Source organism: Acidisphaera sp. S103, from assembly GCF_009765975.1.
Classification (GTDB): domain Bacteria; phylum Pseudomonadota; class Alphaproteobacteria; order Acetobacterales; family Acetobacteraceae; genus Rhodopila.
In genome coordinates this window covers 40,929-124,493 of sequence record NZ_LMUJ01000013.1, presented here as the reverse complement: position 1 = coordinate 124,493, position 83,565 = coordinate 40,929, and the positions used below count along the sequence as shown (strand labels likewise).

78 protein-coding genes, 1 tRNA gene and 1 pseudogene are annotated in these 83,565 nt (G+C 64.6%); 38 read left to right on the top strand and 42 right to left on the bottom strand.

The window, feature by feature from the left end; all coding sequences use genetic code 11:
• Nucleotides 1-57 precede the first annotated feature (57 nt).
• Nucleotides 58-177, bottom strand: coding sequence for a type II toxin-antitoxin system Phd/YefM family antitoxin (locus tag GSQ89_RS38320; RefSeq protein ID WP_216855954.1), 120 nt, complete (start codon nucleotides 175-177; stop codon nucleotides 58-60).
• A 134-nt stretch (nucleotides 178-311) separates the two neighbouring features.
• Between GSQ89_RS38320 and GSQ89_RS01235 the strand changes: the two genes are divergently transcribed.
• Nucleotides 312-1,424 carry a serine hydrolase gene (locus GSQ89_RS01235; protein ID WP_158921179.1) on the top strand — a complete coding sequence of 371 codons (1,113 nt, stop codon included), beginning with the start codon at nucleotides 312-314 and terminating at the stop codon, nucleotides 1,422-1,424.
• 9 nt (nucleotides 1,425-1,433) lie between these two features.
• On the opposite strand, the gene GSQ89_RS01230 is transcribed toward GSQ89_RS01235, so the two are convergent.
• Entirely contained in the window at nucleotides 1,434-2,342 is a 909-nt protein-coding gene (locus GSQ89_RS01230) for a transcriptional regulator GcvA (protein ID WP_216855956.1), read from the bottom strand.
• Between the two features lie 115 nt (nucleotides 2,343-2,457).
• Between GSQ89_RS01230 and GSQ89_RS01225 the strand changes: the two genes are divergently transcribed.
• Complete coding sequence (locus GSQ89_RS01225; RefSeq protein WP_158921177.1) at nucleotides 2,458-2,688, top strand: DUF1127 domain-containing protein; 231 nt, start codon at nucleotides 2,458-2,460, stop codon at nucleotides 2,686-2,688.
• Between the two features lie 126 nt (nucleotides 2,689-2,814).
• Nucleotides 2,815-4,104, top strand: coding sequence for a lytic transglycosylase domain-containing protein (locus GSQ89_RS01220; protein WP_158921175.1), 1,290 nt, complete (start codon nucleotides 2,815-2,817; stop codon nucleotides 4,102-4,104).
• A 21-nt stretch (nucleotides 4,105-4,125) separates the two neighbouring features.
• Here the strand turns inward: GSQ89_RS01220 and GSQ89_RS01215 are convergent, their stop codons facing one another.
• The 4 genes from GSQ89_RS01215 to GSQ89_RS01200 all read right to left on the bottom strand — a co-directional run bounded on the left by GSQ89_RS01215 (nucleotide 4,126) and on the right by GSQ89_RS01200 (nucleotide 7,616).
• Nucleotides 4,126-5,811: a thiamine pyrophosphate-dependent enzyme gene (locus GSQ89_RS01215; RefSeq protein ID WP_158921173.1), complete on the bottom strand. Its 1,686-nt coding sequence runs from the start codon at nucleotides 5,809-5,811 to the stop codon at nucleotides 4,126-4,128.
• Between the two features lie 325 nt (nucleotides 5,812-6,136).
• Nucleotides 6,137-6,433 (bottom strand): thiamine pyrophosphate-dependent enzyme, encoded by a 297-nt coding sequence (locus GSQ89_RS01210; protein WP_256367292.1) that lies wholly within the window; start codon nucleotides 6,431-6,433, stop codon nucleotides 6,137-6,139.
• A 265-nt stretch (nucleotides 6,434-6,698) separates the two neighbouring features.
• The gene (locus GSQ89_RS01205; RefSeq protein ID WP_158921169.1) at nucleotides 6,699-7,121 is read right to left on the bottom strand and encodes a hypothetical protein; all 423 of its coding nucleotides are present in this window, start codon (nucleotides 7,119-7,121) and stop codon (nucleotides 6,699-6,701) included.
• A gap of 330 nt (nucleotides 7,122-7,451) precedes the next feature.
• On the bottom strand, nucleotides 7,452-7,616 hold the full coding sequence (locus GSQ89_RS01200) for a hypothetical protein (protein WP_158921168.1): 165 nt from the start codon (nucleotides 7,614-7,616) through the stop codon (nucleotides 7,452-7,454).
• Nucleotides 7,617-7,873: 257 nt separating this feature from the next.
• Here GSQ89_RS01200 and GSQ89_RS01195 point away from each other — a divergent pair, with 257 nt between their 5' ends.
• Entirely contained in the window at nucleotides 7,874-9,514 is a 1,641-nt protein-coding gene (locus GSQ89_RS01195) for an AMP-binding protein (protein WP_158921193.1), read from the top strand.
• Nucleotides 9,515-9,524: 10 nt separating this feature from the next.
• Nucleotides 9,525-10,103, top strand: a complete 579-nt coding sequence (locus GSQ89_RS01190; RefSeq protein WP_158921166.1) for a YqaA family protein — start codon at nucleotides 9,525-9,527, stop codon at nucleotides 10,101-10,103.
• 140 nt (nucleotides 10,104-10,243) lie between these two features.
• On the opposite strand, the gene GSQ89_RS38225 is transcribed toward GSQ89_RS01190, so the two are convergent.
• From GSQ89_RS38225 to GSQ89_RS01175, 4 genes and pseudogenes are all read right to left on the bottom strand, one after another.
• Nucleotides 10,244-10,405, bottom strand: a complete 162-nt coding sequence (locus GSQ89_RS38225) for a hypothetical protein (RefSeq protein WP_174254813.1) — start codon at nucleotides 10,403-10,405, stop codon at nucleotides 10,244-10,246.
• Nucleotides 10,368-10,444, bottom strand: a tRNA-Leu gene (locus GSQ89_RS01185). Before GSQ89_RS01185 ends, GSQ89_RS38225 begins: the two co-directional genes overlap by 38 nt.
• A gap of 708 nt (nucleotides 10,445-11,152) precedes the next feature.
• Nucleotides 11,153-11,710: pseudogene (locus GSQ89_RS39955) on the bottom strand (tetratricopeptide repeat protein); the annotation flags it as partial.
• A 21-nt stretch (nucleotides 11,711-11,731) separates the two neighbouring features.
• Nucleotides 11,732-12,682 (bottom strand): LLM class F420-dependent oxidoreductase, encoded by a 951-nt coding sequence (locus GSQ89_RS01175; protein ID WP_158921164.1) that lies wholly within the window; start codon nucleotides 12,680-12,682, stop codon nucleotides 11,732-11,734.
• A 107-nt stretch (nucleotides 12,683-12,789) separates the two neighbouring features.
• Here GSQ89_RS01175 and GSQ89_RS01170 point away from each other — a divergent pair, with 107 nt between their 5' ends.
• The 4 genes from GSQ89_RS01170 to GSQ89_RS01155 all read left to right on the top strand — a co-directional run bounded on the left by GSQ89_RS01170 (nucleotide 12,790) and on the right by GSQ89_RS01155 (nucleotide 16,041).
• Complete coding sequence (locus GSQ89_RS01170; protein WP_158921162.1) at nucleotides 12,790-13,677, top strand: PhnD/SsuA/transferrin family substrate-binding protein; 888 nt, start codon at nucleotides 12,790-12,792, stop codon at nucleotides 13,675-13,677.
• Between the two features lie 162 nt (nucleotides 13,678-13,839).
• Nucleotides 13,840-14,262, top strand: coding sequence for a DUF4440 domain-containing protein (locus tag GSQ89_RS01165; protein ID WP_158921160.1), 423 nt, complete (start codon nucleotides 13,840-13,842; stop codon nucleotides 14,260-14,262).
• 52 nt (nucleotides 14,263-14,314) lie between these two features.
• On the top strand, nucleotides 14,315-15,271 hold the full coding sequence (locus tag GSQ89_RS01160; RefSeq protein WP_158921158.1) for a hydroxymethylglutaryl-CoA lyase: 957 nt from the start codon (nucleotides 14,315-14,317) through the stop codon (nucleotides 15,269-15,271).
• Nucleotides 15,268-16,041 (top strand): enoyl-CoA hydratase/isomerase family protein, encoded by a 774-nt coding sequence (locus tag GSQ89_RS01155; RefSeq protein WP_158921156.1) that lies wholly within the window; start codon nucleotides 15,268-15,270, stop codon nucleotides 16,039-16,041. The genes GSQ89_RS01160 and GSQ89_RS01155 overlap by 4 nt, the downstream gene beginning before the upstream one ends.
• Nucleotides 16,042-16,184: 143 nt before the next feature.
• On the opposite strand, the gene GSQ89_RS01150 is transcribed toward GSQ89_RS01155, so the two are convergent.
• The 3 genes from GSQ89_RS01150 to GSQ89_RS01140 are packed head-to-tail and all read right to left on the bottom strand — an operon-like array spanning nucleotide 16,185 to nucleotide 18,944.
• On the bottom strand, nucleotides 16,185-17,162 hold the full coding sequence (locus GSQ89_RS01150; RefSeq protein WP_158921154.1) for a substrate-binding domain-containing protein: 978 nt from the start codon (nucleotides 17,160-17,162) through the stop codon (nucleotides 16,185-16,187).
• Nucleotides 17,159-17,923, bottom strand: a complete 765-nt coding sequence (locus tag GSQ89_RS38975) for a transcriptional initiation protein Tat (RefSeq protein ID WP_158921152.1) — start codon at nucleotides 17,921-17,923, stop codon at nucleotides 17,159-17,161. The genes GSQ89_RS01150 and GSQ89_RS38975 overlap by 4 nt, the downstream gene beginning before the upstream one ends.
• A 13-nt stretch (nucleotides 17,924-17,936) precedes the next feature.
• A complete protein-coding gene (locus tag GSQ89_RS01140; protein WP_158921150.1) occupies nucleotides 17,937-18,944 on the bottom strand; it encodes a c-type cytochrome in 1,008 nt (335 codons plus the stop codon).
• A 151-nt stretch (nucleotides 18,945-19,095) separates the two neighbouring features.
• Here GSQ89_RS01140 and GSQ89_RS01135 point away from each other — a divergent pair, with 151 nt between their 5' ends.
• Nucleotides 19,096-19,587, top strand: a complete 492-nt coding sequence (locus GSQ89_RS01135; protein WP_158921148.1) for a metallophosphoesterase family protein — start codon at nucleotides 19,096-19,098, stop codon at nucleotides 19,585-19,587.
• 184 nt (nucleotides 19,588-19,771) lie between these two features.
• On the opposite strand, the gene GSQ89_RS01130 is transcribed toward GSQ89_RS01135, so the two are convergent.
• Both GSQ89_RS01130 and GSQ89_RS39730 read right to left on the bottom strand, forming a co-directional pair.
• On the bottom strand, nucleotides 19,772-20,008 hold the full coding sequence (locus GSQ89_RS01130) for a hypothetical protein (protein ID WP_158921146.1): 237 nt from the start codon (nucleotides 20,006-20,008) through the stop codon (nucleotides 19,772-19,774).
• Between the two features lie 15 nt (nucleotides 20,009-20,023).
• Entirely contained in the window at nucleotides 20,024-20,155 is a 132-nt protein-coding gene (locus tag GSQ89_RS39730) for a hypothetical protein (protein WP_256367291.1), read from the bottom strand.
• Between GSQ89_RS39730 and GSQ89_RS01125 the strand changes: the two genes are divergently transcribed.
• A complete protein-coding gene (locus GSQ89_RS01125; RefSeq protein ID WP_158921144.1) occupies nucleotides 20,148-20,435 on the top strand; it encodes a hypothetical protein in 288 nt (95 codons plus the stop codon). The genes GSQ89_RS39730 and GSQ89_RS01125 overlap by 8 nt on opposite strands.
• An 18-nt stretch (nucleotides 20,436-20,453) precedes the next feature.
• On the opposite strand, the gene GSQ89_RS01120 is transcribed toward GSQ89_RS01125, so the two are convergent.
• Nucleotides 20,454-21,986 carry a YifB family Mg chelatase-like AAA ATPase gene (locus tag GSQ89_RS01120; protein WP_371734203.1) on the bottom strand — a complete coding sequence of 511 codons (1,533 nt, stop codon included), beginning with the start codon at nucleotides 21,984-21,986 and terminating at the stop codon, nucleotides 20,454-20,456.
• A gap of 54 nt (nucleotides 21,987-22,040) precedes the next feature.
• Between GSQ89_RS01120 and GSQ89_RS01115 the strand changes: the two genes are divergently transcribed.
• Entirely contained in the window at nucleotides 22,041-22,445 is a 405-nt protein-coding gene (locus GSQ89_RS01115; protein WP_158921142.1) for a DUF2237 family protein, read from the top strand.
• Here the strand turns inward: GSQ89_RS01115 and GSQ89_RS01110 are convergent, their stop codons facing one another.
• From GSQ89_RS01110 to GSQ89_RS01100, 3 genes are all read right to left on the bottom strand, one after another.
• Entirely contained in the window at nucleotides 22,446-23,330 is an 885-nt protein-coding gene (locus GSQ89_RS01110) for a hypothetical protein (protein ID WP_158921140.1), read from the bottom strand.
• 663 nt (nucleotides 23,331-23,993) lie between these two features.
• Nucleotides 23,994-25,475, bottom strand: coding sequence for a TIGR01777 family oxidoreductase (locus tag GSQ89_RS01105; protein ID WP_158921138.1), 1,482 nt, complete (start codon nucleotides 25,473-25,475; stop codon nucleotides 23,994-23,996).
• On the bottom strand, nucleotides 25,472-26,116 hold the full coding sequence (locus GSQ89_RS01100) for a DUF4166 domain-containing protein (RefSeq protein WP_158921136.1): 645 nt from the start codon (nucleotides 26,114-26,116) through the stop codon (nucleotides 25,472-25,474). Before GSQ89_RS01100 ends, GSQ89_RS01105 begins: the two co-directional genes overlap by 4 nt.
• Before the next feature lie 207 nt (nucleotides 26,117-26,323).
• Between GSQ89_RS01100 and GSQ89_RS01095 the strand changes: the two genes are divergently transcribed.
• Nucleotides 26,324-28,108 (top strand): HAMP domain-containing sensor histidine kinase, encoded by a 1,785-nt coding sequence (locus GSQ89_RS01095; RefSeq protein ID WP_158921134.1) that lies wholly within the window; start codon nucleotides 26,324-26,326, stop codon nucleotides 28,106-28,108.
• Entirely contained in the window at nucleotides 28,108-29,442 is a 1,335-nt protein-coding gene (locus GSQ89_RS01090; RefSeq protein WP_158921132.1) for a sigma-54 dependent transcriptional regulator, read from the top strand. Before GSQ89_RS01095 ends, GSQ89_RS01090 begins: the two co-directional genes overlap by 1 nt.
• Before the next feature lie 6 nt (nucleotides 29,443-29,448).
• Here the strand turns inward: GSQ89_RS01090 and GSQ89_RS01085 are convergent, their stop codons facing one another.
• Nucleotides 29,449-30,048, bottom strand: a complete 600-nt coding sequence (locus GSQ89_RS01085; RefSeq protein WP_158921130.1) for a Uma2 family endonuclease — start codon at nucleotides 30,046-30,048, stop codon at nucleotides 29,449-29,451.
• A 281-nt stretch (nucleotides 30,049-30,329) separates the two neighbouring features.
• Here GSQ89_RS01085 and GSQ89_RS01080 point away from each other — a divergent pair, with 281 nt between their 5' ends.
• Together GSQ89_RS01080 and GSQ89_RS01075 are read left to right on the top strand one after the other, a co-directional pair.
• Nucleotides 30,330-31,145 (top strand): Fic family protein, encoded by an 816-nt coding sequence (locus GSQ89_RS01080; protein ID WP_158921128.1) that lies wholly within the window; start codon nucleotides 30,330-30,332, stop codon nucleotides 31,143-31,145.
• Nucleotides 31,146-31,221: 76 nt separating this feature from the next.
• Nucleotides 31,222-31,809, top strand: a complete 588-nt coding sequence (locus GSQ89_RS01075; protein WP_158921126.1) for a DUF6680 family protein — start codon at nucleotides 31,222-31,224, stop codon at nucleotides 31,807-31,809.
• A gap of 76 nt (nucleotides 31,810-31,885) precedes the next feature.
• Here GSQ89_RS01075 and GSQ89_RS01070 read toward each other — a convergent pair whose 3' ends face one another.
• From GSQ89_RS01070 to GSQ89_RS01050, 5 genes are all read right to left on the bottom strand, one after another.
• Nucleotides 31,886-32,704, bottom strand: coding sequence for an enoyl-CoA hydratase/isomerase family protein (locus GSQ89_RS01070; protein ID WP_158921124.1), 819 nt, complete (start codon nucleotides 32,702-32,704; stop codon nucleotides 31,886-31,888).
• Nucleotides 32,705-32,769: 65 nt separating this feature from the next.
• Nucleotides 32,770-34,317 (bottom strand): S41 family peptidase, encoded by a 1,548-nt coding sequence (locus GSQ89_RS01065; protein ID WP_158921122.1) that lies wholly within the window; start codon nucleotides 34,315-34,317, stop codon nucleotides 32,770-32,772.
• Nucleotides 34,284-36,437 carry a ribonuclease R gene (gene rnr / locus GSQ89_RS01060; RefSeq protein WP_158921120.1) on the bottom strand — a complete coding sequence of 718 codons (2,154 nt, stop codon included), beginning with the start codon at nucleotides 36,435-36,437 and terminating at the stop codon, nucleotides 34,284-34,286. The genes GSQ89_RS01065 and rnr overlap by 34 nt, the downstream gene beginning before the upstream one ends.
• Before the next feature lie 81 nt (nucleotides 36,438-36,518).
• Complete coding sequence (locus GSQ89_RS01055) at nucleotides 36,519-37,544, bottom strand: polyprenyl synthetase family protein (protein ID WP_371734202.1); 1,026 nt, start codon at nucleotides 37,542-37,544, stop codon at nucleotides 36,519-36,521.
• 91 nt (nucleotides 37,545-37,635) lie between these two features.
• The gene (locus GSQ89_RS01050; RefSeq protein WP_158921118.1) at nucleotides 37,636-37,782 is read right to left on the bottom strand and encodes a hypothetical protein; all 147 of its coding nucleotides are present in this window, start codon (nucleotides 37,780-37,782) and stop codon (nucleotides 37,636-37,638) included.
• A gap of 29 nt (nucleotides 37,783-37,811) precedes the next feature.
• Between GSQ89_RS01050 and GSQ89_RS01045 the strand changes: the two genes are divergently transcribed.
• Both GSQ89_RS01045 and GSQ89_RS01040 read left to right on the top strand, forming a co-directional pair.
• Nucleotides 37,812-38,018 carry a DUF2007 domain-containing protein gene (locus tag GSQ89_RS01045; protein ID WP_158921116.1) on the top strand — a complete coding sequence of 69 codons (207 nt, stop codon included), beginning with the start codon at nucleotides 37,812-37,814 and terminating at the stop codon, nucleotides 38,016-38,018.
• Nucleotides 38,019-38,095: 77 nt separating this feature from the next.
• Entirely contained in the window at nucleotides 38,096-38,740 is a 645-nt protein-coding gene (locus GSQ89_RS01040; protein ID WP_158921114.1) for a tRNA1(Val) (adenine(37)-N6)-methyltransferase, read from the top strand.
• 24 nt (nucleotides 38,741-38,764) lie between these two features.
• Here the strand turns inward: GSQ89_RS01040 and GSQ89_RS01035 are convergent, their stop codons facing one another.
• From GSQ89_RS01035 to GSQ89_RS01005, 7 genes are all read right to left on the bottom strand, one after another.
• Nucleotides 38,765-40,816 carry a hydantoinase/oxoprolinase family protein gene (locus GSQ89_RS01035; RefSeq protein ID WP_158921113.1) on the bottom strand — a complete coding sequence of 684 codons (2,052 nt, stop codon included), beginning with the start codon at nucleotides 40,814-40,816 and terminating at the stop codon, nucleotides 38,765-38,767.
• A gap of 19 nt (nucleotides 40,817-40,835) precedes the next feature.
• The gene (locus tag GSQ89_RS01030) at nucleotides 40,836-40,994 is read right to left on the bottom strand and encodes a hypothetical protein (RefSeq protein WP_158921111.1); all 159 of its coding nucleotides are present in this window, start codon (nucleotides 40,992-40,994) and stop codon (nucleotides 40,836-40,838) included.
• Between the two features lie 224 nt (nucleotides 40,995-41,218).
• The gene (locus GSQ89_RS01025; protein ID WP_158921109.1) at nucleotides 41,219-41,878 is read right to left on the bottom strand and encodes an RraA family protein; all 660 of its coding nucleotides are present in this window, start codon (nucleotides 41,876-41,878) and stop codon (nucleotides 41,219-41,221) included.
• Between the two features lie 21 nt (nucleotides 41,879-41,899).
• On the bottom strand, nucleotides 41,900-43,210 hold the full coding sequence (locus GSQ89_RS01020; RefSeq protein WP_158921107.1) for an MFS transporter: 1,311 nt from the start codon (nucleotides 43,208-43,210) through the stop codon (nucleotides 41,900-41,902).
• 17 nt (nucleotides 43,211-43,227) lie between these two features.
• On the bottom strand, nucleotides 43,228-44,193 hold the full coding sequence (locus tag GSQ89_RS01015) for a 2-hydroxyacid dehydrogenase (RefSeq protein WP_158921105.1): 966 nt from the start codon (nucleotides 44,191-44,193) through the stop codon (nucleotides 43,228-43,230).
• Nucleotides 44,190-45,755 (bottom strand): GMC family oxidoreductase, encoded by a 1,566-nt coding sequence (locus tag GSQ89_RS01010; protein ID WP_158921103.1) that lies wholly within the window; start codon nucleotides 45,753-45,755, stop codon nucleotides 44,190-44,192. Before GSQ89_RS01010 ends, GSQ89_RS01015 begins: the two co-directional genes overlap by 4 nt.
• Nucleotides 45,755-46,561: a creatininase family protein gene (locus GSQ89_RS01005; RefSeq protein ID WP_158921101.1), complete on the bottom strand. Its 807-nt coding sequence runs from the start codon at nucleotides 46,559-46,561 to the stop codon at nucleotides 45,755-45,757. Before GSQ89_RS01005 ends, GSQ89_RS01010 begins: the two co-directional genes overlap by 1 nt.
• A gap of 81 nt (nucleotides 46,562-46,642) precedes the next feature.
• Between GSQ89_RS01005 and GSQ89_RS01000 the strand changes: the two genes are divergently transcribed.
• A complete protein-coding gene (locus GSQ89_RS01000; protein WP_158921099.1) occupies nucleotides 46,643-47,302 on the top strand; it encodes a GntR family transcriptional regulator in 660 nt (219 codons plus the stop codon).
• A gap of 69 nt (nucleotides 47,303-47,371) precedes the next feature.
• On the opposite strand, the gene GSQ89_RS00995 is transcribed toward GSQ89_RS01000, so the two are convergent.
• Nucleotides 47,372-48,253, bottom strand: coding sequence for an MBL fold metallo-hydrolase (locus GSQ89_RS00995; protein WP_158921097.1), 882 nt, complete (start codon nucleotides 48,251-48,253; stop codon nucleotides 47,372-47,374).
• A gap of 22 nt (nucleotides 48,254-48,275) precedes the next feature.
• Complete coding sequence (locus GSQ89_RS00990; protein ID WP_158921095.1) at nucleotides 48,276-49,151, bottom strand: MBL fold metallo-hydrolase; 876 nt, start codon at nucleotides 49,149-49,151, stop codon at nucleotides 48,276-48,278.
• Between the two features lie 189 nt (nucleotides 49,152-49,340).
• On the opposite strand from GSQ89_RS00990, the gene GSQ89_RS00985 reads away from it, so the two are divergent.
• Together GSQ89_RS00985 and GSQ89_RS00980 are read left to right on the top strand one after the other, a co-directional pair.
• Entirely contained in the window at nucleotides 49,341-50,072 is a 732-nt protein-coding gene (locus tag GSQ89_RS00985) for an RraA family protein (RefSeq protein ID WP_158921093.1), read from the top strand.
• A 16-nt stretch (nucleotides 50,073-50,088) separates the two neighbouring features.
• Entirely contained in the window at nucleotides 50,089-51,384 is a 1,296-nt protein-coding gene (locus tag GSQ89_RS00980; RefSeq protein WP_158921091.1) for a tetratricopeptide repeat protein, read from the top strand.
• Between the two features lie 12 nt (nucleotides 51,385-51,396).
• Here the strand turns inward: GSQ89_RS00980 and GSQ89_RS00975 are convergent, their stop codons facing one another.
• Nucleotides 51,397-52,566 (bottom strand): hypothetical protein, encoded by a 1,170-nt coding sequence (locus tag GSQ89_RS00975; RefSeq protein WP_158921089.1) that lies wholly within the window; start codon nucleotides 52,564-52,566, stop codon nucleotides 51,397-51,399.
• A gap of 161 nt (nucleotides 52,567-52,727) precedes the next feature.
• On the opposite strand from GSQ89_RS00975, the gene GSQ89_RS00970 reads away from it, so the two are divergent.
• Nucleotides 52,728-54,437 carry an amidohydrolase family protein gene (locus GSQ89_RS00970; RefSeq protein WP_158921086.1) on the top strand — a complete coding sequence of 570 codons (1,710 nt, stop codon included), beginning with the start codon at nucleotides 52,728-52,730 and terminating at the stop codon, nucleotides 54,435-54,437.
• A gap of 57 nt (nucleotides 54,438-54,494) precedes the next feature.
• Here GSQ89_RS00970 and GSQ89_RS00965 read toward each other — a convergent pair whose 3' ends face one another.
• Nucleotides 54,495-55,748, bottom strand: coding sequence for a CmcJ/NvfI family oxidoreductase (locus GSQ89_RS00965; RefSeq protein ID WP_158921084.1), 1,254 nt, complete (start codon nucleotides 55,746-55,748; stop codon nucleotides 54,495-54,497).
• A 382-nt stretch (nucleotides 55,749-56,130) separates the two neighbouring features.
• Between GSQ89_RS00965 and GSQ89_RS00960 the strand changes: the two genes are divergently transcribed.
• Together GSQ89_RS00960 and GSQ89_RS00955 are read left to right on the top strand one after the other, a co-directional pair.
• Nucleotides 56,131-57,120, top strand: coding sequence for a hypothetical protein (locus GSQ89_RS00960; protein WP_158921082.1), 990 nt, complete (start codon nucleotides 56,131-56,133; stop codon nucleotides 57,118-57,120).
• Nucleotides 57,121-57,133: 13 nt separating this feature from the next.
• On the top strand, nucleotides 57,134-57,472 hold the full coding sequence (locus GSQ89_RS00955; RefSeq protein WP_158921080.1) for a hypothetical protein: 339 nt from the start codon (nucleotides 57,134-57,136) through the stop codon (nucleotides 57,470-57,472).
• Here GSQ89_RS00955 and GSQ89_RS00950 read toward each other — a convergent pair.
• Both GSQ89_RS00950 and GSQ89_RS00945 read right to left on the bottom strand, forming a co-directional pair.
• Nucleotides 57,469-58,899 (bottom strand): fibronectin type III domain-containing protein, encoded by a 1,431-nt coding sequence (locus GSQ89_RS00950; RefSeq protein ID WP_158921078.1) that lies wholly within the window; start codon nucleotides 58,897-58,899, stop codon nucleotides 57,469-57,471. The genes GSQ89_RS00955 and GSQ89_RS00950 overlap by 4 nt on opposite strands.
• A gap of 389 nt (nucleotides 58,900-59,288) precedes the next feature.
• Nucleotides 59,289-60,497, bottom strand: a complete 1,209-nt coding sequence (locus tag GSQ89_RS00945) for a CaiB/BaiF CoA-transferase family protein (protein ID WP_158921076.1) — start codon at nucleotides 60,495-60,497, stop codon at nucleotides 59,289-59,291.
• Between the two features lie 133 nt (nucleotides 60,498-60,630).
• Here GSQ89_RS00945 and GSQ89_RS00940 point away from each other — a divergent pair, with 133 nt between their 5' ends.
• The 4 genes from GSQ89_RS00940 (at nucleotide 60,631) to GSQ89_RS00925 (ending at nucleotide 65,460) form a co-directional block, all read left to right on the top strand.
• Entirely contained in the window at nucleotides 60,631-61,761 is a 1,131-nt protein-coding gene (locus GSQ89_RS00940) for an acyl-CoA dehydrogenase family protein (RefSeq protein ID WP_158921074.1), read from the top strand.
• A gap of 15 nt (nucleotides 61,762-61,776) precedes the next feature.
• Entirely contained in the window at nucleotides 61,777-63,033 is a 1,257-nt protein-coding gene (locus tag GSQ89_RS00935) for an acyl-CoA dehydrogenase family protein (RefSeq protein ID WP_158921072.1), read from the top strand.
• Between the two features lie 330 nt (nucleotides 63,034-63,363).
• Complete coding sequence (locus GSQ89_RS00930; RefSeq protein ID WP_158921070.1) at nucleotides 63,364-64,605, top strand: serine hydrolase; 1,242 nt, start codon at nucleotides 63,364-63,366, stop codon at nucleotides 64,603-64,605.
• 12 nt (nucleotides 64,606-64,617) lie between these two features.
• Entirely contained in the window at nucleotides 64,618-65,460 is an 843-nt protein-coding gene (locus tag GSQ89_RS00925; protein WP_158921068.1) for an enoyl-CoA hydratase/isomerase family protein, read from the top strand.
• Between the two features lie 273 nt (nucleotides 65,461-65,733).
• Here the strand turns inward: GSQ89_RS00925 and GSQ89_RS00920 are convergent, their stop codons facing one another.
• Together GSQ89_RS00920 and GSQ89_RS00915 are read right to left on the bottom strand one after the other, a co-directional pair.
• Nucleotides 65,734-67,344: an acyl-CoA dehydrogenase family protein gene (locus GSQ89_RS00920; protein WP_158921187.1), complete on the bottom strand. Its 1,611-nt coding sequence runs from the start codon at nucleotides 67,342-67,344 to the stop codon at nucleotides 65,734-65,736.
• Between the two features lie 63 nt (nucleotides 67,345-67,407).
• The gene (locus GSQ89_RS00915; protein WP_254073022.1) at nucleotides 67,408-68,727 is read right to left on the bottom strand and encodes a CoA transferase; all 1,320 of its coding nucleotides are present in this window, start codon (nucleotides 68,725-68,727) and stop codon (nucleotides 67,408-67,410) included.
• A gap of 39 nt (nucleotides 68,728-68,766) precedes the next feature.
• Between GSQ89_RS00915 and GSQ89_RS00910 the strand changes: the two genes are divergently transcribed.
• The 7 genes from GSQ89_RS00910 to GSQ89_RS00880 all read left to right on the top strand — a co-directional run bounded on the left by GSQ89_RS00910 (nucleotide 68,767) and on the right by GSQ89_RS00880 (nucleotide 76,218).
• Nucleotides 68,767-70,149 carry an aminotransferase gene (locus GSQ89_RS00910; protein WP_158921066.1) on the top strand — a complete coding sequence of 461 codons (1,383 nt, stop codon included), beginning with the start codon at nucleotides 68,767-68,769 and terminating at the stop codon, nucleotides 70,147-70,149.
• Between the two features lie 504 nt (nucleotides 70,150-70,653).
• Nucleotides 70,654-72,288, top strand: a complete 1,635-nt coding sequence (locus GSQ89_RS00905) for a tyrosinase family protein (RefSeq protein WP_158921064.1) — start codon at nucleotides 70,654-70,656, stop codon at nucleotides 72,286-72,288.
• 6 nt (nucleotides 72,289-72,294) lie between these two features.
• Nucleotides 72,295-72,675 (top strand): hypothetical protein, encoded by a 381-nt coding sequence (locus GSQ89_RS00900; protein ID WP_158921062.1) that lies wholly within the window; start codon nucleotides 72,295-72,297, stop codon nucleotides 72,673-72,675.
• Between the two features lie 193 nt (nucleotides 72,676-72,868).
• Nucleotides 72,869-73,921 carry an ABC transporter substrate-binding protein gene (locus GSQ89_RS00895; protein WP_158921060.1) on the top strand — a complete coding sequence of 351 codons (1,053 nt, stop codon included), beginning with the start codon at nucleotides 72,869-72,871 and terminating at the stop codon, nucleotides 73,919-73,921.
• Complete coding sequence (locus tag GSQ89_RS00890; RefSeq protein ID WP_158921058.1) at nucleotides 73,918-74,724, top strand: ABC transporter ATP-binding protein; 807 nt, start codon at nucleotides 73,918-73,920, stop codon at nucleotides 74,722-74,724. Before GSQ89_RS00895 ends, GSQ89_RS00890 begins: the two co-directional genes overlap by 4 nt.
• The gene (locus GSQ89_RS00885) at nucleotides 74,717-75,484 is read left to right on the top strand and encodes an ABC transporter permease (protein ID WP_158921056.1); all 768 of its coding nucleotides are present in this window, start codon (nucleotides 74,717-74,719) and stop codon (nucleotides 75,482-75,484) included. Before GSQ89_RS00890 ends, GSQ89_RS00885 begins: the two co-directional genes overlap by 8 nt.
• Nucleotides 75,484-76,218 carry an ABC transporter permease gene (locus GSQ89_RS00880; RefSeq protein WP_158921055.1) on the top strand — a complete coding sequence of 245 codons (735 nt, stop codon included), beginning with the start codon at nucleotides 75,484-75,486 and terminating at the stop codon, nucleotides 76,216-76,218. The genes GSQ89_RS00885 and GSQ89_RS00880 overlap by 1 nt, the downstream gene beginning before the upstream one ends.
• A 99-nt stretch (nucleotides 76,219-76,317) precedes the next feature.
• Here the strand turns inward: GSQ89_RS00880 and GSQ89_RS00875 are convergent, their stop codons facing one another.
• Complete coding sequence (locus GSQ89_RS00875) at nucleotides 76,318-77,676, bottom strand: MmgE/PrpD family protein (protein WP_158921053.1); 1,359 nt, start codon at nucleotides 77,674-77,676, stop codon at nucleotides 76,318-76,320.
• Between the two features lie 165 nt (nucleotides 77,677-77,841).
• On the opposite strand from GSQ89_RS00875, the gene GSQ89_RS00870 reads away from it, so the two are divergent.
• Nucleotides 77,842-79,149, top strand: a complete 1,308-nt coding sequence (locus GSQ89_RS00870) for a sorbosone dehydrogenase family protein (RefSeq protein ID WP_158921051.1) — start codon at nucleotides 77,842-77,844, stop codon at nucleotides 79,147-79,149.
• A 55-nt stretch (nucleotides 79,150-79,204) separates the two neighbouring features.
• Here the strand turns inward: GSQ89_RS00870 and GSQ89_RS00865 are convergent, their stop codons facing one another.
• Nucleotides 79,205-80,941: a PQQ-dependent sugar dehydrogenase gene (locus tag GSQ89_RS00865; protein ID WP_158921049.1), complete on the bottom strand. Its 1,737-nt coding sequence runs from the start codon at nucleotides 80,939-80,941 to the stop codon at nucleotides 79,205-79,207.
• A gap of 647 nt (nucleotides 80,942-81,588) precedes the next feature.
• On the opposite strand from GSQ89_RS00865, the gene GSQ89_RS00860 reads away from it, so the two are divergent.
• Complete coding sequence (locus tag GSQ89_RS00860) at nucleotides 81,589-82,809, top strand: MFS transporter (protein WP_254073021.1); 1,221 nt, start codon at nucleotides 81,589-81,591, stop codon at nucleotides 82,807-82,809.
• A 42-nt stretch (nucleotides 82,810-82,851) separates the two neighbouring features.
• On the top strand, nucleotides 82,852-83,565 hold a 714-nt coding region (locus GSQ89_RS00855), incomplete at its 3' end, for an NAD(P)-dependent oxidoreductase (RefSeq protein WP_158921045.1).

The following is an 83,565-nucleotide window of genomic DNA, read 5'->3' as shown; positions in this document are numbered from 1 at the left end:
AAGCGTCCATCGTTGTCCCCTATGAAGCGAATCGAGGGATCGTATGGATTCAGCCCTTTAGCCGTTTGTCACGTACTCCTTCGCCCGATTGCCCTGAATGGTGACCGGTTCGCTCTGGGCGGTGTCGAGCAATGCGCCCATGTTCTGCTTGGCCTCGGTCGCGGACATCGTGCGCATGGCTGAAGCCCTCCAATGGTCAAAACGGACAAATTGACAAGAAGCTTTGCTACGCCGGGCGAGACCCATTGCCCCCGCATTGGCGCCGGACAAAACGCGGCGTAACGTCGGCGCAACCGCAGGAGGAACCCACCATGCCCGACACCTACCCGCTGCCCGAATCCAATCTCTCGGCGCTCGGTTTTGCCACCAGGCCGCTCGACCACCTCGACGCGCTGATCCAGTCGCATATCGCCGAGGGCCGTTACGCCGGCGCCCAGATCGCCCTTGCCCGCAACGGCAAGCTGGGACTGTTTCGCACCTACGGCAACGCCCGCACCGAGGGCGGCACCGTGCCAGCCACCAACGACACCCTGTTCCTGCTGTTCAGCCAGACCAAGGTGCTGACTTCTTCGGCCGTCTGGACTTTGGTCGAGGAAGGCAAGCTGTCCTTCATGGACAAGGTCGCCGACTTCCTGCCCGAGTTCGCCGCCCGCGGCAAAGCCGACATCACCCTGCAGCAGGTCATGACCCACCAGGGCGGCTTCCCGAGCGCCGACGTGACCCAGGCCACCTGGACCGACCACGCCCTGATGCGTGCCCAGGTCTGCGACTTCTCGCTGGAATGGACCCCCGGCACGCGCCTGCAGTACCACGGCCGAGCCGCCCATTTCGTGCAGGCAATGGTGCTGGAAGCCGTCACCGGCCAGGACTACCGCGACGTCATCCGCGAACGGGTGATCGAGCCGCTCGGTCTCGGCAACGACGTGTTCGTCGGTGTCCCCGTATCGCAGCAGGCACGCTGCGCCGATACCTATGCGCCGGAGAAACGTGACAACTCCGCCGCCTTCCGCGCCGCCGGCCTGCCCAACGGCGGCGGATATGCCACCGCCCGCGGCATGGCCGCATTTTACCAGATGCTGGGTCACGGCGGCCGTCTCGGCAGCACGCGGCTGTTTTCACCCCGCCTGATCGCCTACGTGTCGCGCAGCCACACCGGGGAAAGCCCCGACCACGCGATGACCGGCATTCCGATGCATCGCGGCCTGGGACCTCATGTGCGCGGCGAAAGCGACCGTATCCGCGGCCTGGGCACGATCGGCGCACCAGTCACTTTCGGACATGGCGGCGTCGGGTCGTCCTATTCGTGGGCGGATCCCACCAGCGGGGTGTCGTTCACTTATCTGACGAACTTCGTCAGTCCCGATCCGTGGCATTCCGCGCGGCTGGACCGGGTAGCCAACCTCGTGCATGCGGCGATCGACTGACCAACCACGTCACCCGGGCGTCGCCATCAGCGCGCCCGGGGCCGCCGACGCAACCAGCCAATCCCGGAACAGTGCGATCTTCGGCACGTCGGCCGTCGCCTCGGGCGTGACGACGTAGTAACCGGCACCCTGCGGCAATTCCATGTCGAAAGGCGCCACCAGGCGTCCCGCGGCGATGTCTGCCTCCACCAGGCTCTGCCGCCCCAAAGCAACGCCGAGGCCTTCCATGGCAGCCTGGATCGCCGTGAACCCCTGGTCGAAGGTCAAGCCACGCCTCGCGGCGATCGCATGGGGCAGACCGGCGGCGGTCAACCACAAACGCCAGTCGTCGCGAGACACCATCGTGTGCAGCAACGTGTGATGCGCGAGATCAGCCGGCCGGCGCAGCGGCACGGGACCGTCCAGCAGCCCCGGTGCGCACACCGGAAACAGGCTCTCGGCCATCAGCCAGACCGCCCGCAGCCCCGGCCAGTATCCGCGACCGTAACGCACCGCGACATCGACCTCCTCCCGCGCGAAGTCCACGAGATGGGTGGACGTCGTGATCCGCACCTCCACCCCCGGGTTGGCGTCCTGAAACGCGGCCACGCGCGACACCAGCCATTTCGTGGCCAGGGAGGCGGTGGTGCTGACGGTCAGTCGCCCCTCGTGATCGGATCGCAGCAGCCGCGCGGTCGCCCGGCGTAGATCCTCGAAGGCCGCGCGGACGGACGGCAGGTAATCTTCCGCCTCCCGCGTCAGCGCCAACGCCCGATTGTGCCGGATGAACAGTTTGATGCCGATCTGCTCCTCCAACCGGCGGATCTGATGGCTGATCGCCGTCTGGGTCACGTTCAGCTCCGCCGCCGCATGTGTGAAACTCATGAGTCGGGCAGAAGCCTCAAACGCGCGCAGGCCATTGAGCGAGGGAAGCAGCATGGCAGTCAGTTTAGCATGAAATTTTGTCATGCAAAGGCTGAGAAAGCATCGTTTGTTCCGAACGGTCGAAATGCACAGATCCAGTGCCGCACCGATATTATCCGGGAGACGACCCATGAGCACCACGACACACCAAACGATGGCGGACCGCCGGACGCTGCACCATCCGCCGGCGGCCAACCACGGCGGGATCGCCGCATCGATTGCCCGTACGATCGGCGTCTGGCGCACGCGGATCAGGGACCGCCAGACATTCGCCGCGCTCGACCGGCGCGATCTGCACGACCTCAGCCTGTCCCGATGGGAAGTGGAGCGCGAACTGGCAAAGCCGTTCTGGCGGGGCTAGGTGGCCGCGAGGATGTCCGACGTACCACGCTAAACGACGAAATGCCAACCTTCTGAAAGATTTCTGTCCCTTTGTTGAGACTCTATGATAACAGCGCGGAAAAGGCATCTCCGCGGATCCGTGCTCATGAGTCGCTGCCCATTCTCGACACTGCACCGTTGCCTGCCATGGCTACAGTTGGTCGTCTGCCTGGCCCTGCTGAGCGTCCTGGCAGCCTGCGGCGGGGGCAGCCCCGCTCGGCATGCCCGCGTCCAGTACAGCCCGTCGCGCTACTATCCGCCGCCCGGCCCCGCCAGCGACCCTTGGGGACCGTATATCCGAGAGGCATCCGGCCGATTCGGCATCCCTGAACGGTGGATTCGCGGTGTCATGCACCAGGAATCGGGGGGGCAGGAGGACGTCATTTCCTGGGCCGGTGCGATCGGCCTGATGCAGGTCATGCCGGACACCTATAACGGGCTACGGGAGCGCTACGATCTGGGCGACGATCCGTTCGACCCGCACAACAACATCCTCGCCGGCACAGCCTACCTGCGGGAGATGTACGATCGTTTCGGCTCGCCCGGGTTCCTCGCCGCCTACAACGCGGGTCCGAACCGGGTGGACCGGTATCTGAACAACGGCACGCCGCTGCCCGCGGAGACAGTCAATTACGTTGCCTCGATCGCGCCGTCGCTGGGGTCGGACAGGCCGATGTCCGGCCCGTTGGCGGTCTATGCCAATCGTTTCCCCACCCGGTCGACGCCGTCGGGTTGTGACCCGGATGCCGCATACGATCCCAGCCGTCCCTGCGCGCCGATGCAACCGGTCGTCGTGGCGGCGGCAGCACCGATCTATGCCGCGCCGGCCTCGACGGCCCAGGGTGGGTGCGATCCGGACGCCGCGTATAACCCCGACGGCCCCTGCACACCGGTCCAGCCGACGATCGTAGCGGCGGCGGCGCCGACCTATGCCACCTCGGGCGACTGCGACCCGGATGCCGCCTTCGACCCCAGCCGCCCGTGCCAGCCGAAGCCGGTGTCCGCTGTGCTTGAACCTGTCGTTGCAGAACCGCTGCAACGCCCCGTGCCGGCACGGCGGCCCGAATACGCGGTTGCCCACCGGCCGATCCAGGAAGGCATGCCATTACCCGTGGCGTTCGCGCCCGGTCCGCCGCCGGGACGCTGGGCCATCCAGGTCGGCGCCTTCGCCACCCTGTCCACCGCACAGGAAGCCGCGGAAAATGCTCGCTCGGCACTGCCCGCGTTGCTGCGAACCACGAAAGTCGAACTGCCGGCGACCTCGCCGTTCGGCAACAGGGTTGCGTTCCGAGCCCGCCTGTCCGGCCTGTCGCAGGCGGCGGCGGTGGATGCCTGTTCGCATCTCACCGGCCGGGGTACCGCCTGCATCACCGTCTCGCCCACGCGCGATTTCTGATCCGCGCGGGGGCCGAAGGTACTACGGCAGAGTCGAGCCGTTCTGGAACCGGCGCCACGCGCTCATCTGCACCGCCGACGTCAGGCAATGCACCACCACCGGCTTGGTCTTGACCGCAAAAGCCCGAGCGATGCCATCGGCGATTTCGGAGTCTTCGCGGATGGTGATGCCCTCGGCGCCGAACGACCGAGCCCAGGCGGCGAAATCGGGATTGGTCAGGCGCGTGGCGTCCATGAACTTGCGATCCGGATAGCGCACATAGCTGTGCATCCCGATCGTGCCGTACATCGAATTGTCCGAGATGATGACGATCGGATTGCCGCCGTACTGGCAGGCGGTGGCGATTTCGTTGCCCATCATCAGCGCGCCGCCGTCGCCCATGAACGCAACGACCTGCTTGCCGGGCCGGCGCAACGTGCCCGCCACCGCCATCGGCATGCCGGATCCCATGGCACCCACGACGGATGACAGGAACTCCTGGCCCGGCCTGAATCCGATATACCGATGTATATACGATCCGAAATTGCCGGCGTCGGACGTGATCACCGCATCATCGGCAAGGTGCTTGTCGACCTCGCACACGATGGCGGCGAAGTTGATGCCGTCGGTGGTCGGTTCCCAGGTCTTTTCCAGCAGCGACAGGTGGATCTTGTGCAGCCCATCGACCCAGCCGCGGCGCTTGGATGCGTCGGCGGGAGTCTTCAGCGCCAGCAGGCTCTTGATCACCTCATACGGGTCGCACGGCATGCCCAGATCGGCGCGCCAGACGCGGCCGACCTCGTTCGGATCGGGCCAGATATGGACCAGCGGCAATTGCGGCTGCGGCGCGGCGGGGAAGCTGTAGGACTGGCTGACGGTGTCGGTCAGACGTTCCCCCAGCGCGATGATCAGATCGGCCTTTTTCATCTCGCCGATCTGCGCCGGCGGGACCCGAATACCCATGTAGCCGCCGTAATTCGGATGCTTGGCATCGAACAGTTGCGGCCGGCGATGGGTCGGGCAAATGGGTAGAACCCATTCCTCCGACAGGCGCCGCAGATCGGCATAAACGGCTGAATCGTGCAGGCTGTCCGCCAGCAGCGCACCGCCCGCCAGGATCAGCGGCCGTTCGGCCTTCGCCAGCATGTCGGCGAGACGCTCCAGGTCCTGCTTACGCGGGCCGGCGACGACGCGCGGGCGGGGGAGGTTCAGTTCGGCATCGGTGGTTTCGTCGAAGATGTCCTCCGGCAAGATCACCGCCACGGGGCCGGGCGTGCCGCTTTCGGCGACGTGGAAGGCTCGGGCGATCGCTTCGGACGCCTGCTCCGGCTCATTCACCTCGATGACGCTTTTCGTAATGTCGGACAGCAGTTTTGAGTAGTTCTGCTCCTGCAACGCCAGCCGTCCGAAATCCTTGCGCTCGACCTGCCCGACCAGCATCACCAGCGGCGTCGCGTCGTGGAATGCCGAGTGCAGCGACACCATCGCGTTCGACAGCCCAGGCCCGCGGGAGACGATGCAGACCCCTGCCCGGTTGCGCAGCCGTCCGTCGGCCACCGCCATGAAGCCCGCGCCGCCTTCGTGCCGGCAGACGATCATGCGGATCGAGTTGCGTTCGGTCAGCACACTGGTCAGGCCGACATAGCTTTCGCCGGGGACGCAGAAAATCTGATCCACATCATGGGCTTCGAGGCTGTCGGCCAGCAGGCGGGCGACGGTGGTAGTCATTCTGAGTGCGTCTCCTTCTGACCCGGTGCGGCGGGTGGTCCACCTCATCCGGATCGGTCTATCTTGGCCCGCGGACGCTCAGACGATTTGGATTGCTGACATCGCACCCAGGCCCCTACCTTATATCTCGACCATTTTCCCACGGACAAGCCCGCGGCCGGGGCGGCACCAGTTACTGAGGGTCGAGATGCTTGGATCGTCGGCGCATTCATTGCGAGACACGTCCGATCGAAGCGGATCGGCCTGGCGCATCACGAAGTAGCGACATCCGGCATGATCAGCCCCGTCTCCATGGCCTGGCTCGGCGGCGCCCCCTGGGCACTGATCACAAACTGATCGTCCGGTGTCGCGTCCCGCAGCAGGTCCCAAAGGGCACCTCAGCGTGCCGCGCTTGTAGTCCGCCGACCGGTCGGTTCGGATGAGCAGCCTGAGTGCCGTCGTTCAGCACGACGATCTTCACCGGCAGCCGGGCTTGGACCAGCGACACGAACGCACTAATCATGACAATGAAGCCGCCATCGCCTGAGTACAAGGCGACCTTCCGCCCACGGAAGGCCGCCCGGACGCCGATCGCCTGGAGCACGGTACTCGCCATCAAACCATTGCTGAACGAACCGACCAGCCGACGACGGCCGCTCGTTTTGCGTTAGCGTGCCCGTCCGACGACGGGCACGCCAATGTCGCATAAGAAAATCGCGTCCCCCGGCCCGATGCGCCGGCCAGCACCCAAGTTGCCGCCCAAGGGTCGGGGTGGCGCGACGCGCGGTTTACTTCTCCGCCTGCATCAATCGAATCTTCGGTCGTGATCGCAGTCAGCCGCCGGCACCTTCGCTTCCAGAAGCCCTGCTCGCGCTGTCCAGGCGTACCGGAAAGCCGCCGTGTGGGACCTAGCCACCACCAGCGCCGACGGCGCCGGTCGAGAGCGGTATCGGAAGGTTTATGCCGTCGCACGGCGTGCCGGAGCCGTAGATCGCGGCATTGATGTATGCGCCACCAGCCTTCCCTTTGACCGTAGCCTTTCTTCCGGCTCCTCCAACCTCACTGGCCGCCATCTCAAACGTTCCATCTTTGTTGAGTACACCGTCCAACCTCGCGATATGCTGTCCACGATCCCATGCCACAAAGCCGTCCAGCTTGTTGTCTGGTTCAACGGTGACGTGCCAATCGAGCCCGGGGCAGCCGCCGACCGCGGGACCCGTGTGGTAGGAGTACAGTTGAGCCTTTTTTGACTGGGCCATGGCCGGACTTGCCGCGACAAGCGCGGAGAGTGCGACCGTGACGATTTGCCCGTAGAACATTCTGAAACGCATCGAGATTCCCTCCCAATTTAAGCAACTGCGTCCGGAGACGCTCGCTATTGGAAAACGTCGCATTTGGCGTTTCTATCCCGCTGATTGCGGAGAAACTCATGGTTTTGACCGGAGAGCGGCTGTCACACCGATGACCGTCTGACGACCAAGGGCATAGTTCCCGGGATAGTGGCATGCCACGCACGCTCGGCATCAGGCAGCCTGCTGCGTTGACCACGACGATCCAAGGTGCCCCGGTGCGGGGGTCGTCAGCCGGCCCGACGACGACTCCGAGACAGCCAAAGGGCCGGGGGCAACCCGGCCTTTGCTCCTGGGTTGCGATCGGTGGGACTATTGGTCGCCAGTGACGTTATGGTTTAGCTCGTTGGCGGTATTGTCGTATGCGCCGGAATGCTGAACCGTCCAGTTTTGATCGAACGATTGCGCGTTGGCCAGTGGAGTAACAGCGGCGCCGAGATTCAGAACAGTTAGGGCAGCAAGGAACTTCCTTTTCATCGGAATTCTCGAACGGGTCGCACGGCATGCCCAGATCGGCACGCCCGCCCTTATTCGGATCGTAAAATCTTGGCCTGCCGCCAGTTAGAGCATGATCGTGCTGGGCGGAACGTCCAGAGCGCGTGAATCATGCGATCAAACAAAACGCTCTAAACGAATTGGATTGCTGACATCACACCCAGGCCCCTACCTTATGCCTCGACCATTTTCCCACGGATAAGCCCGTGGCCGGGGCTGAACCACTGCTGAGGGTTGAGATGCTTGGATCGTCGGCGCATTCGGATACCTTCACCCGCGACAGGCTGCCGCCCTTAGACGCGTGGCCCGACATGCTGCTGGACGGATTTGATTATCCCGATCGGCTGAATGCCGCCGTGGAGCTGACCGACGCCATGGTTCGCAAGGGATTTGGTGACAACACCGCCCTGATCGGCAACGGACGCCACCGCACCTACAAGGAACTGACCGACTGGACCAACCGCATCGCACAAGCCCTGGTCGAGGACTACGGGGTTAAGCCGGGCAACCGGGTGCTGATACGATCGGCCAACAATCCAGCCATGGTCGCCTGCTGGCTGGCCGCGACGAAGGCCGGCGCGGTGGTGGTCAACACCATGCCGATGCTCCGCTCCGGCGAGCTGTCCCGCATTGTCGACAAGGCGGAAATCGGACTGGCGCTCTGCGACACGCGCTTGATGGATGAGCTGGTCGCCTGTGCCAAGGACAGCGCATTCCTGAAAGCGGTGGTCGGGTTTGACGGGACCGCCAACCACGATGCCGAACTGGATCGCGTGGCACTGGGCAAGCCGGTGCGGTTCCAGGCCGTGGACACCGGACGCGACGACGTGGCGCTGCTGGGTTTTACCTCCGGAACGACCGGCGATCCGAAGGCGACGATGCATTTTCATCGCGACCTGCTGATCATCGCCGACGGCTATGCCAAGGACGTGCTGGACGTGACCCCGGACGACGTGTTCGTCGGGTCGCCGCCGCTGGCGTTCACGTTCGGCCTGGGTGGCCTGGCGATCTTTCCGCTGCGTTTCGGCGCGGCGGCGACGTTGCTGGAAAACGCCTCGCCGCCAAACATGATCGAGATTATCCAAACCTACAAAGCCACAATCAGCTTCACCGCCCCAACGGCCTACAGGGCCATGCTACAGGCCATGGACCAGGGCGCGAACCTGTCGTCGCTGCGGATCGCGGTTTCCGCGGGCGAGACCCTACCGGCCCCCGTATTCGAGGAATGGACGCGCAAGACCGGCAAGCCGATCCTCGACGGGATCGGCTCGACAGAGATGCTGCACATCTTCATCACCAACCGCATCGGCGACATGGCGCCCGGCACGACCGGTAAACCCGTGACCGGCTACGAGGCTCGGGTTGTAGACGACGACATGCACGAGGTACCGCGCGGCACCGTCGGACATCTGGCGGTACGCGGGCCAACGGGGTGCCGTTACCTGTCGGATGCGCGGCAGCAGAAATATGCCCGAGACGGCTGGAACCTGACGGGCGATTCCTTCGTCCAGGATGCGGCCGGCTCGTTTCATTTCGCCGCCCGGTCCGACGACATGATCATTTCATCAGGCTACAACATCGCCGGACCCGAGGTCGAAGCGGCACTGCTGTCCTGCGCCGAGGTAGCCGAATGCGCGGTCATCGGCATCGCCGACCAGGATCGCGGGCAGATCGTGCAGGCCCATATCGTGCTGGCACACGGCGTGGCGCCGGATGATGCCACGCGGCTGCGCCTGCAAAACCACGTCAAGGCGACCATCGCCCCCTACAAATACCCGCGTTCCGTGAAGTTTCTGGACGCGCTGCCGAAGACCCAGACCGGAAAAATCCAGCGCTTCCGGCTGAGAAGCCCTGATGACCCGGACGGCGCCGGCTGCTAAAGGCCCGCTCATGCTGAAAAGATTATACGCCCGCGTGATGGCGCTGGCTGCCTCCCCCAACGCCGGCTGGTGGCTCGCGCTGATCGCCTTCGCGGAGGCCAGTTTTTTCCCGATCCCGCCGGATGTGATGCTGATCCCGATGGCGCTGGCGCGTCCCAGGTCGGCGTGGCGGCTGGCAGCGATCTGCACCGCAGCCAGCGTGGCCGGCGGCGCGCTGGGCTATCTGATCGGCTACGCGGTGTTCGACCAGATCGCTCGGCCGATCCTGAACGTCTATGGTTACGGGGCGGCCTATGCAGCGTTCCAGGCGAAATTCCAGGCATACGGGCTGTGGATCATCCTGGTGAAAGGCCTGACGCCGATCCCCTACAAGATCGTCACCATCGCCGCCGGCGCCGCTCGGTTCGATTTCGGACTGTTCATGCTGGCGAGCCTGCTGACCCGAGGCGCGCGCTTCTTCCTTGTGGCCACCCTGCTGCATTTCTTCGGCGACGCGGTGCGCGATTTCATCGAGCGGCGGCTGACACTGGTGACCACCGCCTTTGCGATTGCCGTGGTTGCCGGATTTGTGGCGCTGAAACTGCTGTAGCCGCGAAACCCCGCGATCGACCAGGACATGGCGCGCTCCCGGAAAATACCCGTGGAAAACGAATTGTCTCCCAGGCACGCGCATGAACCCGCGACAAAATGTTCGGTAAACATGGCGGCAAATTGACCGGTTCTCAAACCTTACCCCGCGGACCGGATCAGCGCCTGCCGCACCCGCTCGATCACGCCGGCCCAATCGCCTCGGCTGGCCTGACGGAACTGCCGCATGCTGGGATACCAGGGCGTGTCGTCTCGGTTCAGGAACCACCGCCAGCAGGAATCGAACCGGTTCAGCAGCCACACCGTCTTGCCCAGCGCACCCGCCAGGTGCGCCACGGCGGTATCCACCGCGATCACCAGGTCCAGCCCGGCGATCAGGTCCGCCGTATCCGCCCAGTCATCCAACCGATCGGACACGTCGTGTAGCATCACGCCATCCGGCAACCCCTGAAGCTGCGCCGCCGGCGGCCCAAGTTGCAGCGACACGAAACTGCATCCGGGCACCGAGAGCAGCGGCATCATATCAGCCAGACGCATGGAGCGGCGCCGGTCGATCGCCACTGCGTGCGGCTGAGCGGTGCGCGACTTCCCCGCCCAAACCAAGCCGACCTTCATCCCCGGCAGTTCGTCCAGGAAATCGGCCCATCGCGACGGATCGGCTCGCAAATAAGGCACCGGCGCCGGGATCGTCGCCATGGTCGTGCCGAACGCGAACGGCAGGCTGAGCAGCGGGCAATGATAGTCGAAGGAAGACGGCAGATCGTCTCCCTCGCACAACAATTCGGCCACGCCATCCAACGTGGTCATGACCCGGTGCAATGCCTTCGGCACCACCAGGACGACACGGCCGCCGGCGGCGGCAACCATCGGGACATAGCGGCAGAATTGCAGCGTGTCGCCGTACCCCTGCTCCGCATACAACAGCACCGTCTCACCGTTCAGCGCCTGCCCGGTCCAGAGCGGTTGGGGCAACGCCGGCGCGGCCATCGTCTCGACCTCCCAGCGAGCTTCGTATTCCCGGAAACCTTCCTCCAACCGGCCCATCATCAGCAGCGCCAGCGCCAGATTGCCCCGCGCCTCAGGATAATCCGGCCGCAGCGCCAGCGCTTCGCGGCAGCACAATTCGGCCTCCTGCGGGCGGGCCTGCTCCATCAGCACCAGCGCCAGGTTGCTCTTCGCCCGAGCCTCATCCACGCCAAGCGACAAAGCTCGGCGGAACAAATGGTCCGCTTCTCCGGCGTGGTTGAGGATCTGACGGGCGGACCCGAGGTTCAGCGTCGCATTGGCATGGTCCGGCCGCAGGCGTAGCGCGGTTCGAAAGCAGTTTTCCGCCTCGGCGATGTTGCCCTGGGCGTAATGGACCATCCCCAGATTGTTCTGCGCGTCGGCGCTTTCGGGATCGAGGCGCAGCGCCTGCCGCTGGCAGGACAACGCCTCCTCCGGACGGCCCCGTGCCAGGAGTACGAGGCCCAAATTCATCCAGGCCTCCTTGAACGCCGGGTCGAGTGCCACGGCGCGTTGATAAAACGGCTCCGCCTCCTCCACCCGCTGATGCAGGTGGAGTTGGAAGCCCTGTTGGTGTTCGGCGTGTGCGGCGGTGGTGTTCATACCGCCGCAGGTTGTAGTGACTTAAATCCTAGACAAGACCTCGCGATGGAATTTTTTCATGTCCGTGGCGGATTTCACCGCATCGCGGCCCTCGAAGTCGAAATCGATCGCGGTAACGCCGATCTCCTTGACCGCGGCGATGTCCTCGATGGTGTTGGCGACGGTGCCGGTGAACAGCTTGCGGTTGCCGTCGGTGGCGGCGGGCGCGGGCTGGCCGTGGCGCTTGACGCGGTAGACGACGCCCATGGCGGCGGGGTCTCGGCCGGCCTGTTTGGTCATTTCGCGAATGCGGGCGATACCGGCGGTCAGGCGGGGCAGCGTGTCCAGCAGATGGGCGTTGTTGCTGCCGATCGGATACCAGGCGTCGCCGATACGGGCGGCCCTGCGCATGGAGGGGCCGCTTTCGCCGCCGACCCAGATCGGCGGGTGGGGCTTCTGCACCGGCTTCGGATCGGTCAGCAGGCCGTCGATGTTGACGTATTTGCCGTGGAACACCGGCTTGTCGTTGGTCCAGATGGTGCGCATCGCGTCCATGTATTCGTCCGTGACCGCACCGCGTTCGGCGAACGGCGTGGTGGCGACGGCATCCAGTTCCACCTTCAGCCAGCCGGCACCGATGCCCACGACAAGCCGCCCGCCCGACAGCACATCGATGGTGGCGAGCATCTTGGACGTCACCACCGCGGGGCGATGCGGCACGACCATCACCGCCAGCACCAGGCGGATCTTGCTGGTCTTGGCGGCGACCCAGGCGGCGGTGGTCAGTTGCTCGACGCGATGGCCGGGATCGGGGGTGTAGAACTCGCCGGTGGTCGAATACGGGTAGCCGGGCGAACTGGTGTCCGGCAGGGCGACATGATCGGTCAGGGTCAGATAGTCGAAACCCAGGGATTCACCCAGTTGGGCGATGTTCGCCATGACCTCGGGCGAGGCCATCGGGCCGCTGACGGGCAGGTTGAAGCCGATTTGCATGGTTGGTTTCCGTTGTGTTGGCTGGCGGGAGGAAGCCGGGGGATCGGGGGCGTGTCAACCGGCTCGGGCGGTTGTAGGGTCCGCTGGGAGTCGACAGGATGGGGACCATGACCGGAACGATCACGCTGCGCACCGCTTTCGCCAACTATCCGCATGTCAAGGCGTTGAAGGACGGTTCGGTGGCGTCGGATCGCGTGCGGTTCGATTTTGAGGATGTGCCGGTCATCACGCGGGCGTTCCGGCGCATGGTGCGGACGCTGGATTTCGATTTGTGCGAGATCGCGCTGACGACTCTGGCGCAGGGTCATGCGTATCGCAAGCCGATCAAGGCGCTGCCGATCGTGGTGATGCGCGGGTTCCATCATGGCGCGCTGGTGTGTCCGGTGGAGTCCTCGATCCGCGGGCCGGCTGATTTACGCGGCAAGAAAATCGGCGTGCGGGCATGGTCGCAGACGACAGGCATCTGGGTGCGCGGGATATTACTGGACGAATATGGCGTCGACCATCGCGACATCACCTGGGTGACCGCGGAGGACGCGCATGTCGCCGAATACGTGGACCCGCCGAATGTGGTGCGGATCGCGCCCGGACAGGATTTGGCGAAGATGTTGGCGGCGGGGGAGATCGACGCGGGGATCGCCGTCGCGGGGGTCGATCCTTCGACAATGCGGCCGGTGATCACCGATCCGATGGCGGCCGCGGCGGACTGGTATGCGCGGACCAAGGCGTATCCAGTCAATCACCTGCTGTGCGTGAAGACGGCGCTGGTGGAGGCTTCTCCGTGGCTGCCCGATGAGCTGATGCGGCTGTTCGTGGCGGCGAAGGCTGCGGCGACAGAACCGCCCGCCGAGGTTCGGTTTGCCGGGATCGTGGGGGCGGACGTGCTGCCGTATGGAACAGAGGCGAACCGGGTGGGGATCGAACTGTGTCTGCGATATGCGGCGGAACAGGGGTTGGTGCCGCGGGTTTATGAGGTTGGCGAGGTGTTTTCGTGAAGTACAAACATCGGCATTTGACTTGCGCAGACATGGATCGTTTGACTGCGACTGTGCGGTCGAGATCAGATTTTTGCACTTAATCAATTGACACCATCAATCCGGCCGTCCAGTATTCTTCCCTTGCGTCAGCAAACAAGGGCAAAAGTCATGAAGCCGATAATGCTTGCTATCCCGCTGCTGTTACTGGCCACGACTGTCCAAGCCCGCGGCCTGAAATCCGAAATCGACGCCGCCAATCAGAAATTCGGCGCCGCTTACGACAAAGGCGACGCCGCTGCCATCGCACGCCTCTACACCCCACACGCCCAGGTGTTCCCGCCTGGCGCCGACATTGCCACCGGCCGCGACGCCATCCAGAAAACCTGGGCCGGCATCATCCAAAGCGGCCTCAAGATCACCGGCCTGCAAACCGTCTCGGTCGAGCAATACGGCAGCGCTGCCCGCGAAATCGGCCGCTTCACCGGCGAAGCCCCGGACGCACAAAAGCAAATGGTCAAGCTGGAAGGCAAATACGTCGTCATCTGGAAACGCGAGCACGGCACCTGGATGCTCGATAGTGACATCTGGAACCTGAACCACTAGCGCCCCTACTCGCCAGTAGGCATGATGGGTCGGTCAGGCTCAGGAGGACACGTTGACCGACCTACCCAAACGCGTGGAGATCCACGAGGAAGGCCCTCGCGAAGGCTTCCAGATCGAAGCCGGCCCCATCGGCACGTCCGAGAAAGTCCGGTTCTGCGAGGCGTTAGCAGGCACCGGGTTGCACGACGTCCAATGCGTGTCGTTCGTCGATCCGCGTCGGGTGCCGGGGATGGCCGACGCGGTGGAAGTCGCGCAAACCATCCGCCAGCGGCCGGACGTGGAATACACCGCCATCGCACTGAACCTGCGCGGCTACGAACGCGCCATCCAGACGCCTCTGCACATCACCGGTCACCTGCAAATGAGCGCGTCGAACACGTTCTCCATCCGCAACACCAACAAAGACAACGCGGAAACGCTGGTCGAACAGCGCCGGCAACTGGCGTTTTTCCGCGACCGGGGCATCGCGGTCGAATCCGCGATCGTGATGACCGCCTTCGGCTGCAACTTCGAAGGCGCCATCGCGCCGGAGACCGTCCGCGATTGCGTCGGTTCCTTGCTGGCAGTGGCGGATGAGTTCGGCATCGAACTGGACCGGGTGCGGCTGGCGGATACCGTGGGCTGGGCATCGCCGGCGTCAATCCAGCGTGTGGTCGGGCTGGTGCGGGAGACCTGGCCCGATTTGCGCCTGGCGCTGCATCTGCATGACACACGCGGCACCGGACTGGCCAACGCGCTGATGGGCCTGCAGATGGGAATCGATAGTTTCGACAGTTCCTGTGCCGGTCTCGGCGGCTGTCCGTTCGCCGGCCACAAGGGGGCAGCCGGAAACATCTGCACCGAGGACCTGGTATTCATGTGCGAAGAAATGGGCATCGAGACCGGCATCGACCTCGACGCGCTGATCGACTGCGCCCGCATGGCGGAGGACATTGTCGGCCATCCCCTGCCCGGCAAGGTCATGCATGGCGGCAGTCTCAGCAAGTACCGCCAGGGAGCGCACGCATGAACGAGGTTCTCACAGAAAAACGCGGCATGGTGCAATGGATCACCATCAATCGCGAAGAGCGCCGCAACGCGATGAACGACGTCGTTACGGATGCGATCGCCGCCGGATTCGTTGCGGCCTCCGCCGATCCAGGGGTGCGGGCGGTGGTGCTGACCGGCGCCGGGGACAAGGCGTTCTGTGCGGGGGCCGATCTGTCGGCGGGGTCGGGATCGTTCAAATACGACTACTCGAAAGTCGGGCTGTCATTCGTAAAACTGATGAAGCAGGCTCGCGATTTGACTCTTCCCCTGATCGCCCGCGTCAACGGCCACGCAATGGCCGGTGGCCTGGGCCTGCTGGGCATGTGCGACATGGCCATCGGCGTCGACACTGCCCGCTTCGGCATGCCGGAGGTCAAGGTCGGGGTGTTCCCCATGCAGATCATGGCGGTGCTGCAACGGCTGATTCCGTCACGGAAACTCTATGAAATGGCGCTGACGGGCGAACCGGTTACGGCGGCCGAGGCACTGGAACTGGGGCTGTTGAACTACGTCGTTCCGGCAGCGGAACTCGACACGAAACTGGACTGGCTGCTGTCGCGGCTGCTGGACAAGAGCCCGACAGCGATCCGGCGCGGCAAGTATGCCATGCGGGTCAGCGAACAACTCACCTTCGATCAGTCGGCGGTGTTCATGGAGGCGCAGATCGGCACGCTGGCACTGACCGAGGACGCCGCCGAGGGACGCGCCGCGTTCATCGAGAAGCGCACCCCAGTGTGGCCGGGCCGTTAATCAGACCCGTCATGACAAGCCGCCAATTGATTCGTCATGGCACGGGCCTGGCTAATTCGTCATGGCACCGGTCTGGCTAATTCGTCATGGCACCGGTCTGGCTAATTCGTCATGGCACGGCGAACCGAGAGCCGGCCACGCCACTATTGTGCGAACCGCTGGAACCCGAACGGCGCCAAAGCCGCAAACGCGGCGTCTGACCGGATGAACGCCAGCCACGCCTTCGCCGCCTCGGCATGCGACGCGCCGGACACCATCGCCGCGCTGTAGATCGCTCGGACATTCTGGTCCGCCGGAATATCCACGTGGGTGATGGGATGGCCCTGCTTCTCTTGGAAAATCGCCTCCGACCGCCACGTCACACCGGCCTGCCCCAGGCCCTGCATCAGCAGCAGTGGCGTTTGCCGGTGATGGATGCGGGTCAGCACGGTCGTTCCAGCAGCAACTTTCCCCTCATACACGTCCTTGGCCAGGGTCTCGCCGCCGGCCTTGACCAGAGCGGCGCGGATCTGCCGCGCGACGCCCTCGAACGCGGGGTTGGGCATGATCAGCGGCAGGTCGGGGCGGCCCAGGTCGGCCAAACCGGTGATGTGGGCGGGGTTGCCGGCCGGCACCATGATGGTCAGGTCGTTGGTCGCGAATGAAACCACCGGCGCGGCCAGGCGGCCGTCCTTCACCCATTCCTCACTGGCACGCTGTTCCGCCATCATCACGTCCGGCTTCACGGTGAAGGTCAGGTTGCCGGAGGTGACAGTCCCGCCCGCCGCCATCTGCTTCAGCAGCAAGCCGGGCGGCAGCGTCTCGTAGAACACCCGTCCGCGATACGCCGGATAGGCGTCCCCGAAGGCGCGCACCAGACCGGCCATCGCGAAGAAATAGTTGCCGGATGCGTACAGTACCAAGGCGGGGTCATTCAGGCTGCCGTGGAAGTCGGCCATGTCGTCCACAGGCGGCACGGTGAACACCAGGCCGCGATCAGGGGCATCGTTATTCTGGCCGTTCTGCCACGGTGGGAATTGCGCCTCGGCGGCGTCCAGACGCGCCGCGGGCGTACCGGGCGGGGCGGCGGCGCCACACAGCAACCCCGCCAACACCGCGACACAGGGAAATATCTTACTCATTGCGCGTACGAGAAGCCCGCTTTGCCGAGTTCCGCCAGGGTGCCGACGGCACCGGGCGTCAGCACGACACCTTGGATCAGATGGTTGCTGAGTTCCGCGCACATCGCCTCGACCGACAGCTTGTCCGGATTGGTATCCAATGCAATCAAATGCTGGGCATGTTCCCAAACCGCGTTGTGACAGGCCAGGAACACGGCGCCGCGGCGCTGCAAGGCCGGGATACTGTTGGCGGCACTGGAAAACGCACCTTTAGGATTTTGAAAATCCTTCGGATCGGCCTCCGCGGCCGGGGGCGCCACGGCAAAGCTGTTGTGCGTGATATTACCCCCAGCCAGCTTGGCCAGCCCGTATTTCTCCCACATCGCGTCGTCGTAAAGCGCGAACTGGGCGGGACCGTGCGTGGCGGAGACGCAGAGGAACTCGGGATGGCGGAACGACCAGACCTCCGAATTGATCGAATTGCGCATGACGTTCAGCCAGGGACCGTGGATGTCGGTGTTGTTCCAGGCCTGCTTGGGACCGCCGGCATAGTGCAGCACGGCGTCCAGTGCCTCGGCATCCCATTGGTCGCGATGGTCCAGAATCATCGGCACCGTCTTGAAGTCGCGCCGGCGCGGCAGCGCCGCCAACCGCTTCGTCAGAACCTCCAAGGTGGACGCACCGGCCGGCACCAGCGTCTCGGCGGGGGCGGCAGCGGCGGTCCCGACCGCGGCCAGGGCGATGCCGAGGGTCTTCAGGCTTTGCCGGCGTGGTGTAAGCATCGGTGGACTTCCTTCAGTTGGTGGCACGCGCCGCGGCGGCGTTGGCTTTCAACCAGGCCTGGATCGGCGGCCAGGGTCCCAGGCGATGCTGGTCCGGCGGGAACGGCCCGACATAGGGCGGATAGGCAGCGTCCACCGGCTTGCGGGACCGGTCGGGGAAATCCGCCTGTAAATCCGCGCGATGCGGGCGAGGCTGGCCGCTGATGTAGGCGATCACGTCGAACGCGTCGGATGCCGACAGCACCGGCTGCTCGAACGTGGTGCCGAACGGCATGTTGGCATGGACGAACTGGGCGGCGGTGATCCCCCGATCCATGCCGGCGCCGTCATTGAAGCTGTCCGGCCCCCACAGTGGCGGAAAGCGATAGCGGCGGCCTGTTTCCTTGGCTTCCGCCGGTTCCAGGCGCTGTCCAAGGCCGTTGGCGCCGTGGCAGACGGCGCAGGTCGCGGTGAAGACCTGCTGGCCATGCACCGGATCGCCGGCTTTGTCCTCCGGTTTCAATGGCGGCGTGGCGCGTCCGACCAGCGACTGGCCGGTTTTTTCCGGGGCGCTGATGAAGCGGATGTAGCTCAGCATGGCTTTCATCTCGGGGCTGCCCAGGGGCAGCGCCTTGCCGTTCATGCTGCGCTCCATGCAGCCGTTGATGCGGTCCTCCAGCGTGCTGACGGCATTTTCCCGGGCGATATAGGCGGGGAACACGCCCCAGACGCCAATCAGTGGCAGGCCGAATTGCTGAGTGCCGGCGTTCAGGTGGCAGGACTGGCAGTCCAGCCCGTTGCCGCTGTAGTGCTTGGCCGGATCGGGCGAGTCGGGACCGATCAGGGACGACGTCTTGACAATCAGGTCGCGGCCTTCGCGGACCAGGCGGCCAAAGGCATCGTCAGGCACCTTGTCGACATCGGGCACGATCCATGCCGATGCGGGACCCGGCGTCGGTGCGGGTGTAGGTGCCGGCTGGGCCGCGGCAATGCCGGAGAGCAGCGTTGCAACCACGGCGGTGGACGCGATCGGTTTCAGCATGGACGACTTGCCCCCCAACCCTTGTCGGGGTCAGTAAACAGGACAGGCGCAATGATGACCAGACGGGGCATCGGCGCTCCGCCGGGCATCGCGGCGCGGATCGGTCAGGCCTGCCGTAATGGCATGGCCGCCATGCAAGGGAAAATCGCAGATGGTGGTCTGGTTCACCGCGGATACGCATTTCGGCCATGCCGGCGCATTGTCACTGTATCGCCGGCCGTTCGCCTCGGTCGCCGAGATGAATGCAACGATGATCGACCGCTGGAATCAGACGGTCGGACCCGACGACGATGTCTGGCATCTCGGCGATTTCGCCCTGCGCACCAGCACGGAGGCGGCCGCCGCCCTGCTGCAGCAATTGAACGGCCGCAAGCATCTGGTCACCGGCAACAACGACCCCCCGGCGATCGCCGCCTTGCCGGATTGGTCCAGCGTCCAGGCCTACGCCGAGATCACCGTCGATGCGCACCGGCTGGCGCTGTGCCACTACGCCTTCCGCACCTGGAACGGCATGGCAAAAGGGGTGCTGAACCTGCACGGACATAGTCACGGACGGCTGAAACCGCTGCCTCGGCAGACCGATGTCGGCGTGGATGCCTGGGATTTCCGGCCGGTCGCTGTGTCGCGATTGCGCGGCGCCTGACCCCTGCCCTGCTCGTCTTTGGTTTTATGCGTGTGATTCACGCCGTCCAGCCTGCGGCCTCAGGCGATCACACTCTATTTCGTTCGTGTGATTCACGCCTTCCGGCCTGCGGCCTCAGGCGATCACACTCTATTTCGTTCGTGTGATTCACGCCGTCCGGCCTGCGGCCTCAGGCGATCACACTCTAATCGCAGAGGCAGCCGTCGGTCGGACCTGGCGCCTTGCGGACAAGGTGATGGTCGATCCACTCGGCGACCAGCCGGCGGGCTTCGTTGATCGAGGACTCCGGATGATGAATCCGATAAAGCGCGGTGCAGGCCTGGAATGCCGACATGTCGTCCGAACCGATCTGACGCAGCTCGCTATAGGCGGTCACCACGGCACGTTCGCACCGGCGGGCGATGAGGCTTTCTTGCGCCATTGCTGGACGCGCTCCTTATTTGCGAATCATTCGCATTTGTCCGCCAGCATAATTGGACATTGCAAGGACGGCAAGAGCCTTGAAGCCATCCCCGATGTAAGCGGCTTGCAATGCCTGCGGGTGCAGCGTGGTGACGACCATGGTCAAGCACGACATCCGAAGCGATAGCGGCCCGCAAAGATACGAGGCCCTCGACTCCCTCCGGGGGATCGCAGCGGCAGCCGTGGTTGCCGGGCACTCAGCGCTCGCCGCGAAGCTGCCATCACCACCGGATCATTATGATCGAGATCATAACCTTGCCGCCGAAATCATGTATCGCATCGTGGAGGTTCCATCGATTCGGATAGGCCGATGGCTGACCGCTTCTCCCTCCAATGCCAGGCGATCCATCGCCTTTGCCGCGAGCATCAACCAAGCCGCCAGGTAGTGCCGCTTCAGGCGTCCGTCACCGCGATGTGTTGGAACGCGGCCCGCGATGGCGGAATGCCAGTGCCTCAGCTATATGGACGCGCGCCACGATATCCGCACCGGCGAGGTCCGCGATCGTGCGCCCGACCCGCATCGTACGGGTATAGCCGCGCGGCGACAGACGCAGCCGCTCCATCGCCTGCTCCAGCAGTTTTTGCGCGTCGGGCAACAGGCGGATCGTCTTGCCGTCGGCCTCGGCGTTGCACAGCGGGCCATCGGCGCCGTAACGATCGGCCTGGATTTGGCGGGCACGGACAACACGCTGGGCAATGACGGCGCTCGGCTCGCCCGGCGGCGCATGGGCCAGTTCGGCCGCGGTCGCCGGCAGGATATCAACCGCCAGATCGATGCGATCCAGCACCGGCCCGCTGACGCGATTCTGATAATCCTCACCACAGCGCGGCGCTCTGCCACATTCCTGGCCACCCTGCCCCAGATAGCCGCAGCGGCAGGGATTCATCGCGGCGACAAGCTGGAAACGCGCCGGATAGGTGATGTGGGCGGCAGCGCGGGAGACAGTGGTGCGGCCGGATTCCATCGGCTGGCGCAAGGATTCCAAGGCCTGGCGGGGAAATTCCGGCAGTTCATCCAGGAACAGGACACCGCGATGCGCCAGGCTGACCTCACCCGGCCGAGCGCGATGGCCGCCGCCCGACAGCGCGGCCTGGGAAGCGGAATGATGCGGTTCGCGGAACGGCGGCCGCATCACCAGCCGGCCGCCATCCAGCAGGCCGGCGATGCTGTGGATCATGCTGACCTCCAGCGCCGACCGCGGGTCCAGATCCGGCAGCAGGCCCGGCAGGCGAGCGGCCAGCATGGATTTTCCCGCGCCGGGCGGCCCGATCAGGATCAGGTTATGACCGCCGGCGGCGGCGATTTCCAAGGCGCGTTTCGCCGTCTCCATGCCCTTGACGTCGCTCAGGTCGGGGCAGGACACCGCGTCGGCCACCCCGGCGGTGTTCGGCGGGGTCAGCACCTGGGTGCCGCGGAAATGGTTGATCAGGCTCAGCAGGTCGGGCGGTGCCAGGACCTCGATGCGGCCGGCCCACGCGGCTTCCCCACCCTGGCTGGCCGGGCAGATCAGGCCAAGGTCGCGGGCGGAGGCGCCGATCGCCGCCGGCAGGATGCCGGCGACCGGATTCAGTGAACCATCCAGCGACAATTCGCCCAATGCGGCATAGCCGGCGATCTCGTCACGCGGCAGGACGTCCATCGCCGCGAGCAGGCCCAAAGCCAGGGGCAGGTCGAAATGGCTGCCCTCCTTCAACAGATCGGCGGGCTTCAGGTTGATCAGCACCCGTTTCAACGGCAGCGACAGTCCCATCGCGGCAAACGCCGCTCGGACTCGCTCCCGAGCCTCGCCCACCGCCTTGTCGGGCAGGCCGACCAGCACGAGGCCAGGGGCGCCGGGGGCGATCTGCACCTGGACCTCCACCGGCACCGCCTCGATGCCGTTGAACGCGAAGGTGTTGGCGATGGCCATGGTGGAGGATTGAATGCGGTTGCTCATGGCGCCATTGTGGCGGCCAATGGTAAACAAAGTCGTAAGCCGCGAGGGATTTGCATGCCATTCGACGAAACCGGCCGCCGGCCGGGCCGCAGACCGTCCCGCAACGTGCTGGGCGGGCCGATCGGGGTCTGCTCCAACGATCCGATGACCGGATTCTTCCGCAACGGCTGCTGCGAAACCAGCCCGGAGGATGTCGGCAGCCACACCGTCTGCGCGGTGATGACGGCGGAATTCCTGGCCTTCAGCAAGGCGCAAGGCAACGACCTGTCCACCCCGCACCCTGAGTTTGGCTTCGCCGGGTTGAAACCGGGCGATCGCTGGTGCCTGTGCGCGCCACGCTGGCAGGAAGCGTTCGAGGCTGACGCGGCCCCTCAGGTGGTGCTGCGCTCGACCGAGGAAGGCGCGCTGCGGCACTGCCGGCTGGCCGATCTGACGCGGTTCGCCATCGACCTGGGGTGATTATTCCACCTTGCGCAGGCCCAATGTGTTGCCGATGACGTTGATCAGGTGCCTCAGGATATCATGCACCAGTTCGGCCGAGAAACCGCCCAGGATCGCCAGGATCGGCTGACCGAAGCCGTCCAGGGCGCTGGTGCCCGGATGAGCGGAGGCGCCCTCGCCACTAACCAATGAGCCGAACACCACCTGGGACAAAATGACCCCCGAGATCAGGCCCATGACAAGGCGGCTCCAGTAGCTGCTGTCGTAGCGCGGGTCATAGTTGCAGTCGGAGATGTAGCGATTCAGGCGTTTGAGGTTGGCGAGCGTCGCACCGACGGCGGAAGCGGCGATCAGGAATACCTCGACCGCGATCAATGCGGTGCCTTGCAGGTTCAGCAGGCCTTTGCTGACGTTCTCGGGATTGACGTCGCCCGACAGGGCCGTCCCGAGCAGCAGGATGAGCGACAGCACGGCCACCGCCAGCATCCAGCGCACCTGCGGCACCGGGCCGAAGGCTCGCAGAACCGGATGGGCCTGCCGCTGCTCCTCCAACAGCACCAGGGAGGCGCCTCGGGCCGGCGCGATCAGCCTGGTCAGCGTCAGATGCAGGGCGGCCAGGCGGACCAGTGGATCGGCGGCGGCGTCGAGCGGCAACGCATCGGGCAACGGCGTGTCGGGCGGCGGCTGTTGCCGCGCGGCAAGTGCCTCCGGCGGCAAGTCGAGGCCGGCGCCCAGCGCGAACAGCACCATGGCTTCTATCTCGCGCAGCAGGGTCTTTTCCACGCGCTCCCGAGCCGCGGCAACCTCGGCCTTGATAACCGCGTCGCGGTGGGCGGACACCATGGACGCGACGCTTTCCGTCTCCGCCCGATCGATGGATGCGGCGGGGTGGATGCTGTTCATGGGTAGAACACCTGGTTCCGCGCCAGGTGGCCTTCGCGAATGCCTGTCTTGCCTGTCATGACATCATCTCAATGCGATGCACGGCCGATACTTTGCCGACATCATTAAGCCTGAGTCCAGTAGCATCAGCGGGCTTGCCAGGGGGATCACGCGCGCGACCCCCGGTCGGCGGCGTCGGGAGGCGTCACGCACGACAAGGCCGCCGGAAACATCAGTCTGAGTCGGCACCCATTTTACGATCTGAAGTGCCTGGTGGCAAGCAAGACCGACACGGTTCGCGGCCGGCAGACCACCGGACGCGATGACTCGGGCCGGTTCGCGCATAAAAGCGCCTTTCCCATCACTGCAACCCAGGTGGCAAGGGTTTCTGTCAGCAGAATCGGTGCTTGAAACCAAAGACCGTGTGGCGTCCTCTCTGCGCCCCGCTCCGCGGCCTCTGCGTCAAAAGCGGATTGTGAGCGGACACGATGATGCCCGTTCGAACCGACGCCGCGGCGTGGCGAGCGTGACCCGTTGTTACGCCGCAGTGACGGAGGATCGGACTAATCCCGATGACCTGGCACGAGGGAAGACATCTCGCAGCCCTCGACCGGAGTCCGATCCGGACGGCGGAACCATCCATCCGCCGTCGGTCGTTTTGCTTCCGGAGAGTCCACGCCTGCGTTAAGCGGAAGTCGGCTGGACCGTGCTCGTCGTGTTGTTTTCCCGAACCTGATGCCTCCCCGCCAGATCGGCGGTTGCGCTCTCCAGCGTGCGGTGCAGGAAGCGATAGCCGGCCGCCAGAGCGACTTTGGGCGTCGCCGCCTGGCCGTCCAGCAGCAGTTGCGCGGCCTCTCCGCCGAGACGCCACAGGGGCCAGGCCGGCACGCGCAACCTGACTTTTGTCCCGAACGAACCGGCGACCGTCCGCGCGAACACGGCTTGCGGGGGGCAGTGCGGGGCAACGGCGTTCACCGGACCTTCCAGCATCGGCATGTCGATCGCGAACCGTATCAGCCCGATGGCGTCATCCAGGTGAATCCAGGGTGTCGGCTGATCGCCACCACCGAGAACCGCACCCAGTCCGAGGCGGCTGGCAAGGGCCAGCGGCGGATACACGCCGCCGCCTTTGCCAAGAACGCCACCAAAACGAAGACAGACGACGCGGGCGTCCGCACGCATCGCTTCCCGTTCCCACACGGCGCACAAGTCCGACTGGAATGTGCCGGCTTGCGCCAACGCGGTTTCGTCGAGCCCACCTTCCAGCCGGCAGACACCGTAGAAACCGACCGCCGACGCATTGACGAGAACAAGCGGTGGCCGATCGAGACGCCGCATCATGGCGGCGACGCGACGGGTCACATCCACTCGGCTTCCAACCAGTTCAGCGCGGCGGCGGGCGGACCAGCGGCCACCCAGAATGGACGCTCCGGCCAGGTTCACGACCGCCTCGATGGGAGTTTCGCCGGGGATGGCATCCAACGTCTCGGTCACGACGACATGTGGACCGAACATGGCCGCGGCGCGCCTTGCATCCCGCGTCAGCACGATGACGCGCTGGCCGTCCGCCACCAGATCCCGCACCAGCGCCGATCCGATGAACCCTGTCGCGCCGGTCACCAGGACAGCCGGACCGCGCGGCGCCGCAACCGGCGCAATGGCCGGCCGGACACCGCGAGACAGCCGGACCACGGCGATCGCATTCCGAACACTCCAGGCCAGCACGCCGGCAGCGTAGACGCTGAACAGCAGGGACACCGCGCCATGACCCTTCCAGGTCAGCCCGGTCGGCTGGCTGGCCCACCGCACCAGCACCGGGGCCAGTGCGGCGACGAAACCGCCGTAGCTGATGGCGAGAACCGTATGCAGCACGCGTTCCAGCGGCGGCAGGCGGCGGGTCATGTCTTCCTCGATGAAATCTGCCAGGGTGATTAGCACCTCCGCCGCCAACAGGATCGCCAGCACCCAGGCCCAGGCGCCATCCCAACGCAGCCACGCCAGCCCCAGGAACAGCACGCCATAGATGGCTTCCCGTGCCGCATGCAGCCGCAATTCATACCTGGCGGAGACCTGCCGAGGCAGCTTTGCCTCCAGCTCGTGGTGCCAGAAATTGTCGAAAGCGCCGACCAGCGCCTGGATCGAGAGGATCGCGAAGACCGCATTCATGGTGTTGACTCCGGGGGATCATTGAACAGCCCGCTCTGGCGGAACGTTGTGCCCCACAGCGGATGGGTCATGGTCATGCTGAAGGTGAACCGGTGTTCGTCGACCGCCCGGTGCTCGACGCGGCAGGTTCCCGGCGTCAGCACAGCCGGGATCGGCAGGCGCCATGATCCGATCGACAGAAAGAACCGCCGGCTGGTGAACACCAGCGCGCCGTCCTCCACCGAAACGTCCAGCACCATGGCCAGGCCGCCGTCGGTACGCTCGATCACGGTGTTGGCCGGGCCGGGCGACTTCACGGAACGGACGCGATGATGCGGGCCGAACCGCCGTTCCCACACGACGCCGCCAGTCCCGGCCCGCACCGTGACGGTGACCGGAGCGTCGATCAACCGCCGGACCGGCAGTGGGGCGCCGAACGGCCTGACCAGCCAGGCGAACCATCCGCCGATGGCCGAACGCTCCAGGGCCATGGTCCCATCATAGCGGGCCGGACCATGCCCCGCGTCAAACCGCCGGCGCAGGCAGGCTGGCAGGCGAGCCCAATCGATGTGACCCACGATCGCCGCAAGATCGAGCGCCCCGCTCGGCGTGCCACCGCGCGTGGACAACCGGAACGGGGCCGCAAGCGTAGCGCTTGCCATGTCACGCCACCCGTTTGGCGGTGAGGTCGGGGCAATGCGACATGGCGGCGTTCTCCTGCGATCGAGCAGAATGCCTTCCGCATCAAACGTGCCAACGGTCGTTCTTCATCTAATGCATTGTTATCACACCATAATAATACCGCCCGGCGAAGCGGCTCCGTATACTTCGTTTACAGTTCCTGATTGATGCGATAACCGCGTTTACGCATGATCTTCCATATCGCCCTCGCACTGTCCCTGGCCGGCAGCCTCGCGCTGGCTGGAGTCCTGTGGCGATGGGCCGACCGGGTCGCCGGCGTGCGGCTGCTGACCGGCTTCCTGATCGGCGTCGCGATATGGATCACCGGCAACGAACTGCCCACATGGTTCGGCCCCGGCCCCCAGGGCATCGGACTGATGCTGCTGGCGACAGCGGCGCTGACCTCGGCGGTATTCCTGCATTTCGCTGTCACGTTCACCGCCACCCCGGCAGCGTCATGGGTGATCGCGGGCTACGGCGTCGGCACCGCCGCGACCGCGCTGTCCATCGTGTGGGTACCCGGCCGCTATGCGCCGTTCGCCGGAATGACATTCGTGGCGATGCCAAACCAGGTCGGCTGGATCACCAGCATCGTGTGGGCCGCCATCGCCGCCGCCGGACAGCTTGTCCTGCTGCGCGCCCTGCTGAACCGCCAAGACCTGGCTCGGCGGCAGATCGGCGCGTTGATCGCATCCAGCGTCTGGGGCCTGCTGTGCATGTCCGGCTACGGCATCGTCGCGCTGCACCTGCCGATGGCCCCGTGGCCGCTGCTGGGTCTGCCGCTGTATCCGGTGTTCCTGGTCTACGGAATCCTCCGCTACGAGTTGCTGCTCGCCAACGCCTGGGCACGACGCGCGCTGGCATGGACGATGCTGGTGGCCGGTGCCGGACTGATGGCCGCGGCTGTGCCCCTGCTGCCGTTCGAGAACCTGCTCGGGTCACGCTTCGCCACCGCGGTCTGCGTCGGGATCGCTTTCCTGGTCCTCGGCGGTCCAGTCCGGCGCCTCGCGGAACGCATCGTCTATCCCGGCGGCAACGTCACCCCCGAGGACCTGGCCGCGTGGCGGCAGGCGATGGCAGACGCCGAGGACACCGCCGACCTGGCCCAGCGCGCCGCCACCATCGTCTCCCGGCGGCTCTCCACATCGGTGGCGGTCAGCGTCGGCGAGGCACGCGCCGGCACCGCGTCCGCCCCCCTGCTGGCATGCCGCCGCGCCGGGTCCGGATGGCAAACGACCCTGAAATCCGGCTGGGACTCCGCCCCGCCCGGCCCCAGGCGGGTCGCGGCGATGTTCGGTTCGGTTTTGGCGGACGAAGCCCAACGGCTGGAACGGGCGGTCTCCCTCGCGGCGCAGGAACGCGAACGGCAAACCCGAGCGCGGTTGGCCGAACTGGGAGAACTGGCCGCCACCGTGGCGCATGACGTGCGCAACCCGCTCAACATCATCTCCATGGCAGTGGCATTCGCACCGCCGGAGGTGCGCGGCGAGGTGACCGATCAGGTCGGACGCATCGCCCGCCTCGCGGATGACCTGCTGGAATATGCCAAGCCGTGGTCGGTGGTACCGGCGCCAGTGAACCTGGCCGAACTGGTGGGTGGAATCGCGTCCAGGCGGGACAGCGTCGAATGCCGGGTGCCCGGCGATCTGACCGTGCTGGCCGATGCCGGACGGGTCGAGCAGGCGCTGACCAATCTGCTCGATAACGCCTGCGCGGTGGCGCGCCATGTCGTGCTGGAAGCGGAACGCATGCCGGGGACGGTGCTGCTGCACGTCTGCGACGACGGACCGGGCATTCCGCCGGACCTGCGAGACCGCATCTTCCAGCCGTTCGTGTCGCGTGGCGCCGGCGGCACGGGCCTTGGGCTGGCCATCGTGGCGCGCATCGCCGCCGCGCATGGCGGCGATGTGGCACTGACCGAACGGCCGGGATGGTCGACCTGCTTCACCCTGCGTTTTCCGGAGCCACTGTAATGGGCCATATCCTGCTGGTGGACGACGAACCGGCGTTCCAGCGGCTCGGCGGGGCATGGCTGCGCGGACTGGGTCATACCGTAACGGTCGCCGGTTCGGCCGATGAGGCAACCGTTCGCTTCGCGGAAACCCCGCCCGACATGGTGCTGCTGGATCTGTCGATGCCGCCGCGCATGGACCCGCTGGCCGGGATCGAACTGATCGGCGGCTTCGTTCCGGTGCCAGTCGTGGTGTTGACCGGCCACGCTGGCCACGAGATGGCGCTGCGCGCGACCGAGGCCGGCGCCTGGGATTTCATCGCCAAACCGATCGATCCCAACATGCTGCGCTTCGTGGTGGACCGCTGCCTGCGCAAGACGGCACTGGAACGCGAGGTCCGGACGTTGCGCGAGCGTACCGCCGCCGACGACATGGGGCTGGCGGGACGCTCTCCGGCAATGGGACGGCTGCGGGAGATGGTGCGCCGGTTAGGCCCAACCAGTGTCAGTGTCCTGGTCCTGGGTCCCACCGGAACCGGCAAGGAACTGGTCGCTCGGGCGTTGCATGCGTGCAGTCCTCGTTCTGCCGGACCGTTCGTGCCGATCCATTGCGGCGCGCTGCCGGCCGAACTGCTGGAAAGCGAATTGTTCGGGCATTTGAAAGGCAGTTTCAGCGGCGCCCATCGCGATCAGCCTGGCCTGGTGGAGGCCGCCAACCGCGGCACGCTGTTCCTCGACGAAGTGGGCGAAATGCCGCCGGCGATGCAGGTGAAGCTGCTGCGGTTCCTGCAGGATGCGACGTTCCTGCCCGTGGGCGGCCGGGTCACGAAACGCGCTGACGTCCGGGTCGCCGCCGCCACGCACCGCGACCTGGAGGCGATGGTGGCCGAGGGCGGATTTCGCGAGGACCTGTTCTATCGCCTGAAAGGAATGGTGCTGCGAACGCCAGCCCTGGCGGAACGCACCGACGATATTCCACTGCTGGCGGCTTTGTTTCTGCGCCGGTCGGCACCCGGATTGAACCTGGCAGCGGACGCCGCTGCATGGCTGACGCAGCGAACATGGCCGGGCAACGTGCGGGAACTGCGGGCGGTGGTGGAAGCCGCTGCCGCCCTGGCCGAACCCGGTTCGGCGGTGGTCGATTCCGGACTGCTGCGGTTTGTTTCGGGCGACGCCGAGGACGCACCGGCGGCCGCACCGAATGGATCACTGGCCGGGGTGATTGCCGACGTGGAGACCCGCATGCTGCGGGAAGCCCTAGCGGCGGCGGGTGGGAACCAGTCGGAAGCGGCGCGGGTGCTGGGAGTTTCGCGGGTAGGGCTGATCAAGAAGATGACACGGCTGGGGTTGCGATAATCGGATTTAGGGCGCTTGGGTGGTCTCTTCGTCATCTTCCCAGACCAGTTTAAGGCGCGGATTCGGCGAGACCTGCACCCGCTCATAAAGTGACGCAAGCGTGATCGCGATCCCGAGGGCGGGCATGTCGATTACCGCCTCCGCGTCATGGAAGGTGGCACTGTGCCATACACGGACTGCGTCTCTGAACCAGAAGCCCACTTCGATGCGGGTCGGATCGACGATGATGATATAGTCCAGGGCATCGATTGCCTTGTATTCGTCGAGCTTGATGAGACGGTCCACGCGTTCCGTTGACTCCGACAGCACCTCGACGATCAGGCGTGGGATGTCCGATGTCGTGGCCTCCTCATCAAACGGCGGGCAGAGGATGCTAATGTCGGGCCGGCGGATGTTTCCTGGTGGCGTGCGTATTCCGATATCGGCGGTGAACACATCGCACGGACTGCCACCCGCCCGCATCTGTCGTCTGATCTCGGAGAACGCATTGCCGGTGACCCGGTCATGTCGAATCTTCGCCCCGGCCATTGCGGCCGGCTCTCCGTCCACCAGTTCGTAGCGCTGGCCTTGCCCGGCTTGCCACGCCAGGAATTCGTCGATCGTCATGCGTCGGGTCGCCCGATCGCCCATCTCGGTCTCCTTGGCCGCTGCATCGCGTGGTGCGGGCCGGATTATAGCACATTGCTATGGGGATGTCCGGCCGCTCCGTCGACGGAGACAGCGATGCGCTGGGGTTCGCATGGATAGGAGCACCCGGGGCCTAGCCTGTCGGCCTCACGGCTGTCGCTTATGAGGCCCACGGGTTGACGACGTGTCCCGAGGCCCAAGATATTTGCCTTACATTATGCATTGATAATAAGCCCTTTTCTGCTTCAGATTTCTGATGCATGACGGTGGCGGAATTTATCGTGGAAACTTTGCTCGCCTCCATTGCCGCCCAAAAGGCTGAACTCGATCGGCTCCGGATCCGCGCGCCCGGCGGGACGACAAACCTCGATCATTCACAGGACCTCGAACTGACCTACACGTCGAACGCGATCGAGGGGAACACGCTGACCGCCGTCGAGACGACGATGGTTATCGAGCAAGGCATCACCGTCGCCGGAAAGCCGCTCAGGGATCACCTGGAGGCGATCGACCTCTTCGAGGCGATCCACTACGTCCGGAACCTTGCGCGCCAGAAAGCACCTCTCACCGAGATGGACGTGCGCAACCTGCATCGTCTTGTCGTGCTGCGGTCGAGGCCCGACATTGCCGGCCGTTACGCCGATCAAGGCCGTTACGTGCTGACTGATAGCGGACGCCACGGATTTCCGTCGCCGGCCGAAGTCCCTGCTCTGATGGGCGACTTTTCGGCCTGGCTCAGCTTGGCGGCGGACACGCCCGAAAACGCGTTCACCGCACATCGCCGCCTTGTCGAGATACACCCCTTCAACGACGGCAACGGGCTTACAGCGCGGCTGCTGATGAATTTGATCCTGATCCGTGGCGGTTATCCGGCTGTCGCCGTGCGCCCCGAGGATCGACCCGCTTATATTGCCGGCTTGCAGCAGGCCCAGGCCGGGGGTGGAAACGAAGCCTTCGACGGCATGCTTTATGAGCGGCTCGATGCGACACTGGGAGAATATGTCAAGGCAGCGCGACAGGCGCTTCCAGCGCAAGGGACCCTACCCTGGGGCGATAGCGACCCACCCCGGCCGTGATTGGTCACCACTGCGTATTGGATGCGCACCCGCGTAACCGCACTCTCAGCCAAGTGATGATTACGAAGCTTACAACATGATCATTTCGGACGTGCTGCTTATTCTCGCAACATTTTGTGGACCCATAGCAGCAGTGCAATCGCAAAAATGGATTGAGCGGGCACGCGAGCAACGCGCTCGCCGACTTTCGATATTTGAAACGCTCATGGCGACCCGCGCAATTCGCGCTGGCTCAAATGAGCATGTTCAAGCTCTCAACTTAATTGAGGTCTTCTTTAACGGTAAATCTGCCAAAGAAAAGGCGGTTCGCGATGCTTGGTTGATATATCTTGATTTCTTTAATCAGCATGTTCCCGTTGGAGAAGACAATGCCAGGGCACACAACGAAAAGGGGGTCGATTTCCTTGTCACTCTTTTAGAGGCAATAGCCAAAACCCTCGGTTACGACTTCAACAAAGTACAGCTAAAAAGAGGAGGCTATTACCCACGAGGTCATGCCGAGGAAAAGTCAGCTCACGCCGCCATTCGGGACAATCTTGTGAGAGTCCTGACCGGCGTGCAACCAGTGAACATGGCAGTGGTCAGTCTCCCGGTATCGGAGGAATCGTTGAAAAACCAAAAATTGTTGCAGGAGGCACTTTTGAAGACCCTTTCTGGTGACTAACCGTTGAAGATCAAGCCCGAATCATAGTCATCGGTCATAACGAATTGGCACCATAGACGAGACAGGCTGATCGCCTCTACTCCCCCGTAAAATCCGGCTTCCGCTTCGCCCCAAACGCCGAAACCGCCTCCTGATGATCCCGCGACAAATTCGATTGAGTCTCCAAACTCAAACTCAGATCCATCGTCGCATGAGCGATCTGCCGCAACGGAATGTTCACCACCTGCTTCGTCCACCGGATCGACTTCATCGCCCCCGCCGCCAGCCGCTTGGCCAGCCCATACACCTTCGCGTCCAGTTCCTCCGGCGGCACCACGTGGTTGATCAGTCCGATCCGGTGCGCCTCCGCCGCCGTCATCAGATCGCCCGTAAACAGATACTCCTTCGCCCGAGCGAACCCGATCAACTGAGGCCAGATCAGCGCCCCGCCGTCCCCCGCCACCAACCCGGCATTCACATGCGGATCGCCGATCTTCGCCGTATCCGCGGCAATGATGATGTCGCACATCAGCGCCACCGTCGCGCCCAGCCCCACCGCGTGCCCGTTGACCCTGGCGATCACCGGCTTGTCGCATTCCAGCATGCGGAAGATGATCCGTTTCGCTTCCGGCAGGCTGGTGGCATCCCACAGCGCCGGATTGTCGATCTTCTGCTGCATCGCGATCACATTACCGCCGGCCGAGAACGCCCGTCCCGCCCCGGTCAGCACCACCACGTTCACCTCCGGATCGTCCTGCACGTCCTCCCAGATCCGCGACATGGAATAGTGCATCTCTGGTGAGAACGCGTTCATCGCTTCCGGCGCGTTCAGGGTGATCGTCATCACCTTGTCCTGCTTCTCGACCTTCAGCCCGCCATACCGGCTGTAGTCGTAGACCTTATCGAGCGGCGGCATCGCATCCCCTCCCTGACCGGCAGGAACTGTGACTCCAAACCGCCGCTCCGTCACCCCGAAAGGCGCTAACGGTCCACCATCGGCGGCAGCAGCGCGGCCGCATAGGCGGCCGGATTGGCGATCAGCAACCTGGCGGCATCCAGGTCGGCCGCCCTGCCCTCCGCCGCCGGACAAGCGGCCCTGATTTGCAGCACATTGGCCGCCGACACCGGCACCCTGGCCGCACGTGCCCGCTTGATCGCATCCGCCATCGGCTGGAACCCGGTGGACAGCGACGCGATCTGCCGGTCCAGCCGCCCCTGCCCCACGCTGGTGCAGACCTGCGGCATGATCCCCAGCCCCTGCAACGGCCAACCCAGCGGCGCCAGCGTCTGGCTCCACGTCACAAACAACTCGCCGCCGTCGGGCAGCGGATCGATCGTCTGCACCATCCCCTTGCCGAACGTCTCGCTGCCGACCACCACCGCCCGTCCCCGGTCGGCCAGGGCCGCCGCCATGATTTCCGCCGCGCTCGCGGTGTTGCCATCGACCAGGATGACCACCGGTACGTTCTCCGCCAGTTCACCCTCGGTGGAGCGCCAGACATACATCGAATCCGGATCGCGGCCGATGGTGGTGGCCATCAGTCCCTCCGGCAGGAACGCATCCGCCGCCGTCATGGCCTGACGCAGCAATCCGCCGCGATTGTCGCGCAAATCCAGCACGATGCCGTCGACCCGATGCGATTCCGACAGCGCGTCCTGCACCGACAACGCCAGATGCGACGCCGTGCTGGCGCTGAAACTGGTGATCCGCAGCACCAGTACGTCAGAGGAACGTTCGGCGAAGACGGTCTCCGGCGGCACCATCACCCGCACCAGTTGGGCATCGCGCGTGCGCCCGTCGCGTCCACGCCACGACAGGGTGACAACCGACCCGTCGGGGCCGGACAGCATAGCACCGATGGTCTCGGGGTCCTGGTCCAGGGTCCGCTGGTCATCCACAGCCGCCAGGATGTCGCCCGGCCGAATCCCGGCGTTGGCCGCCGGGCTGTCGCGAATGACCGATTGCACGTCGATCTGCGAGCCCCGCTGTCCCACCGCCAACCCCAGACCCGCCCGGCCGGCCCGTTTCTCCCGGTCCAGCCCCGCCTCCACTGGCGGCACGTAGCGGGAATAAGGATCGAGGCGACTGAACATTTCATCAAAGAAAACTTGGATGACCCCCTGGGTCCCGGCCCGCCGGACCGACGCCGAAACCGGAAAGCTGGCGGCCGTCAGCGCCGCGGCGGTCTGCGCCCAGGACGCCGGCGCCGCATCCTTCGGCAGCGGGATGTCCAGCACGGTCTGATCCCCACGCAGCAACTGCACCCGCTTGTCGTTCGCGACGATCAGCAGGTTGGGGTCAAGCGCGGTCAGGCCCTGCAGGCCCCACACGGTCAGTTGCGGAACCGGGATCGGCTCCAGGATACGCGGTGCGATGAAGGTCAGCGCATCGCTGTAGACCGATGTCATACGAGCCAGATCCAGCCCACCACGCGGCAGCGTCTCCGCGTGCGCTCGGGTGACGATGAACAGCAGCAGCAGGACGCGAAAGCGGATCACCGGCGGGGTGGCCGCTTTCCCCGGGGCCATTTCCCGGGACCGGGCCGGTTGGCGGACGCGGCCGGCCCGCGTGCCGCCACGGCATCTTCCAGCACGTGAAACACCATGCCGCCGGTGACCGGATTGGCTTCGGACAACAGAACCTCGACCTCCTGCGCCAGGCGATAGACCTTCTGCGTGCGGCGGCCCGTCAGCGTCTGCTCCCGTTCGTCAAACTGCCAGTAATCATCCGGCAGCGTAGCGAATGGCACTATACCGCTGGCACCCGTCTCCGTAACAGTCACGAACAGGCCGAAACGAGTCACCCCAGATATGCGCGCGGCGAAACGCCCGCCCACATGCGCCGCCATGAACGCCGTCAGGTAACGATCGATCGCCTCCCGCTCCGCCGTCTGCGCGCGCCGTTCGGTTTCGGTGATGCGTTCGCCGATCTCGGGCAGCGCCGCCGCCTGATCGTCGGTCAGCCCGTCGCGGCCGAGGCGCAGGCCCTTGATCAGCGCACGATGCACCAGCAGGTCGGCATAACGGCGGATCGGACTGGTGAAATGGGCATAGCGCGGCAAGGCCAACCCAAAATGGCCGATATTGTCAGGGCTGTAGGCGGCCTGGGACTGGCTGCGCAGCATGACTTCGCTGATCAGTTGCGACTCCGGCGTGCCGGCATAGCGACGCAGCACGCGATCGAAGTCGCGCGGATGCAACTGATTGCCGGGCGGCAGCGAAATGCCCAGGGTCGACAGGAAACCACGCAGCGCGTCCAGCTTTTCGTCCGACGGCGGCGCATGAATCCGGTACATGCACGGAAGGTGCAGACGCTCTAGTTCCTCCGCCGCCGCCACATTGGCCAGGACCATGAATTCCTCGATCAGCCGGTGACTGTCCAGCCTAGGCCGCGGCGACACACTGGCGACGTGCCCCTGCCCGTCCAGCACAACCTGGCGCTCCGGCAGATCAAGATCGAGCGTCCCCCGCTCCAACCGGGCGGCCAGCAGGGATCGGAAGGCGGCGTACAGATGCGGCAGCGGCAGCCCGCGGTCATCACCCGCGTCCTGGGCGGCCTGGACCTCCTCGTAGGTCAAACGAGCAGCACTGCGCATCAGGCCGCGGCCGAAACGATGCCCGGTCTTGCGGCCACCACGGTCGATCCGCATCTCGACGAACAGGCAGCCCCGGTCTTCGTTCGGACGCAGGCTGCACCAGCCGTTCGACAGGGCTTCCGGCAGCATCGGCACCACCCGGTCGGGAAAATAGACGCTGTTGCCGCGAATACCCGCCGCATGATCCAGCGCCGAACCAGGTTTCACGTAGTGGGCGACATCGGCGATGGCGACGATCAGCCGGAAGGCACCGGCATGATCCGGGTCGGGTTCAGCGAACACCGCGTCATCGAAATCGCGCGCGTCGGCGCCGTCGATGGTGATCAGCGGCACGTCGCGCAGATCGGTGCGGCTGCCCAGCCGGACACCGCGCGCCCGCTTCGCCTCGTCCACCGCGGCATCCGGGAAGGTCTGGGGGATATCGTGCGTATGGATCGCGATCAGGCTGATCGAGCGCGCATCCCCCAGTTTGCCCAACCGCTCCAGCACCCGCGCCGGCTTCAGGCCGAGATGCAGATGCTGGGCGACCGGTTCCGCCAGGACGATCTCATCCGCTTCGGCCCCGGCGTCCTGCCCATCCGGCACGATCCATTCCGCCTTCGACCGGCGATCGGTCGGGACGATCCGGTTTTCCGTCCGCCCGCGCTTGAACACGCCCAGGATACGCCCCGGAGTCTCGCCGATGCGCCGCAGCGTGCGCCCCTCGTAGCGCCCGGGCCCCATCGGCTTCAGCCGCACCAGCACACGTTCCCCTGGCGCCAGGGCGGGCGTGCCCTGCTTTTCCGGATGCATCATGATCATCGGCGGCACACCGTCTGCCCGCTCCCACGCGACAGGACGCGCCACTGCGTCGCCGTCCCGGTCGGTGCCGGTGATCTGCACCACGGTGGTATCCGGCAATTTGGCGAGAGTGCCGCGCGACGGCGGGCGATGGGAAGGTCGGACGCCATCCCGAGGGATGGGCCTGTCTCGATGCTTAGTACGTTTCGCCACTGATCTCGCAACCGGGATTCTGTCTGCCGCACACTGCCACAACCCGCCTGGGAGTGCCATGACACCTTGCGGTGTTCGTGGCGGCGATTCACGTCCGATTAGGTTCAGCCTCGCTCTGTTGTTTCAGCGGGCAAACCACGTCTACCGCAAACGCTGCACCGTATAGTCCGCGACACCGGCAAGCGCCCGTCGAATCGGACTGTCGGGGAAGACCGCCAGGGCGGCTTTCGCTTCCTGCACGAAGCGTTGCGCACTCTCCAAAGTCACCCGGATGGCACCGTGTTCGGCGATCAGGCGCATCGCATGGTCCAGGTCGGAATCGGTCTGCTCCAGCGCCTCGATCGTCCGTTGCCAGAAGGTTTTTTCCGTTTCATCGCCGGCGAGGAACGCGACCAGGACCGGCAGGGTGATCTTGCCCTCACGGAAGTCGTCGCCGATCGTCTTGCCCAGGACCGCCTGGTCGGCGACATAATCCAGCGCATCGTCGACAAGCTGGAACGCGATGCCCAACTTCATGCCGAATTCGGAAAGGGCGGCTTCCTCGTGCGCCGGGCGATCGGCGACAACCGCGCCGATCTGGCAGGCGGCGGCGAACAGCGCGGCGGTCTTGCCCTGGACAACCTCCAGGTAGCGGGCTTCGCTGGTGGACAGGTCATTCTGCGTCACCAGTTGCAGCACCTCGCCCTCGGCGATGGTCGCGGCCGCCTTCGACAAGATCGCCAGCACCTTCAGCGACCCGTCATCCACCATCAACTGGAAGGCGCGAGCAAACAGGAAATCACCCACAAGGACCGACGCCTTGTTGCCGAACACCGCGTTGGCCGAGGCCAGGCCGCGGCGAAGCTGGCTTTCGTCCACGACATCGTCATGCAGCAGGGTCGCGGTGTGGATGAACTCCACACAGGCCGCCAGATCGACATGCCGAGCGCCGCCATCATGATCCGGATAGCCGCACAGACGCGCCGAGGCCAATGTCAGCAGTGGACGCAGCCGCTTGCCGCCGGCCGCGACAATATGCGCCGCCAACTGCGGGATTAGCGTGACGGGGCTGTCCATCTGGGCGACGATGACGCGGTTGCAGGCTTCCAGGTCCGCCTCGACGAGGGCGACCAAAGCCGACAAGGCATCTTCGCTCGTGTGTTCGGTCGGACCGGACACGAGCGCCACGCCTAAATCAAGGGGGCTGGCGACGCTGCCCAACTGGTTCTCCCGAAATCTCTTTATGGCCGGCCTTCATATCGGTGGCCATCAAATTGGGTCAAGCCGCCATGCGGGCAACCGCCGCCGCCGGAATTCGACCCCAGCCCCGCCCGAAATCCGATGCACAGGCGGTCAAGTCGGTGGGATAGTCCAGCCTAATCAACGCCGCCCGCCCGATCCCATCCTCTTTCGACCCCTGTTGCATGCGATTACCATCCGGCTCACGATCCACCCATGCGTGTCGTGGTTACCTCCAATAATATGGTCCGGCTGTCGTTTTTGACGGCCCTTTTAGCCGACGCCGGAATCGAGGCGGTGCTGCTTGATGGCCACACCAGTGTCCTGGAAGGCAGCGCGGGCGCCATCCCGCGCCGGCTGGTCGTCAGCGCCGGCGATTTCTCCCGAGCCTGCCGGATCCTGCGCGAAGCCGGCGAATTGTGACCACCAGCGGCCACCTCCTCGGCGGCCGGGTGATTTATTGCCAACCGGCCAGCGGCTTTCGCAGCGGGATAGAGCCTGTGCTCCTGGCCGCCTCGGTTCCGATCCAACCGGGCCAGCACATCCTGGAGGCAGGGACAGGCGCCGGCCCCGCTTTGCTGTGCCTCAACGCACGCATTTCCGGCCTGCACGCCACCGGCGTTGAGATCGACGAAACACTGGCGGAATTAGCGGCCGCCAACGCCCACGCCAACGGCTTCACCGGTATCGACATCATCGCGGATCGCATCGAGACCGCCCCGTTCGATCGCCCGTTCGACCACGCGATGGCGAATCCGCCCTATCACCCGCCAAACGGCACCGCCTCCCCCGTCGCCGTTCGGGATACCGCCAAGCGAGGCTCCGACGCGCTGATGACGGCCTGGATCGAGCGGCTGAGCGGGGCGCTACGGGATCGCGGCAGCCTGACGCTGATCGTGCCGGCGGGAATGGTTCCCATCTGCCTGTCGGCGATGGGCCAGCACCGTTGCCCCTGCACGATTCTCTTTCCGCTTTGGCCGAAAGCCGGACGCCAGGCGAAGCTGGTCTTGCTGCGTGGGGTGAAAAACGCACTCACCCCGATGCGGCTCGCCGCCGGGCTTGTCCTGCACAACCCGGATGGTTCGTTCACCGCCGCCGCGCAGGCCATCCTGGGAGACGGATCGGCGCTAAACCTGGATCAATAGCACCGGCGGCGACGACGGTTCGGCTCATGCCGCCTCCAGGATCAGGTTCAGGTACGGCTCAACCCAAGCGGTCATGCCCGGCGGAATGACAGTGGTGGCATCCATCTGCTCGACGATGGCGGGACCGGCGATGCGGTTGCCGGCGTCCAGTTTCTCGCGATCGTAGATCGGGCAGGCAACGAACCCGGCCGCCTCCGAGAACCACACATCACGTCGGCCGATGATCGCCTCCGACGCATCGGCCCCCCGCATCGGGCGCGGCTGGAACGCGGCTTTGGGCACCAACCCCGTCGCCTCGACACGAAAAGTAACGAGTTGCACCGGCTCCCCCTCGGCGACGAAGCCGTACATCCGCTGATGCGCGCGTGCGAACCCCTCGGCCAGCAGGTCGAGCGTCGCCAGCGTGATCGCCCCATCGGGCACCGGCACCGACAATTCGTAGTTCTGGCCCGCGTAACGCATGTCCACCGTGCGGACGACCTGGCGGGCTTGCGGCGCGATCTCCTCCTCGGCGAACCAGGTGCCGGCCTGTTGCCGCAACGTCAGAAAAGCATCTTCCACCTCGGGCAGGACCGCGGACGACAGCGTCCGCAGCCGCGTGGTGGCGAAGTCGGCGCGAAGGTCGGTCAACAACAGGCCCATGGCGCACAGGATGCCGGGATTGCGAGGCACCAGGATACGGCCGATCTCCAGTTCCTTCGCCAGCCTGGCCGCATGCAGCGGCCCGGCGCCGCCAAACGCCGCCAGTGTGTAGTCGCGCGGATCGTGGCCGCGCTGCACGCTGATGACGCGGATCGCGCGCGCCATGTTGGCGATCACGACCGACAGGATGCCCTGGGCCGTCGCCATCACATCCATGCCCAGGCGATCCGCCAACCGCCCGATCGCCGCTTTCGCCAGCCCCTGGTCGACCTTCATGCGGCCGCCCAGCAGATGCGTGGGATTGAGCGTCTGCAGCACCACGTTGGCGTCGGTGACCGTGGGCTCTTCATTGCCCTTGCCATAACAAACCGGTCCGGGAAATGCGCCGGCGGACCGCGGCCCGACCTTCAGCAACCCGCCGCTGTCGACGTACGCGATCGACCCGCCGCCGGCGCCCACGGTGTGGATGTCCAGCATCGGCGCCTTGATCGGGTAGCCATGCACCACCGCCTCACTGGCCAGCCGGCACACGCCGCCCTGCAACAGCGCCACATCGGTGCTGGTGCCGCCCATGTCGAAGGTGATCAGGTTTTCCAGCCCGGCCATGCGGCCGACGGCCTGCGCCGCCACCACCCCGGTCGAGGGGCCCGACAGCACCGTACGCACCGGCAGGCGAGCGGCCTGGTCAAAACCGATCACGCCACCGTTCGACTGCGTCAGATGCGGAGGAACCTTTAACCCCAGCCCCGACAACCGAGCCGCCAGCCGGTGGATGTACTTTTGCATGACCGGACCGAGATAGGCGTTCACCACCGCCGTGCTCATGCGTTCGTATTCACGGAATTCCGGCGCGACGTCGTGGCTGACGCAGGCGAAGGCTTCGGGAAATTCCTCGGCGATGATGCGGCTTGCGATGGCTTCGTGTTCGGTACGCACGAAACCATACAGGAAGCATACCGCGACCGCCTCGACACCGGCATCGCGCAACGTGCGCACGGCTTCGCGCAACGCTTGTTCATCGAGGCGGGTTTCGACAGTGCCGTCATGGCGGATGCGTTCGGGGACTTCCAGCCGCAGGTCGCGGGCCACAAGGACCGGCGGCTTGTCGACTTGCAGGTCATAGAGATCGGGTCGCTTCTGCCGTCCGATTTCCAGCAGGTCGCGAAAACCTTGCGTGGTGATCAGGCCGGTCTTCACGCCACGGTGCTGGATCAGGGCGTTGGTGGCGACCGTCGTGCCGTGGCCGAAATAGCCGACATCCGCCGGTTCAAGCCCGACGCGCCCCACGCCTTCCTCGAACCCTTGCGCAATGCCGCGCGACGGATCGTCCGGCGTGGATGAGACTTTCCACACCTCGACCCGGCCGCTTTCGTCCTCGAACAAACAGACGTCGGTGAAGGTACCGCCGGAATCGACCCCGATGCGCCAAGTCATTGAGTTTGTCTCCGACAGATCACCGTCGGGACAAAAAAGCCGTCACGAAGATGAAAGCGATCATTTGCGCCGCCATGGCCCGGCGCCAGTCCGAACCATCCGTGACGATGAAAACGATCGTTTGCACCGTCATGGCCCGGCGCCAGTCCGAACCATCCGTGACGATGAAAGCGATCATTTGCGCCGCCATGGCCCGGCGTCAATCCGAACCATCTGTGACGATGAAAGCGATCATTTGCGCCGCCATGGCCCGGCGTCAGTCCGGGCCATCTGCGACGATAAGGTGGTGTGTCAGATGCCACGGATTTCGCCGGTCCGTGACGAGACTAACGTGTCAACATCAACGGCCGCTAGTATTACCGAAATGATACCAACATGCATGTGACCGGTACCTTCGCCCCGTTACCTCCGGACCATGGCGGTCGCGCCACTCAGGTCGCCCAGCTTGGCGCCCTCAGCCACACGCTGCTGCGTCACCAATCCGCTGGCCTGCTTGGCGATCGCCTGGCGCGCCTCGGCCTCGGCTTCGGACGGCGGCAGCACCAGCACGCCGCTGTCGTCGCACAGCACCGCGTCACCCGGCATCACCACCACGCCGCCGATCGACACCGGACGGTTGAATCGGCCGCCCAGGTCGTAGAGCCGTGTGGTGATCGGGGCGAAGCCACGGCTCCACATGGGAAACGCGGATGCCTCGATTTCCTCCAGATCGGTGCAGGGACCGTCGACCACACCAGCCTTGGCGCCGGCGGCCTTGGCGGCAACGGTCACACCACCGCCCCAGCACGCGTGGCGATCGTCGCCGAGCCGGTCCACCAGCAGGATGTCGCCCGGCCGCAGCAAACCGAGGGCATGGTGCAGCAGGGTGGAGTCAGGACCGGGAATGGCGACGGTGACGGCGGTGCCCGCGACCCGGCGGCCGCGCAGGGCCGGCACAATGCGCCGATCGCAAAAGCCCCAGTGGCGCCAATGGCCGACCGTGGCGGTTTCCGCCTGTTCCAGCAGCGCCACGACCTCCGAACTGATTTGGGCCGGCATCTCACCGATATCGTATTTCGGCATCGTATTCTCCTGTTGCGAGAGTCAAGCGGCCAGCCTCTCCGGGGTCAAGCCGGCAAGGGCCGCCACCGGACGTTCGGGATGCACGAATAGCCACAGGACCGCGCCGGCGAGACCGGACAGCGCGATGCCCAGCAACGCCCCTGCCCAACTACCGGTCCATTCCACCAGGTAGGCGGTCAGCACCGGTCCAACCACCCCGGCCGCGTTGCCCCAGAAATTGGTCCAGCCCGAAACGACGCCGGTGGAGGACCGCCCGAGGTCCTGGGTCGCCGACCAGATCGACACCTGCGTCAGGCCGACGGCGCCCAGCGAAACACACAGCAGCGTCATCATCAGCCAGATCTGCGGTGTGCGGGATGCCGCGATCAGCGCCAGCGCGCTGACGACGAATCCTGTCACCGCCACCGGCACGCGCGCCGCCCACACCGAACCGGTTCGCCGCAGGATCGCATCCGACAGCGCGCCCGTAACGAATACCATGACGAACAGCGCGACCCACGGCAGGGAGGCGTAGATTCCCATGGAGGCCAGCGAGAAATTCCGCTCCCGCACCAAATAGGTCGGCAGCCACGTGGTGTAGAAGCTCTGGATCATGATCAGGAAGAAGTACTGCATCCCCACCGCCCAGAACTGCACCGACCCCAGCCCGGCCAGGAAGGCACCGCGAGCCGGCCGCGACGGCTCCTCGGCCTGACCCAGCGCGATGGTGCGTGCTTCCGCTGCCCGCATCATCGGGTGCGTCGCCGGGTCGTCGCGGAAACCGAACCACCATGCGAAGCCGATCAGCAGGCCCAGGACACCGAAGCCGTAAAATGCCCAGCGCCAGCCGAAGTGCATAATCACCATCGTGGTGATCGGGCCAGCGGCGATGGGCCCCAGATAAAGCCCGCCAAGCAGAATGGAGTTCGCCTTCGCGCGCTCGGCACGCGGGAACCACCGCTTCAATGCCAGCACGGAACTCGGCCAGTCCGCGGATTGCCCGGCACCCAGCAGGCCGCGGATCACCACGAACGATGCGAAACCCGATCCGGCGGGCGTCAGCGCGGTCAGCAGCGACCACAGCAAATTCGCCCAGTACAGCATCTTGCGCGGTCCGAACCGTTCGGCGAGCCACCCGGACGGCACTTGCAGCAGCGCGTAGGTCCAGGAAAAGCTGGTGAGCAGGAACGACATCTGCACCAGCGTGAAGTGATACTCGCTCTGGATCGTTGGGGCGGCGATCACGATCGCGGTGCGGTCCAGCGACATGACGAAGGTGATCGGCCCCAGCAGCAGTCCGGCCATCCACCAGCGCACCGCGCCGGACGCCGTCGTCGTGTTCCTGTCGGCCATGTGCGCCCCTGTCTGTGTCAGATGACCCGATCCGATTCCGGCAGTGCCTCGCCGCGGGCGACGCGGGCGATGTTGCCCAGCCAGTGCCGCGCGCCCTTGGCGGAGTTCTCGAAGGCGGTGGAGGCGCAGTGGGGAGTGACGATCACGTTGTCCATGTGCAGCAACGGATTCGCCGGGTCGGGCGGCTCCGGTTCGAACACATCGATCGCGGCACCGGCCAGCGGACCGTCGCGCAGGGCGGCGATCAGGTCGGTTTCATCCACGATGCCGCCGCGGGCGACGTTCACCAGGATGGAACCCGGCTTCATGGTGGCCAATTGCGGCGCGGCGATCATGCCGCGGGTTTCCGGCGTCAACGGGCAGCAAAGACATACGAAATCGGACTGCACCAGCAGATCCGCCAGGCTGTGATGGGCAACGCCGAGGGCGGCTTCCTGCGTCTTCGGCAAGGGCCGGCGCGTGTTGTACAGAATGGTGCAGCCGAAGCCCGCGACCCGGCGCGCGACCTGCTTGCCGATGGCCCCCAGGCCGACAATGCCGACGGTCTTGCCTGATAACATGATACTGCGGCGCCAGATTTCGTTCTTCGCCCACCGGCCCTCGATCATGCTGTTATGCGCGGTGACGATACGACGCCCGATGGCGATCATCAGGCCGACGGCGAACTCCGCCACGGGGATCGCGTTGCTGCCAGGCGTCCGCGCGACCTGAACCGAGCGCGCCCGAGCCACGTCGAGATCGATATTCTCGACGCCGACACCCCATTTATGCGCCAGTTTCAGTCGCGGGGCAGCGTTCAGCAAATCGGTGGGCAAACCGACGTCCCAGAACACCACATAATCGGCACCCGCAAGCTTGGCTTTCTGTTCGGCGGGTTCGGTAGTCTCGGCGAAGGTCAGGGCGAAGCCGTCAGGCAGCTCGTTGCGGATGATATCACGCAGTTCGGCCGCAATGGGTTGCAGGATCAGGATCGTTTCGGTCATGCCGTCTCCGCTTGGGCAATACGCGCGGCTGCGGCCAGGCCGATCATCACGCACGTGAAATGGGTATTCGCTCGGCAATCCTCCGGCATGATGGAGGCGTCGGCAACGCGCAGTCCGGCAACGCCTTTGACCGCCAGGTCGGGATCGACCACACCGCGCGGGTCCTCATAGGCGGTCATACGGCAGGTGCCGGCGGCGTGCTGGCTGTCGCCGGCCTGTTCCAGCATCAGCGCGTCCAGCGCATCGGGCGGCAGCGCGGCGGCTTCGTCCAGGGACAGGCTGGTTTCGGCGAAAGTGATGGTCTCGGCGATCGCCGTCATCGCCGGATGGGCGGACAGCACCGCAAGCCGGCGCACGACGTCGCGCATGCGCAGCCGATCCCGCGGATCGTCCAGCATGTTTTCGTCCACCTCCGGATCGATTTCGGGATCGGCTGAAACCAGCCGGATTTCACCGCGCGAGAAAGCGTTGAACAGCGCCCCGCCGACGGCACCCTGGCCCGACGGCAGACCCCCCTGCCCCAGGCCGCGATGATTGAAGCCGATCATGATCATGTCGCGCGTCCCACCGCCACCCAGGCCGGAACTGTAGGTAACGCAGCAGTTGGTGTGACGCTGATCCGGATTTTGACCGATAAATTCCGGGCGCAGACCGATCGTGGCTCGCAGGACCGGGTGGTCCATGAAATTCCGGCCGACCGCCTGCATATCACGCAGCACCGGAATGCCCAGCGCCGACAATGCGCCGGCAGGCCCGATGCCGGATCGCATCAGGATCGCCGGGGAATGAATAGCGCCGGCACACAACAGGATTTCGCGCCCCCGGATTTCAGTCCAGCCCCCAGCAAGCCGCACACGAACCCCAACCGCTCGGTTTTTTTCCGTAACGATTCGATCCACCAGGGCGTCGCCGACGATATCCAGGTTGGAACGGGCGCGGGCTTGTTCCAGGTACGCATCGTTGGTGGTGATGCGGCGGCCATCGCGGCTGTTGATCGGATAGCAGGACACGCCTTCGCCCTCAGCCGCGTTCAGGTCGGGATTCCAAGGATAGCCGGCGGCAAGCGCGGCCTCGCGCAACGCATTATCCACCGGTCCCCAGGTTTCCACAGGCGCGCGAAAAACCGGAATCGGCCCACCGATGCGGTTGGCGGCAGGATCGTCCTCCATCGAATCGAACACCGGCAGGACATTGGCCGCGGACCAGCCCTCGCAACCATTTTCCGCCCAGGAGTCGAAAGCGGCGGCAACGCCCCTGATCGCAATCTGGGCATTGACGGTGGAAGAACCACCCAGCGCCTTGCCACGCCAGTAGAAGCGAGGGGCTTGGGCGCGCGTGCGGCGGGTCATCAGTCCGGGCCACTGCCACGCGGCCTGATACGACGGGTCATTCATGAACGGGTTGATATTGGCGCTGCGCAGGGCCGCGGGAGCCTCCACGGAGCGCCAGTCCCGGCCGGCTTCCAGCAACAGCACACGGCGGTTGGGGTTCTCGCTGAGGCGTCCGGCGGCAGCCGCACCGGCCGACCCGCCACCGACGACGATGACATCGTAACCGGCCATCAGGCGTCCCAACTCGCAACGCGAGCGGCAAGCCGGGCACCGATAGCGGTCAGTTGCTCGACCAGTGCGGCACCCGTTTCGGCCGAACACAGGCTCGGATCACCGTTGAAGACGCCATTAGGCGCGATTTGCGCGACTTCCAGCGGCACAGCAATTTCGGCGCCCTCGAAATCGACGGTACCGAAGCCGGAGACCGGCATGCCGCGGAAATCCGGCGGTGGTTCGGCCGCTTGGATCAGATCGGAACGGATCAGGTCGGGGAACAGATGCATCACCACGCTGGTCAGCGGGTCCGCGCCATGGCCGCTGGCGCGCCGAGCCACGTCGGCCCCCAGGATCGCCGGCAACAGGCCGTAGCCGACGCGCCAGAGATACAGGCTGGGAATCATGACGCCCCGGCCCAACCACACCTTCTGGGTGGCGTCGTGAACAGTCTGCACGTTGCCGGCATGGCCGTTGATGACGACAATCCGGGTCAGGTCATGGCGCAGCAGGCAGGACAACATGTCGTCCAGCACCGCCCGCAATGTGGATTGCGACAGCGATATCCCACCCGGCATGCTGGCGAAGTAATCGGCCCCGCCGAACGGCACCACCGGGGCAACATATGTTTCGGTACCGTTGTCCGAAGCCCGAACGGCGATACGCACCGCGACACCCTCGGCGGACAGATAATCGCCCATCGGGGCGTGCGGCCCCTGATCTTCGTGACTACCAAGCGGCAGCAGGATGACAGGCCGGCGCGGCGCGATTTCCCGCATTTCACCACCGGTCAATTCGGCCAGACGTCGTTTGGGCAACGGCATTTTTGGCGGCTCCACCTCGACAGGACGCGATTTGGTGTATACATGGTGCATCCAAGCGGGTCAACCGGCGGGGAGGCGTAAGTGGACGATCTGGCGGGTAAAACCAAGGCGCAGCCGGCCTGGCAGCGGGTCTATGCCTATGTCCGCGCCCGTATCGTCTCCGGCGCCATCGCACCCGGCAGTTTCCTGGAGGAAGAAGCGGTCAGCGCTGAGGTCGGGGTGTCGCGCACCCCGGTGCGGGAGGCATTCCAGCGGCTGCACGCCGAACAGTTCATCGACCGGCTGCCCAGGCGCGGCGCGATGGTGCGGGCGGCAACCGCCGAGGAGTTGATCCAGCTTTACGAGACGCGCCGGGTACTCGAATCCTTCGTGGTACGACGCATCGCGGAGGCCGGCATCGCGGTGCCTACCTCGCTGGATACGTTGCTGGCCCGGCTGTCGTCACCGCGCCGCGCCACCGATCTGGGGTTCCAGGCCGAGGGCGATTTCACCTTCCACCGCACCCTGGTGGCGTCGATCGGCAACGCGGTGATGCTGGGCGTGTTCGATGGATTGCATCTGCGGCAGTTGCGGGTGGCCACGCGCGCGGTCGCGTTGAACCCGGGGCGGCTGCAATTGATCCACGCCCAGCACGCAGCACTGCTGGATGCGTTGCGCCGCCGGGATGGACCGGCGGCGGTGGCTATCCTGGATGAGCATCTCCGGCCGGCGCCGGAAATCCTATCCTTAATGCAAAGTTAAGCCGAATTCCGAACGGCATGCCACGTCCGGCCTCAACGCCAACGCGGTGCAGACGGATCGCCTCCCCAACTACACCGGAACGAACCTGAAACCATCGTCCCAGCGCGTTATCCGGCCGGAAGACGGAGACGGGAAATGCGCCGTGCAAACAAGCGTCGATGTATCGCACAGATCGCCAAACAGCTTGCGCCGCGACACACCCGCGGTCGGCGAGTCGTGGTCCGCGCGCATGCCAAGCTCCGGATAGCGGGCCTGCAACGGCGAGTGGATCATGTCCCCGGTGATCACCGCATCGGCGCCGGGTTTGCCCAATTGGACCGAGTAATGGTCGATCGTGTGTCCCGGCGTGGGAATCAGCTTGATGATATCGCTGAACTGATGGCTGCTGGTAACCACTTCCTCACGGCGGGCGGCAATGATTGGTAGGACGGAGTCCGTGATCCACGGCGCCGCCGATGGATCGCGTTTCTCCGTTTCGGTCCAGTGGGCGAGCTCCCGGTCGGCGAAGACATACTTCGCCTTCGGGAACGTAGGGACCCATCGGCCGTTCTCCAGCTTCGTGTTCCAGCCGACATGGTCGACGTGCAGGTGGGTACACATCACGTAGTCGATCTGATCGACGGACACGCCGGTGCCGGCGAGGTTCTTTTCGAACCGGTCGGTGTCCAGCATATCCCAGAACGGCCGCGTCGGACGCGGCTTATGGTTGCCGACGCAACTATCTATCAGGATGTTGTGGTGCCGTGTACGGATCAGGTACGACTGGATGCACAGCACGACCTGCCCATTCTGGCGGTCCAGATACCCACCCTCGGTCATCCAATCGCGATTTTCCGCCAGCACCTCCGGCGTCAGGGTGGGAAAGAATTCGAGCGGTTTGAAGAACGGCGCTTCCTGCTCCACCACGCGGTGGATCGTGGTGTCGCCGACGTTGAACGTGGTCGTCGCCATTGCCTGTGTCCTCCCTACGACGCTAATCCCGCTTGTACCGGTAGTGGAACCGATCCCCATCCGCCGTCACCAACCCCACCGTCGGTGCCGGGAAATGGATCGGCAACAGCAGCGTATCGGTGTCCGTGACCGAGGCCAAAAACCGCCGGCGGGACACCGCCGCCTGTTTTGGGTCCCAGTCGACCCCAGGCGACCAATCAAGCTCCCGGCACTGGATCGCGTGGTGCATCATATCCCCGGTCACCACCGCGCGCTGCCCGCGGGAGAAAATGTTGACGCAGCAATGGCAGGGCGAATGGCCCGGCGTCGGCGTCAGGGTGATGGTGTCATCCAGGGCATAATCGTCGTCCACCAGCAGCGCCTGCCCGGCCTCGACGATCGGCAGGCAATTGTCACGGAAGACGGTGCCCGGCGGATTGGCGCCCTTGGCGTTTTCAGCCTCCCACGCGGCATATTCCCGCTTGTGGAAGATGTATTTCGCATTCGGGAACGTCGGCACCCAGCGACCGTCGCGCAGGGTGGTGTTCCAGCCGGTGTGGTCGATGTGAAGATGGGTGCAGAACACGTAATCTATTTTTTCATAGGTCACGCCCAGGGCGAACAGCTCGTTCCGCCAGCGTTCCTTGCCCGGAAAATCGAACGGCGGCGGATGCCCTTTGTCCTCGCCGGTGCAGGTATCGACCAGGATGGTGTGATGCGGCGTACGGACCACGAAGGTCTGGTAGGTGACGCACATCATGCCGGCCGCCGCGTCGAACACCTCCGGCTCCAACAGCGGCAGATGCCGCTTGAACGTGGCCTCGTCATACAACGGGAAGAAATCCTGAGGCCGGCGCCAGGGGCCTTCGCGTTCGACCACCGCATCGATGGTGATATCGCCGATCCTGATTTGCCGCATCGCTGGTTCCCCCGTGATTTTCAAGGCAGACTAGCAAACACGGGCCGAACGGACCAGAGCGGCGGTCGGCGTAATCCGATCAAGCCGTATGGTCTTGCCAGACCCGGGCGCCCGGCGCGATGTCTGGCGTCGGGAACGTTGACCACCGGCAGGAATTTCCGGGCCGGTTCTTGAAGGAGGATCACAGCCATGGCCGAAATGCCGACGAACGACGTGCTGAATGAGTTGCGCAAGATCGACACGCCGACCATCACCAACATCGTCGCGACCTATCCCAGGAATCCGTTGTGCCTCGGGCTGTACAACCCCTGGGCCGAGAACTGGTACACCGACACCTCGATCCGCTGCATTTACCCCGAGATGGGCGCGATCGTCGGCCATGCGGTCACCTGCGTCTTCGGCCTGCCCGACCCGAACTTCACCGGACGGCTGAGTTTCATGGACGTCGTCGATGCGCTGGACGCGATGAAGCGGCCGACCATCCTGGTGATCCAGCAGAAATGGCCTGCCGCGCTGATGGCCAAGGCGGGCCTGGCCGGGGAGATCATGGTGACGTCGATGAAAGCCGTGGGCTGCATCGGCATGCTGTCCAACGGCCCGTCTCGCGACGTCGACGCTGTACGCCGGCTGAATTTCCAGATGCTGTTGGGCGGCGTCACCGCCGGTCACGGCGAAATGGCGGTTCACGCGGTCAATGTCCCGGTGTCCGTCGGCGGCATGGACGTGGCACCAGGCGAGTTGATCCACATGGACGAGAACGGTGCGGTTAAATTCCCCGCCGACAAGGCCGGACAGGTGTTGGACAACGCTCGGAAGATGCTGGAAGGCGAAGCCGAACATCTCGCCAGGTTGCGGGCCGCCACAACAGCGGCCGAGGTACGCGCGGCCGGAGGAGCCTACGTAGCCAAACGCGCGGAATAGGCGACGGAGCACCATCATGCTGACGGATCGTTACGGGCTTATGGTTTCAACCGCATCCACCGCCGCTCGGGATGCCTATGTCCAAGGCTGCGACCTGCAGTTCACCATGTACCCCGGTGCGATGGCGGCGATGGACAACGCCATCGCCGACGATCCCGATTTTGCCCTCGCGTACGTCGCCAAGGCTCGGTTTCAACAGTTGCGGGGTGACATTCCGGCAGCGCGGGAATCGATCGCGGCGGCGACCGCGCTGACGGCCGGGATATCTGCCCGGGAAGCCAGCCACGTCGCATTCTTCCGTCTGCTGATCGCCGGCCAGGCCGAGGCCGCGCTTGCCGCACTGCGAACGCACCTGGAAACCTGGCCGCGCGACGCGATGGTGCTGAGCACCTCGGCCACCGCCAATGGGCTGATCGGATCGTCCGGCCGTGTCGAGCAGAAACGTGAACTGCTGGCACTGCTGGACGGTCTCGCCCCGTCATACGGGGACGATTGGTGGTTCACCGGCCACCACGCGTTCGCGCTGGCGGAAAACGGCCAGCACGACCCCGCACGGACAAAAATCGAGCACTCCATGGCGCACAACCCGAACAACGGATACGGGGCCCATACACGCGCGCATCTTTGTTACGAGGCCGGAGAACTACCGCTCGGGCGGTCGTTTCTGCGATCATGGCTGGCCACGTATCCGCGCGACGGAGCGTTCTACAGCCACCTGAGCTGGCATCTCGCATTGTTCGATCTAAAGGACGGCGACGCCGACGAAGCATTCCGCCTTTACAGCGAAATCGTGGCGCCCGAAGTCAACCAGGATCCGGCGATCAGCACGCTGGCCAATGCCGCATCGTTTCTGTGGCGCTGGGAATTGGCCGGCCACCCCAGTGACCCGGCGCGCTGGCAGGGGTTGCATGCTTTCGTGCGCAAGATGTTTCCCAAGGCGGGCAATGCCTATGTCGACTGGCATGCGGCCCTGGCTTTGGCAGCCGCCGACGACGGCGATGCGCTGGAAATTCGGGTGCGGGAGATGGAAGCACTGGCGCGCGACGGCCGCTATCCATCCGGGCCGGTTGTGCCGGCACTGGCCCGGGCGTTCGCGGCGTTCCGGCGGCGGGATTTCGCCGCCGCCATCGACGCGATCGAGCCGGTATGGGCACAGCGCGACCGGCTGGTGGGCAGTTTGGCACAGACCGACCTGGTGGAGTTTACGCTACTGAAAGCATACGTGGAGGCCGGGCGGCTGCAGGACGTGCAGCGCTTGGTCAGCGCGCGGCGAACGGGGGCGGTCGGGGTTACCGTGGCGGGGATACATTGATCGGACACTAGGTCATCCCTCCCCGCCCGCCGCTTGCACCCCCAGCATGATCTGCCCGTACGGCACCATCGCGCTCTGCCAGGAAACCACCACATGCGTGCCGATCGTCATCACATCCCGGACCAGCGCCTGTAGCGGGTCCGTATCGTAAACCGACCGCGCACCGGATACCGCCATCAGCGCCTCCATACCGCGGCGCAACTGGTCGGCGGCGAAGGTAACATCACGCCGATTGCGCGCGATGGCCTCCGGACTGATCGCGGCGCCGGACTCCACCGCCGCGATGCTTTGCGCGCGCCGTGTGTGCATGATCAGCACCGCCGTGTCGATCGAAGCGGCCGCCTCGCCCAAACGCATCTGCACGACCTCCGACATCGCAACCTCCCGGGTGCCGCGAGAAATCCGTGTGCGTAACGTCGCCGGTACCAAACCCAGCGCTCGGCGAGCCAGCGTGAACATGACCGGCGGCAGCGAGAACGGCACCAGGTAGCCGCGCGGCGCCCGCAGCAGGCTGTATTCCGGCAGGATCGCGGAACCGGGCGTGGTGCCATCCATCAGATCCCCGAACAAAACGGTCCTATGTTCCGGGACAAAAACATCTTCCACCACCAGGGAGCAGCTTCCGGTTCCGCGCAAACCCAGGACATGCCAATCATCGACGATCTCGATATGCTCCATCGGCACCAGCATGTAACGGATCGGCTTGTTCCCCGCCGCATCCTCCGCCTTGGCGCCGATGATGGCCCATTGCGCATGCCGGCAGCCGGAGGAAAACGGAAACCGCCCGGACAGTCGCCATCCATCCGTGACGCGTCGCGCGGTTTCGCGCGGCGCCAGGGACGATGAGGCCACGGCGGCCGGGTTGTCGCCCCAGACATCGATCTGCGCCTTATCCCCCATGCAGGCGATGATCCATTGGTGTTCGGCCAGTACCGCATAGACCCAGGCGGACGCGCCACAACCCTCAGCAAGCGTTTCCACGATGCGGGAGAATACGTCGAAGCTTGCCTGGTGGCCGCCAAAGCGGCGCGGCTGCATGGCCCGCAGGATGCCCAGGCGATGGAAGTCGGCAATGGTTTCATCCGGTACCGATCGCCCGTCGTTGGCGGCGGCCTCGCGTGCCGCCAACACCGGAACAAGCCCCGTGGCTCGGATCAGCAGTGTTTGCGCGATGGTGGACAAGGGTCCTGTCCTGGATGTTCGCGGCGGATGGTTCGGTCCATCGGGGCGTTCGTCAAGACCAGGCTTTCCAATGCCCGACCGTATTGAGAAAGCCCCCCCAGCCTTGCCCGCCCCTCGGCGCACCGATACCGTGCCTGCGGACAATGCGGAAGGACGTCGCGATGGCCGCCCAAGCGAACTTGGTGATCCGGAACGGCACGATCATGGACGGTTCGGGGGGCGACCCCTTCCAGGCCGACGTCGCCGTCACCGGCGGCCGGATCAGCGCCATCGGCAGGAACCTGCCCAAGGGCGCGGAAGAGATCGATGCGCGCGACAGGCTGGTGACCCCCGGTTTCGTCGATGTGCATACCCACTACGACGCGCAGGCGACCTGGAGTTCGAGTCTGTCGCCCTCCTCCTGGAACGGCGTCACCACGGTTCTGTTGGGCAATTGCGGGGTCGGCTTCGCGCCATGCCACCCGGACCAGCGCGACATGCTGGTCAAGCTGATGGAAGGCGTCGAGGACATTCCCGAAGTGGTTCTGACCGAGGGATTGCCCTGGAACTGGCACACATTCCCCGATTTCCTCGACGCCCTGGACGCTCGGCACTACGACGCGGACATCGCGACGCAGGTGCCGCATGCTGCCTTGCGGGTCTATGTCATGGGCCAGCGCGGCGCGGATCGCGAACCGGCGACCGACCACGATCGCCAGCGCATGGCGGCACTGACCGAAGAGGGAATCCGAGCGGGGGCGTTGGGTTTTTCGACGTCGCGGACGCTGAATCACCGGACATTGGACGGCAAGCACATTCCCACGCTGCGGGCGGAGGAAGCCGAACTGACCGCCATCGCCCACGCCATGCGGGAAGCCGATTCGGGGTGGCTGCAAATCGTCTCCGACTTCGAGGATCATGACGACGAATTCGGCTTGTTCCGCCGGCTGGCCGAGGCATCCGGCCGCCCGGTGACGATGACCCTGCTGCAATCGCACATCAAGCCGGACCGATGGCGCGATCTTCTGGTGCAGATCGAAACGGCGAACGCCGCCGGGCTGCGCATGACCGGACAGGTCCGGTCCCGCCCCACCAGCGTCCTCCTGGGCTTCGAACTCTCGCAAAACCCCTTCTCGTGGCGGCCAAGCTATCGCCGGATCGCCCACCTGAATTTCCAACAGCGGATGCACTACCTTCGGGATCCCGCGTTCCGGGCGACGCTGATCGCGGAGACACCCCCCGCCGGCGCACGCCTCCAGCGCGGCGGCTGGAACACGATGTTCCCCCTGGGCGATCCACCGGACTACGAACCAGCCCCGGAGAACAGCGTGGCCGAGCGCGCGGCTCGCGAGGGGCGCTCGCCCGATGAAGTCGCCTACGACCTGCTGATGGAGCAAGATGGCAAGGCCATTCTCTACCTACCGGTCACCAACTATGCCGCCGGCAATCTGGATGCCGTGCGGGAGATGATTGCCCATCCGAACACCCTGCTGGGATTGGGCGATGGCGGCGCCCATGTCGGGGTCATGTGCGACGCCACGGCGACCAGCTACACGCTGACGCACTGGACCCGCGAGCGCGGTCGCGGCGAGATGTTCCCGGTGACATGGGCGATCAGGCGCCTCACCCACGACAACGCGGCAGCGATCGGGTTGAACGATCGAGGGGCAGTTCAGGTTGGTATGAAAGCGGACCTGAACGTCATCGACTACGATCGGCTGCTGCTGCGTGCGCCGGAGATGGTTTACGACCTACCGGCCGGCGGCAAACGGCTGGTGCAGCGGACCGAGGGGTTCGACGCCACCATCGTGTCGGGAGAAGTGGTGTACCGGCACGGGGAGGCGACGGGGGCACTGCCGGGACGTTTGGTTCGGGGGCCTCAGGGCGGGTGAGACGACGGGCAAAGCGGACCGTTTCAAGTTACGGCCCGCTTTGCCCCTGCCCTGTCGCTAGAAGAAAACGAAAGCCCGCACCACGACGTTCTTGCGGCAACGAGCATCCGCGGGGGCGGTCGGATCGATACAGGCGGTATGGAAGGACCAGCGCGAGACGGAGCCGTCGGTTACCGAGTCATAGCACTTCAGCATCGAAACCTCATTGGGCTTCTGCTGGGGAAACCAGTACCACTCGTGGTCGGGCCGATAGGTGAAGCGCGTGGTCTCACCGACGCGGTCGTCATAGACGCGGTAGTTGGTGATGTAGGGCTGGTCGGCGAATGACGGCCAGGCACACAGCACGAAGGGATATTGCTCGATCGTTTCAATCGGCTTGGCGAGATTGATCGACATGAACCGGCGCGACATCTTCGCGTCGGCCTCTTCTTCGGTGCAGTTCTGCGTGCGGCCGAAGTTGCGCAGATTTTTCGTCAGCAACTCGCGGCAGCGCACACGGCCGCTGTTGTCGTTCAGGTCGTTGTGAACGAGCATGGCGTAATTGGCGTTCACGCCCGGGTTCTTGTTGTCCTGATCTTCTGTGCGGTCGCCCGCATAGTCCTTGTCGAAGACGTCGTGGTTGTAGACCAGGGCGTCGGTTGCATCCGGGAAGAATTCCAGCAGCAGTTTCTCGATCTCCGGGTAGTACACCCGTTCCACCTCGGCGGAATCGTAGATGTTCGTGCACTTGGAATCGAGGTGGGCCAGCGAGAGGCCGAGTTTGTCCATACATTCGGGGCTGCTGGGCGACAGGCCCGGGTAGTATTCGCCTATCCGCCGCGCGTCGCGCAGCACCTGCACGAAAAACAGGTTTCGCCGACGGATGTCCTGTTCGTTCTTGCGCAGGATTTCCGCGGCATCGGCGCGCGTCGGGTCGCGCCAGATGGCGTTGGACGTGACGACGGAGTAGGTCGGCCGCTCATAGACGGTATAGGGCAGCGGCGTTGCTACGCCGCCGTCAGGGACCTTGATGCTGTTCGAACTGCGGATATAGGCCACGCATTCGTCCCAGTCGCGGAAGGCGGGGCCCCATTTGGTCTTGATCGGGCCCGGCGGGGCGTTGTCGATCATGTCGATCACGCGCTGGCCTTCGCCCTCAGCCATTTCGGCAAGCGCGTCTTCGATCGCTTGGGCGGTTCCGGCGTCGCCGTCCTGGTCGAACGACATGTAGGACAGGCCGCCATGGGCGGCGATTGGCGGCGGCTGGCCTTCCGTGCGCTGGAGTGACGGGACGTAGGGCGCGTTTTTGTCGGCGAGATCGAGCGGGCTCATAGGGCACCTCCGGTTCTTTGGGGTTACCGTGGCACAGGTTGGGTGGATTGGCCAGATGTGGGGCGGGGTCAGGCGTTCGCGCTCGACGGGGTCGTCTATAATCTGAAGGTCGACGCTGGCAATGATGCAACGCCGCACTCGGGTTGAGGATCGAGGCGATCGTCCCGGTTGCTCGCGGTGATCAGGCGGTTGGCCTGAAATCGTGCGCGAGCGAGCGGAAAGACAAGGCAATAGTCCAACGCTGGCGCATTTTGCTTTTTGATATTCCGAGTACTCTCGCTCTGCTCTTGTATTTGACACTCTTCTCTTGTATTTGACGATATAGTATGAAACGGTACCTTATAGGTCAAGGTGGGGCATGTGCAAGACCATGAGGGCTTTAATGCAAATAACCACCATTGCGGCTGCCCTGCTAGGGTTGGGAGCCTGCACAACAGCTGACTATGCTGACGGCGTTAATGGATTTTCGCAGGCTGTCGGCGCGGCAGCCGCTTTGGCCGAACCGTTGGCGACCGCGGCGCAGGAGGCACAGAAGCGGCAAATGCTGCAAATGTTGCCAAAGACACAACCGACCACGGTCAGTCTCAGTCAATCCTGTCTTGGCGTTGATCCCGTCGGCTATCACGCCGGCGATTGCGCCGTAACCATCGGCGGCGTGAAATTGAACTATGCCGGCGTACCACCGAACATGGTCAGTCTGACGAGATATGCTGCCTCTCTCTCAGCTGTGGTGACGGCGACAACCTGCAATTCGGTCCAAACCGCCGCCAAAGGACTGGCTGCAGCGGCCGCCGACCTTGCCTCTGCCGCTGGGGCCAATAAGGCCGCGGCTGCGGCTGGACCTATCAGCACGATCGCCGGCGTCGCTGCCTGTTCGGCCATCGAGGCCGAACAGATCCGCATTCTGCGCACTGGGACCATGGCCGCCAACCCGCTGGTAAAGGCAATCGTTCCGTCGATCGCGGATGCGTACCAGCAATTCTACGTTGACGCCATCAACGATGCTTTCAATCAGACCACCGCTGCGCTGATCAGCTACCAGACGGCGGCCCGCAGTTACGAAAAATCCAGGTCGGCGGCGGATCTGGCGCAGGAAACCGCGAGCCTGACACAGGCAGACGGCTTCGCGGCCGCGATCGACAAGGCCAAGGCCGCTCCGCAACCCGGCCCGGTCGTGAACAAGATCGCGACGCTGCATCAGGCCCTGACCGACGATCTGCAATCGCCGACGATCAATCTCAAGCGCGTGCTGAACGACGCGCAGATATTCGTGACCGAGGCGACAACGGTGACCTCGGCGGCGCAAGCGCTGGACGCGGTGATCAATCCACCCACGCCCGCCGCCAAGCCAGCCGAAAAACAGGCCAGGTAAGGGAGTGTAAATCATGCCCACCGCTTTCGATGCCTCTATTGCCAAATCCCAGGCCGCGTTGGACAAGCTGCACGCCTTGCAATTGCAAGCGATGTCGAATGGCGATCTGGCGACAATGAACGCACTGCAAAGCGACAGCAACGACTTGACGCTGAAGCTGACGCAACTACGAGCACTCGCCGTCGATGACGACGATGCGCAAATCGCGGCGCTGAATGCGAAACTCGACGCTGTCACCAACAGCATTACCGATGAGATGAACAGTCTGACGAGTCTGGCGACGGTGTTGAACAATATTCTCGCGGTGTCGAAGTTGCTCGACAGCATTATCGCCGCAATCCCGAAGGGCTAGTCGGTCACCGCCTTGGACGCCAGATAGACACCGTTGCTGACCCCGACCAGCGCGAGCTCACCGACGGGGATATCCGGTATCGCGCCGGTGTTGAACAACGTCAAACCGGTGAAGACGGCGGCAATTGATGTAAACACAAGCATCTGCAGGCGAGCCAGGTCAACCTCGGTATAGTCGCTATTCATGACCAGGTCGCTCCAGCGGGGTGCGCGCTGAAAGGTGGTGGCCGCGACAAGTGTGGATGGCGTACCTGCGACGCCACCAGTCACGCCGAAGACCTGGAAGGCAAAATTGGTGGCGGACCTGAGACCGGTTACGAGCGTCGGCGGACTTGCCGATGCACTATAGGTCGACCATGCCAGGGTGCCGACCGGGCGATATTGCACCGTGTAGGAGTCAGGCCCCGGTGCCGGCGCGGTCCAGGTGAGTTCGACACGCCCGTCGGGTTGCGCCGTTGCTTGCAGGCCGGTGACCTGGGCCGGACCGCCCGGCGCCACGGGCGCGTCGCGATGCGTCTGGATGGCCGTCAGCGGCACGGACGCCGGGCCGGCGCCGCCCGCATTCATCGCGAACACCTGGAAATCGTATGCCCAACCGGGGTTCAGATTGATCACGGCATAGGGCGGGGCAGCGATGTTATTCTGCACCGTTTCCCACGGCCCGCCCGCGGTTGGCCGTTTTTGTACAGTATAGCTGAACGGCTGCCCCGTGCCGGCGGGCGCATCCCAGGTCAGCACGACGGTGCCGGTCGTCACCGCCCCCACAACAGCCAGGTTGGTCACCGCCCCCGGCGCGCTGACGCGTTGCGGGGAGCCGTCATCACCAGATTTCAGCTTGGCGCCGACCAATGAGAATCCGCTGATCCCCAGTAGGCCGAGTGTCGCTGTCGGAACGTCGATCAGATTGCCTGTCAACACCATGGTATAGGCAACGCCGGTACCGATCACCACGGTCCAGATCGTGATCTGGAATTGCGAAAGACTGGCCTTTCCATCGGGTGCCGTGATGAGCCGCAGCAGAAACCATCCGGGACGACCATGCCACCACCAGTATATCGTCGGGATGGCGAACAAAAGCAGTGCGCAGCCAAACACACTCACAACAGCAATGCCGACGCTGGATATTCCGACTCCCTGGACGAGCACGAAGCCGGGATCGCCATCCGGTGCCCCGGTCAGCACGCCGCGCACGAACATCGTCGCCATGGGTACGGGACTGCCGATTTCTTTGTGCTGGCTCCCCTCGCGAAACGGGTTCGCGGTCCCGAACGCCGGCACCCGAGCGGCGTAGGTATAGACTTTGGCCGTTTCGATGGTGATGTCTCCGGGACCTTGCACCAGGCGCACCAGTTGGCTCTGCCAGCAGCCATCCGGCTGTGGCTTATCCCAGGCGAAAAAGACCTGAATTTCTTCTGGCGGCTTTGTCATTCCGGAGAGCTGGAACTGAACCTCGCCGCCCACTGGGGCCCACCGTGTTACCGGAAGAACTGTCAACGTTCCCATCGGCTGGCCGTTCATTTTATCGTGCGGCGGATATGGCGCGGAACATTCCGCAATCTGAGGTGTCTTCGCAGCGTCGGCGGTGGCGTCCGCCCAGGCCTGCGAATGGTTGAGAATCGAAACAAATACCACCGCGACCAACAGGAAATGCGTTGAGACTGCCCAACTCGGAGGTTTCACAATACGATCTCCAGGCTTTGGCGGCTTCCGGTATATAACGACGAGATGGCCTGCGCGCGACAAGACTCCGGCAGCCAATTTAGTTGGTAATATTCTTATTGCTTTTCTGCCTGGTGTCCAGCTTTGTCCGAATCGCTTTAGTCGGTCTTGGCGATCTTGCGCTCGACCAGGTCGTCGATGATCTGGGGGTCGAAGCCGGCTTCCGCAAGAATTTCACGGGTGTGCTGGCCGAGGCGCGGGGCGAAGCGACCGGTGGGGGGTTTGGTTTCCGACCAGGTGCTGGGTTCGCGCATGGTGCGGATGCGGCCCTCCGACGGATGGTCGATCCAGCGAAAGAATTCAGCGTCCGCGAGGTGCGGATCCTCCATCAACGATTCGAGCGTATGCGGACGCATACAAGGAATATCGTTGCGTTCCAGCAGGTCCAGCCATTCGTCCGTGGTGCGGTGCTTCAGCTCCTCGGCGATCATTTCGTAAAGCGAATCGATGTTCGCCGTACGGGCGGTGATGTCGGCGAAACGCGGGTCGGTTTTCAGCATCTCGCCCTTACCGACGGCCTCGAAGAAACGGCGCCACTGCCCGTCATTGTAGGGCAGCGCGGCGATATAGCCGTCCTTGGTCGGGTAAGGCCGGCGATGCTGCGACAGGGTGCGAGGGTAACCCGCGGGGCTGGTGGGCGGATCGAACGTCTGGCCCTGCATGTGCTCCGACAGCACGAACTGCGCGATGGTTTCAAACATCGGCACCTCGATCTGCTGCCCGATGCCGGTGCGCGCCTTCGCCAGCAATCCGGCCAGCAGCGCGTTGGCGGCCGCCGACCCCACGATACGGTCGATCGCCGCCATCGGGATGAAGCGCGGCTGCCCGGTGGATCGTTGCAGCAGCATCGGGATGGCGGCGGCGGCCTGGATCAGGTCGTCATACGCCGGACGCCCCGCGTAACGCCCGGCACTGCCGTAGCCCACCATACTGAGATAGACGATCGACGGGTTGATCCGCCTGATCGAGTCGTAATCCAGGCCCAAACGCGCCAACGCGGCCGGACGGATGTTGGAGGCAAATGCATCCGCCGTCGGCACCAGCCGCAGCACCGCGTCCTGGGCCTCAGGCTGCTTCAAATCCAGGGCGACGCTGCGCTTGCCGCGGCCGTTGTGCTGGAACGTGCCGCTCATGCCACGATGTTTCGGCACGCCGGTATAGCGCGACGAGTCGCCCTCCGGTGCCTCAACCTTGATCACATCGGCGCCGAAATCGGACATGATGCGGGTGCACCACGGACCCATCTGCACCGTTGTCAGGTCCAGCACGCGAATACCGGCGAGAGGTCCGTCATTGTTGTTCGGCATCGTCGCGTGTCCCCTTGGCACTATCGCCCAACTATCGGTCACGTATCGGCCAGCCACAAGCCGGACGCGGCCAGCCTTGCCGAACCGCGTCATCCTCCGCCACTGTGTGCCGACGCGCCGAGGGAGGAATCGCATGCAGTTCAGCTTCACCAGCGAGCAGGAGGAATTTCGCTCCGTCCTGCGCCGCTTCCTGGAGGACAAGTCGCCGGCAACCGCCGTCCGTCGCCTGATGGAGACGGAAACCGGCTGGGATCGCGCGGCCTGGGTCGACCTGAACCAACAACTCGGGCTCGCCGCGATCCACATCCCCGAAGCCTACGGTGGCCAGGGCTTCAGCTTCGTCGAACTCGGCATCGTGCTGGAGGAAATGGGCCGGGCACTGCTGTGCGCGCCGTATTTCGCCTCGACGGTGCTGGCGGCAACGGCGATCGTCAACGCCGGGACCGAGGCACAGAAGCGAGACCTGCTGCCGGCGATCGCCGACGGAAGCTGCGTCGCGGCGCTGGCGTTCACCGAACCGAACGGGCGATGGGACACGACCGGCGTTCAGGCGACGGCGACGGCGGCGGGCGGCCGGTTCCGGCTGGATGGGGTGAAAAGCTTCGTCGTCGACGGACACAGCGCCGATCTGATTGTCGTCCTGGCACGGCGGCCTGGCTCCGTCGGGGATGATGGCCTGTCGTTCTTCACCGTTCCCGGCAACGCCGCCGGCCTGACCCGCCGGCCGCTGAAAGTGATGGACCCGACCCGCAAGCAGGCTCGGCTTGAGTTCCAGTCGGTCGAGGCGGACCTGCTGGGGCAGGAAGGCGGTGCCGCGGCACCGTTCGCCAAAACCATGGTGCAGGCGGCGGCCTGCCTGGCGAACGAAATGGTCGGCGGAGCCGAACGGCTGCGCTTGTCGGCGCTGGACTATGCCAACCTGCGGGTACAGTTCGGGCGGACAATCGGGTCGTTCCAGTCGATGAAGCACAAACAGGCCGATATGCTGGTCGATGTCGAACTGGCAAAGTCGGCGGCCTATGCGGCGGCGTCCGCGGCGGCCGAGGATGATCCGGAACTGCCGGCCATTGCCTCCCTGGCCAAGGCCGCGGCGTCGGAAGCCTATATGCAGACCGCGATCAGCACGATCCAGATCCACGGCGGCATTGGTTTCACCTGGGACAACGACACGCATCTCTGGTTCAAGCGCGCCAAAAGCTCCGAGGTGTTTCTGGGCGATCCGGCCTGGCACCGCGAACTGCTGATGCGCGCCTGGAACGTCTAAGCGGAGGGAATGATCATGACCGAAATGACCGAGGCATCCGTCCGCGCGGAAGTCCGCGCCTGGCTGGAAGCAAACTGGCGCACCGATTACGGCTTGGTGGAGTGGCGGAACATTCTGATCGATTCCGGCTGGGGCGTGCCGACCTGGCCGACGGATTGGTACGGCAAGGCCCTGCCGGTTGGATTGCAGGCCGTGGTGGACGAGGAATTCCTCCGCGTCGGCGCGGTCGGCGTGGCGAAGGCCGGTATCCGGCGATTGGCCGCCGCGACGCTGCTGGCGCATGGGACACCGGCACAGAAAGAACAGTTCCTGCGCCGCAGCCTGTCCGGTGAGGACACCTGGTGCCAATTGTTCAGCGAACCGGGCAGCGGGTCCGACCTGGCCGGCGCGACGACCAAGGCCGAGCGCCAGGGCAACCGATGGGTGATCAACGGACAGAAGGTGTGGACGACCAGCGCGCATCACGCGGATTGGGGTTTGTTGCTGGCTCGCACCGACGTCGATGTGCCGAAACATCAGGGGCTGTCGTATTTCATTATCGATATGCACCAACCGGGCGTGCAGGTGCATCCGTTGCGCCAGATGAACGGACACGCCTCGTTCAACCAGGTGTTCTTCACCGATGCCGAGGTGCTGCCGGAGCATCTGGTGCTTGATGTCGGCCGCGGCTGGGCCGTCGCAACGACGACGCTGATGCATGAACGGCGAGAGGCCGACGGCGTCCGCAACTGGGGCAAGTCGTCCTCCGGCACCGGACGGATTTACGACGAAGAACGGGCGGAAAACGCAACCGTCATGGAGCCATACAAGTGGTATCCACAACGCGCCGGCCGTGTGGATCTGGTGATCGAGCGGGCCAAGGCCGCCGGGGTAAACAACGACCCGGTGGTGCGGCAGGAGATCGCCAAGCTGTTGACGCTGCAGAAATCGGCCGAATGGACGGCAAGGCGCGCGCGCGCGGCACAGTTGCAAGGCAAGCCGCAAGGGCCGGAGGGCTCGCTCGGCAAGCTGGCATCCAGCCACGTCGCCCGGGCGTCCGCGCGGGTCCACACCCTGATCAGCGGCGCGGACGCCATGCTGACAGGTGAGGACGGAGCCATGGGCGGGGTAATCGCCGAGATCCTGGTGTCGGTCCCGGCCGGGTCGATCGCCGGCGGAACGGATGAAATCCAGCGGAACATCATCTCGGAGCGGGTGTTGGGGATGCCGAAAGAACCGCGGACGGACAACGACCGGCCGTTCCGGGATGTGCCGAAGAATCTGGTGGTTTGAGAGGGGGCTTAGGGTCCGACGCAAATAACCGAATCCTCAAAACACAGGGCGTTGGCCTCTCGTCGTCATGGTGGGCGCAGGCCCACCATCCACGCCTTCAAGTGCTGATCTTGGAAAAAGCATCAATAGTGGGTCTGCGCCCATCATGACGGTATCAAGTAGCGGTGCTTCCCCTGGAGCGATTATTTCGCGTCGATAGGCGGCATTACGAATCGTGGACTCAGGGCAATCTCGCCGCGTTTGCCGCGCAGGGCGGCAACCGGCCCATTTGACAAACCCCCTGCCCTCCCCGGTTACTACCTCAACAAACCACCCAGGGACGCACCCCTCATGACCCAATCCGGCCTGTCCGCCGATCGCCTGGCCCGTCTCGATCACATTATGGCGTCCAAATACGTCGAAACCGGCCGCCTGCCCGGCATCCTCACTCAGATCTACCGCCGAGGCACCCTGGTCCACACCGGCATGGCCGGCCATATCGACCTCGAACGCCGCAAGCCCATGCGGGAAGACGCCATCTTCCGCATCTATTCCATGAGCAAGCCCATCACCGCCGTCGCCCTCATGATGCTGCTGGAGCAAGGCCTGATCGGCCTCGACGACGACGTCGCCACCCACATCCCATCCTGGAAGAACCTCGGCGTCTACGCCACCGGCGTCGCATCCCTGGTCGCCAGCGCGCCGTCCTTCATCACCACCCCGCCGATCCGCCCTATGAAGGTCGTCGACCTCGTCACCCATACCTCCGGCCTCACCTACGGCTTCATGAACCGCACAAGCGTCGATGCCGCCTACCGCCACCTCGGTGTCGCTGCCCTGACCACGGAAGGCGGCCTGGATGCCATGATTCAGCAGCTATCCACCCTGCCGCTGGAATTCTCCCCCGGCACACAATGGAACTACTCCGTATCGATCGATGTCATGGGCTATCTGGTCCAAAAACTCAGTGGCATGACCTTCGGCGAATACCTCCGCACCCATCTGTTCCAGCCGCTCGGTATGACCGACACCGCCTTCTGGTGCCCACCCGAGAAACAAGATCGTTTCACTTCCTGCTACCAGCCCAAGGAAGGCGGCGGGATCAAACTACAGGACGACGCCGGCAACAGCACTTACGCCAGGCCGCCCAACCTGGAATCCGGCGGCGGCGGCCTCGTTTCCACCGCGCACGATTACATGCGTTTCTGCCGCATGATGCTGAACGGAGGCACGCTCGACGGCGTCCAGATCCTCAGCCCCAAGACCGTCGCGCTGTTCAGCCTGAACCACCTGCCCGGCAACCGGGAACTGGCCGACATGGCGCCACCGGGCAATTTCTCCGAATCCGGCTATTCCGGTGTCGGCTTCTCTATCGGCTGCGGGGTCAACATCGATGTCGCCAAGACCCGCCTGCCCGGCACGACGGGAGAATTCTTCTGGGGCGGTGCCGCGTCCACCGCTTTCTGGATCGACCCCAGGGAGGATCTCGCCGTCGTCTTCATGACCCAGGTCATCGGCAGCGACGTCCGCCTGACGCTACGCCGTGACCTGCGCACCCTGGTCTACGCGGCCATGACCGAATCGTTCGCATAAAGGAAACCGACAATGGGACCGAAACTGGTCGATCACCTGCTGTATGAACCCGAGGACAACGGCATCCTCTGGATCAAATTCAACCGCCCGGAACGGCTGAACGCCCTGGTCGGCACCGCCGAGGAAAACAGTACCGTCGCCAAGGTCGGCGAATACATGCGGGCAGCCGACGACGATCCCAACGTCCGCGTCATCATCCTGACCGGCGTCGGCCGAGCGTTCTGTGCGGGCGCGAACCTTGGTTCGAACAGAGGCGATGCCGGGGAGAACTTTCCCGGCAACCGCAGTGCGCATGAAGGCCTGGACGGCACGCGGCAGCACTTCTTTCACGGCTTCACCCAGCTCCACCTCGACATCGCCAAGATCCGCAAACCGACGATCGCCATGATCAACGGCCCGGCGGTCGGATCCGGCATGGACATGGCACTGCACTGCGACATCCGTATCGGCTGCGACCAAACCCGTTTCATCGGATACCACAACGCCGGCCAGATCATCGAGAACGGCGGATCATACTACCTGCCGAAAATGGTCGGCCTGGGCCGAGCGCTGGAATTTGCTTACACCGGCGAACTGACAGCCCAGCGAGCTTACGAATGGGGCATGCTCAACCACCTGGTCCCCGCCGACAAACTCGAAGAAACCACCCGCGAACTTTGTGCCAAAATCATCGCTCGGCCGCCGCTGGTGCAGTGGATCAGCAAGCGCATCATGCGCACATCGCTGGACACCACCATGGAGGCAACGATGGTGCTGACCTCCAACGCCAGTCCGATTTTGCAACATTCCGATGATGCGAAGGAAGCCCGCAAGGCCTTCGTCGAAAAACGCAAGCCCCAGTTCAAAGGAAACTGATTCGACCCGCGTCACGGCCCGTCCCTTGCCGCCCCCGGGCCGGCCTCCCGCGCCATGACCCGCCTCCCACGTCATGGCCCGCCTCCCGCGCCACGACCTGCCTCCCGCGTCATGGCCCGCCTCCCACGTCATGGCCCGGCGAAGTCCGGGCCATCCGCCCCAGTAAGGCGCTGGACCGCACTTCGCCGGCCCATGACGACGCTCATGTACCAACGTCAACGTCCGTAGGTACGATTCGACCCGCGTCATGGACCGCCCCATGACGCGTCGGGATCAATTCAGCCGCCCCATCAATCCGCGAGCGATCACCTGGGCCTGAATCTCGGCAGCCCCCTCGAAGATCGAGAGAATACGCGCATCGCACAACACCCGGCTGATCGGGTATTCGATCGCATAGCCATTCCCGCCATGCACCTGCAGCGCACTGTCCGCGTTGGAAAACGCCACCCGGGCAGCCAGCAATTTCGCCATCCCGGCCTCGATGTCGCAACGCTGGCCGCCGTCCTTCTGCCTGGCGGCAAAATACGTCAACTGACGGGCCAGCATCGTCTCCGTCACCATCCAGGCGATCTTGTTGGCGACACGCGGGAACCCGATGATCGCCTTGCCGAACTGGTTCCGGTCCCGGGCGTAAGCCGAACCGAGTTCCAGCGCATTCTGCGCCACCCCCAACGCTCGGGCGCCGGTCTGGATGCGAGCGCTCTCGAACGTCTCCATCAACTGCTTGAATCCCTGGCCCTCGACACCACCCAGCAAATTGGCAACCGGGACCTTGAAGTTCTCGAAGCCGATCTCGTACTCTTTCATCCCGCGATAGCCCAGCACCGGGATCTCGCTGCCGGTCATGCCGGCGGCCGGGAACGGATCACCGTCAGTGCCGCGCGGCTTTTCCGCCAGCAGCATCGACAGGCCGCGATAGCCGGGCGCCGCCGGATCGGTACGAACCAGCAATGTCATCAGATCGGACCGCGATCCGTGGGTAATCCAGGTCTTCGCCCCGGTCACCAGATAATGATCCCCCTCCCGCACCGCGCGAGTCCGCAGGCTGCCCAGATCGGACCCGGTGTTCGGTTCGGTAAAAACCGCCGTCGGCAATATCGCGCCGGAGGCGATCGCCGGCAGCCACCGGGTTTTCTGCTCCGGCGTCCCCGCGATCCCGATTAGCTCCGCCGCGATCTCCGCCCGCGTGCCCAAAGAACCGACGCCGATATAGCCACCGCTGAGCGCCTCGGAGACAACGCACATCGCGATCTTACCCAGGCCCGAACCGCCGTCTTCCTCACGCACCGTCAGGCCGAAAACCCCCATTTCGGCCAGTTGCTGAACGACACCGATCGGAATCAGCTCATCGCGCTGATGCCAGCCCTGGGCATGCGGCGCGATCTCGGTCGCCGCGTAGCGCAGGAACTGCTCACGGATGGCGGCAATGGTCTCGTCGGCGATCCCGACATCGCCGAACCGGCCATCGATCGCCGCGGCCGCCAGGCACTGCCGGGCGGCGTTCAACGCGGACGGGTCGGACAGCCGCGCCAGTTCGGGATGCGTCAGCAGCCCCAGGACCGCCTGCGCCGGCACGCCGATATCTGTGGGACGGATCATTTCGGTCTGGCTGATCGGAATGCCGCCCGCGAGCTGCGACACATATTCGGCGAAACCCAGCCGCAGGATCGCCGCCTCGACATCGGTGAACCCGCCGGCCGCATGCAGGCCACGCGCCCACCCCAACGTCTGGCGCAGCGCCTCGATATAGGTCGCCTGCCAGGCGAAGCCATGCGCCGCCAGTTGGTGCGTGTCGATCAGCGCCGCATTTGGCTTGCCGTCCTCGGTCACCAGCAAGGCAACGGCATGCCGCGAGGCCTCCACCAACTGCTCCGCCAGCGTCATGGCGGTGCCGCAGAGGTCCAGCAGCGCAAGGGCATCCGGTGAATTTGACACGCGCGCTGTCTCCTAACGATCGCTGGGGCCGGCAACGACGCCGGCGTCGTACAGTCGCCCGTACTGGGCTGACGACAGCCCAAGCACTTCCGCAAGCACCGCTTCGGTGTGCTCGCCAAGACGCGGCGCGCGGGCCGGCGGCGGGCGGACATCGGCGCTGAACCCAAGCGGCGAGGCATTCGCCATGATGCGGCCGGCGCCAGGCTGATCGATCTCCCCGAACATCGGGTTCGTCAGGGAACAGCGCGGGTCCTCATGCACCATCTGACCGAAATCCTGGTACGGCCCCCAAAGAACGCCGCTACCGTCCAGCGCGGCACGAATCTCGGCCAGGGTGCGATGAGCGAACCACGGCTCCAGCACGGCCGCGATGGCTTTGCGCGCCTCGAAGCGGCCACCCTCGGTGTCCATGTCCACACCCATCATCGGACCGATCATCTCCAGCCGGTCCGTCAGGCCGGTGGCCTTGCCGATGGCGCGCCATTGCCGGTTGGAAATCGCCGCCAGCATCACGCGTCGGCCGTCGGATGTGCCGAAATCCCGGCCGAACGCCCCGTACAGGTCATTGCCCAGCGGCGGGCGCACGACGTTGTTGACCTGCACGTCGGCGACGTAGCCAAGGTTGGCGACAGAGGCCAGCATGACGTCCGACAACGCCAGCGTCACCTCCTGGCCATGTCCGGAGCCTTTCCTGGCACGCTCCGCCGCCAGCAGCCCGGTCGCGAGATACAGCCCGGCGGTGATATCCCAGGCTGGCAGCACATGATTGACCGGCTCTTCGCCACGGCCGGTCGCCAGCGGGAAACCCCCGGCGCAGTTCACCGTATAGTCGATCGCCGCGCTGCCATCTGGATTGCCGGTCAGGCGCAGGACGATCAGGTCTTCGCGGCCCTGCCTCAGCACGTCATAGCCCATCCATTTCCCCGCCGGCAGGTTCGTCAGCAGAATTCCAGCGTTCGCCCCAGGGGCACGGATCAGCGACTGGGCGATTTCCTGCCCTTCCGGCGTGTTGAGGGCAAGGCAGACCGACCGCTTGCGCTTGTTCAGGCTGGCCCAGTACAGGCTGGTGCCGTCCGGCGCCACCGGCCACCGCTTGGCATCGATGTTGCCGCCGATCGGGTCGATCCGGATGACGTCGGCGCCGAGTTGCGCGAGCGTCATCCCGCCCAGCGGTGCCGCGATAAAGGCGGACACCTCGACGATACGCAGGTCGCTCAGAATGCCAGGCATAGGTTCGGTTTCCGGTAATGTGGTTTCCGTGCAGCGGCCATCGGGCCGTAACGGCGCATGCGTACCCGATCGGCCGGCATTGGTCACTATCACGATCGTCATGGTAGGATCCCGCCGGCCAAGCAAGCAGAAGAGGCAGACATGTCACTGACCAACGCCCCCGACCCCGCGATCCGCCAAGCCGTGGTGCAGCAGGACCTGAAAAGCGTCATGCACCCGATCGTCCAGCATAAAGCGCTGGAAACCAAGCAGATGGTCGTCACCGGCGGACAGGGTTCCACGGTCTTCGACGCCGATGGCACAAGCTACCTCGACGCCATGGCCGGGCTGTGGTGCGTGAATATCGGGTATGGCCGCACCGAACTCGCCGACGTGGCCGCCGAACAGATGCGGCAACTGTCCTACTTCCCGCATACCGCGATGAACCTGCCCGCCGCCGGACTGGCCGACAAGATCAACGGACTGATGGGCGGGGGCTACCATACCTACTTCGTCAACTCCGGTTCCGAGGCGAACGAAGCCGGCTTCAAGATCGCTCGGCAGTACATGAAACACGAATATCCGGCCGAATATCGTTTCAAGACCATAAGCCGCTATTTCGCCTATCATGGCACGACGCTGGCCACCCTGGATGCCGGCGGCATGGGCGAACGCAAGGCGAAGTTTGAGCCGTTCTCTGGCGATTTCGTCCATGTCGCGCACCCGTACTGCTATCGCTGCCCGTTTGGCCTGACCTACCCAAGCTGCGGTTTGGCCTGCGTCAAGAACATGGAAACCACGATCCTGGGTGAGGGACCCGAAACAGTAGCCGAAGTCATCGTGGAACCGATCATGAGCGGCGTCGGCGTCGCGGTGCCGCCCGATGAATACCTGCCGGAAGTCGAAAACCTGTGCCGCAAATACGGCATCCTGTTGCACGTCGATGAGGTGATCAACGGCTTCGGCCGCACCGGCAAAATGTTCGCGCATCAGCACTACGGCGTCTCGCCCGACATTATCGCGATCGCCAAGGGTATCTCCAGCGCCTATCTGCCGATCGCGGCAACCGTGGTGAAGAACAACGTGTTCGACAGTTTCTACGGCGATACGGCGGAAAACCGTCAGGTCGGCCAGGTCAACACCTATGGTGGCCATCCTGCCGCCGCCGCGGTCGCGCTACGCAATATCGAAATCTTGGAAGCGGAACGGCTCACGGAACGTTCCGCTGAAATCGGCGCCTACCTGCTCGATGGGCTGACCACCTTGAAGCGGCACATGATCGTCGGCGATGTGCGCGGCAAGGGTCTGCTTCTGGGTGTGGAGCTGGTGAAGGACCGGACGACGAAGGAACCGGTGACCCCGGCACAGATCGCCGCTGTCGTCGAGTTCTGCCGTGACAACGGCCTGCTTGTCGGGCGCGGCGGTGGCGGACGTCGTTACGGCAACACGATTACCCTGTGCCCGCCCCTGGTGATAACCCGAACCGAATGCGACCGTATCGTAGAAACGCTGGATCGCGCTTTGGCAACGCTCGATCTCGGTTAGAGCGCGATCGTTTGAGGTTGACTTCAACCTCAAACGTGAATCGCCCTCTCAAACATACTCTATGGCCGATCCGGCAGGCCCACGCACGATACGGGTTCGGCAACGTTGGCCGAACCCGCCCGCGAACGCCGAACCGGAAACACAGGAAGGCCGAATCTCAAACCACGGCGTGCAGTACGCGCAAGGCTTCGTGGACAAACAAGTGCTTCGTGGACAAACAAGTGCTTCGGTGGCGGCACCGTCGCCCAATCCCGTCATGGCGGGCGAAGGCCCGCCATCCACGCCTTTTTCCGAGACCCACACTGCAAGGCATGGATGGCGGCCTTGCACTCGCCAAGACGATGCACGACCGGGGGCACTCGCCGGACGATCCGCTTATTTCCCGGCGAGCCACAAGACCCCACTTGATCCGTATACGCAGCAAATTGTGGAACACCAAGTTTTTCTACTTGTGGTTGCGTTTCCCAACCTCCATACTGCCCCTGGAACCTTCAGGGGACGAAGATGCGCAAGGCTCGTTTTCATTGCACACGCCGCGATTTTCTGACCACAGCCAGCGTCGCCGCCGGTGTCGCGGCGTTGCCCATCGCGCCGGCGCGGGCGGCCGCGAAATACACCCGCTACAACGTCACCACCCCCCAGGGCCAGAAGATGCTCGCCAGCTATGCCAAAGGCGTGGAAGCGATGCTCAAATTGCCGCCCGATCATCCGCAGAACTGGTTCCGCAACGCCTTCATCCATCTGATGGATTGCCCGCACGGCAACTGGTGGTTCTATGTCTGGCATCGCGGCTATGTCGGCTACTTTGAACGCACCATTCGGGCCTTGAGCGGCGACGACAGCTTTGCCATGCCCTATTGGGACTGGACCCAGCTTCCGCAAATACCGGGTGGGATGTTCGACGGCGTGCTGACGCCCACCGCCAAGGCGTTCGAGCCCTATACCGGCAACCTGGCGCTCTTCACCTCGTTCATCAAACCGACACTCACCAGCTATTGGAACAACCTGTCGTCCGCGCAGCATGCCCAGCAGGACGCCAGGGGCTACAAGGTATTCGACGATCTCTGGAACGACGTGACAGGCTACAGCGCGTCCGCCCAGGCCGGCATTTCCGGGAATGAGGCATTCGCGACCACCTGCGCCGCACGCTATCTGTCACGCGACAATCCCAAACTCGACCCCAAAACGACCTATGACGTATCGCCGTTCATCATAAAGTCAGGTCTGCAGCCGACGGATTTCTACAACCCCGACAACGAACAGAGCTTCACCAGTTCGAAAACGCCGTCGCACAATACGCAGCCGAACGGATCGACCAAGTTTTCGGTGCTGGAAGGCTTCCCTCACAACAAAGTCCACAACTGCATCGGGGGGGTGGGACCACTCGATCCGGGACCCTATGGCAGCATGACCAACTTCCTGTCGCCGGTCGATCCGATCTTCTACCTGCACCATGCGAACATGGATCGGTTGTGGGACGTATGGACGCGTAAGCAGAAGCGCCTCAACCTGCCCTATCTTCCCACCGGCCAGGACCTCAAAACCCTCGCGGAGGAGCCGTTTCTGTTCTACGTCGACGGCAAGGGCAATTATGTGGGCCCAAGCAAGGCGGGGGATTATTTCAGTACCGATGTGTTCGACTATGATTACGCACCCGGTTTTGGCGAAGAGCTTATCCAGCCGCCAACCGCCGCGCTGACGGCCAGGAAAGCCGCACCGCCCGTCAACGGCAGCGTGAAGGCCAATGTCGGATCGGTCGTGATGCCGCGCGCAACGATCCAAAGCCATCTCGCCGACACGCTCGCGCGGCCGCTGGTGGCGGAAGTCACCCTACCCCGCCCCAGCGGCACGTCCACCGCCCGGGAATTCGATGTTCTGATCAATGCGCCCGCCGGCGTCACCCAAGTCGCGGCCGACAGTCCTTACTACGCCGGCACCATCGCCTTCTTCGGCGCCATGAGACCCGGCATGAATATGTCGGCCGACGCGACGTTCACCGTCCCGCTGCCCAAGACGCTGCGTGCGTTCACCGCGCTGGGCGCAACAAACAATGCCACGCTGACAATCCGTGTCGTGCCGTCCCAGGGACAGGGTGAGCACGCACCGGTGCTCAAGGCCGTTTCGGTGGGGGCGCCATAGGAAGCGATGCGTCCGGCCGTCATCGCTGTCGCGCTACTGGCGCTGACCGGCCACGCGGCGTCGGCACAGGACCTGACGCTCGTCCTACCGCATCCGCTCCGCACAGGTGAGACCGCCTGGCTCCAGGTCCAGCTCGGTCCAATCGGCCGCGGGCAGGAGGTCGATGTTACAACCGCCGCCGGCCAGGAACTGGGCGCCATTTCCCCCTTCGGCGTGCGTATCGGACAGGACGCCGGAACGTACACGCTGCCTTTGCCGACGGACGCGATCCGCGACGGCCGCGTGTCCGTGCGGCTGTCACTGACCGGCACCGGCGCGGCACCGCGCACGCCCACCGCACAGGAAGTGCTCGGCGTGAAGCTGATCGTTACCAGTGCGGCGCACTAAGCACCCCCCAATCGCAAAACGCGCCGCTTTCTGCAACGTATCCGATCCTCACCGATCGCCCGCACGGGTGGACTCTGCCTCCAGGCTGGCCCTACCATTCAGGCAAGAAAATAAGCTGGGGACGAACATGACGTATATCACAAATTCCATAACGGCCGCCACGATGCCAACCCACCAATAAGGGAAAAGGCCGATGCTCATCAGCGGACAATCGTTACGCCGCCGCACGCTCCTCAGCCTGCTGCCCGCCGGGTTGATCGCCCGCCACGCCCTGGCGCAGGACTTTCATCCCGCGCCCTTGCCGGCCGGACAAACCCGCACCGTCAGGCTCGCCGTGGGCGGGGTGGCCGACGTCACCCACCTCGCGGTCTGGTATGCCAAATATGCCGGATATTTCGATGCCTTGAAGGCTGACGGCATCACCGTAGAGGTCACACCGTTCGGCGGCGGCAGCGAATGGCTGCTGGCCCTGGCAAGCGGCCGGGTCGACATGGCGCACGGCTATTTCGAGAACGCGGTCCGAGCACACAGCCAGGGACGCGACGTGGTTCTGATCGACAACATCCTGCCCACACCCGTGTTCCTGGTCGTCGTGCGCAAAGACCTCGCCAACACGGTCAAAAGCGTCAAGGACGTCAAAGGCCTGTCCTGGGGCTTCACCAGCTTCGGGTCCGCCAGCCATGTGGTGTCGCTGCGCGTCGCCAAATACTTCGGCGTCGAGCAAAGCGCCGTGAAATGGCTGGGCGTCGGCGGCAGCACCGGCTTCCTGCCGGCGATGCGTGAGAAGCGCGTGGATGTGCTGACCACATCGGTGATGACCGGCACGCAACTGATCCAGGAAGGCAGCGCCGTGCTGCTGCAGGATGTCACCTCGGAAAAAGCTGTCGACCAAATCTACGGCCATCCTTACCTGGGACCGGGGATGCTGACCTCGCACGCCTACTGCGAACAGGAACCCTTCGTGGTGCTGAAGGTGACCGCCGCGGTGCGCAAGGCAATCAAGACGGTCCGCGCCACCCCGCCGGAAACCGTCGCGAAAATCCTGCCGGCGGAATTCCAGGTGGACAGCCTGGTTGGCGCCATCGACCTGACCGCCAAGGCATTCGCGCCCGACGGCGAAATACCGCTGTCGACAGTGGTCGCCATGATCAAGGACATGACCGACCTGAAACTCGGCAAAGGCGGAATAGAACCGGCGGACATGATCGACAACCGGTTCATCCACGCCGTCCAGGCCGGGGCATGACCGACCCGCTGATCGTGCTCGACCATATCGCCAGGCGCTTCCCGTCCCAGTCTGGCCGCGCCGAGTTCACCGCCGTGCAGGACATCGACCTGACGGTGAATGAAGGCGAATTCGTTGCCGTTGTCGGCCCCTCCGGCTGCGGCAAGTCGACCTTGCTCAATCTGATCTCCGGGCTGGACACCCCGACCGAGGGCCTGATCAGTATCGATGGCGAACGAGTCCGGAATACGGTGCGCCAGGACGTGGGCTACCTGTTCCAGAAGGACGCCCTGCTGCCGTGGAAGACCGTGCAGGCCAACGTGGAACTGCCACTGGTATTCCGCCGCCTGCCCGGCGATCACGCCGCCCTCGCGCGCGATTGGCTGTCGCGCGTGGGACTGTCTGGTTTCGAACGAAACTTTCCCCACCAACTGTCCGGCGGCATGCGCAAGCGCGTCGCCCTGGCCGCGACCTTCGTCTATGGCCCTCGCATTCTGCTGATGGACGAACCCTTCTCCGCCCTGGACGTGCAAACCCGCAACCTGATGGAGAATGAGTTGCTGGAACTGTGGCGGCAGAACCGCAAGACGGTGCTGTTCGTCACCCACGATCTGGAGGAAGCCATCGCGCTCGCCGACCGCGTGGTCGTGCTGACGTCCAACCCGGGACGGGTGAAAAAGGAATTTCAGATCGACCTGGGCCGCCCGCGCAACGTCAACGAGATTCGTTTCGAAGAACGTTTTCGCGCGCTGCACGAGGAAATCTGGGAGGCATTGCGCGAAGAAGTGGCCCGAAGCTACGCGGCGCAACGGGCGCATGGCTAGGCTACGCCAAGTCCTGGGGGCGGCCAGCCCCTGGCTGATCCTGATTATGCTGTTGCTGGCATGGCAAGGGGCGACCGATTTCGGCCTCGCCGACCCCCGCTACCTCAGCCGCCCCACCACGGTCGCTGCCCTGATATGGGACTGGATACGCACCGGTTTCATCCTCCGCCACGTGGAGGTCACCGTGATCGAGGTGGTGGTCGGCTACACTGCCGGCACACTGGCGGGGATGGCGGTCGCGTTCGGCTTTTTCTTCTTTCCCCGCGTGGCGGAACTGTGCGATCCGATGGTGGTGGTGCTGAACGCCGCCCCGCGCGCGATCCTGGCGCCGTTCGCGGTGCTGCTGTTCGGCATCGGCCTGCTGTCGAAAATGATGCTGGTGCTGCTGGCGGTATTCGCCATTACGCTGCTGAATCTGTACACCGGCTTGAAGGAAGTCGATCGCACCATTGTCGACAATGCCAGGGTGATGGGCGCCAATCAGCGCGACCTGGCGCGCCACGTCTACATTCCGGCGGCCCTGGTCTGGATCGTCAGTGCGATGCGCAACAGCATCGGCCACGCCTTCACCGCCGCGATCGTCTGCGAGTTGCTCGGTGCCACCGAGGGCCTCGGCTGGATCGTCGCAGCCGGCCAGTCCGCGGTAAAACCCGACTGGATCATGGCCGGCCTGTTTTTCGCCGCCGCGATCGTGGTCATCGTGGATTTCCTGGTGCTGGCCCCGCTGGAACGGCGCGGCTCCCACTGGCGCGTGTTCTGATGCGCGTCGTTATCGAACGTGTGCTGGTCAGCGTCGCGCTTCTGGCACTGTGGCAATTTCTGCCCGCCATTGGCCTGGGCGACCGGTTCTTCATCAGCAGCCCCGTGGCGGTGGTGAGTCTGATCTGGGAATGGATCGCCAGCGGAGATCTGGCGGAAAATGTCTGGATCACGGCGCAGGAAGCCCTGCTGGGCCTTGTCATAGGCTCCGTTCTGGGCGCCGTGTTCGGCCTGGCCTGCGGACTCAACAACGCTATCAGCCGAGCGCTTCTGCCGTTGATGACGGTAGGCAATGCGCTGCCACGGCTGGCGTTCGCGCCGCTGCTGATCGCCTGGTTCGGGTTCGGCCTGTCGTCGAAGGTGGTGTTGGCGGCCTCGGTCGTGTTCTTCTTCATCTTTTTCGGGGTCTATTCCGGCATCCGTTCCGGCAGCGGATTGCTGGTTGCGAATGCAAGGATCCTCGGAGGCCGGGGATTGGCCTTGCTGTGGCACGTGCATCTGCCACAGGCGATCGGCTGGATCGTCGCCGGGCTGCGGCTGGCCGTGGGCTATGCCTTCGCCGCCGCGGTCATCGGCGAGTATCTGGGTTCCGACAGCGGACTTGGCTACCTGATCGTCTACGGCAAGGAAATGCTGGATATGACACAGGTTTTCGCCGGTCTCGCCGTCGTCATGACCATCGTCGGATGCCTCGACGTCGTCCTCCGCCGCGTCGGAACATTGGCTCGGCGCTAGAGCGTGGTCGCCCTGGGCGGAACGCCAACAGGGCGTGAATCACGCGATCAAGCAAAGAGTTAGAGCGCGCTGACTGTTCACAGTCAGCTTGTAAGCGCTCTAACGTAACAGACCGGTCAGCGACGAAACGTCGGTGACCCGGTGGAAATCATGGATCAAGGCCAGGCTGGCCTCAATCTTGTCCGCGGGCAGGCCGGCCGCCGGAACCAGCGTGCGATACTTCGCATCGATATCGTCCCAGGCGATCCCGAGAGCCCCCGCCCCTTTCGGCAAAAACACCGTGCTCGTCGACGTCCGTCCGTCCCGGGTCCGAATGGTAACGGTTGCACCCTGCCTGTAGCGGGCGGCGTCCTCGGTCGGCTGCGCACCGACGCGGACCTTGTCGATCAGCCCATGGATCACCGGATCGGCGATCTTGGCATCGCTCGCATGCACCCAGGAAAACGCATGGTCGGCAACGCCCGCGGCAACGAAATAGGCCGGGCTGTGCGCCATGCCGATCAGGTCGGTGGGATGCAGCGGTCCGCTCAATTTGGTGAAGCCCGGGCGGCAGATGGTGATGGTATCGACGTCGGATGCGGCGATGTTGCCATCCCGCGCCGCGTTGGCGCCCGCCTCCCCGAATGCATGGTAAGGATGGCCACCCGGCACCAGCTTGATCGCCATGTCGGTCACGATATCCCAGCTCTGGCCCAGATCGCGGGTCGCGACGCCGGCAGCTGTCGCCCCATCCACGCCGCCGAATGCCTCGAAGAAGCCCTGAAACGTTTCCAGAATGCGTTCTTCCGCCAGATAGCCGCGTTGCGCCGCCAGTGCCGCGTTGACACCAAGCTGCGCCGCAAGACCGGCATGATATTCGCGCGCCACGCTGGTATCGGCCGCCGTTGCCAGGCCACCGATCGAGGTCGCCGCGATCGCGATCGACTGTGCCGTCTGTTCGGCGCTCAGGCGCAACAAACGCGACGCCGCGACCGCGGCCGCGAACACCGCGCCGAGGCAGCCATGAAATCCCCGCGCACGAAAGCCGGGCGTGATCGCCTCACTGATCCGCCCGGCGGCTTCGTAGCCCAGCACAATGGCGGTCAGCACATCCTGGCCGGTGGCACCGATACGCTCCGCGAACGCCAGCGCCGTGGCGGTCAGCGGCGTGCCCGCATGGACGATGTTGCGCAGGTCGCTGTCGTCGGACGCCGCCGCGTCACTGAGCATGGCATTCGCCCGAGCCACCTCGGCAACAGGCAACCTTGCCCCGGCATCGAACCATAACGACGCATCGGGCCGTCCGCCCTGCTCACGGGTCAGGTCGCGGATAATGCGTGCGGACTGGATTTGGGTACCGTACGCCGCACTGGCGATGGTGCTGGCGATGATCATGGCGGCATGCCGCATGGCCTGCGGCGGCAGATCCTCCGTGGATGTTCCCACCAGGAAATCCGCAAGATCACGAGCAACGGTCATCATCGTTTCCTTCCGCCATGTCGTTATATTATCGGAACCAGTCCCCCGGTCCGTCGGCCATGTCCCATCATGCAGCGTTCGTTCCCATTAGCAATCTCCACATGCTCGGTTTCAACCCGGGCTGGCCTCGGCTACCATGTGCATAACCATGGAGAAATGTCGCAAATGAGCTTCTCGAGCATTTTCGCCCGCGTGGTCGCGGTGATTGGCGCTATAGCGCTCTGGATACGACGAACCTCGGGCGGCACGCCCCAACCGGCATGGGGCAGCGCCCCCGCGATCCCCGTCGCGAAGCCGCAGGGCGCCATCCCGACACTCAAGATGCCCACCGCCCAGGGTTGGGCGCCGAACCAGAAACCCGTCGCGGCGCCGGGGCTGAAGGTCAACGCCTTCGCCACCGGTCTCAAGCATCCGCGCTGGATCCACATACTGCCCAACGGCGATGTGCTGGTCGCCGAGTCCTCCAACGTCCCCCGCGCCGTCATGCGGAATATCTTCGACTATGCCATGACCGCGACGATGAAGCGCGCCGGTGCCGTGGGCGTCAGCGCCAACCGCATCACCCTGCTGCGCGACGCCGATGGCGACGGCGTCGCCGAAATCCAGGAGGTATTCCTGGAAAACCTGAACCAGCCGTTCGGCATGGCGATGCTGAACAACACGTTCTACGTCGGCAACACCGACGGCGTGGTCGCCTTTCCCTACACGCCGGGCGCCACCCGTATCACCGGACCCGGCCGCAGGCTGACCACGTTCAAGCCCGGCGGCCACTGGACCCGCAGCCTGCTGCCAAGCCACGACGGCACGAAGCTCTACGTCGGCGTCGGCTCCTCCAGCAACATCGGCGACAATGGCGTGGAAGCCGAGGAAGGCCGAGCCCTCATCTACGAGCTGGATCTCGCCACAGGCAACGGCCGCACCTTCGCCGGCGGCCTGCGCAACCCTGTGGGCATGGCGTGGGAGCCCACCACCGGGGCTCTGTGGACGGTTGTCAACGAACGCGACGGCCTGGGCGACGAGACCCCGCCCGACTATCTGACCTCGGTGCGTGACGGAGGCTTCTACGGCTGGCCCTACTGCTACTGGGGGCAAACGGTGGACGACCGGGTGCCGCAAGACGCGGCCGCGGTCGCAACAGCCCTCACGCCGGACTACGCGCTGGGCGGGCACACCGCGTCGCTGGGTCTGTGCTGGCTGCCCGCCGGCACGCTGCCCGGCTTTCCGGACGGCATGGCCATCGGCCAGCATGGCTCGTGGAACCGCAGCACGCTCAGCGGCTACAAGATGGTCTTCGTGCCGTTCCAGAACGGCCGCCCGTCCGGCCCGGCGCGCGATATTCTGTCCGGCTTCCTCGCCCCGGATGAAAAAGTGTCCTACGGGCGTCCGGTCGGTGTCACGATCGGTCCCGACGGCGCCGTGCTCATGGCCGACGACGTGGGCGATGTGATCTGGCGCGTGACCGGCGATCGATAGCGACTTTCAGCCCATCATGGCCCGGCACCGGGACAATGATGGGCTGACCCGGATCTTAATGCGCCTTGCGATGGCCGATCGCCCAAACGTAATCCGCCACCGCGGTGACATCAGCCTCGGACAGCTGCGCACCCCCCTTCGGCGGCATCGCACCCGTATGGTCCTTCGGCTTCGGCACGCCGTCGTTGATCGTCTTGACGATCGCCTGGACGCTGCCATCCCCCCACAGCCACTTGCCACTGGTCAGGTCGGACCCAAGCGCGGAGCCCTTCCCATCGGTCCCATGGCATCCAGTGCATGTCCCCCCGGCAACCTGTCCGTGGAAAATCCGGTCGCCAAGCTGCACCTGGTCAGGTGACCCACCCGGCGGGGTCGGCAGCGTGCTGTAGTCTTCCGGCGCCGTCGCATTCCCCGAACCCGCAGCCTGGCCGCTGGGCGGAGAGGCCGCCGCCACCGCGATCCCGCTGGCCTTGTTGCCATGATACGTGACGTGCCAAATCCGCCCGCCCTTGTCGTCAGCAATATACATCGATCCATCCGGCGCAATCGCCAGCCCCGTAGGCCGATGCGCCGCTTGGCCGGGTTCCTTGATGGCGCCAGCAAACCCATCGGCGAACACCACGAACGGGCCGGAGGCTTTTCCGTCCGCCAACGGCTGGAACACGACATTATAACCGCCCTGAGGCGCCGGCGCCCGGTTCCACGACCCGTGGAAGGCGATAAACGCCCCGTCCTTATACGCCGACGGGAACTGCGACCCTTCATAGATCAGCATATCATTGGGCGCCCAGTGCCCCGGGAATGCCGCCACGGGCTCCTGCCGCTGCGCACAGACGCCAATCTTCTTGCCGCCGTCGCCGCCATATTCCGGCGCCAGCACCAGCTTCTTCTGGTCGTAGTCATAGTAGCATTCCGGCCAGCCGAAATCCGCCCCGCGCCGCAACTCGACCAGCTCCTCGGCTGGGTTGTTGGCGCCCTGCGGCTGCGTGTAATGTTCCGGCCAATTCTCGAACAATTGGTCCCGCCCGTGCTGGGTCGCGAAAACCCGTCCGGCGGAATCGAAGGAAATCCCCTCACCGTTACGCAAACCGGTGGAAAAACGATCCGCCGCCGAGAAATGCTGATCCAGCTTGTTCGCGTCATACTGCCAGGTCCCCGCTCGGGTTTCCTTCTCCGTGCACGGCTGGGTCCCCGGCACATGCGGAATGCGGTTCTGCGGCTGGCAGGCATTCGTCGCCGACCCCAGGTCCACATACATATTGCCCTGCTTGTCGATCGCGATGGGATGCATCGGATGATCGCCGGTCAGCGGCAGACCGGACACCACTATCTCCGCGTTGCCCGTCGGCGCGATCCCGCTCTTCGGCAGCGGATAGCGAACGATCTTGTCATTCGTTTCGGCGTAGATGTAATCCTTGTAGATCGCGATGCCGGTCCCGCCGTGATCGCCGTCCGCCGCGGTCGGTCCGAACCGCACGACCTCGTCCGCCTGCCCGCTATGCTTCGTGTCGCGCAGCGCGATCAGGAACCCGCCCGGCGGCAGCGCATCGTTGTGGTAATACCGCCCGCTCCAGGTGTTGGCATAGACCACCCCATCGGGAGCAACCACCAGATGCCGCGGATGCCCCAGCTTATCGGCGAAAATCGTCGCGCAGAACCCCGGCGACAGGGTAATGCCGCCATTGTCTCCGGGACAGCCATTGGCCGCCGATTGCGCGACGCCACTCGAGGGCAGGGTCGCCAACATCGATCCCGCAAGGATCGCCCCCGAAGCCATTTGTATGAACTTCATGCGCACGTTCCGCCCTCCTAACGCTTTTTCTGTCGAAGTGGTCGCGATTTCGCTTCTTGTCGAGGCCGATCACAAAATCGTGGTCCGGCGGCAACGCGCAATAAAATACCCATGCCGGCGTGTTGCCAGGCGCCGTGCTCGCAACACCATAGCGTGGAATGGAAGAAAAGCAAAACACACGCCCGCGTGGGATGCCGGATTGTCTCGCCATAAAATTGAATTTATGCACCCTTCATGGCTGGAAATTTATAACGAGACCGGACTAAAGGCCGTTGATCAACAAGTGCTTCGATATCGGCAATGTCGCCCAATCCCGTCACGGCAGGCACAGGCCTGCCATCCACGCCTTTTCTGAGGCCCGCACAAACAAGTCGTGGATGGCGGCCCTTCGCCCGCCATGACGACGGAAGGTTGGCGGTGCTCGCCAAACGATACGATTATTTCGCCACGAGTCCGAAGCCCGGCCGCGTGAATTTTCGTACGCATGGCAACGATGCGTCCGCGGAGCCTATCGGGGGTTTCGGCACCCGGCCGATTCTCGTATGCTGCGCCGCGTGGGTTTCGTTCCCGCACCTAATCTATCTGTCGTCGTACGCTGCGAAATCTCCGCCGGACATGTCCAGTGGGGCGAGGAAAGGTGTCGTTCAGTGAGTCAGACCATCGCGGTCCCGTCCAAGACAAGCACAGCCGTGTTTCCCGTCCTGGGGGCGATCAGTTTTTGCCACTTCCTCAACGATATGATGCAGGCGCTGCTGCCGGCGATCTATCCCATCCTGAAAGGTGGCTTCGATCTCAGCTTCGGGCAGATCGGACTGTTGACCCTGACCTACCAGATCATCGCCTCGCTGCTGCAGCCCGTGATCGGCCTTTACACCGATCGCCGGCCGCAACCCTACTCGCTGCCGGTCGGCATGGGACTCACGCTGATCGGGCTGGTGACTCTGTCGCTCGCACCCAGCTACGCCTTCCTGCTGCTCGGGGCGGGGCTGCTGGGCATGGGCTCGTCCATCTTCCATCCCGAATCATCCCGCATCGCGCGTCTGGCATCCGGAGGCCAACACGGCCTGGCGCAATCCGTGTTCCAGGTCGGCGGCAATTTTGGCCAGTCGCTGGCACCGCTGCTGGCGGCGTTTTTCATCCTGCCGCACGGGCGAGGCAGCATCGCCTGGTTCGCGCTGGCGGCACTCGGTGGCATGGGCATCCTGACGATGCTGGGCCACTGGTACAAGAGCAACGGCCACGCACGCGCACCCAGCCGCAAGGCCCCCACCCGGCATGCCTCTTTGTCCAGCCGCCAGGTCGGACAGGCGATCACCGTCCTGCTGACGCTGATCTTCTCCAAGTATTTTTATCTGGCCAGTATCACCAGCTACTACATCTTCTACCTGATGCACCACTTCCAACTGTCGACCCAGGCCGCGCAGATCGACCTGTTCGTCTTCCTCGCCGCCGCGGCGGCCGGCACCGTGATCGGCGGGCCGATCGGCGACCGGTTCGGCCGCCGGCTGGTCATCTGGTGCTCCATCCTGGGCGTCCTGCCGTTCACGCTGGTGTTGCCCTATGTCGGCTTGACCGGAACGATCTGCCTCAGCGTCATCATCGGGCTGGTGCTGTCCTCGGCCTTCTCGGCGATCGTCGTCTACGCCCAGGAACTGATGCCCGGCCGTGTCGGCATGGTCTCCGGCCTGTTCTTCGGCTTCGCCTTCGGCATGGGCGGCGTGGGGGCCGCGGTGCTGGGTGCATTGGCCGACTGGACAAGCATCGAGTTCGTTTACCGGGTATGCTCCGTCCTGCCGGTGATCGGGCTGCTGACTGCTTTCCTGCCGAATATCGAGGGCCCTCGCCTGCGCGCCCGCGCCGTTCGATAAATCGGCTCCGATCTGCTACGGTTTCGTCAAAGGAGAACATCCATGATCAATCCGGAGACCGACCGCATCCTGATCACCGGCGCCGCCGGTGCCATTGGCACCGCGCTGCGTGACGGCCTGCGCGCCCACTGGCGCCATCTGCGCCTGACCGACATCAAGCCGATCCAGAACCTGACCAACAACGAAGAGGCCATCGTCGCCGACGTCACTGACCGCCCCGCCATCGAGAACATGATGCAGGGCGTGAAAGCCGTCGTCCACCTGGCCGGCATGATCGGCAATTACGACCTGGAATCGTTGTTCCGCGTCAACGCCCGCGGCCTGTTCGACGTCTTCGAATCAGCGAGGCTCGCCGGCGTCGAACGCATCGTCTTCGCCAGCAGTAACCATGCCTTCGGCTGCTACCCCATCACCGAATCCGTTTCGCCCGTGTTGCCGCCCCGCCCTGACAGCCTGTACGGTGTGTTCAAGGTTCTGGGTGAGACCATGCTGCGCAACTACTACGATCGTCACGACATAAGATCGGTCTCGCTGCGCATCGGCACCTATCGCACCCTGCCGATCGACCAGCGCTCACTCGCCACGTGGCTCAGCCCGAGGGACGTCGCGCATCTGGTCGACGTGTCGCTGCGCTACCCCGATCCCGGCTGCATGGTGGTCAACGGCTATTCCAACAACACCCGCCTCAAAACCCACGATCCCAACTGGGCCGTCATCGGCTACCAGCCGAGCGACAACGCCGAGGACCATCGCGAA

Bases quoted from the DNA above. Each gene is read 5' to 3' on its own strand.
- GSQ89_RS38320 (WP_216855954.1), bottom strand. From the start codon at position 177: ATGCGCACGATGTCCGCGACCGAGGCCAAGCAGAACATGGGCGCATTG.
- GSQ89_RS01235 (WP_158921179.1), top strand. From the start codon at position 312: ATGCCCGACACCTACCCGCTGCCCGAATCCAATCTCTCGGCGCTCGGT.
- GSQ89_RS01230 (WP_216855956.1), bottom strand. From the start codon at position 2,342: ATGCTGCTTCCCTCGCTCAATGGCCTGCGCGCGTTTGAGGCTTCTGCC.
- GSQ89_RS01225 (WP_158921177.1), top strand. From the start codon at position 2,458: ATGAGCACCACGACACACCAAACGATGGCGGACCGCCGGACGCTGCAC.
- GSQ89_RS01220 (WP_158921175.1), top strand. From the start codon at position 2,815: ATGAGTCGCTGCCCATTCTCGACACTGCACCGTTGCCTGCCATGGCTA.
- GSQ89_RS01215 (WP_158921173.1), bottom strand. From the start codon at position 5,811: ATGACTACCACCGTCGCCCGCCTGCTGGCCGACAGCCTCGAAGCCCAT.
- GSQ89_RS01205 (WP_158921169.1), bottom strand. From the start codon at position 7,121: ATGCGTTTCAGAATGTTCTACGGGCAAATCGTCACGGTCGCACTCTCC.
- GSQ89_RS01200 (WP_158921168.1), bottom strand. From the start codon at position 7,616: ATGAAAAGGAAGTTCCTTGCTGCCCTAACTGTTCTGAATCTCGGCGCC.
- GSQ89_RS01195 (WP_158921193.1), top strand. From the start codon at position 7,874: ATGCTTGGATCGTCGGCGCATTCGGATACCTTCACCCGCGACAGGCTG.
- GSQ89_RS01190 (WP_158921166.1), top strand. From the start codon at position 9,525: ATGCTGAAAAGATTATACGCCCGCGTGATGGCGCTGGCTGCCTCCCCC.
- GSQ89_RS01175 (WP_158921164.1), bottom strand. From the start codon at position 12,682: ATGCAAATCGGCTTCAACCTGCCCGTCAGCGGCCCGATGGCCTCGCCC.
- GSQ89_RS01170 (WP_158921162.1), top strand. From the start codon at position 12,790: ATGACCGGAACGATCACGCTGCGCACCGCTTTCGCCAACTATCCGCAT.
- GSQ89_RS01165 (WP_158921160.1), top strand. From the start codon at position 13,840: ATGCTTGCTATCCCGCTGCTGTTACTGGCCACGACTGTCCAAGCCCGC.
- GSQ89_RS01155 (WP_158921156.1), top strand. From the start codon at position 15,268: ATGAACGAGGTTCTCACAGAAAAACGCGGCATGGTGCAATGGATCACC.
- GSQ89_RS01150 (WP_158921154.1), bottom strand. From the start codon at position 17,162: ATGAGTAAGATATTTCCCTGTGTCGCGGTGTTGGCGGGGTTGCTGTGT.
- GSQ89_RS38975 (WP_158921152.1), bottom strand. From the start codon at position 17,923: ATGCTTACACCACGCCGGCAAAGCCTGAAGACCCTCGGCATCGCCCTG.
- GSQ89_RS01140 (WP_158921150.1), bottom strand. From the start codon at position 18,944: ATGCTGAAACCGATCGCGTCCACCGCCGTGGTTGCAACGCTGCTCTCC.
- GSQ89_RS01135 (WP_158921148.1), top strand. From the start codon at position 19,096: ATGGTGGTCTGGTTCACCGCGGATACGCATTTCGGCCATGCCGGCGCA.
- GSQ89_RS01130 (WP_158921146.1), bottom strand. From the start codon at position 20,008: ATGGCGCAAGAAAGCCTCATCGCCCGCCGGTGCGAACGTGCCGTGGTG.
- GSQ89_RS01125 (WP_158921144.1), top strand. From the start codon at position 20,148: ATGGTCAAGCACGACATCCGAAGCGATAGCGGCCCGCAAAGATACGAG.
- GSQ89_RS01120 (WP_371734203.1), bottom strand. From the start codon at position 21,986: ATGAGCAACCGCATTCAATCCTCCACCATGGCCATCGCCAACACCTTC.
- GSQ89_RS01115 (WP_158921142.1), top strand. From the start codon at position 22,041: ATGCCATTCGACGAAACCGGCCGCCGGCCGGGCCGCAGACCGTCCCGC.
- GSQ89_RS01110 (WP_158921140.1), bottom strand. From the start codon at position 23,330: ATGAACAGCATCCACCCCGCCGCATCCATCGATCGGGCGGAGACGGAA.
- GSQ89_RS01105 (WP_158921138.1), bottom strand. From the start codon at position 25,475: ATGAATGCGGTCTTCGCGATCCTCTCGATCCAGGCGCTGGTCGGCGCT.
- GSQ89_RS01100 (WP_158921136.1), bottom strand. From the start codon at position 26,116: ATGGCAAGCGCTACGCTTGCGGCCCCGTTCCGGTTGTCCACGCGCGGT.
- GSQ89_RS01095 (WP_158921134.1), top strand. From the start codon at position 26,324: ATGATCTTCCATATCGCCCTCGCACTGTCCCTGGCCGGCAGCCTCGCG.
- GSQ89_RS01090 (WP_158921132.1), top strand. From the start codon at position 28,108: ATGGGCCATATCCTGCTGGTGGACGACGAACCGGCGTTCCAGCGGCTC.
- GSQ89_RS01085 (WP_158921130.1), bottom strand. From the start codon at position 30,048: ATGACGATCGACGAATTCCTGGCGTGGCAAGCCGGGCAAGGCCAGCGC.
- GSQ89_RS01080 (WP_158921128.1), top strand. From the start codon at position 30,330: ATGACGGTGGCGGAATTTATCGTGGAAACTTTGCTCGCCTCCATTGCC.
- GSQ89_RS01075 (WP_158921126.1), top strand. From the start codon at position 31,222: ATGATCATTTCGGACGTGCTGCTTATTCTCGCAACATTTTGTGGACCC.
- GSQ89_RS01070 (WP_158921124.1), bottom strand. From the start codon at position 32,704: ATGCCGCCGCTCGATAAGGTCTACGACTACAGCCGGTATGGCGGGCTG.
- GSQ89_RS01065 (WP_158921122.1), bottom strand. From the start codon at position 34,317: ATGGCCCCGGGGAAAGCGGCCACCCCGCCGGTGATCCGCTTTCGCGTC.
- rnr (WP_158921120.1), bottom strand. From the start codon at position 36,437: ATGGCACTCCCAGGCGGGTTGTGGCAGTGTGCGGCAGACAGAATCCCG.
- GSQ89_RS01050 (WP_158921118.1), bottom strand. From the start codon at position 37,782: ATGCAACAGGGGTCGAAAGAGGATGGGATCGGGCGGGCGGCGTTGATT.
- GSQ89_RS01045 (WP_158921116.1), top strand. From the start codon at position 37,812: ATGCGTGTCGTGGTTACCTCCAATAATATGGTCCGGCTGTCGTTTTTG.
- GSQ89_RS01035 (WP_158921113.1), bottom strand. From the start codon at position 40,816: ATGACTTGGCGCATCGGGGTCGATTCCGGCGGTACCTTCACCGACGTC.
- GSQ89_RS01030 (WP_158921111.1), bottom strand. From the start codon at position 40,994: ATGATCGCTTTCATCGTCACGGATGGTTCGGACTGGCGCCGGGCCATG.
- GSQ89_RS01025 (WP_158921109.1), bottom strand. From the start codon at position 41,878: ATGCCGAAATACGATATCGGTGAGATGCCGGCCCAAATCAGTTCGGAG.
- GSQ89_RS01020 (WP_158921107.1), bottom strand. From the start codon at position 43,210: ATGGCCGACAGGAACACGACGACGGCGTCCGGCGCGGTGCGCTGGTGG.
- GSQ89_RS01015 (WP_158921105.1), bottom strand. From the start codon at position 44,193: ATGACCGAAACGATCCTGATCCTGCAACCCATTGCGGCCGAACTGCGT.
- GSQ89_RS01010 (WP_158921103.1), bottom strand. From the start codon at position 45,755: ATGGCCGGTTACGATGTCATCGTCGTCGGTGGCGGGTCGGCCGGTGCG.
- GSQ89_RS01005 (WP_158921101.1), bottom strand. From the start codon at position 46,561: ATGCCGTTGCCCAAACGACGTCTGGCCGAATTGACCGGTGGTGAAATG.
- GSQ89_RS00995 (WP_158921097.1), bottom strand. From the start codon at position 48,253: ATGGCGACGACCACGTTCAACGTCGGCGACACCACGATCCACCGCGTG.
- GSQ89_RS00990 (WP_158921095.1), bottom strand. From the start codon at position 49,151: ATGCGGCAAATCAGGATCGGCGATATCACCATCGATGCGGTGGTCGAA.
- GSQ89_RS00985 (WP_158921093.1), top strand. From the start codon at position 49,341: ATGGCCGAAATGCCGACGAACGACGTGCTGAATGAGTTGCGCAAGATC.
- GSQ89_RS00980 (WP_158921091.1), top strand. From the start codon at position 50,089: ATGCTGACGGATCGTTACGGGCTTATGGTTTCAACCGCATCCACCGCC.
- GSQ89_RS00970 (WP_158921086.1), top strand. From the start codon at position 52,728: ATGGCCGCCCAAGCGAACTTGGTGATCCGGAACGGCACGATCATGGAC.
- GSQ89_RS00965 (WP_158921084.1), bottom strand. From the start codon at position 55,748: ATGAGCCCGCTCGATCTCGCCGACAAAAACGCGCCCTACGTCCCGTCA.
- GSQ89_RS00960 (WP_158921082.1), top strand. From the start codon at position 56,131: ATGCAAATAACCACCATTGCGGCTGCCCTGCTAGGGTTGGGAGCCTGC.
- GSQ89_RS00955 (WP_158921080.1), top strand. From the start codon at position 57,134: ATGCCCACCGCTTTCGATGCCTCTATTGCCAAATCCCAGGCCGCGTTG.
- GSQ89_RS00950 (WP_158921078.1), bottom strand. From the start codon at position 58,899: ATGACAAAGCCGCCAGAAGAAATTCAGGTCTTTTTCGCCTGGGATAAG.
- GSQ89_RS00945 (WP_158921076.1), bottom strand. From the start codon at position 60,497: ATGCCGAACAACAATGACGGACCTCTCGCCGGTATTCGCGTGCTGGAC.
- GSQ89_RS00940 (WP_158921074.1), top strand. From the start codon at position 60,631: ATGCAGTTCAGCTTCACCAGCGAGCAGGAGGAATTTCGCTCCGTCCTG.
- GSQ89_RS00935 (WP_158921072.1), top strand. From the start codon at position 61,777: ATGACCGAAATGACCGAGGCATCCGTCCGCGCGGAAGTCCGCGCCTGG.
- GSQ89_RS00930 (WP_158921070.1), top strand. From the start codon at position 63,364: ATGACCCAATCCGGCCTGTCCGCCGATCGCCTGGCCCGTCTCGATCAC.
- GSQ89_RS00925 (WP_158921068.1), top strand. From the start codon at position 64,618: ATGGGACCGAAACTGGTCGATCACCTGCTGTATGAACCCGAGGACAAC.
- GSQ89_RS00920 (WP_158921187.1), bottom strand. From the start codon at position 67,344: ATGACGCTGGCGGAGCAGTTGGTGGAGGCCTCGCGGCATGCCGTTGCC.
- GSQ89_RS00915 (WP_254073022.1), bottom strand. From the start codon at position 68,727: ATGACGATCGTGATAGTGACCAATGCCGGCCGATCGGGTACGCATGCG.
- GSQ89_RS00910 (WP_158921066.1), top strand. From the start codon at position 68,767: ATGTCACTGACCAACGCCCCCGACCCCGCGATCCGCCAAGCCGTGGTG.
- GSQ89_RS00905 (WP_158921064.1), top strand. From the start codon at position 70,654: ATGCGCAAGGCTCGTTTTCATTGCACACGCCGCGATTTTCTGACCACA.
- GSQ89_RS00900 (WP_158921062.1), top strand. From the start codon at position 72,295: ATGCGTCCGGCCGTCATCGCTGTCGCGCTACTGGCGCTGACCGGCCAC.
- GSQ89_RS00895 (WP_158921060.1), top strand. From the start codon at position 72,869: ATGCTCATCAGCGGACAATCGTTACGCCGCCGCACGCTCCTCAGCCTG.
- GSQ89_RS00890 (WP_158921058.1), top strand. From the start codon at position 73,918: ATGACCGACCCGCTGATCGTGCTCGACCATATCGCCAGGCGCTTCCCG.
- GSQ89_RS00885 (WP_158921056.1), top strand. From the start codon at position 74,717: ATGGCTAGGCTACGCCAAGTCCTGGGGGCGGCCAGCCCCTGGCTGATC.
- GSQ89_RS00880 (WP_158921055.1), top strand. From the start codon at position 75,484: ATGCGCGTCGTTATCGAACGTGTGCTGGTCAGCGTCGCGCTTCTGGCA.
- GSQ89_RS00875 (WP_158921053.1), bottom strand. From the start codon at position 77,676: ATGACCGTTGCTCGTGATCTTGCGGATTTCCTGGTGGGAACATCCACG.
- GSQ89_RS00870 (WP_158921051.1), top strand. From the start codon at position 77,842: ATGAGCTTCTCGAGCATTTTCGCCCGCGTGGTCGCGGTGATTGGCGCT.
- GSQ89_RS00865 (WP_158921049.1), bottom strand. From the start codon at position 80,941: ATGAAGTTCATACAAATGGCTTCGGGGGCGATCCTTGCGGGATCGATG.